The organism is Variovorax sp. 10N412, from assembly GCF_056394985.1.
The window spans coordinates 57,672-170,786 of record NZ_JBFTIO010000002.1; the positions used below are offsets into that span (position 1 = coordinate 57,672).

At 69.3% G+C, this 113,115-nt stretch carries 95 protein-coding genes (2 of these 95 running past the window's edge); 47 read left to right on the forward strand and 48 right to left on the reverse strand.

The features are described from left to right. A protein-coding gene (locus AC1DJH_RS05800; RefSeq protein WP_478185031.1) for a sensor domain-containing diguanylate cyclase crosses the window boundary here: on the forward strand, window positions 1–2,031 show its 3' portion. Its footprint begins 780 nt before the window's first position; only the last 2,031 of its 2,811 coding nucleotides appear in the window; the start codon falls outside the window, past its left edge; the stop codon is at window positions 2,029–2,031. A 13-nt stretch (window positions 2,032–2,044) separates the two neighbouring features. Here AC1DJH_RS05800 and AC1DJH_RS05805 read toward each other — a convergent pair whose 3' ends face one another. After that, window positions 2,045–3,796 carry a sensor domain-containing diguanylate cyclase gene (locus tag AC1DJH_RS05805; RefSeq protein ID WP_478185032.1) on the reverse strand — a complete coding sequence of 584 codons (1,752 nt, stop codon included), beginning with the start codon at window positions 3,794–3,796 and terminating at the stop codon, window positions 2,045–2,047. 156 nt (window positions 3,797–3,952) lie between these two features. After that, window positions 3,953–5,143, reverse strand: coding sequence for an MFS transporter (locus tag AC1DJH_RS05810; RefSeq protein WP_478185033.1), 1,191 nt, complete (start codon window positions 5,141–5,143; stop codon window positions 3,953–3,955). 102 nt (window positions 5,144–5,245) lie between these two features. Here AC1DJH_RS05810 and AC1DJH_RS05815 point away from each other — a divergent pair, with 102 nt between their 5' ends. Further along, complete coding sequence (locus AC1DJH_RS05815) at window positions 5,246–6,208, forward strand: LysR family transcriptional regulator (protein ID WP_478185034.1); 963 nt, start codon at window positions 5,246–5,248, stop codon at window positions 6,206–6,208. On the opposite strand, the gene AC1DJH_RS05820 is transcribed toward AC1DJH_RS05815, so the two are convergent. The 3 genes from AC1DJH_RS05820 to AC1DJH_RS05830 all read right to left on the reverse strand — a co-directional run bounded on the left by AC1DJH_RS05820 (window position 6,157) and on the right by AC1DJH_RS05830 (window position 9,310). Continuing rightward, complete coding sequence (locus tag AC1DJH_RS05820) at window positions 6,157–6,927, reverse strand: fumarylacetoacetate hydrolase family protein (RefSeq protein ID WP_478185035.1); 771 nt, start codon at window positions 6,925–6,927, stop codon at window positions 6,157–6,159. The genes AC1DJH_RS05815 and AC1DJH_RS05820 overlap by 52 nt on opposite strands. Before the next feature lie 13 nt (window positions 6,928–6,940). Further along, window positions 6,941–7,918, reverse strand: coding sequence for a Bug family tripartite tricarboxylate transporter substrate binding protein (locus AC1DJH_RS05825; protein ID WP_472112230.1), 978 nt, complete (start codon window positions 7,916–7,918; stop codon window positions 6,941–6,943). A gap of 150 nt (window positions 7,919–8,068) precedes the next feature. Further along, window positions 8,069–9,310: a pyridoxal-phosphate-dependent aminotransferase family protein gene (locus tag AC1DJH_RS05830; protein WP_478185036.1), complete on the reverse strand. Its 1,242-nt coding sequence runs from the start codon at window positions 9,308–9,310 to the stop codon at window positions 8,069–8,071. 120 nt (window positions 9,311–9,430) lie between these two features. Between AC1DJH_RS05830 and AC1DJH_RS05835 the strand changes: the two genes are divergently transcribed. From AC1DJH_RS05835 to AC1DJH_RS05850, 4 genes are read left to right on the forward strand one after another with little or no spacing between them, the layout of a single operon-like run. After that, entirely contained in the window at window positions 9,431–10,132 is a 702-nt protein-coding gene (locus AC1DJH_RS05835; RefSeq protein WP_478185037.1) for a GntR family transcriptional regulator, read from the forward strand. 30 nt (window positions 10,133–10,162) lie between these two features. After that, on the forward strand, window positions 10,163–13,240 hold the full coding sequence (locus tag AC1DJH_RS05840; protein WP_478185038.1) for an FAD-binding and (Fe-S)-binding domain-containing protein: 3,078 nt from the start codon (window positions 10,163–10,165) through the stop codon (window positions 13,238–13,240). 58 nt (window positions 13,241–13,298) lie between these two features. Continuing rightward, window positions 13,299–14,531, forward strand: coding sequence for a YbfB/YjiJ family MFS transporter (locus AC1DJH_RS05845; RefSeq protein ID WP_478185039.1), 1,233 nt, complete (start codon window positions 13,299–13,301; stop codon window positions 14,529–14,531). After that, on the forward strand, window positions 14,528–15,064 hold the full coding sequence (locus tag AC1DJH_RS05850; RefSeq protein WP_478185040.1) for a methylated-DNA--[protein]-cysteine S-methyltransferase: 537 nt from the start codon (window positions 14,528–14,530) through the stop codon (window positions 15,062–15,064). The genes AC1DJH_RS05845 and AC1DJH_RS05850 overlap by 4 nt, the downstream gene beginning before the upstream one ends. Window positions 15,065–15,141: 77 nt before the next feature. On the opposite strand, the gene AC1DJH_RS05855 is transcribed toward AC1DJH_RS05850, so the two are convergent. From AC1DJH_RS05855 to AC1DJH_RS05890, 8 genes are read right to left on the reverse strand one after another with little or no spacing between them, the layout of a single operon-like run. Beyond that, entirely contained in the window at window positions 15,142–16,188 is a 1,047-nt protein-coding gene (locus tag AC1DJH_RS05855) for an ABC transporter permease (RefSeq protein WP_478185041.1), read from the reverse strand. Continuing rightward, a complete protein-coding gene (locus AC1DJH_RS05860) occupies window positions 16,185–17,690 on the reverse strand; it encodes a sugar ABC transporter ATP-binding protein (RefSeq protein ID WP_478185042.1) in 1,506 nt (501 codons plus the stop codon). The genes AC1DJH_RS05855 and AC1DJH_RS05860 overlap by 4 nt, the downstream gene beginning before the upstream one ends. A gap of 44 nt (window positions 17,691–17,734) precedes the next feature. Then, a complete protein-coding gene (torT, locus tag AC1DJH_RS05865) occupies window positions 17,735–18,817 on the reverse strand; it encodes a TMAO reductase system periplasmic protein TorT (RefSeq protein WP_478185043.1) in 1,083 nt (360 codons plus the stop codon). A gap of 55 nt (window positions 18,818–18,872) precedes the next feature. Next, window positions 18,873–19,850 carry a 5-oxoprolinase subunit C family protein gene (locus AC1DJH_RS05870; protein ID WP_478185044.1) on the reverse strand — a complete coding sequence of 326 codons (978 nt, stop codon included), beginning with the start codon at window positions 19,848–19,850 and terminating at the stop codon, window positions 18,873–18,875. Beyond that, window positions 19,840–20,751, reverse strand: a complete 912-nt coding sequence (locus AC1DJH_RS05875; protein WP_478185045.1) for a 5-oxoprolinase subunit B family protein — start codon at window positions 20,749–20,751, stop codon at window positions 19,840–19,842. The genes AC1DJH_RS05870 and AC1DJH_RS05875 overlap by 11 nt, the downstream gene beginning before the upstream one ends. Beyond that, a complete protein-coding gene (locus AC1DJH_RS05880) occupies window positions 20,748–22,163 on the reverse strand; it encodes an acetyl-CoA carboxylase biotin carboxylase subunit (RefSeq protein ID WP_478185046.1) in 1,416 nt (471 codons plus the stop codon). The genes AC1DJH_RS05875 and AC1DJH_RS05880 overlap by 4 nt, the downstream gene beginning before the upstream one ends. A 4-nt stretch (window positions 22,164–22,167) precedes the next feature. Beyond that, window positions 22,168–22,416 carry an acetyl-CoA carboxylase gene (locus AC1DJH_RS05885; protein ID WP_478185047.1) on the reverse strand — a complete coding sequence of 83 codons (249 nt, stop codon included), beginning with the start codon at window positions 22,414–22,416 and terminating at the stop codon, window positions 22,168–22,170. A 45-nt stretch (window positions 22,417–22,461) separates the two neighbouring features. Further along, complete coding sequence (locus tag AC1DJH_RS05890) at window positions 22,462–23,253, reverse strand: 5-oxoprolinase subunit PxpA (protein WP_478185048.1); 792 nt, start codon at window positions 23,251–23,253, stop codon at window positions 22,462–22,464. Between the two features lie 241 nt (window positions 23,254–23,494). Here AC1DJH_RS05890 and AC1DJH_RS05895 point away from each other — a divergent pair, with 241 nt between their 5' ends. Next, window positions 23,495–24,421: a LysR family transcriptional regulator gene (locus AC1DJH_RS05895; RefSeq protein WP_435440260.1), complete on the forward strand. Its 927-nt coding sequence runs from the start codon at window positions 23,495–23,497 to the stop codon at window positions 24,419–24,421. 9 nt (window positions 24,422–24,430) lie between these two features. On the opposite strand, the gene AC1DJH_RS05900 is transcribed toward AC1DJH_RS05895, so the two are convergent. Both AC1DJH_RS05900 and AC1DJH_RS05905 read right to left on the reverse strand, forming a co-directional pair. Then, on the reverse strand, window positions 24,431–25,651 hold the full coding sequence (locus AC1DJH_RS05900; RefSeq protein WP_478185049.1) for an MFS transporter: 1,221 nt from the start codon (window positions 25,649–25,651) through the stop codon (window positions 24,431–24,433). Window positions 25,652–25,741: 90 nt separating this feature from the next. Then, entirely contained in the window at window positions 25,742–26,686 is a 945-nt protein-coding gene (locus AC1DJH_RS05905; protein ID WP_478185050.1) for a LysR family transcriptional regulator, read from the reverse strand. A gap of 117 nt (window positions 26,687–26,803) precedes the next feature. Here AC1DJH_RS05905 and AC1DJH_RS05910 point away from each other — a divergent pair, with 117 nt between their 5' ends. Then, window positions 26,804–27,661 (forward strand): NmrA family NAD(P)-binding protein, encoded by an 858-nt coding sequence (locus AC1DJH_RS05910; protein WP_478185051.1) that lies wholly within the window; start codon window positions 26,804–26,806, stop codon window positions 27,659–27,661. A 24-nt stretch (window positions 27,662–27,685) separates the two neighbouring features. On the opposite strand, the gene AC1DJH_RS05915 is transcribed toward AC1DJH_RS05910, so the two are convergent. After that, window positions 27,686–28,573: a LysR substrate-binding domain-containing protein gene (locus tag AC1DJH_RS05915; RefSeq protein WP_478185052.1), complete on the reverse strand. Its 888-nt coding sequence runs from the start codon at window positions 28,571–28,573 to the stop codon at window positions 27,686–27,688. A 78-nt stretch (window positions 28,574–28,651) separates the two neighbouring features. Here AC1DJH_RS05915 and AC1DJH_RS05920 point away from each other — a divergent pair, with 78 nt between their 5' ends. Together AC1DJH_RS05920 and AC1DJH_RS05925 are read left to right on the forward strand one after the other, a co-directional pair. After that, complete coding sequence (locus AC1DJH_RS05920) at window positions 28,652–29,845, forward strand: MFS transporter (RefSeq protein WP_478185053.1); 1,194 nt, start codon at window positions 28,652–28,654, stop codon at window positions 29,843–29,845. Next, on the forward strand, window positions 29,842–30,471 hold the full coding sequence (locus tag AC1DJH_RS05925; RefSeq protein ID WP_478185054.1) for a pyridoxamine 5'-phosphate oxidase family protein: 630 nt from the start codon (window positions 29,842–29,844) through the stop codon (window positions 30,469–30,471). The genes AC1DJH_RS05920 and AC1DJH_RS05925 overlap by 4 nt, the downstream gene beginning before the upstream one ends. A gap of 45 nt (window positions 30,472–30,516) precedes the next feature. Here the strand turns inward: AC1DJH_RS05925 and AC1DJH_RS05930 are convergent, their stop codons facing one another. From AC1DJH_RS05930 to AC1DJH_RS05940, 3 genes are all read right to left on the reverse strand, one after another. Continuing rightward, window positions 30,517–30,675 carry an HHHH-motif protein gene (locus AC1DJH_RS05930; RefSeq protein ID WP_435486967.1) on the reverse strand — a complete coding sequence of 53 codons (159 nt, stop codon included), beginning with the start codon at window positions 30,673–30,675 and terminating at the stop codon, window positions 30,517–30,519. Window positions 30,676–30,826: 151 nt separating this feature from the next. Continuing rightward, a complete protein-coding gene (locus tag AC1DJH_RS05935) occupies window positions 30,827–32,125 on the reverse strand; it encodes an MFS transporter (protein WP_478185055.1) in 1,299 nt (432 codons plus the stop codon). A gap of 75 nt (window positions 32,126–32,200) precedes the next feature. After that, on the reverse strand, window positions 32,201–34,060 hold the full coding sequence (locus tag AC1DJH_RS05940; protein WP_478185056.1) for a M48 family metallopeptidase: 1,860 nt from the start codon (window positions 34,058–34,060) through the stop codon (window positions 32,201–32,203). A gap of 221 nt (window positions 34,061–34,281) precedes the next feature. Between AC1DJH_RS05940 and AC1DJH_RS05945 the strand changes: the two genes are divergently transcribed. From AC1DJH_RS05945 to AC1DJH_RS05995, 11 genes are all read left to right on the forward strand, one after another. Beyond that, window positions 34,282–35,079 carry an SDR family NAD(P)-dependent oxidoreductase gene (locus AC1DJH_RS05945; protein WP_478185057.1) on the forward strand — a complete coding sequence of 266 codons (798 nt, stop codon included), beginning with the start codon at window positions 34,282–34,284 and terminating at the stop codon, window positions 35,077–35,079. Between the two features lie 22 nt (window positions 35,080–35,101). Next, a complete protein-coding gene (locus AC1DJH_RS05950; RefSeq protein WP_478185058.1) occupies window positions 35,102–35,959 on the forward strand; it encodes a CmcJ/NvfI family oxidoreductase in 858 nt (285 codons plus the stop codon). Window positions 35,960–35,969: 10 nt separating this feature from the next. Beyond that, the gene (locus tag AC1DJH_RS05955) at window positions 35,970–37,304 is read left to right on the forward strand and encodes an LLM class flavin-dependent oxidoreductase (protein WP_478185059.1); all 1,335 of its coding nucleotides are present in this window, start codon (window positions 35,970–35,972) and stop codon (window positions 37,302–37,304) included. 59 nt (window positions 37,305–37,363) lie between these two features. After that, window positions 37,364–38,578 (forward strand): multidrug effflux MFS transporter, encoded by a 1,215-nt coding sequence (locus AC1DJH_RS05960; protein WP_478185060.1) that lies wholly within the window; start codon window positions 37,364–37,366, stop codon window positions 38,576–38,578. After that, window positions 38,578–40,035, forward strand: coding sequence for an MFS transporter (locus tag AC1DJH_RS05965; protein WP_478185061.1), 1,458 nt, complete (start codon window positions 38,578–38,580; stop codon window positions 40,033–40,035). Before AC1DJH_RS05960 ends, AC1DJH_RS05965 begins: the two co-directional genes overlap by 1 nt. Before the next feature lie 20 nt (window positions 40,036–40,055). Beyond that, the gene (locus AC1DJH_RS05970; protein ID WP_478185062.1) at window positions 40,056–40,733 is read left to right on the forward strand and encodes a paraquat-inducible protein A; all 678 of its coding nucleotides are present in this window, start codon (window positions 40,056–40,058) and stop codon (window positions 40,731–40,733) included. Beyond that, a complete protein-coding gene (locus tag AC1DJH_RS05975; protein WP_478185063.1) occupies window positions 40,730–41,479 on the forward strand; it encodes a paraquat-inducible protein A in 750 nt (249 codons plus the stop codon). The genes AC1DJH_RS05970 and AC1DJH_RS05975 overlap by 4 nt, the downstream gene beginning before the upstream one ends. Next, window positions 41,476–43,134, forward strand: a complete 1,659-nt coding sequence (locus tag AC1DJH_RS05980; protein ID WP_472112151.1) for a PqiB family protein — start codon at window positions 41,476–41,478, stop codon at window positions 43,132–43,134. The genes AC1DJH_RS05975 and AC1DJH_RS05980 overlap by 4 nt, the downstream gene beginning before the upstream one ends. Beyond that, a complete protein-coding gene (locus AC1DJH_RS05985) occupies window positions 43,131–43,757 on the forward strand; it encodes a PqiC family protein (RefSeq protein WP_478185064.1) in 627 nt (208 codons plus the stop codon). Before AC1DJH_RS05980 ends, AC1DJH_RS05985 begins: the two co-directional genes overlap by 4 nt. Before the next feature lie 153 nt (window positions 43,758–43,910). Next, window positions 43,911–45,512, forward strand: coding sequence for an MFS transporter (locus AC1DJH_RS05990; RefSeq protein ID WP_478185065.1), 1,602 nt, complete (start codon window positions 43,911–43,913; stop codon window positions 45,510–45,512). A gap of 9 nt (window positions 45,513–45,521) precedes the next feature. After that, entirely contained in the window at window positions 45,522–47,018 is a 1,497-nt protein-coding gene (locus AC1DJH_RS05995; RefSeq protein WP_478185066.1) for a flavin-containing monooxygenase, read from the forward strand. Here AC1DJH_RS05995 and AC1DJH_RS06000 read toward each other — a convergent pair. Further along, entirely contained in the window at window positions 47,003–47,542 is a 540-nt protein-coding gene (locus tag AC1DJH_RS06000; protein WP_478185067.1) for an HD domain-containing protein, read from the reverse strand. The two genes, AC1DJH_RS05995 and AC1DJH_RS06000, sit on opposite strands and share 16 nt — an antisense overlap. A 343-nt stretch (window positions 47,543–47,885) precedes the next feature. Continuing rightward, the gene (locus AC1DJH_RS06005) at window positions 47,886–49,181 is read right to left on the reverse strand and encodes a serine hydrolase domain-containing protein (protein ID WP_478185483.1); all 1,296 of its coding nucleotides are present in this window, start codon (window positions 49,179–49,181) and stop codon (window positions 47,886–47,888) included. A 169-nt stretch (window positions 49,182–49,350) separates the two neighbouring features. Here AC1DJH_RS06005 and AC1DJH_RS06010 point away from each other — a divergent pair, with 169 nt between their 5' ends. Further along, window positions 49,351–49,827 carry a VOC family protein gene (locus tag AC1DJH_RS06010; protein ID WP_478185068.1) on the forward strand — a complete coding sequence of 159 codons (477 nt, stop codon included), beginning with the start codon at window positions 49,351–49,353 and terminating at the stop codon, window positions 49,825–49,827. 21 nt (window positions 49,828–49,848) lie between these two features. Here AC1DJH_RS06010 and AC1DJH_RS06015 read toward each other — a convergent pair whose 3' ends face one another. The 8 genes from AC1DJH_RS06015 to AC1DJH_RS06050 all read right to left on the reverse strand — a co-directional run bounded on the left by AC1DJH_RS06015 (window position 49,849) and on the right by AC1DJH_RS06050 (window position 55,460). Then, window positions 49,849–51,213, reverse strand: a complete 1,365-nt coding sequence (locus tag AC1DJH_RS06015; RefSeq protein WP_478185484.1) for an MATE family efflux transporter — start codon at window positions 51,211–51,213, stop codon at window positions 49,849–49,851. A gap of 56 nt (window positions 51,214–51,269) precedes the next feature. Continuing rightward, a complete protein-coding gene (locus AC1DJH_RS06020) occupies window positions 51,270–51,863 on the reverse strand; it encodes a DUF2239 family protein (RefSeq protein WP_478185069.1) in 594 nt (197 codons plus the stop codon). A 62-nt stretch (window positions 51,864–51,925) separates the two neighbouring features. Then, window positions 51,926–52,378 (reverse strand): MarR family winged helix-turn-helix transcriptional regulator, encoded by a 453-nt coding sequence (locus AC1DJH_RS06025; RefSeq protein ID WP_478185070.1) that lies wholly within the window; start codon window positions 52,376–52,378, stop codon window positions 51,926–51,928. Beyond that, window positions 52,375–52,740: a GIY-YIG nuclease family protein gene (locus AC1DJH_RS06030; RefSeq protein ID WP_478185071.1), complete on the reverse strand. Its 366-nt coding sequence runs from the start codon at window positions 52,738–52,740 to the stop codon at window positions 52,375–52,377. The genes AC1DJH_RS06025 and AC1DJH_RS06030 overlap by 4 nt, the downstream gene beginning before the upstream one ends. Before the next feature lie 60 nt (window positions 52,741–52,800). Continuing rightward, window positions 52,801–53,307, reverse strand: coding sequence for a hypothetical protein (locus AC1DJH_RS06035; protein ID WP_478185072.1), 507 nt, complete (start codon window positions 53,305–53,307; stop codon window positions 52,801–52,803). Window positions 53,308–53,365: 58 nt separating this feature from the next. Beyond that, window positions 53,366–53,704, reverse strand: a complete 339-nt coding sequence (locus AC1DJH_RS06040) for a hypothetical protein (protein WP_472112122.1) — start codon at window positions 53,702–53,704, stop codon at window positions 53,366–53,368. 17 nt (window positions 53,705–53,721) lie between these two features. Beyond that, complete coding sequence (locus tag AC1DJH_RS06045; RefSeq protein ID WP_478185073.1) at window positions 53,722–54,693, reverse strand: hypothetical protein; 972 nt, start codon at window positions 54,691–54,693, stop codon at window positions 53,722–53,724. Between the two features lie 77 nt (window positions 54,694–54,770). Then, entirely contained in the window at window positions 54,771–55,460 is a 690-nt protein-coding gene (locus tag AC1DJH_RS06050; protein WP_472112116.1) for a hypothetical protein, read from the reverse strand. 384 nt (window positions 55,461–55,844) lie between these two features. Between AC1DJH_RS06050 and AC1DJH_RS06055 the strand changes: the two genes are divergently transcribed. From AC1DJH_RS06055 to AC1DJH_RS06080, 6 genes are all read left to right on the forward strand, one after another. Then, window positions 55,845–56,639 (forward strand): LuxR C-terminal-related transcriptional regulator, encoded by a 795-nt coding sequence (locus AC1DJH_RS06055; protein WP_435440231.1) that lies wholly within the window; start codon window positions 55,845–55,847, stop codon window positions 56,637–56,639. A gap of 89 nt (window positions 56,640–56,728) precedes the next feature. Then, window positions 56,729–57,625 carry a sensor histidine kinase gene (locus AC1DJH_RS06060; RefSeq protein ID WP_478185074.1) on the forward strand — a complete coding sequence of 299 codons (897 nt, stop codon included), beginning with the start codon at window positions 56,729–56,731 and terminating at the stop codon, window positions 57,623–57,625. Window positions 57,626–57,704: 79 nt separating this feature from the next. Continuing rightward, window positions 57,705–60,080, forward strand: a complete 2,376-nt coding sequence (locus AC1DJH_RS06065; protein ID WP_478185075.1) for a Tex family protein — start codon at window positions 57,705–57,707, stop codon at window positions 60,078–60,080. Window positions 60,081–60,142: 62 nt separating this feature from the next. Further along, a complete protein-coding gene (locus AC1DJH_RS06070; protein ID WP_472112107.1) occupies window positions 60,143–60,400 on the forward strand; it encodes a type II toxin-antitoxin system Phd/YefM family antitoxin in 258 nt (85 codons plus the stop codon). A gap of 7 nt (window positions 60,401–60,407) precedes the next feature. Then, window positions 60,408–60,821 (forward strand): PIN domain-containing protein, encoded by a 414-nt coding sequence (locus AC1DJH_RS06075; RefSeq protein ID WP_478185076.1) that lies wholly within the window; start codon window positions 60,408–60,410, stop codon window positions 60,819–60,821. Then, a complete protein-coding gene (locus AC1DJH_RS06080) occupies window positions 60,818–61,891 on the forward strand; it encodes a patatin-like phospholipase domain-containing protein (protein WP_478185077.1) in 1,074 nt (357 codons plus the stop codon). The genes AC1DJH_RS06075 and AC1DJH_RS06080 overlap by 4 nt, the downstream gene beginning before the upstream one ends. On the opposite strand, the gene AC1DJH_RS06085 is transcribed toward AC1DJH_RS06080, so the two are convergent. Genes AC1DJH_RS06085 through AC1DJH_RS06105 form a run of 5 tightly spaced genes read right to left on the reverse strand, consistent with a single transcriptional unit; the run spans window position 61,855 to window position 68,361 of the window. Further along, window positions 61,855–62,220, reverse strand: a complete 366-nt coding sequence (locus AC1DJH_RS06085; protein ID WP_478185078.1) for a hypothetical protein — start codon at window positions 62,218–62,220, stop codon at window positions 61,855–61,857. The genes AC1DJH_RS06080 and AC1DJH_RS06085 overlap by 37 nt on opposite strands. Further along, complete coding sequence (locus AC1DJH_RS06090) at window positions 62,217–62,600, reverse strand: RidA family protein (protein WP_478185079.1); 384 nt, start codon at window positions 62,598–62,600, stop codon at window positions 62,217–62,219. The genes AC1DJH_RS06085 and AC1DJH_RS06090 overlap by 4 nt, the downstream gene beginning before the upstream one ends. Further along, on the reverse strand, window positions 62,597–64,096 hold the full coding sequence (locus AC1DJH_RS06095) for an efflux transporter outer membrane subunit (RefSeq protein ID WP_478185080.1): 1,500 nt from the start codon (window positions 64,094–64,096) through the stop codon (window positions 62,597–62,599). The genes AC1DJH_RS06090 and AC1DJH_RS06095 overlap by 4 nt, the downstream gene beginning before the upstream one ends. Before the next feature lie 19 nt (window positions 64,097–64,115). Continuing rightward, window positions 64,116–67,211, reverse strand: coding sequence for an efflux RND transporter permease subunit (locus AC1DJH_RS06100; protein WP_478185081.1), 3,096 nt, complete (start codon window positions 67,209–67,211; stop codon window positions 64,116–64,118). Continuing rightward, entirely contained in the window at window positions 67,204–68,361 is a 1,158-nt protein-coding gene (locus AC1DJH_RS06105; RefSeq protein ID WP_478185082.1) for an efflux RND transporter periplasmic adaptor subunit, read from the reverse strand. The genes AC1DJH_RS06100 and AC1DJH_RS06105 overlap by 8 nt, the downstream gene beginning before the upstream one ends. 236 nt (window positions 68,362–68,597) lie before the next feature. Between AC1DJH_RS06105 and AC1DJH_RS06110 the strand changes: the two genes are divergently transcribed. The 6 genes from AC1DJH_RS06110 (at window position 68,598) to AC1DJH_RS06135 (ending at window position 74,537) form a co-directional block, all read left to right on the forward strand. Beyond that, window positions 68,598–69,311 carry a response regulator transcription factor gene (locus tag AC1DJH_RS06110; protein WP_478185083.1) on the forward strand — a complete coding sequence of 238 codons (714 nt, stop codon included), beginning with the start codon at window positions 68,598–68,600 and terminating at the stop codon, window positions 69,309–69,311. Then, a complete protein-coding gene (locus tag AC1DJH_RS06115) occupies window positions 69,304–70,725 on the forward strand; it encodes a sensor histidine kinase (protein WP_478185084.1) in 1,422 nt (473 codons plus the stop codon). Before AC1DJH_RS06110 ends, AC1DJH_RS06115 begins: the two co-directional genes overlap by 8 nt. Before the next feature lie 426 nt (window positions 70,726–71,151). Then, complete coding sequence (locus tag AC1DJH_RS06120; protein WP_478185085.1) at window positions 71,152–71,421, forward strand: hypothetical protein; 270 nt, start codon at window positions 71,152–71,154, stop codon at window positions 71,419–71,421. 178 nt (window positions 71,422–71,599) lie between these two features. After that, on the forward strand, window positions 71,600–72,580 hold the full coding sequence (locus AC1DJH_RS06125; RefSeq protein ID WP_478185086.1) for a tripartite tricarboxylate transporter substrate binding protein: 981 nt from the start codon (window positions 71,600–71,602) through the stop codon (window positions 72,578–72,580). Window positions 72,581–72,629: 49 nt separating this feature from the next. Then, on the forward strand, window positions 72,630–72,929 hold the full coding sequence (locus AC1DJH_RS06130; protein ID WP_478185087.1) for a YciI family protein: 300 nt from the start codon (window positions 72,630–72,632) through the stop codon (window positions 72,927–72,929). An 87-nt stretch (window positions 72,930–73,016) separates the two neighbouring features. After that, entirely contained in the window at window positions 73,017–74,537 is a 1,521-nt protein-coding gene (locus AC1DJH_RS06135) for a methyl-accepting chemotaxis protein (protein WP_478185088.1), read from the forward strand. A 33-nt stretch (window positions 74,538–74,570) separates the two neighbouring features. Here the strand turns inward: AC1DJH_RS06135 and AC1DJH_RS06140 are convergent, their stop codons facing one another. The 7 genes from AC1DJH_RS06140 to AC1DJH_RS06170 form a co-directional block, all read right to left on the reverse strand. Then, window positions 74,571–74,957, reverse strand: coding sequence for a DUF4150 domain-containing protein (locus tag AC1DJH_RS06140; protein WP_435440216.1), 387 nt, complete (start codon window positions 74,955–74,957; stop codon window positions 74,571–74,573). A 25-nt stretch (window positions 74,958–74,982) separates the two neighbouring features. Beyond that, window positions 74,983–75,750: a DUF3540 domain-containing protein gene (locus tag AC1DJH_RS06145; RefSeq protein WP_478185089.1), complete on the reverse strand. Its 768-nt coding sequence runs from the start codon at window positions 75,748–75,750 to the stop codon at window positions 74,983–74,985. Next, window positions 75,747–76,883, reverse strand: a complete 1,137-nt coding sequence (locus AC1DJH_RS06150; protein WP_478185090.1) for a pentapeptide repeat-containing protein — start codon at window positions 76,881–76,883, stop codon at window positions 75,747–75,749. The genes AC1DJH_RS06145 and AC1DJH_RS06150 overlap by 4 nt, the downstream gene beginning before the upstream one ends. After that, a complete protein-coding gene (locus AC1DJH_RS06155; RefSeq protein ID WP_478185091.1) occupies window positions 76,880–79,519 on the reverse strand; it encodes a DUF2169 family type VI secretion system accessory protein in 2,640 nt (879 codons plus the stop codon). The genes AC1DJH_RS06150 and AC1DJH_RS06155 overlap by 4 nt, the downstream gene beginning before the upstream one ends. Window positions 79,520–79,525: 6 nt before the next feature. Next, window positions 79,526–79,963, reverse strand: a complete 438-nt coding sequence (locus AC1DJH_RS06160; protein ID WP_478185092.1) for a hypothetical protein — start codon at window positions 79,961–79,963, stop codon at window positions 79,526–79,528. An 8-nt stretch (window positions 79,964–79,971) separates the two neighbouring features. Beyond that, window positions 79,972–82,314, reverse strand: a complete 2,343-nt coding sequence (locus AC1DJH_RS06165) for a type VI secretion system Vgr family protein (RefSeq protein WP_478185093.1) — start codon at window positions 82,312–82,314, stop codon at window positions 79,972–79,974. A gap of 130 nt (window positions 82,315–82,444) precedes the next feature. Beyond that, window positions 82,445–83,581, reverse strand: coding sequence for an iron-containing alcohol dehydrogenase (locus AC1DJH_RS06170; protein ID WP_478185094.1), 1,137 nt, complete (start codon window positions 83,579–83,581; stop codon window positions 82,445–82,447). Window positions 83,582–83,714: 133 nt separating this feature from the next. Here AC1DJH_RS06170 and AC1DJH_RS06175 point away from each other — a divergent pair, with 133 nt between their 5' ends. Together AC1DJH_RS06175 and AC1DJH_RS06180 are read left to right on the forward strand one after the other, a co-directional pair. Beyond that, window positions 83,715–84,629 (forward strand): alpha/beta hydrolase, encoded by a 915-nt coding sequence (locus tag AC1DJH_RS06175; protein WP_478185485.1) that lies wholly within the window; start codon window positions 83,715–83,717, stop codon window positions 84,627–84,629. A gap of 67 nt (window positions 84,630–84,696) precedes the next feature. Continuing rightward, window positions 84,697–85,557, forward strand: a complete 861-nt coding sequence (locus tag AC1DJH_RS06180) for a YbgC/FadM family acyl-CoA thioesterase (protein WP_478185095.1) — start codon at window positions 84,697–84,699, stop codon at window positions 85,555–85,557. Between the two features lie 3 nt (window positions 85,558–85,560). On the opposite strand, the gene AC1DJH_RS06185 is transcribed toward AC1DJH_RS06180, so the two are convergent. Then, window positions 85,561–86,466 (reverse strand): hypothetical protein, encoded by a 906-nt coding sequence (locus AC1DJH_RS06185; RefSeq protein ID WP_478185096.1) that lies wholly within the window; start codon window positions 86,464–86,466, stop codon window positions 85,561–85,563. 143 nt (window positions 86,467–86,609) lie between these two features. Further along, a complete protein-coding gene (gene ygfZ / locus AC1DJH_RS06190; protein WP_478185097.1) occupies window positions 86,610–87,563 on the reverse strand; it encodes a CAF17-like 4Fe-4S cluster assembly/insertion protein YgfZ in 954 nt (317 codons plus the stop codon). A gap of 111 nt (window positions 87,564–87,674) precedes the next feature. Here ygfZ and mltG point away from each other — a divergent pair, with 111 nt between their 5' ends. The 6 genes from mltG to AC1DJH_RS06220 all read left to right on the forward strand — a co-directional run bounded on the left by mltG (window position 87,675) and on the right by AC1DJH_RS06220 (window position 92,315). Then, window positions 87,675–88,697: an endolytic transglycosylase MltG gene (mltG, locus tag AC1DJH_RS06195; RefSeq protein WP_435486921.1), complete on the forward strand. Its 1,023-nt coding sequence runs from the start codon at window positions 87,675–87,677 to the stop codon at window positions 88,695–88,697. Next, complete coding sequence (tmk, locus tag AC1DJH_RS06200) at window positions 88,694–89,362, forward strand: dTMP kinase (protein ID WP_478185098.1); 669 nt, start codon at window positions 88,694–88,696, stop codon at window positions 89,360–89,362. The genes mltG and tmk overlap by 4 nt, the downstream gene beginning before the upstream one ends. Continuing rightward, the gene (locus AC1DJH_RS06205; RefSeq protein ID WP_435440204.1) at window positions 89,359–90,372 is read left to right on the forward strand and encodes a DNA polymerase III subunit delta'; all 1,014 of its coding nucleotides are present in this window, start codon (window positions 89,359–89,361) and stop codon (window positions 90,370–90,372) included. Before tmk ends, AC1DJH_RS06205 begins: the two co-directional genes overlap by 4 nt. Further along, entirely contained in the window at window positions 90,369–90,749 is a 381-nt protein-coding gene (locus AC1DJH_RS06210; RefSeq protein WP_435440203.1) for a PilZ domain-containing protein, read from the forward strand. Before AC1DJH_RS06205 ends, AC1DJH_RS06210 begins: the two co-directional genes overlap by 4 nt. 82 nt (window positions 90,750–90,831) lie before the next feature. After that, on the forward strand, window positions 90,832–91,638 hold the full coding sequence (locus AC1DJH_RS06215; RefSeq protein ID WP_478185099.1) for a TatD family hydrolase: 807 nt from the start codon (window positions 90,832–90,834) through the stop codon (window positions 91,636–91,638). Next, window positions 91,635–92,315, forward strand: coding sequence for an ankyrin repeat domain-containing protein (locus AC1DJH_RS06220; RefSeq protein ID WP_478185100.1), 681 nt, complete (start codon window positions 91,635–91,637; stop codon window positions 92,313–92,315). Before AC1DJH_RS06215 ends, AC1DJH_RS06220 begins: the two co-directional genes overlap by 4 nt. 120 nt (window positions 92,316–92,435) lie before the next feature. Here the strand turns inward: AC1DJH_RS06220 and AC1DJH_RS06225 are convergent, their stop codons facing one another. The 5 genes from AC1DJH_RS06225 to AC1DJH_RS06245 form a co-directional block, all read right to left on the reverse strand. Further along, window positions 92,436–95,066, reverse strand: coding sequence for an AAA family ATPase (locus tag AC1DJH_RS06225; RefSeq protein ID WP_478185101.1), 2,631 nt, complete (start codon window positions 95,064–95,066; stop codon window positions 92,436–92,438). Continuing rightward, a complete protein-coding gene (locus AC1DJH_RS06230) occupies window positions 95,063–96,187 on the reverse strand; it encodes a metallophosphoesterase family protein (RefSeq protein ID WP_478185102.1) in 1,125 nt (374 codons plus the stop codon). Before AC1DJH_RS06230 ends, AC1DJH_RS06225 begins: the two co-directional genes overlap by 4 nt. Before the next feature lie 107 nt (window positions 96,188–96,294). After that, entirely contained in the window at window positions 96,295–96,477 is a 183-nt protein-coding gene (locus AC1DJH_RS06235) for a hypothetical protein (protein ID WP_472112017.1), read from the reverse strand. A gap of 108 nt (window positions 96,478–96,585) precedes the next feature. Then, window positions 96,586–97,281 (reverse strand): peptidoglycan DD-metalloendopeptidase family protein, encoded by a 696-nt coding sequence (locus AC1DJH_RS06240; RefSeq protein ID WP_478185103.1) that lies wholly within the window; start codon window positions 97,279–97,281, stop codon window positions 96,586–96,588. A 210-nt stretch (window positions 97,282–97,491) separates the two neighbouring features. Continuing rightward, on the reverse strand, window positions 97,492–98,388 hold the full coding sequence (locus tag AC1DJH_RS06245) for a class I SAM-dependent methyltransferase (protein ID WP_478185104.1): 897 nt from the start codon (window positions 98,386–98,388) through the stop codon (window positions 97,492–97,494). Between the two features lie 555 nt (window positions 98,389–98,943). On the opposite strand from AC1DJH_RS06245, the gene AC1DJH_RS06250 reads away from it, so the two are divergent. The 5 genes in view from AC1DJH_RS06250 to AC1DJH_RS06270 are tightly spaced (at most 4 nt apart) and all read left to right on the forward strand, a layout consistent with a single transcriptional unit that may run on beyond the window. Next, a complete protein-coding gene (locus AC1DJH_RS06250) occupies window positions 98,944–106,338 on the forward strand; it encodes an amino acid adenylation domain-containing protein (RefSeq protein ID WP_478185105.1) in 7,395 nt (2,464 codons plus the stop codon). Continuing rightward, on the forward strand, window positions 106,335–111,341 hold the full coding sequence (locus tag AC1DJH_RS06255; protein ID WP_478185106.1) for an amino acid adenylation domain-containing protein: 5,007 nt from the start codon (window positions 106,335–106,337) through the stop codon (window positions 111,339–111,341). Before AC1DJH_RS06250 ends, AC1DJH_RS06255 begins: the two co-directional genes overlap by 4 nt. 4 nt (window positions 111,342–111,345) lie before the next feature. After that, window positions 111,346–112,077 (forward strand): 4'-phosphopantetheinyl transferase family protein, encoded by a 732-nt coding sequence (locus tag AC1DJH_RS06260; RefSeq protein WP_478185107.1) that lies wholly within the window; start codon window positions 111,346–111,348, stop codon window positions 112,075–112,077. Beyond that, window positions 112,074–112,895 carry a serine aminopeptidase domain-containing protein gene (locus AC1DJH_RS06265; protein WP_472112001.1) on the forward strand — a complete coding sequence of 274 codons (822 nt, stop codon included), beginning with the start codon at window positions 112,074–112,076 and terminating at the stop codon, window positions 112,893–112,895. The genes AC1DJH_RS06260 and AC1DJH_RS06265 overlap by 4 nt, the downstream gene beginning before the upstream one ends. Next, window positions 112,888–113,115 carry the 5' end (the start) of an alpha/beta hydrolase family protein gene (locus AC1DJH_RS06270; protein WP_478185108.1) on the forward strand. Its footprint extends 717 nt past the window's final position, so the window shows 228 of its 945 coding nt (coding positions 1–228); its start codon is at window positions 112,888–112,890; its stop codon lies off the right edge, out of view. Before AC1DJH_RS06265 ends, AC1DJH_RS06270 begins: the two co-directional genes overlap by 8 nt.

Sequence of the window (113,115 nt, forward strand, 5' to 3'; positions counted from 1 at the left end):
TACGCCTTCGACCGCACCGAACAGACCCCCTGGATCGTCGGGGCCATGTACCCGCGCGCCGAGGCCTTTGCCCGCATCGACGCCATCGAGCACAACGCATGGCTGGGCGCGCTGGTGCTCTCGCTGTCCGCCGGCGTGCTGGCCCTGGTGGTGGTGCGCCGGCGCCTGAAACCGCTGGACGCGTTGCACAGCCACATGCTGCAGTCGACGCGCGAAACGCCCGCCGAGGCACAGGCCCGGCGCCCGGCGAGCAGCTACACCCGCGACGAGATCGGCGACCTGTCGCGCACCTTCGACGACCTGATGGCCCAGCGGCGTGCCAGCGAGTTCCGCCTGGCGCGCAGCGAGGCGACGGTGCGCACCATTGCCGACAACATTCCGGCGATGGTCTCGCACGTGGACGCCTCGCTGCGCTACACCTTCGTCAACGAGCGCATCCGTGCGCTGCACAACCATGCGCCGCTGGTCGGGCGCCTGATGCCCGAAGTGCGGGGCGCCGACTTCGCCGTCGTGGAGCCCTATTTCCTGCGCGCACTCGCGGGCGAGACCGTCATTCTCGAGAAGCCCGGCGACCCGGCGCTGGGCATCGGCCACCGCACCTTCCAGGCCCACTACATCCCCGACCTCGACGCCGACGGGGCGGTGCGCGGCGTGTTCGCGATGACCTTCGACATCACGGACGAAGTCAATATCCGCAAAGCCGTGGCCGAGCAGGAGAAGCGGCTGCGCGACGTGACCGACAGCATTCCGGCGCTGGTCGGTTACTTCGACCGCAACCAGGTCTGCCTGTTCGGCAACATCCGGGCGCGGCAGATGGCGGGCCTGGGCGACAAGCCGATCGAGGGCGCCACGCTGCAGACCGTGCTCGGCGACGCCATCTACGAGCAGCACAAGCCTTACCTGCCGGTGATGCTCTCGGGCAAGAAGGTGCGCTTTCCGGTTCGCGCGCCGCTGCACGGCAAGCAGGGCTACTTCCAGGTCAACCTGATCCCCGACACCAACGCGCGCGGCGAGGTGGTCGGCTTCTACCTGATGAGCTTCAACATCACGGCGCTCAAAGAGGCCGAGCTGCGCCAGGCCGAGAGCGAACTGCGCCTGCGCACCATCACCGACAACCTGCCGGTGCTCATCACCTACATCGACCGCGACGAGAAGATCACCTTCGCCAACGCCACCAGCCGCCAATGGCTCGGGCTCGACCCGATGCAGGTGGTGGGGCGCCACCTGCAGGACGTGGCGGGCCGCGAGGTGTACCTGTCGCGCCGGCCCATGCTGTCGCGCGCGCTGGCCGGCGAGCGGGTCGAGTTCGAGGCGCGCACCCAGCGCACGGGGTTCGAGCGCATCACGCAGGTCATCTATGTGCCCGACATCCGTGACGACGGGCTCACGCACGGCATCTTCTCGCTGGCGCTGGACATCACCGCGCTGAAGCTGGTAGAGCACCAGCTCATCGAGCTGGCGCGGCTGGACACGCTCACCGGCCTGCCCAACCGGCTGGCCTTCAACGAGCACCTGCCCGACGCGGTGCTGCGCGTGCGGCTCACGGGCAACGCCATGGCGCTGATGTTCCTGGACATCGACCACTTCAAGACCATCAACGACACCTTCGGCCACGCGGTGGGCGACGCGGTGCTGGTGGAGTACGCGCGCCGGCTGCTGGCCAGCGTGCGGGGCACCGACAAGGTGGCCCGGCTGGCAGGGGACGAGTTCGTGCTGGTGATCGAGAACCTGAGCGGGCCGCAGGCCGCGGCCACCGTGGCCGAGAAGATCGTGCAGCGCATCGGCCAGCAGCCCTTCGTGGTGGAAGGCCAGACCATCTCGGTCACCACCAGCATCGGCATCGCATTCCACTGGGCCGCCGACTCCTCGGCCACGGCCGAGGAACTGCTGGCACGCGCCGATGCCGCGCTCTACAACGCCAAGGCGGCGGGGCGCAACCGGTTCGAGTTCTTCCTGTCGGCGGGCGTGCCCAGGGACCCGCTGAAGCTGGGCGGCGCGGTGCCCGATCGGGCGCCCGAAGACCTGGCGTAGCCCCTGCGGGCCGTCAGTCGGCCGCCGCAAGCTGAGCGCGGTTGCGCCCTTGGGCCTTGGCCTCGTACAGCGCCTTGTCGGCGCGGCGCAAGGCGGTGTCCACTGTGTCGTCGGCGCGCGTCATCTGCGCCACGCCGCAGCTCACGGTGATCTGCCCGACGGTGTCGAACGCGGTGTGCGCCACCAGCTCGACCAGCGCCGTGGCCATGCGCAGCGCCTCGATGGCGCTGGCCCCGGGCAGCATCAGCACGAATTCTTCCCCGCCCAGGCGTGCCGCGATGTCCGACTTGCGCAGGTGCGCCTTCAGCACCCCGGCCACCGCACGCAAGGCGCTGTCGCCCGTGGCGTGGCCGAAGCGGTCGTTGATTTTCTTGAAGTGGTCGATGTCGATCATCACGATGCCCAGCGGCATGGCGTCGGGGTGCGTCACGGGCAGCGTCTGCAGCAGGCGTTCTTCCATGCCGTGACGGTTCAGCAGGCCGGTGAGCGCGTCGACGTGCGCCTGCCGGTCGAGTTCGGCGTTCGCGGTTTCCAGCGCCAAGGTGCGTTCCTTCACGCGTTCCTCGAGCTCGGCGTTGGCACCGACCAGCCGGGCCGTCATGCCCGCGAGCGCGAGCGACAGCTGCTTCACCTCGGAGCTGCCTGCGGTGATCGGAATGCCGCTGTCGAGCCGCCCGGTGCCGATGGCCTTGGCCACCGATGCAATCTGGCGAAGCGGCCGCGTGAGCCGCTCCGCCAGCACCCAGCCCAGAAAGAAGGCGAGGGCGGCGGCGAGCATGCCCAGCGTCAGCGCCTTGCGCACGCCTTCGCGCGCGGCGGCGCGCGCCACCTCGGCGGGCTCGCGGGCCACCACCGTCCAGCCCAGGTCGATCGCGCGGTCCGCGGCCTGCGTGGGGCCCACCGATGCGGTGGCCACCAGGAACTCTCCGCCCGAGGCCTCGCGCGCGAACTTCACCGCACCGTTCGGGTTCACCCCCGACATGCTCAGGGTGGCCGCCTGGTCGAGGTTGGCGTCCGACGCATAGATCACGCGGTCGTTCGCGTCCAGCACCAGCACTTCCAGGCGGCGCGACACGGCGTCGTCGGGGAACAGCGACTCGACGACGCTGCGCGTCCATTCCCAGCTGCCGTGCATGCCCAGCACGCCCACCAGCTGGCCGTCGCGCCGGATGGGCGAGGCGAAATCGACGAAGCGCTGCGGCCCGCCGTCGCTGCCCTTGGGCAGCAGCGAGGCCAGCAGCTTGGCGGGGTGCACGTCGCCCACGTGCGTGCCGCGCAGGCCTTCCTGGAACCAGGGGCGCTCGGCCACGTTGGCGCCGATCAGCAGCTTGCCGGTGGACGTCTGCACCACGCCTTCGGGCGAGACCACGCCGATCCATGCGCTGTACGGCGTCAGAGCCTGGGTGCGCGCAATGCTCTGCGCCACGCGTTCGCCGTCCAGCCCTTCCTGCCAGACCCAGGGCGTGGCGGCGAGCAGTTCGATTTCGCGGGTGCGCGAGGTGAGGCCGCCGGACAGCGCCTTGGCGGCGTTCTGCGCGATGGTGCGCAACGCGGCGGATTCGTCGGCCTCGCTCTTCTGCGCGAACATCGAGCCCAGCGCCAGCGACAGCGTGACCACCAGCACCGCCGCCAGGCCGCCGAAGCCCAGCGCGACCTGGGTGCGGAAACTGCGCAGCAGGTTGCGCAGCCAGCCTCTGGAGCGGGCGGAAGAAGGTGTCTCGGGGGCGTCGGGATGAGCGGGGCGGTCTGGGCTTTTGGAAGACATCGAAGGCGCCGGGGGCGGTCCTGTCCGGAAGAGCACCGATTGTCCGCCGTTCCACTCAGGGGCGGCCGAGGACGTTGTTTTCGTGACGGTCTTCGCCGAGGACGAACGCCGGGCGGGGCTGACCCGGCCGGAGGCCGCCGTGATGCCTGGACGAAGTCAGGCCTGTGCCGAGGCGCACTCCCCCAGCGGGCCGCGCGGCGCGCGCCGGTCCAGCGATCGGCTCCAGAGCGCAATCGCCAGCCCCACCAGCGTGAGCAAAGCCGCCACCCAGCCCAGTGCGCGCAGCCCCGGGCCATGGTCGATCACCACGCCGCCGACCCATGCGCCAAGCGCGTTGCCCAGGTTGAAGGCCGCGATGTTCAGGCTCGACGCCAGGTTCTGGCCCGCGCCCGAGGCCTTCTCCAGCACCCGCAACTGCATGGGCGCCACGGTCGCGAAGGAGGCCACGCCGAGCAGGCCCACGAACACCACCGCGGCGAACGGCGTGCCGATGGTGAACTGCATCGCGCCCAGCACCACGGCCAGCGCCACCAGCGTGCCGAGCACGGCGGCCATCGGCGCGCGGTCGGCCAGCTTGCCGCCCAGGATGTTGCCGACCGCCAGGCCGCCGCCGAACACCAGCAGGATCGGCGACACGGCAGATTCCGAGAGCCCGGTCACCTGCGTCAGCAAGGGCTGGATGTAGGTGAACACCACGAACACGCCGGCAAAGCCGAGCACCGTCATCGCCAGGCCCAGCAGCACCTGCGGGCGCGCCAGCACGGCCAGTTCCTCGCGCAAGGGGGCGGGCGCGGCCTCGCCTTTCACGCGGGGCACGAATGCAGCCAGCACCGCGAGCGCCAGCAGGCCGATGAGCGTCACCGCCCAGAAGGCCGAGCGCCAGCCGAAATGCAGGCCCAGCCAGGCGCCGAACGGCACGCCCAGCAGGGTGGCGGCCGTGAGCCCGGTGAACATGATGGCGATGGCCGAGGCACGCCGCTCCGGCGCCACCAGGCCGGTGGCCACCACCGAGCCGACGCCGAAGAAGGTGCCGTGCGCCAGCGAGGTGACGACGCGCGCGGCCATGAGCATCTCGTAGTTGGGCGCCAGCGCGCAGGCCAGGTTGCCGAGCGTGAAGATCGCCATCAGCGCGAGCAGCACGGTCTTGCGCGGCAGCTTGCGCGTGGCGATGGTGAGCACGGGCGCGCCGACCGCGACCCCGAGCGCATAGCCCGAGATCAGCAGGCCGGCGGCCGTGATGGAGACTTGAAGATCCGTTGAGACCTGCATCAGCAGGCCCATGATGACGAACTCGGTGGTGCCTATTCCGAAGGCGCCGGCGGTGAGGGCGAGTAGAGCGATTGGCATGATGCCCTGTACTGTGAAGACATCGGCCATCGATGACTAGAATGCCGCCGGTACAGGGACTTGTGAATTGAAATCACAAGCCAGAAAGCAGGAGAGAAAGCCATGCCGCGCCTCGACGTCAACCGCTCCGGCGAAATGGAAGCCTTCGTGCAGGTGATCGAGGCCGGCGGCTTCTCCTCGGCGGCGCGCCTGCTGGACATGACGCCGTCGGCGGTGAGCAAGCTGGTGGCGCGGCTGGAGCTGCGCCTGGGCGTGCAGCTGGTGCACCGCTCCACGCGCAAGCTCCAGCTCACGCCCGAAGGCACCGCGTTCTACGAGCGCAGCACGCGCGTGCTGGCCGACCTGGACGAGGCCGAGCGCTGTGCCGCGGCCGGTGCCGCGCCGCGTGGGCGCGTGAGCATCAACGCCAGCGTGTCCTTTGGCCACCACAAGCTGGTGCCGCTGGTGCCGCGCCTGCTCGAGCAGCATCCGCAGATCACGCTGGACATTGCGCTGACCGACCGCATCGTCGACCTGATGGACGAGCGCGCCGACATTGCGATCCGCTGGGGCGAGCTGCCGTCGTCCGACCTGGTGGCGCGCCGCCTCGGCGAGACCAGCCAGGCGATCGTGGCCGCGCCTTCATACCTGGGCAAGTACGGCACGCCGCGCGCGCCGCAGGAACTGGCGGCGCACAACCGGCTGGGCTGGACGTACCGGCGCAATTCGCCCGACTGGCCGCTGCGCGTGGACGGGCGCATGGTGTGGTTGCCGGTGGCCGGCCCGGTGCGCGCGGGCGACGGCGAAACGCTGCGCCAGCTGGCGATTGCGGGGGCGGGCGTGGCGCGGCTGTCGCTGTACCACATCCAGCACGACATCGATGCGGGCCGGCTGGTGCCCTTGCTCGAGGAGTTCAACCCGTGCGACGTGGAACCGATTCACGCGGTGTACATCGGCAAGGCCGGCACGCTGCCCGCGCGGGTGCGGGCGGTGCTCGACTTTCTGGTGGCCTGCTCGGGCGTGGGCGGCGCGCGCTACACGCTCAGGCGAACGCTGCCGATGCCGGGGAATGCCGCGCTCACCTGATCGCCGCGGCGGCAGGGCAGCACACCCACCCACGAGCCGGTGGTGACGACGGTGCCCTTGGGCGCGGTCTGGCCGTGGCGCGTGATGTGGCGCAGCCAGGCCGGCAGCAGCCAAGCGGGGTCGGCCAGCGGATGCGTGCCTTCGCGCACCACGGTCTCGGCGTTGCCGACCTTGGTTTCGCAGCGCTGCGAGGCCCAGTCGATGGCGGCACAGGGAATCCATTCGCCGAGCACCAGCGCGCCATGCACCTGCGAATCGGCCAGGCGAAGCAGGGCGGGCGTGTCGGACAGGTCTTGCCAGCGCGCATCGACGATTTCGACCGACACGGCCATGGCGTCGATCAGCGATGCGGCGTTCTGGTGGTCGAGCGTTGCGGCCTGCGCGGGCGTGACGTCCTGGCCCAGGCGCAGGGCAATCTCGGCTTCGATGCCGGGCGAGTGGAGCACGAGGTCGCTGAAGTTGGCCGAGTCGGGCCGCACGCCAACGGGCGGCAGCGGGGCATGCGTGAGCGTCGCGCTGCGCGAGCCGCCGCCGGATTTCCAGGTGCCGGGCACGGGCTGTGCGTCGAACCAGCCCAGCGCGGCGGCCACGGCGTCCTGCACTTCGTACGCTTGCTCGGCGGTGGAGAGCGCGTCGGTCCAGGGCGAGGCATCGAGGGTCCGGTTGCCACGGCGCGCGGCGACGAGGGCGTCTGTGAGGGCGGTCTGGGAAGGGTTCATCCGCAAGATCTTCTCAGCTTTCGACGTGGACGTTGCCGTCTTTCACAACCTTCGCCCACTTGGCGATCTCGGTGCTGATGAACTGCTTGAACTTGTCCTGCGAGCCGCCACCGTCTTCCGCGCCGTAGGTGTCCATGCGCTCCTGCACGTCGGGCATGGCGAGCACGGTGTTCACGTCGCGGTTCACCTTCTGCGCAATGGACGCCGGCAGTTTGCCCGGCCCGGCGAGCCCGTACCACGTGGTCGCCTCGAAGCCCTGAAAGCCTTGCTCCTGCATCGTCGGCACGTTGGGGTGCCCCTTGGCGCGCTTGGTGCGGGTCTGGGCAACGGCGATCACGCGGCCATTCTTCACATGCGGCGTGGCGGCCGTCATGGTCTCGAAGCTGTACTGGATCTGCCCGCCCATCAGGTCGGCCAGCAACGGGCCGCTGCCCTTGTACGGCACATGCAGCGCGTCGACGCCGCCCTGCAGCTTGAACATCTCCAGCGCCAGGTGCTGCGCCGAGCCTGCGCCCGCCGAGCCGAAGCTCACCGTGCCCGGCGCGGCCTTGCAGGCGGCCACGATGTCCTTCACGCTGAGCGCTTTCTGGCCGGGGTTGGCGATCAGCAGGTTGGGCGTGACGCCCACCAGCACGATCGGCACGAAGTCGCGCTCCACGTTGTAGCGCAGCTTGGGCTGCAGGCTGGGCGCGAGCGCGTGGCTGTTGATGTGGGCCATCAATAGCACGCTGCCGTCGCTGGGCTGCTGCGCCACGTAGTCGGCTGCGAGCACCCCGGCCACGCCGCCCTTGTTGTCGACGATGACCTGCTGGCCCCACATGATCGTGAGCTTCTGCGCGACCACGCGCGCCAGCGCATCGGTGCCGCCGCCCGGCGGAAAGCCGACCACGATGCGCACCGGCCCCGAAGGCCACTCCTGCGCGAAGAGCCGGGGAACGCCCAGCGTGGCGGCCGCGGCGCCTGCGGCTTGAATGAGGGAGCGTCTTTGCATCATCTGTGTCTCCGTGGTGTTGGGGTCCGATGCGTGCCGGGCGCGATGTGTCGCGGCCCGGCAAGGCGGCCGCCGCATCGTTCGAGCGATGCGCTGCGGCCTGTGTGCTGTCTTTGAGCGGTCTTTGGGGAGTCTTCGGAGGTGAGGGCGCTAGGCGGCCTTCTGCAGCGCGGCAGGCGCGGCATGGCTCGCGAAATGGTCCATCGCCGCGTGCACGCCGCTGCCGGCCAGCTTGATGCCCGTGAGCTTCATGCCCATCTCGACGCCCGCGACCATGGCCACCAGCGTCAGGTCGTTGCTGTCGCCCAGGTGGCCCATGCGGAACATGCGCCCCTTGAGCTTGCCCAGGCCCGTGCCCAGCGACAGGTCGAAGCGCTGGTGGATCAGCCGGCGCAGCGCATCGGCGTCGACCCCCTCGGGCGTGATCACGCCGGTGAGCACCGGCGAGTACACGGCCGGGTCGGCGCACTGAATGGGCAGGCCCCAGGCATTGACCGCGGCCCGCACGCCCGCGGCCCAGCGCTGGTGCCGCGCGAAAACGTTGTCCAGCCCTTCGCCCAACAGCATGTCGAGCGATTCCGACAGGCCGTACAGCAGGTTGGTGTTGGGCGTATAGGGCCAGTAGCCGTCCTTGTTCATCTCGACGATTTCGCTCCAGTCCCAGAAGGCGCGCGGCAGCCTGGCGTGCTTGGCGGCGTCGAGTGCGCGCGGCGAGAGCGCGTTGAAGCTGATGCCCGGCGGCAGCATCAGGCCCTTCTGCGAGCCGCTCACGGTCACGTCCACGCCCCATTCGTCATGCCGGAAATCGGCGCTCGCCAGGCCCGAGATGCTGTCGACCAGCAGCAGGGCGGGATGGCCCGCCGCGTCGATGGCCTTGCGCACCGAGGCGATGTCGGAGGTGACGCCGGTGGAGGTCTCGTTGTGCACCACGCACACGGCCTTGATCTTCTTCTCGGTGTCCTTGCGCAGGCGCGCTTCGATGAGCTCGGCCTGCACGCCACGGCGCCAGCCGGGCGCGTTCGGCAGTTGCGCGTCGGTGCCCGTGAACGCGAGGAACTCGGTGGAGAGGCCTAGGCGCGTGGCCATCTTCTGCCACAGCGAGGCGAAGTGGCCGGTCTCGTACATGAGCACGTGGTCGCCGGGGCTCAGCGTGTTGGCGAGCGCGGCTTCCCACGCGCCGGTGCCCGAAGCGGGGTAGATCGCGACCGGGTGCCTGGTCTTGAACACCTGCTGGATGCCGCCCAGCACCTTCAGCCCCAGCGTGCCGAACTCGGGCCCGCGGTGGTCGATGGTGGGCAGGCTCATGGCCCGCAGGATGCGGTCGGGCACCGGGCTCGGGCCCGGAATCTGGAGGAAGTGGCGGCCGGTGGGATGGATGTCGAGTTGCAGCATGGACTGTCCTTTCGCTTTTCAGTTTTGCATTCAAAATTCATTTTTGCTTGGTGGTTTACCCTTAATCCGCGAGGTTGTGGTGCTCATTTTTTGCATTCAAAATGCAATCAAGGAAGAACCATGACTGCCGAAATCATCGAAATCATCGAAATCTCCAGGCTCGCGCTGCACGACCAGGTGGCCTCGCGCCTGCGCACCATGCTGGTCGAAGGGCGCATCGCGCCCGGTGCCAAGCTCAACGAGCGCGAGCTGTGCCTGCAGCTGGCCGTGTCGCGCACGCCGCTGCGCGAGGCCATCAAGCTGCTCGCGGCCGAGGGGCTGGTCGACCTGCTGCCCAACCGCGGCGCGGTGGCGGTGAAGCTCACCGAGGCCGACGTGCTCAACACCTTCGAGGTGCTGGCCATGCTCGAGGGCATGTCGGGCGAGCTGGCCGCCAGGCGCATCACCGACGAAGAACTGGCCGAGGTGCGCGCGCTGCACTACGAAATGATGGCCTGCTTCTCGCGGCGCGACCTGTCGGGCTACTACCGGCTGAATGCGCGCATCCACACCGCCATCAACGACGCGGCGGGCAACCCGGTGCTGTCGAACACCTACCGCTCCATCAACGCCCGCGTGCAGTCGCTGCGCTTTCGCACCAACCAGAACGAGGCCAAGTGGAAGCACGCGGTGCAGGAGCACGAACAGATGATCGACGCGCTGGCCGCGCGCGACGCCGCCGCCATGCGCAAGGTGCTGGTGGCGCACGTGCTGCGCAAGCGCGACACTGTGCTGGAGCTGCTGCGCGCCGGCGAGATCTATCCCTCGGCCAAGTCGAGCTGAGACCCGTCTTCAAGAAAACAACGACTCACCATGCGCATAGATCCCGCCAGCCACATGCAGCCAGCCGGAACCGTTCTTCCGCCCAACGACACCTGCGAGCTGCTCGCGCGCCGCCTGCGCACCGAAACGCAGGGCGAGGTGCTGTTCGACGATGCTTCGCGCGGGCGCTACGCCACCGACGCGTCGATCTACCAGATCACGCCGGTCGGCGCCTTCGTGCCGACCAACGAGCGCGACATTGCCACCGCCATCGACATCGCGCGCGACCTGAAGGTGCCGGTGCTCGCGCGCGGCGGCGGTACCAGCCAGTGCGGGCAGACGACGGGCGCGGCGCTGGTCATCGACAACAGCAAGCACTTTCGCCGCGTGCTCGAGGTGAACGTGGAGGAGGGCACCGCCACGGTGGAGCCCGGCCTGGTGCTCGACCACCTGAACGCGCAGCTCAAGCCGCACGGCCTGTGGTATCCGGTGGACGTGTCGACCAGCGCGCAGGCCACGCTGGGCGGCATGGCGGGCAACAACTCGTGCGGGTCGCGCTCCATCGCCTACGGGAACATGGTGCACAACGTGCTGGGCGCGAGCGCGTGGCTGTCGAACGGCGAACTGGTCGACTTCGGGCCGGTCGGTTCGCTCGGCGTGCGCGCGGCGGGCATCGCGCAGTTCGTGCGCGGCCTGGCGCGCCAGCACCGCGAGCAGATCGCCGAGCACTGGCCCAAGGTGATGCGCCGCGTGGCGGGCTACAACCTGGACATCTTCGACAACCAGAGCGAGCGCCCTTACACGGCCGACGGCAGCGTGAACCTGGCGCACCTGCTCATCGGTGCCGAAGGCACGCTGGCCTACACGCGCAGCCTGAAGCTCAAGCTCGCGCCGCTGCCGCGCGCCAAGGTGCTGGGCATCGTCAACTTCCCGACCTTCCATGCGGCCATGGACGCAGCGCAGCACATCGTCAAGCTGGCGCCCACGGCGGTGGAGCTGGTCGACCGCACCATGATCGAGCTGGCGCTCACCAATCCGGCCTTCAGGCCCACGGTGGAGACCGCGCTCATCGGCAAGCCGGCCGCCATCCTGCTGGTGGAGTTCTCGGGGGCGGACAAGGCCGCATTGCTGCCGCAACTCAGGCAACTGGTCGAGCTGATGGGCGACCTCGGCCTGCCGGGCAGCGTGGTCGAGATGCCCGACGACGCACGCCAGAAGAACCTGTGGGAGGTGCGCAAGGCGGGCCTGAACATCATGATGAGCCTGAAGGGCGACGGCAAGCCCGTGAGCTTCATCGAAGACTGCGCCGTGCCGCTCGAACACCTGGCCGAGTACACCGACGCGCTGACCGAGGTGTTCGCCAGGCACGGCAGCCGCGGCACCTGGTATGCGCATGCCTCGGTCGGCACGCTGCACGTGCGGCCGATTCTCGACATGCGCGTGGACGGCGCCGCCAAGATGCGCGCCATCGCCGAAGAGGCCAGCGCGCTGGTGCGCAAGTACAAGGGCGCCTTCAGCGGCGAGCACGGCGACGGCCTGTGCCGCGGCGAATGGATCGAATGGCAGTTCGGCCCGGCCATCAACGAGGCCTTCCGCGCCATCAAGCGCAAGCTCGACCCCATCGGCCTGTTCAACCCCGGCAAGATCATCGACCCGCCGCGCATGGACGACGGCGCGCTGTTCCGCTTTGCGCCGCCCACCGCGCCCAAGCCGTACCGCCGCATCGAACTCAAGCCCGTGCTCGACTGGTCGGCCTGGAACGTCAACGCCGACCCGGTCACCGAAGTGACCACCGCGCCGGGCACCGGCGGCGACAGCACCGGCGGCCTGGCCAAGGCCGTGGAGATGTGCAACAACAACGGCCACTGCCGCAAGTTCGACGCCGGCACCATGTGCCCCAGCTACCGCGTGACGCGCGACGAGCAGCACCTCACGCGTGGACGCGCCAACACGCTGCGCCTGGCGCTTTCCGGGCAACTGGGCCCCGACGCCTTCACCAGCGAGGCCATGCACGACACCATGGACCTGTGCGTCGGCTGCAAGGGCTGCAAGCGCGACTGCCCCACAGGCGTGGACATGGCGAAGATGAAGGTCGAGTTTCTCGACCACTACAAGAAGCGCCACGGCCACACGCTGAAAGACAGGCTGGTGGCGAACCTGCCCGACTACGCCCACAAGGCCAGCCGCATGCCCTGGCTGCTGAACCTGCGCAACAGCGTGCCCGGCGCGGCATGGCTCGGCGAAAGGCTGCTGGGCTTTTCGGCGAAGCGCTCGCTGCCCGCGTGGCGCAGCGACACCTTCTGGCGCGCGAGGGCCAACGAGCCCGGCCTGTTCGTCGAGCGCGACGTGGCGCTTTCCATCGCGCGGCGCGGCGGCAAGGCGGCGGTGCTGTTCGTCGACACCTTCAACGGCACCTTCGAGAGCGAGAACGCCTTCGCCGCCGCGCGCGTGCTGCAGGCTGCGGGCTACGTGCTGCACACGGTGGAAAAGCGCGGCGGGCACCATTGCTGCGGGCGCACCTTCCTGGCCAGCGGCATGGTCGAACAGGCCAAGGAAAAGGCCGAGGCGCTGATCGATGCGCTGCTGCCGCTCGCGCGGGCCGGCGTGCCCATCGTCGGGCTGGAGCCGTCGTGCCTGCTCACGCTGCGCGACGAAACACTGGCGATGGGCTTCGGCGAAAAAGCCGAGATGGTGGCCAGGCATGCGCTGCTGTTCGAGGAATTCATCGCGCGCGAGATCAAGCTCGGCCGCTTCGCGCTGGCGCTCAAGCCCGCGACCCAGCCCATCCTGCTGCACGGCCACTGCCACCAGAAGGCTTTCGGCGCGGTGAGCCCGGTGATGGAGGTGCTCCAGCTCATTCCGGGCGCGAAGCCCGAACTGATCGAGAGTTCGTGCTGCGGCATGGCCGGCAGCTTCGGCTACGAGGCCAGCCATTTCGAGGTGTCGATGCAGATGGCCGAGGCCAGCCTGCTGCCGGCCATCCGCAAGCAGCCCGACGCCATCGTGGTGGCCGACGGCACCAGCTGCCGGCACCAGATCGGCGACGGCGCGCAGCGCGAGGCGGTGCATGTGGCGGTGCTGCTGGAGCGGCATCTGCTGCACAGCGACCCGGTGGACGACGCGGCTTGAACGGGTCTCCCTGCGCGATGGGGCAGGGTGCCGCAGAATAGGCGCCGCCCCTTTCCCGATGTCGACCACGTTCCCTTCCACCGCCCCCGCGCAGCCCACGCTGCGGCTCGCCTTTGCGCTCTCGATGGGCGCGGCCGTGTCGCTGGGCATCACCCGTTTCGCCTACGGCCTGCTGTTGCCGCCGATGCGCGCCGACCTGGGCTGGAGCTACGCGCTGGCAGGCGGCATGAACACGGCGAACGCGGTCGGCTACCTGATCGGCGCGTTGATCACGCCGGCGCTCATGCGGCGCTTCGGCGTCACGCGGCTGCTGGTGGTGGGCGCGGTGCTGGCCAGCGTCTTCATGGCGGGCAGCGGCTTCGTCACGGCCGCGCCGGCCTTGCTGCTGCAGCGCCTGCTGGCCGGCGTGGCCAGCGCCTGGGTGTTCGTGGCGGGCGGGCTGCTTGCCGCGCGGCTCGGCGAGGCCGACGCAAGAAGCGGATCGTCGCGCGGTGGCCTGCTGCTGGGCATCTACTACGGCGGCACCGGCTTCGGCATCCTGCTGTCGGCGCTGCTCGTGCCGCAGGTGTTGAAGGCCGCGTCCGACGTGCCGCATGGCTGGGCCTGGGCGTGGTGGGCGCTGGCCGTGGCCAGCGTGGCGGCGACCTGCCTGCTGGCCTGGGCCGGGCGGGCCATGCCGATCAGCCCGTCGCATCCGGCGCGGGCGGCCGCAACGGGCACCGCACCCCCGGTGGCGCTGCGCCGCTTCGGCTGGGCGCTCGCGGGCTATGCGCTGTTCGGCATGGGCTACATCGGCTACATGACCTTCGTGATCGCGCTGCTGCGCGAGCAGGGCGCCAGCGCCTCGTTCGTCACGTTGTTCTATGCCTTGCTGGGCATCGCCTGCGTGGCTTCGTCGCGGCTGTGGGCCGGATTGCTCGACCGCTACCGCGGCGGGCAGCCCCAGGCGCTGCTGAACGGCCTGCTGGGCGTGGCCACGCTGTTGCCGGTGTTGAGTTCTTCCGCCCCCGTGGCGCTGATTTCGGGCGTGCTGTTCGGCGGTGTGTTCCTGTCGGTGGTGGCGTCGACCACCGCGCTGGTGCGCCACAACCTGCCGTCCGAGCGCTGGGCGCAGGGCATCAGCATGTTCACCATCGTCTTTGCGCTCGGGCAGATCGTCGGGCCGACGGTCACGGGCTGGATCTCCGACGGACGGGGCGGCCTGGCGCGCGGCCTGGTGGCTTCGGCCATCGCGCTGTGGCTCGGTGCGGTGCTGGCATCGCGCCAGCATGCGTTGCAGGAGCCGCAATGAGCGGCTTCGCCCTGTTCGAGACATCCATCGGCAGGTGCGCGCTGGCGTGGGGACCGCAGGGCCTGCTCGGCGTGCAACTGCCCGCGGACGATGGCGAGCCGGCCACGCGCTCGCGCATGAAGCAGCGCTTTGCGGATCTGGACGAAGGCCCGCCGAACGAGACGGCGCAACGTGCCATCGCGGCCATCCAGGGCCTGCTGCAGGGCGTGCACGACGACCTGATGCACATCGAGCTCGACATGCGCGGCGTGTCGGCCTTTCACCAGCGCGTCTACGCCATTGCGCGGCGCATTCCGCCGGGGCAGACGCGCACCTACGGCGAGATCGCGCAGGAACTCGGCGACAAGACCCTGGCGCGCGCCGTGGGTCAGGCCATGGGCCACAACCCCTTCGCCCCCGTGGTGCCGTGCCACCGCGTGCTCGCCGCGGGCAACAAGCCGGGCGGCTTTTCAGCGGGCGGCGGCGCCCTGACCAAGCTGCGCATGCTCGCCATCGAGGATGCGCGGCCGAACGGCATGGCCTCGCTGTTCTGACGCCGGCGTTGCCTCGTGGCTGCGCGGGCCTCGTCGCCGCCGGGGACCGCAATCGCCCGCCATCGGGTGCGCGGCGTTCACTGGCTGGCGCGCGCGCCCATGCGGTGGCGCAACTGGTCGGCCACCACGGCCACGATCAGCAGCACGCCCAGCACCACCATCTGCAGGTAGGAGCCCACGCTGGCCAGGTTCATGCCGTTCTGCACCAGTCCGATGAAGATGGCGCCCATCACCACGTTGGGCACGCGGCCGATGCCGCCGCGCAGGCTCACGCCCGCGATCACGCAGGCCGCGATGGACTCCAGCGCCACCGTGCCGCCCAGGTTGGCCTCGCCGGTTTCCACGCGCGCCGTGAGCAGCAGTCCGCTCACGGCCGCGAGGCCGGCGCACAGCAGGTAGGCCATCAGCAGCACACGGCGGGTGTCGATGCCCGAGAGCGCCGCCGCCTTGGCGTTGCCGCCCACCGCCAGCAGGTGCGTGCCGGTGGGCATGCGCGCCATGAGCACGCCCATGCCGGCCACGCACACGCCAGTAACCGCTATCGGTATCGGAATGCCCAGCAGCGTGCCGAAGCCGAACAGCTCGCTGAACGCGCCCGGCATGCCCGACACCGGCACACCGCCCGTGAGATACAGCGCAAAGCCGAAGCCGATCGACTGCACGCCCAGCGTCACGATGAAGGGCGACACACCGATGAACGCCACGCCGATGCCGTTGACGAGGCCCACTGCGAGGCCCGCGAGCAGCCCGCAGGCGCACCCGGCAATCACCACCACCCAGGTCGCGTCGGGCAGGGCGGCACCGAAGGCCTGCATGGCGAGTGCCGAGACCACCGAGGTGATGGCCATCACCGTGCCCACCGAGAGGTCGAAGCCGCCCGTGACCAGTGCCAGCATCTGGCCCATCGACACGAGGATCAGGTACACCGACTGGCGCAGCAGGTTCACCAGGTTCTGCACCGTGAGGAACTGGTCCGACAGCGTGCTGAACACCACGAAGGCGATGAGCAGCATGAAGGGCAGCACGCCCAGCCTCAGGAACAGGTCGCGCAGCAGGCCGAGGGCACGCCCGCCCGGGCCGGAAGGGGTCGGCGCCGCGGCGGCAACGGTGGAAGACGGAGTCATGGCTTTCTTTCGCTGGAACCGAAAAACAGATTGAGCACGGCGCTCTCGCGGATGGCATCGCCCTGCAGCTCGCCGGCAATTTCGCCGCGGCACATCACGTAGACGCGGTGGCTCAGGTGCAGCACCTCGGGCAGGTCGGACGAGATGACGACCACCGCCGCGCCGCTTTCGCAGAGCGTGCGGATCACCTGGTACAGCCCGCTGCGCGTGCCGATGTCCACGCCCACCGTGGGCTCGTCGAACACATAGAGCGCGGCTTCGCGCGTCATGCCCTTGCCGAACAGCACCTTCTGCTGGTTGCCGCCCGAGAGCAGGCCCACCGGGCGATCGAGGTTGCGCGGCGCGAGCTCCACGCGCTCGGCCGCCGTGGCCGACAGCCTGCGGCCCAGCCGCCTGCGCAGCCAGCCGGCGCGACCGCGCAGCGGCCCGTGCACCAGCGGCAGCGTGATGTTGGCGCGCGACGTGAAGCCGAGCACCAGCCCTTCGCCCTTGCGGTCGGGCGGCAGGTAGAACAGGCCCTCGTAGAGCAACTGGCGCACCCTGGCGCCCGTGCGCGGCTGGCCCTTGAACAGCACGCGGCCCTCGCTCACCGCGTCGAGCCCGTAGATCGCGCGAAACAGCTCCGACTTGCCGCAGCCCACCAGGCCCGCCAGCCCGACCACTTCGCCGCGCCGCACCGTGAGGCTCGCGCGGCGCACGCCGTTGGGCGAGCTCAGGCCGTCGACCTGCAGCACCACCTCGCCGGGGTTGCTGGCGATGTGCGGATAGATCTGCGAAATGGCGCGTCCGCTCATCAGCTCGATCAGCCGGTCGGCGCTGGTTTCGCGGGCCTGCACCGTCGTCACCTTGCGGCCGTCGCGCAGCACGGTGATGCGGTCGGCGATCCGTGCAATTTCCTGCATGCGGTGCGAGATGTAGACGATGCCCACGCCGCGCGCCTTCAGCCGCGCGACCAGTTCGAACAGCCGCTGTGTCTCGGTGTCGGTGAGCGAGGCGGTGGGCTCGTCGAGGATCAGCACCGACACCTCGCCGCGCAGGCCCTTGGCGATTTCCACCATCTGCTGCTGCGCGCGCGACAGGCCGGAGACGGGCGCGTCCACGTCGATCTCGAAGCCCAGGTCGGCCAGCATCGTTCGGGCGCGCTCGCGCACGCCGGCGCGGTCGAGCAGGCCCGCCTTGCGCGGCTCTTCGCCCAGGCTCAGGTTCTGCGCCACCGAGAGCGTGGGAACGAGCGAGAACTCCTGGAACACCGCGCTGATGCCGTGGCGCCGCGCGTCGTGCACGTTGGAGAACCACACCGGCGCTCCGTGCATGCGGATCTCGCCGGAAGTCGGCACGTTGGCGCCGGCCAGCAGCGAGATCAGCGTGGACTTGCCGGCCCCGTTCTCGCCGAACAGCACGTGCACCTCGCCGGCGCGCAGCTCGAAGTCCACGCCGTCGAGCGCCAGCACGCCCGGATAGCGCTTGCCCAGCCCGACGGTCTGCACAAGGAGCGGCTGCATGGGCGGCGGAATGACCGGCGGAATGACCGACGACACGGCGAGGCCTACTTGACCTCGAACACCGGCTTTAAGCCCGGCGGCGGCAGGATGTCGTCGAGCTTCACAGACTTGATGTTGCCGCTGTCGACCACGAAGATCTTCGGGCCCACGTGTTTCACCACGTCCTTGTTCTCGAGCAGGCGCACGGCCTGGTCGACCGCGATGCGGCCCTGCACCACCATCGAGTCGGCCGGGGAGGCCACGATCCGGCCCTTCTGGATGCCGTCATACACGCCCGGCGTCATGTAGAAGGACAGCACCTGAACCTTCTTTTCGAGGTTGCGCGAGCGCAGGATGCCGGTGGCGGCCTCGGCCGTCACCGCGGTGCCGGCCACGTAGGCGAGGTCGGGGTTGGCCTGGAGCACGTCCTCGACCAGCTTGCTCTGCGCCTCCTTGCCGGTGTCGCCGTACTTGGGGTCGAGCACCACCACGGCGCTGCCCTTGACCGCGTCCATGAAGCCCTTGTGCGCGGCCTCGACCCAGCCGGCGCCGGCCGGGCCCGGGAACCAGCCGACCTTGACCGCGGCCGAGCCGGCCGGGTGCTTCCTGGCGAGGTACTCGCCGGTCGAGTGGCCCATCGTGTAGAACGACACGAGCGACTTGGCAGAGAGGTCGGGCGAGTTGATGCCGTTCACCAGATCGATCACCGGCACCTTCTTCGCGGCCGTGGCCTTGACGACGTTGTTGAGCCCGTCGCCTGAAATCGCGCCGATGATCACCGCGTTGGCGCCGCGCGCCACGCAGTCCTCGATCTGCGAGACCTGCTTGGCGAGGTTGGTGTAGCCGCCCGCGTCGACCACCTGCAGCTTCACGCCCTGGCGCCGGGCCTCCTCGATCACGCCGTAGTCCACGCCCAGCCAGTAGGCGTCCTTCATGTGCGGGAACGACACGCAGATGTCCCACTTCTTCGAGGCCTTGGCCAGCGGCGTGTAGTCGATGGGCTTCTTGGCGCCCTCGGCCGAGAAGGCGGGCTCGGTGGCCTCGGCCTTGTAGGGAAACCAGTCGGCGGCCGAGGCACCGGTGTGCCACAGCAGGGCGGCGCCGAGCGAAGCGGCGATCAGGGAAACGCGCAGGGGCGAGCTGTTCATGAAGAACTCCTAGGTGGGCAACAGAGAGAAAAGGAAAAGGGAAAGCGGCGGCGGTTCAGGGCGCGAGCGCGGCCCGCAGGCGGGCGATGCGTTGTCGCCGCTCGGCGCGCGCTTCCAGCGCCTGGGCCATGTCGACCTCGACGAAGCGCGCCTTGTGGTTGGGCTGCATCTGGGCGATGAGGTCCATGTCCGCGCTGATCACGGTGCCGACCATGGCGTAGCCGCCGCCCGACACCGCGTCGCGGTGCAGGATGATCGGCTCGCGTCCGCCCGGCACCTGGATCGAGCCGTAGGGGTAGCCCGCATCGACGATGTTCGATGGATCGGCGCCTGCGCCGAAGGGCGGTTTGCGTTCCAGGAACGCCAGCGGCGTGCCGTTCTTGTAGCGGTAGCCGATGCGGTCGGCCTCGGAGCCGACGGTCCAGGTGTCGGCGAAGAAGCTGCGCACTGACACCTCCTGCAGCCGGTGAAAGTAGATGCCGGGCAGCACGCGCAGGGTCACTTCCTTCGCAAGCACCGGCAGCAGCGCAGCGTCGACCTTGCGCCCCGGCTTGGCCGTGGAAGAGGGTGCGCCGACCGGCAGCCGGTCGCCCGCCAGCAGCTTGCGGCCGTTGAAGCCGCCGAAGGCGCCCAGCCCGTAGGTGGAGCGGCTGCCCAGCACCACCGGCACGTCGATGCCGCCGGCCACCGCGATGCACATGCGGGCGCCGAGCTTCATGAAGTCGAAGCCCAGCGTGTCGCCGGCCTGCACCGCGAACGATGCATTGCGCGGCGCTTCGGCGCCGTTGAGCCTGACCTTGGCCTCGGCCCCGGTCACGGCGACGATGGCCGGCGCGTCGAAGCGCAGCTCGGGCCCGAGCAGCGTGCTCTCGATGACCGCCGCGCCCTCGTCGTTGCCCACCAGCAGGTTGGCCAGCACCAGGCTTTGCTGGTCGAGCGCGCCCGACAGCGGAATGCCCAGGTGGTAGTAGCCGGGTCGGCCCGCGTCCTGCACGCTGGTCGCGAGGCCGGGCTTGAGGACTTCAATGGCCATGGAGCACCTTCAGCAGCTGCCGGTTGTAGCCGTCGGGATCGGCCAGGAATTCGTCGAGCGAGAACGACACGGGTTCGATGCGCAGCGTGTATTTGCCGGCGTCCACCTGCGCCACCAGCCGGTCGTACTCGGCGCGGTCGATGGGCTTCCACTTGACGATGTCGCCGGGGCGGAAGAACACCATCAGCTCCTTCAGGTACGACAGGCCCTGCGCCGGGTCGAAGATGGGCGCGGGCGTGACGCCGAACATCTGGTAGCCGCCCGCGCCACGCACCGAGTAGATGCAGCTGAAGCAGCCGCCGTGGCCCAGCGTGAGCCGGGGCGTGTCGGTGCGCGGGCTCAGGTACTTGGGCACCTGGATCTGCCGCTCGCGCTCGACCATCTGGAACAGGAAGGGCAGGCCGGCCACGAACCCGACCATCGACACGAACCATGGCGCGCCCGAATGCGCGGCGATGAAGGCGTCGACCGAGGCATGGCCGTTGATGCGCGCGGCGTACTCGATGTCGGTGCTCGCCGGGTCCTGGTGGCGCTCGCGAAAGCGCATGAGCGTTTCGTGGGTCCACGGGTCGTTGTAGAGCACCGGTACCTCGACGATGCGGGTCTGCATGTGCAGGTCGGCATCGCCCAGGCCGGCCTCGATGTCCTTCAGGGCGGCGAGCAGCACGTCGGGCACGATCAGGTCGGGGTCGAAGCGCACGAGGTAGGCCGCGTTGGCGGGGCAGATCTCGGTGACGCCCGCGATCTCGCCCGCGTCCACGCGGCGGCGCAGCTCGTTGCAGATGGCCATGCCCTTGAAGAAGGCGGGCAGCGACATGTCCTCGCTGATCTCGACGAACAGGTGCTCGTCGCCGCCGAAGCTGTAGCGGGCTTGCGCGGGGAGTGTGGTGTGGGCGGTCATGCGGGCACCTTCGGGCTTGGCTGGACAACGGGCGGGAGGGGCGCAGCATCGGCCAGCGGGTTCTCCGCGAGCCAGGTCTCCAGAAAGCCGGTGTGGAAGGCGGCCCGGGCGACGTCCGCGTCCTCGCACAGCGCGCGGTGCAGCGCCACCGTCGTGTGGATGCCTTCCACCTGGAGCTCGCCGAGCGCTCGCCGCATGCGGGCGAGCGCGCTGGCGCGGTCGGTGTCGTGCACGATGAGCTTGCCCAGCAGCGAGTCGTAGTAGGCCGGCACGGTGTAGCCGGGATACAGCATGGTGTCGAAGCGCACGCCCGGGCCGCCCGGCACCACCAGCTGCGACACCAGCCCCGGGCTGGGCATGAAGTTCTTCGCGGCGTTCTCGGCGTTGATGCGCACCTCGATGGCCGCGCCGTTCAGGCGAATGTCCTCCTGCTTCAGGCGCAGCGGCTGGCCCAGCGCGATGCGCAGCATTTCCTTCACGAGGTCGACGCCGGTGACCATCTCGGTGATCGGGTGCTCCACCTGGATGCGGGTGTTCATCTCGATGAAGAAGAACTCGCGCGTGTCGTCGTCGTACAGGTATTCGAGCGTGCCGGCGCCGCGGTAGGCCACGGCACGGGCCAGGCGCAGCGCCGATTCGCACAGCGCGGCACGGGTGGCTTCGTCGATGGCGGCCGAGGGCGCTTCTTCCCAGACCTTCTGGCGCCGGCGCTGCAACGAGCATTCGCGCTCGAAGCAGTGCACTACGCGCTGTCCGTCGCCCAGGATCTGCACCTCGATGTGGCGCGCCTGGCGGATGAAGCGCTCCAGGTACACCTCGCCGTTGCCGAAGGCGGCCTGCGCCTCGGCGGTGGCGGTGGCGAACTGCTGGCGCAGCTCGGCCGCGTCGTGCGCCACGCGAATGCCGCGCCCGCCGCCGCCGGCCGACGCCTTGATCATGATCGGGTAGCCGATGTCCTTGGCCACCTCGACGGCCGTCTCGGGGTCGCTCACCACGCCCGCGCTGCCCGGCACGGTGGGCACGCCGGCCTTCATGGCGGCGGCGCGCGCGGCGGCCTTGTCGCCCATGGTGCGAATGGCGTGCGGCGTGGGGCCGACGAACACCAGGCCCGCGGCCTCGATGCGTTCGGCAAAGGCGGCGTTCTCCGAGAGAAAGCCATAGCCGGGATGCACCGCGCCAGCGCCGCTGTCGGCGGCGGCCTGCAGGATGGCGTCCACGTTCAGGTAGCTTTGGGTGGCGTGCGCAGGGCCGATGCGCACGGCCTCGTCGGCCATTCGCACGGCCAGGCTCTGCGCGTCGGCGTCGCTGTACACGGCGACCGTTTTGAGGCCGAGCTCCTTCGCGGCGCGGATGATGCGCACCGCGATCTCGCCGCGGTTGGCGATCAGCAGTTTGTCGAATGCGGCGGTCATGGGTTCAGGCGGTCTCGATGACGGCCAGCACCTGGCCGGGGTCGACCGGATCGGCGTTCTCGACCGCGAAGCGCACCAGCCGCCCGGCCGCGTCGGCCGTGACCTCGCTGAACTGCTTCATCACCTCGACCAGGCCCAGCACGTCGCCGACGGCCACCGTGTCGCCTTCGGCCTTGAACGGCGGCGCATCGGGCGCCGATCGGCGGTAGAAGGTGCCCGGCAGCGGGCTCAGGACTTCATGGGTAGCGGACATCGATGCACTCCTGGAACAACAAGAACGGGAACGAAAGCAGAAAACTCACGCGGCGGCGGCCAGCCCGGCCAGCCCTGCCAGCCCGGCCACCTGGATGCCGTGGTCGGCCAGCGCGCGCCGCGTGGCCTGCACCAGCGCCAGCGCGCCGGGCGTGTCGCTGTGGATGCAGACCGAATCGAAGCCGATAGCAACATCCTTGCCTTCGACGGTGCGCACCAGGCCTTCGGTGCAGGCGCGCAGCACCTTGGCGGCCACCGCGTCGGGGTCGAGCGCGCCGACGCGGCGGGTGAACACGATGGCGCCGCTCAGGTCGTAGTCGCGGTCGGCATAGAACTCGCGCACCACCGGCTGGCCCATGTCGCGCGCCACCTGGAAGGTGAGCGATGCTTCCATGCAGAACAGGCGCAGCGTGGGTTCGATCCGCTGCAGGGCCGTGACCAGTGCGCGCGACAGCGCCTCGTCGCGCGCCGCATGCATGTAGAGCGCGCCGTGCGGCTTGATGTGCTGCAGCCGCAGGCCTTCGAGCCGCGCGAATTCACGCAGGGCGCCCAGCTGGTAGACCATGTCGTTGACCAGCTCGTCGGCCGGCGCGTGGATGTGGCGGCGGCCAAAGCCGACCAGGTCGCGAAAGCCCGGGTGCGCGCCGATGGCCACGCCGTGTTCCCGGGCCAGCGCGACCATCCTGCGCATGATGTTCGGGTCGCCGGCATGGAAGCCGGTGGCAATGTTGGCCGAGGTGATGAGCGGCATGAGCTGCTCGTCGACGCCATCGCCGATGGTCCAGGGACCGAAGCCTTCGCCCATGTCGGAGTTCAGATCGATCAGCGTTTTCTTCACGGAGCGCAGCCTTTGGTTCGTGGGCACCGCCGAAAGGGCGATGCGGGACGAAACGAAGATTAGTGAGCGGCCTTCGTGCTGGAAAGCATTGTTTTCAGGCGGCCCGGTATCTGAAAAACAGATGCTGCAATGTGGCGGGTGGGGCGCTACGCTGGAGGGGCGCGATTTCGCGATATCGGGTTTGCGCCTGGCGCCGGCTGCCGGCAGCACCGCCCGCAATACACCCCGGGAAGCCTTCACCATGTCCCTGACCCTGCGCCAGCTCAAGTACTTCTCGGCCGTGGCCGAGGCCGGGCGCATTTCGCATGCGGCGCTGCAGCTCAACATTTCGCAGTCGGCCGTGACCACGGCCATCCGCGAGCTGGAGGACATGATGGGGCGGCAGCTGTTCGAGCGGCATCCCCACGGCGTGGAACTCACCAAGGCGGGGCGGCGCTTTCTGAGCCATGCCTATGCGGTGCTGGCCGCGGCCGACGAGGCGCTGCGCATGCCGCACGAGGGCGCGAGCGTCGAGGGCTCCATCACCGTGGCCGCGAGCTACACCGTGCTGGGCTACTTCCTGCCGCACCACCTGCAGCGCTTCGAGCAGCTGCATCCGCAGGTCACGGTGAAGGTGCACGAGGTGGCGCGCGAGGCCATCGAGGAGGGGCTGATCACCCAGCGCTACGACCTGGGCGTGATGCTGACGTCGAACGTGGTGCTGCGCGAGCTGTCGCTCGAAACCTTCTTCGGCTCGCCGCGCCGGCTGTGGGTGCCGGCCAAGCACCCGTTGCTCGACAAGGCCGAGGTGACGCTGGCCGACGTGGCGGCCGAGCCCTACATCATGCTCACGGTGGACGAGGCCGCGGCCACCGCGCTGAAGTACTGGAGCAAGACGCCGCTGCAGCCCAAGGTGCGGCTGCGCACGAGCTCGGTGGAGGCGGTGCGCAGCACGGTGGCCAACGGGCTGGGTGTGACGGTGCTGTCGGACATGGTGTACCGGCCCTGGTCGCTGGAGGGCAAGCGCATCGAGACGATCAACCTGCGCGACACGGTGCCGACGATGAACATCGGGCTGGGCTGGAAGCAGGGCATCGAGTTCTCGCCGGCCATGACGGCGTTTCGCGAGTACTTCCGCCAGCAGTTCCTGGAGCCTGCGTCGGCGCGGCAGGTGCGCAGCCGCGCCTGAGGGCGCCGCTCACGCAGCGGCCACCGGCAGCCGGTGCAGCGCCGCGATGCGCGAGGCGAAGATGATCGCGGCCTGCAGCACGAAGCCCGCCAGCGCCAGCAGCAGGCAGGCCGGCTCGCCCCACGCGGCACCGACCGCGCCGCCCAGCGCCGCGCCTGCAGGCCGCGCGCCGGTGTTGATCGTGAGGAACACGGCCGACACGCGGCCCAGCATGGTCGCCGGCGCGACGCTCTGGCGCAGCGTGGTCGAGGTGATGGTCCACACCATCGGCCCCGCGCCGAACAGGAAGAACGACAGCGCGGCCAGCGCGGCGCTCGGCACCACGAGCGTGGCGGCCATGGTCGCCGCTGCGATGACCGCGACCGCAGGCCCGACCTGGATCGCGCGGCCGAACGGCAGCCGTGCCACGACACGCGCGGTCAGCAGCGCGCCGGCGACCATGCCCGCGCCGTACATCGCCAGCGTGAAGCCGACCGCCTGCGCGCCCAGCCCCAGCACCCGCACCGCATAAGGCACGTAGCCGGCCTGCAGCACGAACCACGAGACGTTGAAGACCGCACCGGTCATCAGCATGGGGCGCAGCAGCGCGTGGCGCCAGACGAACTGCGCGCCGTCGCGCAACTCCAGCAGCGGATGCCGTCCCGTGGCGGGGGCGCGCGGCGCTTCGGCCAACCGCCACAGCAGCCCCACGGCCGCGACCGACAGCACGGCCGCGAGCACGAACGCGGCCGGCGCGCCCGCCCAGGCCACCAATGCACCCGCGAGCGCCGGGCCGGCCGTGAACGCCGCGCTGCGCGCCAGCTCCAGCCGCCCGTTGGCCGCTGCCAGCGACGCCCGGGGCACCAGCGAGGGCACCAGCGCGGGCGCGGCAACGCTGAAGCCGACCGTGCCCACGGCGCCCAGAAAGCCGAGCACCGCCAGCCAGCCGATGCCCAGCTGCGACGCGAGCAGCAGCGCAAGGAGCACCAGCAGCGACACGGCCCGCAAGGCCTCGGCCGCCAGCATCAGCGTGCGGCGCGACATGCGGTCCGCGAGCAGGCCCATCGGCATGGAGACCAGCAGGAAGGGCAGCGTCTGCACGGCCGCCAGGAACCCGATCTCGCCCGGCCCCGCGCCGAGCGCGAGCACCGCGACCAGGGGCACGGCCGCCAGGCTCAGCTGCTCGGCGGACTGGGCCGCGAGGTTGGACCACGCGAGTCGAAGAAAAGGACGGGGCAGGGCGGTGGACATGCGATGAAGGGGCGCTGGAGAAAAAACCCATCTTCAGGTTCCATCCGCATGCGCGCTGGCCGTTTGCGGACCTGCGAGCATCGCGCGCCGTCAGCGCGGGGGCCTGGCCTTGCGCGCCGGCGACGGCGTTGGTGGTGGTGCGGTGGCCTCGATCACGAAGTCGATGAAGGCGCGCACCTTCGCGGCCGGCAGGTGGCGCGACGGGTACAGGGCGTAGAGCGGAAAGCGCTCGTCGGGCCAGTCGGGAAACAGGTCGACGAGCTCCCCGCTGTCGAGCTGCGGCTGGATGCCCACGGCCTTGATCTGCGCCACGCAGATGCCCGCCAGCGTGGTCGCGAGCACGGTGCCGGGGTCGGTCAGCAGCAGCCGCCCGGTGGCCGGCACCTTCAGCAGCTTGCGCCCGCGCTGGAACTCCCATGCGTAGGGCTGGCCGGTGGCCGGGTTGCGCACCTGCAGGCAGGCGTGGCCGACCAGGTCCATCGGCTTGGCGGGCCGGCCGTGGCGCGCCAGGTAGGCGGGCGTCGCGACCGTGACGACGCGCGAGTCCATCAGCTTGCGCGACACCAGCGAGGACGAGGGCGGCTCGCCGAAGCGCACGGCGATGTCGAAGCCTTCGCCCACCAGGTCGCCGAGCTGGTCGCGCGCGACCAGTTCCAGCGACAGCTCGGGGTAGAGCGCGAGAAAGCGCGGCAGGTGGGGCGCCAGCAGCAGGCGCGAGGTGAAGGCGTCGGTGTTCACGCGCAGCCGGCCGCGCACCGTGCCGGATGCGCCCGACGCGATCGTCACCGCGTCCTCGATGCCCAGCACCAGCGGGTTGATGTTGGCGTAGAGCAGCCGGCCTTCGTCGGTGAGGTTCAGCGAACGCGTGGTGCGGTCGAACAGGCGCACGCCGATGCGCGCTTCCAGCCGGGCAATGGCGCGGCTCACGCCCGACGGCGTGAGGCCCAGCGCCGTGGCGGCGCTGGCGAAGCTGCCGCCTTCGACCACGGCGGCCAGCACGCTGACGTTGGAGAGGAGTCTTCCGTCGAGAGTCATCGGGTGTCGTGCGGAAATTGGTGATTCAGTGTCATGAATGATATGCCTTGAGGTCGCTTTACTCAAAGGCGAACGGTTTCTAGCATTCCAGCCATCGCCATCGAAAAGGAAGATCTCATGTACGCAATCACCGGAATCACCGGCAAGGTCGGCGGCGCCGCCGCACGCCATCTGCTCTCGCTGGGCCTGCCCGTTCGCGCCGTGGTGCGCGACGCCGCCAAGGGCCGCTTGTGGTCCGACCAGGGCTGCGAAGTCGCGCTGGCCGACATGGAAGACGCCGAAGCCCTGGCGCGCGCCTTCACTGGCGTGGCGGGCGCCTTCGTGCTGCCGCCTTCGGAGTTCGACCCGCAGCCCGGTTTCCCGGAGGCGAGGGCGGTCATTGCCGCGGTGCGGCAGGCGCTCGACGCGGCCCGGCCGGCGCGCGTGGTGTGCCTGTCGACCGTCGGCGCCCAGGCCGCGCAGCCGAATCTGCTGAGCCAGCGCACGCTGATGGAAGAGGCGCTGGCCACGCTGCCGCTGCCGGTGAGCTTTCTGCGGCCCGCGTGGTTCCTGGAGAACCTGGCCTGGGACATTGCGCAGGCGCGAGAGCAGGGGGTGCTTTCGAGCTACCTGCAGCCGCTGGAGCGCGCCGTGCCCATGGTCGCCACGGCCGACGTGGGCCAGGTCGCGGCGCAGTTGCTGGTGCAGGAGGGCAGCGTGCCGCGCTTCGTCGAACTGGAAGGGCCGGAGCGGCTGAGCCAGCATGACATTGCGGCCGCGCTGTCGACGGCGCTGGGCCGGCCCGTGCGCGCCGAGGCGGTGCCGCGCGAGAACTGGGGCGCGATCTTTCGCGCGCAGGGCATGCGCGACCCGGTGCCGCGCATCCAGATGCTCGACGGCTTCAACGAGGGCTGGATCGCTTTCGAGGGCGGCGATGCGACGGTGCGCAAGGGCTCGGTCGGCGTGGCGCAGGTGCTGCGCGCACTGGCGGGCTGACCGGCTGACGGGCTGACGGGCTGATCAGGTGGCCGAAGCCTGCATGTGCTCGAACCACTCGGCCACGTACGCCGCTTCCGGTGCGGCGTCGGGCGCCAGGCCGTAGTAGTAGCGGTCCAGCGTCATGCGCAGCGCGGGCAGCGGCGACTGCAGGCGGCCCGAGGCCAGGTCGTGCGCCACCAGCGAGGTCGGCGCCAGCGCGATGCCCAGGCCGTCGACCGCGGCCTGCAGCACGAAGTGCAGGTGGTCGAACTGCAGCCGGCCCGCCGGCCTCGCGCGCGGCGCGCCGAACTGCTTCTTCCAGGCGTCCCAGTCGTCCTTGCGCGTCTTGGCCGACAGCAGCACGTGCGAGGCGAGCGAGCGCAGGTCCGCGAGCGGATGCGCATCGAACAACGCCGGTGCGCCGACGACCATGACTTCGTCTTTCAGGAAGGGCCGCAGCGCGATGGACGGCGGCCAGCCCTCGCGCCCGCGGCGCACCGCGATGTCGAAGCTGCCCGTGGCCTGCTCGGGCATGACGGTGCTGGTGACCACCTGCGGCTCGATGTCCGGAAAGCGCTCGACGAACGAGGGCAGGCGCGGAATGAGCCAGCGCACGGCAAAGGAGGGGCGCACGTTGATGCGCACCGCGCGGGCCACCCCTTGCGCCTGCAGCGCGCGCGCCGCCGCGCCGATCTGCGCCAGCGCGGGGTCGACCTCGGCGAAGAACTGCTGCCCCTCCGCGGTCAGTGCGACCTGCCGGACACGCCGCTCGAACAGCGCCACACCCAGGAATCCTTCGAGGCTCTTGATCTGCCGGCTGACCGCGCTGTGCGTGACATGCAGTTCGACCGCGGCGCGCGTGAAACTCAGGTGGCGGGCCGCCGCAGCGAAGGCGCGCACGGCATTGAGGGGAGGCTCTGGTGACGGCATGTGTGCAATTTTCTCACGCATGGCGGGCGTTTATGTCGTTTGTCAGCCGGGCGTGGCGCGGCGCACCATCGGGGCTCGATGTCCAGCACCACACCCGCCTCACCGCCGATTCCCCAGATCCCCCCAGTCCTCCCGACATCCACCGACCTGAATTCGCGCCACGCGGCCATGGCGCTGGGCCTTTCGCTGCCGGCCGACGTGGTGCTGTACCTGCTGCTGCCGATGTATGCCAGCCAGTTCGGCGTGACGCTCGCCGAGGCCGGCATGCTGCTCGCGGCCAACCGCTTGGTGCGCATCGCGGGCTACGGCTTCGTGGCGCGGTTCTATGCACGCAACGGCGACCGGCTGACCTGCACCCTCGCCGTCCTGGCGGCCGCGGTCTGCGGGGTGGGCTATGCCACGCTGTCGGGTTTCTGGGCGCTGCTGCCGCTGCGGTTGACCTGGGGCCTGTGCTTCGCGGCGCTGAATCTGTCCACCCAGGCGCTGGCCACGGCCGACCCGGTGGGCGCGGCCCGGCGCAACGGCCGTTCGCGCGCCTTCATCGCCATGGGGCCGGTGCTGGCGCTGCCGCTGGGCGCGCTGCTGGCGCACTGGAGCGGGCCGCGCGCCGTCTTCGGCATCCTCGCGGTGTTCTCGCTGCTCGCGTGGTTCGTCACGCGGCGGCTGCCCGCAGTGCCGCATCCTGTGAGCAAGCCCACCAGGCGATTCAAGTGGCCCAACAGCCTCGACAGCTGGTCGTTCATGGAAGGGCTGGCGCTCGACGGGCTCTTCATCGTCGGCCTGTCGTACCTGGGCAAGGACCTGATGCCGGGCGGCGCGGTGATCGTGGCCGGCTTGCTGATGGCGCTGCGCTATTTGGCGGAGATCTTGCTGAGCCCGGTGGGCGGCCACATGGCGGAGCGCTTCGGCGCCGAGCGGCTGCTGGTGTGGCTGTCGCTGGTCACGGCCATTGCGCTGGTCGGCTTCGGGCTGGGCTGGCTGTGGAGCTGCGCGGCGCTGATCGTGGTGCTGCGCGCCCTGCAACTGCCCTTGCTGCCGCCCATCGTGGCCCGCCGCACGCCCGGCCCCGAACGGGTGCAGGCGCTGGCGGCGCGCTCGGTGTGGCGTGACATCGGCGCCGGCACCGGCCCGCTGATCGCCGGCTTGCTGCTGCCGGTGGCGTCGCCGCCGTGGATCTACGGCGTGGCCGCGCTGCTGCTGGCGCTGACGGCGCTGGCCTGCGGCCGGAGCGCGTCGCAACCCTCCGTCAACATCCAGGAACGAAGCACATGACCCCGTCGCATGCCTCCCACGCCATCGAAACCATCGCGCAGCTCGAAGCCCTGTTCGGCCAGCCCGGCGAGGCCTCGCTGAAAAAGGAGGTGCCGTACCTGCACCCGGCCTACCAGGCGCTGATTGCCGCATCGCCCTTCGCGGCGCTCGCCACCCTCGGCCCGGGCGGGCTCGACGTGTCGCCCCGCGGCGATCCGCCGGGCTTCGTCGCGGTGCAGGACGACAAGACGCTGCTCATGCCCGAGCGGCGCGGCAACAACCGCATCGACAGCCTGCGCAACATCGTGGCCGACCCGCGCGTGGCGCTGCTGTTCCTGATTCCCGGGGTGGGCGAGACGCTGCGGGTGAACGGCAGGGCGCAGATCACGGTCGAGCCGGCGCTGCTGGCGCGCTTTGCCATGGAGGGCAAGCCGCCGCAATGCGTGATCCGCATCCGCGTGGACACGGTGTTCTTCCAGTGCGCCCGGGCGGTCCAGCGTTCGAAGCTGTGGGCGCCGCTGCCGCCGGAGGCCAGGCGCGAGGTGCCCACGCCGGGGGCCATTCTGTCGGCGCTGACCGAGTCGGCGTTCGACGGTGCGGCGTATGACAGGGAGCTGCCGGCGAGGCAACGCTCGACCCAGTATTGAAAAAGCCCGCTGGCGCGGGCTCTTGAGTGGGTGCTGCCGGGGCGATCAACGCACCCAGTGGCACACGCGGTGGTGATGGCGCGCGTCCCACTTGCACACCTTGTGCGGGCGGTGGTTGGGCGCTGCCGAGGCAATGCTGGGGGCCAGCACGGCGAGGCCGGCGAAAGCGAGGATGCTGGAGAGGATGAGCTGCTTGGTCTTCATGTGGTTCTTTCTAAGCAATGACATCGAGGGATGGGAGGTGCGTCTTTCAACGGGCGCCCTCGTAGAACGAGTCGAGGGCGCGTTCAGATGACGACCGTTTACAAATTTGTCGCGAAATATCTCGCGAAAGATCTGGCGGACGGCGACGCCCTCAGGCCCGGCCGGCCGCCGCGGACTGCTCGGTGCGCGCGTCGTGGCCGATGATCAGCACCAGCGCGAACGCCACCACCGACAGCAGCGCCAGGAACACCACCGCATAGACGTCGTTGCCCATGCGGTCCTTCAGCGCGCCGAAGATCGTCGGGCCGATGTAGCCGCCCAGGTTGCCGATGGAGTTGATCCAGGCGATGCCGGCCGCCGCCGCGGTGCCGCTCAGGATGGCCGTGGGCAGGGTCCAGAAGGTGGGCAATGCGCTGAAGATGCCGAAGGCGGCCAGCGTCACCGCGGCCATCTTCGGAATGGGCGCGCTGATCTGCGAGGCCGCCACCAGGCCCACGAAGATGCAGGCCAGCGGAATCAGCAGGAACCACTTGCGCTCCTTGCGGGCGTCCGAGGCACGCGTCCAGAACAGCATGGCGATGGCGCCGACCAGGTACGGAAAGGCATTGATGAAGCCGATCTGCACGTTGCTCAGCCCGCCGAAGCCCTTGATGATCTGCGGCAGGAAAAAGCTCAGCCCGTACAGCGGCACGGTGATGCCCATGTACACGAAGCCCAGCCCGATCACGCGCAGGTTCAGGAGCGACTGCTTCCACGAGATCTTGTTGATCGACTCGCGGTTGCGGCGCTCCGAGTGGAGCGTGGTCTGCAGCCAGCTGCGTTCCTCGTCGGTGAGCCACTTGGCGTCCTTCGGGCCGTCGGGCAGGTAGGCCAGGATGAAGAAGGTCAGGATGAGCGAGGGAATCGCCTCCAGGATGAACAGCCACTGCCAGCCGTGCATGCCGCCGACGCCGTCCATGTTGAGGATGTAGCCCGAGATCGGCGAGCCGATGACCGTCGAGATCGGAATGGCGAACATGAACCAGCCCACGATGCGCGCGCGGTAGGCCGCCGGGAACCACAGCGTGATGTAGAAGATCACGCCCGGGAAGAACCCGGCCTCGGCAATGCCGAGCAGGAAGCGCACGATGTTGAAGCTGGTCGAGCCACCCACCCAGGCCTGCGCCGCGGACAGGATGCCCCAGCTGAACATGATGCGGGCGATCCAGCGGCGCGCGCCGAAGCGTTCCAGCGCCATGTTGCTGGGCACCTCGAACAGGAAGTACGCGAGAAAGAAGATGCCGGCCGCGCTGCCGAACACGGCGGCGGTGAAGCCCAGGTCCTTGGACATGGCCGCGCCGGCAAAGCCGAGGTTCACGCGGTCGAGGTAGGCGATGAAGTAGCTGACCATCAGCAGCGGCAAGAGCCGCCAGCTGATTTTCGAGATGGTTCTTTGTTCGACGGGGTTCACTGCATGTCTCCTGTTATGTAGAGGTTTTGTGGAGCCTGTCCGGTGACAGGTGGGGCGCCTGGGGCGCCGGTTGGATCATGAGGCCGTTTGTTCGTTTTGCTGCGCCCTCATGATCTGGTGCCGTTGCCAGTAGCGGCCGACCGCACCCTTGAAGTTGTCTTTCTGCTTGCCGAGTCCGCCCAGCTTGACCTTGGTGGTGCGCGCGCCCAGCAGCCCCTTGTCGTGATGGGCCACGACCAGCGTGTCGCCGAAGCTGCTGTCGTTGTAGGTCAGGCCTTTCACCTCGTCCCACGGGATCGACGAGCCGCCGTCGGCGCTCGGGTGCAGGCCCTCGTGATCGATCTCGATGTGCCCGCCGTTCTTCAGCGCGAACCTGAGCGGCGGAAAGTGGCGCAGCACCACGGCGCGCTCTTCCTCCGTTGCCGGCTCGTAGCGGTAGGCCAGGCTCAGTTCGTGGTTCTGGACGAAGCGTTGCTCGTACTCGCTCCACAGGCGTTGCTCGATGGCGGCGGCGGTCTCCATGTCGTCGGCCCAGCTGGCCTCGGGCACCGTGGAGACGATGACGCCGTAGGCGCTTTCAGGCACATGGTGGTCGACGTTGCGCATGCGTTCGAGCAGCGGCGGATGGCTGTCGAAGGGGTGGGGCACGTCGGCGGTCTTCATCGTCTCGATGAACGCTTCCGAGCTGGCATAGGGCGGCAGCCCGGAGGCCACGAAGCCCGCGATGCCCAGCGCGCCGTCGTGCTGGCGGTTCTGCGCAAAGAGCTGTCGCTCGACGTCGTTGCGGTAGCTGGCGTAGGCCGAGATCTTGATCAGCGACTGCACGATGGCGCTGGGGGCCGTGAGGCTCGCAGCGACGCGGTCGGCCTTGTACTCGCGCTCGCGGCTGTCGCGCGCCAGCGCGAACTCGAAGATCATCCGGTAGAGGCGCAGCAGGTAGTGCGCCACGATGGTCAGGCCGGCACTGCGCATGTTCCAGGCGTACAGGTCGAACTGCCGCAGCTTGGGGCCCAGCGCGGCGCTGCTGCGGGTGTCGCCGCCGCCCAGGTGGGCAAGCTCGTGCGCGAGCACCGCGTCGGCTTCGGACTGGTCGAGCACGCGCAAGAGCGGAATGCTCACGAACAGCGTGCGGCCCTGCAGGATGCGTCCGCCGACCTCGCAGCGCGCTTCGGTCACGAAGAAGTTGGTGTCGATGCCCGCCACGATCTGGTCGGGCGGCGCGGTCTTCACGCGGGCGGCGAGCTGGCGGATGCGCTCCCACAGGCGCGGCGCATCGGCCTCGGCGATGAGCTCGCCGTCGATCGCGTTGATGGACGGCAGCTTCTTGAACAGTGTGTAGACCGCATAGAACACGGCCGCCGCGGCGGCGATGCCGGCAATGGCGATCAGCTTGACGTAGTAGCTCTGCCAGAAGTAGGCGGTGAGCCAGAACGAGAGCCACACCAGCATCGAACTCTGCAGCACCACCTCGACCGCGCTGGACACCGTCATGAGCCGCCAGCCCGCGACAAAGCTGGCATAGCGCAGGCCCCGGTTGGCGAAGGCCAGCGCGCCCAGCACCAGGGCTGCCGCCAGCAGCGCCGCGCCGAGCGCCAGCGTCCAGATGGCGGCACGGTCGGCCCAGTGGAACTGCCAGTGCATCGAGTAGGGGCTGCACACCTTGTCATGGAAGTTCCTGTCCTCCGGCGCGGTGGCGTCGCAGGCCTTGGAGAGCTGGTGGCTGCGGTAGAACTCGGTCGTCCTAGCCTTTTCATCGGCGGACAGGCGGGCATCCGAGGCGATGCGCTTTTCGATGGCTTGCAGGAATTCGGTGTCCTGCGAGCGCAGTGCGTATTCGGTGAAGACCAGCGTCGCCGCCGGAATGGCGAAGAGCGACACCAGTGTCAGCAGGAACACGCGAAAAAGATCGGCATGGATCGTTCGGGCGATGGCCATGGGTAACTCCTCCTGGAAAGCGATTGCTTTGGGCTGTTATGGAAGCGGTCCGGGAAGCCGATAGCGTAGCCGCCGTTGGCGCCGAAGCGAAATCGGCGATGCCGTAAGCCGAAGGGCGGGACGCGTCAAGCGGGCCTTCGCGTCGACCAGTCGTCAAATAAGGTTATCGCTTTTGCGTCGTTCCACACCCCGGGGCGCAGGTATAGCCTTCGCGCTCATCCATGGCTGTCACCTCCGTCACTCCCTCCGCTTCTTCTTCCAGTCCAGCGCCGTCGCCGGTCGCATGGATCGCCGGTGTCGGCGCCAGTGCCGGGCTCGGCGCCGCACTGGCACGGCGCTTCGCGGCCGAAGGCTTCGTTGTCGCACTGACCGGGCGCACGCAGGCGCAACTCGACACCGTGGTCCGCGAGATCGCGGCGGCCGGCGGTCGGGCCCAGGCTTTCGCGGGCGACGTGGCGAGCGAGGCCGAGATCCATGGCATTGCGCAGAAGGTGCGGGCGCTGGGCCCGCTCACCGTGGCCATCTTCAACGCCGCGAGCGCGGTGCGCGCGCCGACGCTGGAGCTCTCGGTCGACCAATTCACACAGGCCTGGCGCACCAGCGCGCTGGGCGGCTTCGTGTTCGGGCGCGAGGCGCTGGACGGCCTGCTGGCCAACAGCTTCGAGCCGGCCGGCGCCGGGCCGCGCGGCACCTTGCTGTTTACTGGCGCCACCGCGGCGCTGCGCGGCAAGCCGCCGTTCGCGGCCTTCGCCGCGGCCAAGGCCGCCTTGCGTTCGCTGAGCCAGAGCCTGGCGCGCGAGTTCGGCCCGCAGGGCATTCATGTGGCGCACGTGGTGATCGACGGCGGCATCGACGGCGAGCGGCTTCGCACCGGTGCACCGCAGCGCGTGGCACAGGCCGGCGACGACGGCCTGTTGCAGCTCGAGGCCATCGCGGAAAGCTACTGGCAGCTGCACGTGCAGCACCGCAGCGCATGGACGCAGGAACTCGACCTGCGGCCGTTCAAGGAGCCGTTTTGAGAATTCTCGGGAGTCACGCTGCATGAGCGTCGGATCGAATGGCCAGATGCTGGCCGCAACGCTGCCGGGAGTGGAGGCAGAACTCAACTACCTGAAGGCGGGGCAGGGCCGGCCCGTGAGCTACACCTTCGAGCCGCCGCCCGGCACGCCCTGGGTCACCGGCGAACTGGAGGCGCGCCGCGTGACCATTCGCGACGGCCGTCCGTTGGTGGCGCTGAACGAACTGTCGCTCGACCGCAGCGGTTTCACGCAGATCTCTCACCGCAGCGTGGTGGCCGACTTTTCGCACGACGCCACCATCCGCGACATCTACTACCGCGAGGCCGAGGCGCTGCTGCGCGACGTCACGGGCGCCGAGAAGATCGTGGTGTTCGACCACACGCTGCGCGACAGCGCGCAAGGCGCGCGCGGCAGGCCCGACCTGCGCGAACCGGTGCGCCGGGTGCACAACGACCAGACCCCCGCCTCCGCGCTGCGCCGGGTGCGCGACCACCTGCCGGCCGAAGAGGCCGAATTGCGCCTGAAGCGCCGCTTCGCGATCGTCAACCTGTGGCGCCCGCTTGCCACGGTGGAGCGGCTGCCGCTCGCGCTGTGCGACGCGCGCTCCATCTCGAGCGGCGACCTGGTGCCGAGCGACCTGGTCTACCCCGACAAGGTGGGCGAGACGTACTCGTTCACCTGGAACCCCAAACACAGCTGGTACTGGTTTCCGCGGCTGCGGCCCGACGAGGCGCTGCTGCTGAAGATCTTCGATTCGCGCGAAGACGTCGCGCGCTTCACGGCCCACACCGCCTTCGAAGACCCCACCGGCGCGCGCGAGGCGCCCGCGCGCCGCAGCATCGAGCTGCGCGCGCTGGTGTTCTGGCCACTGGGCCAATGAGGGCCGTGCGATGAGTACGACGGCCAAGCAACTTCGGCTCGGCGCCTTCATGCGCCCCGTGAGCATCCACACCGGCGCCTGGCGCTACCCGGGCGCGTGGCCCGACGCCAACTTCAACTTCGCGCACCTGAAGCAACTGGCGCAGACGCTGGAGCGCGGGCGCTTCGACGCCTTCTTCATGGCCGACCACCTCGCGGTGCTGAACATGCCCATCGAGGCGCTGCAGCGCAGCCACACGGTGACGTCGTTCGAGCCGTTCACGCTGCTGTCGGCGCTGGCGCAGCACACGCGGCATATCGGGCTGGTGGCCACGGCGTCGACCACCTTCGACGAGCCGTTCCACATCGCGCGCCGCTTCGCCTCGCTGGACCACCTGAGCGAAGGCCGCGCGGGCTGGAACATCGTGACCACCTCCAACCCCGACGCGGCGCTGAACTTCGGCCGCGACGACCACATGGAACACGACGAGCGCTATGCCCGGGCCCGCGAGTTCTACGACGTGGTCACGGGCCTGTGGGACAGCTGGGCCGACGATGCCTTCAAGCGCGACGTGGACAGCGGCCGCTTCTTCGACCCGGCCAGGCTGCACGTGCTGGACCACAAGGGCAAGTACCTGTCGGTGCGCGGGCCGCTGCATATCGCGCGACCGGTGCAGGGCTGGCCGGTGATCGTGCAGGCCGGCGCCTCGGAAGCCGGGCGCCAGCTCGCGGCCGAGACGGCCGAGGCGGTGTTCGCCGCGCCGGGCACGCTGGCCGCGGCGCGCAGCCTGTATGCGGACATCAAGGGCCGCATGCGCGCGATCGGCCGCGACCCGGACCACCTGAAGATACTGCCGGCCGCCTTCGTCGTGGTCGGCGACACGCTGGAAGAAGCACGCGCCATCCGCGCGAAGCTCGACAGCCTGGTGCACTATGACAGCGCCATCGCCTCGCTGTCGATCGCGCTGGGCCACGACGCCTCGAAGTTCGACCCCGACGGCCCGCTGCCCGAGGTGCCCGAGACCAACGCCAGCCAGAGCGGCCGCGCGCGCGTTGTCGAGCTGGCCCGCGCCGAAGGCCTCACGGTGCGCCAGCTGGCCCAGCGGCTGGGCGGCTACGGCGGCCTGGCCTTCGTCGGCACGGCGCAGACTATTGCCGACCAGATGCAGGAGTGGCTGGCCACCGAAGGCTGCGACGGCTTCAACGTGATGTTCCCGTGGCTGCCCGGCGGGCTCGACGCCTTCGTCGACAAGGTGGTGCCCGAGCTGCAGCGCCGCGGCATCTTCCGGCGAGAGTACGAAGGCCGTACGCTGCGCGAGAACCTCGGCCTGCCGCGTCCGGGCAACCGATTCTTCGAACAGAATTAGCCACGCGGGCTGAGCCCCCACGCCTGCACCGATCGCCGCCGTTGGCGACAATCGGGGCAATGCGTTCTTCTCCTTTCTTCAAGATGGCCCTGCTGCTGGGCCTGCTCTCGGCCATCGGGCCTTTCGCCATCGACATGTACCTGCCGGCCTTGCCGGCCATCGGGCAGAGCCTGCATGCCGACATCGGTGCGGTACAGATGAGCCTCACGGCCTTCTTCCTGTCGCTGGGCGCGGGCCAGCTGCTCTACGGCCCGGTTTCCGACATGTTCGGGCGCAAGCCGCCGCTGTATGTGGGGCTGGTGCTGTTCGCGCTGGCGAGCGTGGGCTGCGCCATGGCCACCGACATCCAGACGCTGATCGTGCTGCGCTTCATCCAGGGCCTGGGCGCCGCCGCGGGCATGGCCATTCCGCGCGCCGTGGTGCGCGACCTGCACACGGGTACCGATGCGGCGCGCCTGATGTCGCTGCTGATGCTGGTGTTCAGCGTGTCGCCGATCCTCGCGCCGCTCGCGGGCAGCGTGGTGATTGCCTTTGCCGGCTGGCGCGGCGTGTTCTGGGCCGTCACCATCGCCGCCGTGGCGGGCCTGGCCATGACGGTCAGGCTGCTCGACGAAACGCGCCCCGCGTCGCAGCGCGTCGAAAGCAGCCTGGGCAGCGCGCTCGCAGCCTACTGGCTGCTGCTGCGCGACCGGCACTACCTGGGGCTGGTGTTCATCGGCAGCTTCGCGATGGCGGGCTTCTTCACCTACCTGGCCAATTCCTCGTTCGTGATGATCGACCACTACGGCCTGTCGCCCGCGCTGTACAGCGTGGCCTTCGGCGTGAACGCGGCGGCCTTCATTGCGGCCTCGCAGTTCACCGGCGCGCTGGGCGAGCGCTACGGCCTGGTCAACATCGTCAAGTTCGGCGTGGCGTGCTGCGGGGCGGCCATGGTCGCGATGTTCATCTACTTCGCGGCGGGCGGCGACAGCATCTGGGTGCTGATCGTCCTGTACTTCATCGCCTCGGGCTTCATGGGCCTGGTGATTCCGACCACCGGCGTGCTGGCGCTCGAAATGCACGGCGCCATCGCCGGCACGGCCTCGGCGCTGCTGGGCACGCTGCAGATGCTCACGGGCGCGCTGGCCATGGCGGTGGTGGGCTTCTTCACCGACGGGCGCCCCTTGCCGATGGTGGCCGGCATGGCTGCCGGCGCCCTGATCGCGGGGGTGCTGACCTGGCTCACGCTGGGTGGCGCGCGCTCCGAAACCACACGAAGGACACAGCAAGCCTGATGAACACGGCACGCGCAGGCGCCACGCTCCCGGCGACCGAAGACAACCCCAAGTCCAGGCACATCGACGGGCTGGCCCAGCCGGAGCGGGCGTGGGCGATGCTGGTCATCATCCTCGGGCTGATCGTCGCGGTGCTCGACGGCACCATCGTCAACCTGGCGCTGCCGGGCATCGCGCGCGAGCTGCAGGCCAGCCCGTCGCAGGCCATCTGGGTGGTCAACGCCTACCAGATCGCCACGCTGGTGATGCTGCTGCCGCTGGCGTCCCTGGGCGACCTGGTGGGCTACCGGCGGGTGTACCTGGTGGGCATGGCGGTGTTCACGCTGTCTTCGCTGGCGGCCACCTTTGCCAACTCGCTGGGCACGCTGATCGCGGCGCGCGCCTTCCAGGGCCTGGGCGCGGCGGGCATCATGAGTGTGAATGCGGCGCTGGTGCGGCTCGTGTATCCGTCGTCGCAGCTGGGCAAGGGCATGGCGGTCAATTCGCTGGTGGTGGCCACCTCGTCCGTGGCGGGGCCCTCGGTGGCCGCGGCCATCCTGTCGGTGGCCTCTTGGCCCTGGCTCTTCGCCATCAACGTGCCGCTGGGCATCATCACCTTCGCGCTGGGCATGCGGGCGCTGCCGTTCAACCGCGTGGCGCCCGCGGCGGGCTTGCGGTTCTCGCCGGTCGACGTGACGCTCAACATCCTGATGTTCTCGCTGGTGTTCCTGGGCGTGGACCGCCTGGGCGTGCGCGAAGGGCCGGTGCAGGGCGCCGCGGGGTCGCAGGCTTCGGCCTGGGGCATCCTGCTGGCGGGCGTGCTGGTCGGCTTCATCTACCTGCAGCGCCAGCGCAAGCAGGCGGTGCCGCTGTTCCCGGTCGACCTGCTGCGCATTCCGGTATTCGCACTGTCGATGGGCACCTCGGTCGCCGCGTTCTGCGCGCAGATGCTGGCCTACATCGCGCTGCCGTTCCTGCTGCTGGAGGTGTACGGGCGCAGCCACATCGAGGCCGGGCTTCTCATCACGGCCTGGCCGCTGGCCATCGTGGTGATGGCGCCGATTGCGGGCCGGCTCATCGGCCGCTATCCCGACGGGCTGCTGGGCGGCATCGGGCTGGGCCTGCTGGCCGCGGGACTGGCACTGCTGGCGGCACTGCCGGCGCACCCGGGCAATGCCGACATCGCCTGGCGCATGGCGCTGTGCGGGCTGGGTTTCGGGCTGTTCCAGTCGCCCAACAACCACACCATCGTGACCTCGCCGCCGGCGCATCGCAGCGGCGCGGCCAGCGGCATGCTGGGCACGGCCCGGCTGACCGGGCAGACGCTGGGCGCGGTGGTGCTGGCGGCGGTCTTCAGCCTCTGGAGTCCGCATGGCGGCCACGGCCCGGTGGTGGCGCTGGTGCTGGCCGCCAGCTGCGCGGCGGTGGCGGCGGTCTTCAGCACGCTGCGCCTTCGGACGACAAGCCACGGCGGCTGAATGGGTTAGGGTACCCACCCATGAAGGAAGTACCCGACACCGTGGTCTGCCCGGGATGCGACGCGGTCTATAGCCGCGCGCCGCTGCATCCGCGCGACGTGGCGCGCTGCCCGCGCTGCGGCACGGAGCTCGACCGGCACCCCGGCCAGCAGGAGCGCCGCATTCTTCCGCTCACGGTGGCCAGCCTGATCATGTTCGCCATTGCGAACCTGTTTCCCATCGTCGAGATCGAACTGCGCGGCCTGACCAGCCAGACCACACTGGCCGGCGCGGTGGTGGCGCTGAGCGCCGAGGGCATGTCGCTTGTGGCGCTGCTGGTGCTGGCCACGACCATTCTTTTTCCCTTGCTGCAGCTGTGCATCCTGGCCTACCTGCTGGTGCCGCTGAGCCGTGAGCGGCGGCCGCTGGGCTTTGCACTGCTGGTGCGGTCCATGCAGTCGCTGCGGCCCTGGGGAATGATCGAGGTGTTCCTGCTCGGCGTGCTGGTGGCCATCGTCAAGCTCTCCAGCATGGCGACGGTGGTGCCGGGGCCGGCGTTGTGGGCCTTCATGGCGCTGACGGTCCTGCTGACGTCGGTGCTGTCGTTCAACCCGGGTGCGTTCTGGGGGATGACGTTTCGCCTCAAGGGCCAGGAAGACGGCCAGGAAGACGGCCAGGCCGGCCAGCCGCGCACCGAAGACAACGGGGCAGCGTCATGAAGCTGTTCGCTTTCCTGCGCCAGCGGGCATCGCGCGCGCCTGAAGAAACCCAGGACATCGACGATGAAGACGCGCCGGTGCCTACCGCGGCCGCGCTAGGCCTCATGGCCTGCCGGCACTGCGCCGTCGTCTGGCAGGACGCACGCGAGGGCGACGCCTGCGGGCGCTGCGGCACCCGGCTGCACACGCGCAAGCCGCAGAGCCTCACGCGCACCTGGGCCTTCTTGATTGCAGCCTGCGTGATGTACATCCCCGCCAACCTGCTGCCGGTGATGATCACGCGCACGCTGTTCGGCGCGCAGTACGACACCATCCTGAGTGGTGTCATCTATTTCTGGGTGTCGGGCGCCTACGGCCTGGCGGCCATCGTCTTCATCGCGAGTTTCCTGGTGCCGCTGTTCAAGCTGGCGGTGCTTTTCTTGCTTGTGGTGACGGCGCAGCGCGGCAGCACCTGGCGCCAGCACGAGCGGGCCAAGCTGTATCACATCATCGAGATCATCGGCCGCTGGTCGATGCTCGACGTGTTCGTGGTGTCGCTGCTGACCGGGCTGGTGCAGATCCAGGGCTTCGCGGTGATCACCGCGGGCGTGGGCATTGCGGCCTTCGGCGCGGTGGTGGTGCTGACCATGCTGGCCTCGCTGAGCTTCGACCCGAAGCTCACCTGGGACAGCAGGCAGGCGCAGGCCGATTTTCAGGACAGGGACGGTGCGTACGCACATGACAACAAAGACCGGAAACCAGCATGAGTGAAGAAGACCAACCCCAGGACAAACCGGCACCGCAGCCGGCGCCTTCGGCGCTGCCCAGGCCCCGCGTGGCGCGACGGCGCGAATGGCTGCCCTCGCTGATCTGGCTCATTCCCATCGTGGCGGCGCTGGTCGGCATCACGCTGGTGGCGCGCATCCTCATGGAGCGCGGCCCCGAGGTCGTGCTCACCTTCAAGACCGCCGAAGGCCTGGAGGCCGGCAAGACCGCCGTCAAGTACAAGGACGTGCAGATCGGCCTGGTCACCCACCTGCGGCTGGCGCGCGACCGTTCGCACGTGCGCGTGCTGGTGCAGTTCAACAAAGACGCCGAGGGCTTCACCGCCAGCGACTCGCGCTTCTGGGTGGTGCGCCCGCGCCTGGACACCTCGGGCATCTCGGGCCTGAACACCTTGCTGTCGGGCGCGTACATCGGCGCCGACGCGGGCGTGTCGAAGGAAACGGCGGGCGAGTTCACCGGGCTCGAAACACCGCCCATCGTCACGCGCGACGACTCGGGCAAGCAGTTTCTGCTGCGCGCCAACGACGTGGGTTCGCTCGACGTGGGCTCGCCGGTGTACTACCGGCGCATCAAGGTCGGCCAGGTGGCGGCCTACGAGCTCGACGGCGACGGGCGCGGCGTGACCCTGCGTGTGTTCGTCAACGCGCCCTACGACAAGTTCGTGGGCATGAACACCCGCTTCTGGCAGGCCAGCGGCATCGACGCGCAACTGAGCGCCAGCGGCTTCACGCTGCGCACGCAGTCGCTGGCCACCATCCTGCTGGGGGGTATCGCGTTCCAGGCGCCCGAGGGCGTGATGGGCCCGGTCGCCACGGAGAACGCTTCCTTCGCGCTGACGCAGGACGAGGCCACCGCCATGAAGGAGCCCGACGGCCCGTCGCAAACCCTGCTGATGTACTTCAACCAGTCGCTGCGCGGCCTGGCGCCGGGCGCGCCGGTCGACTTCCGCGGCGTGGTGATCGGCGAGGTCAAGTCGATCGGCGTGGAGTTCGACCGCGCCGAGCGCGAGTTCCGCATGCCGGTGCTGGTGCAGGTCTACCCCGACCGCCTGCGGCGCCGCGAAGCGCCGGGCGCCGGGCAGCCCGAGTCGCGCGCCACCCAGCAGGAGCGGCTGCGCTTCCTGGCCGAGAAGGGCCTGCGCGCCCAGCTGCGCAACGGCAACCTGCTGACCGGCCAGGTCTATGTGGCGCTCGACTTCTTCCCGAAGGCGCCGGCGGTCAAGGTCGACGTCACGAAGAACCCGATCGAGCTGCCCACGGTGGCCAACAGCCTCGACGAGATCCAGTCGCAGGTGCAGGAAATAGCCACCAAGCTGAACAAGGTGCCCTACGAGCAGATTGCCGCCGACCTGCGCACCACGCTCGCCACGCTCAACAAGACGCTCACCAGCGCCGAGCAGACCGTGACCCGCATCAACAACGACGTGACGCCCGAGTTGGCCGCCGCCATGAAGGACGTGCGCAAGACCGTCAACACGGCCGAGCGCACGCTGGCCGACGACTCGCCGCTGCAGCAGGACATGCGCCAGACGCTGCAGGAACTGACGCGCGCCGCGGGCTCGGTGCGCGTGCTGACCGACTACCTGGAGCGCCACCCCGAGTCGCTGCTGCGCGGCAAACCGGACGACAAGAAATGAAGAAGAACCTCGCATTCCTGGCCATTCCCGCGCTGGTGGCCGTGCTGGCCGGCTGCGCCAGCAAGCCCGACAGCTACTACACGCTGGCCAGCCCCGTGGCCGCCGCCGATGCGGCGCCTTCCACGCTCGGCGGCGCCGCGCCGCTGTACATCGAGCTGGCGCCCGTGGCCGTGCCCGAACGCGTCGCGCGTCCCCAGATGGTGGTGCGCCAGCCCAACGGCAGCGTGCAGGTGGAAGTGCTGGAGCAGCACCGCTGGGCCTCGTCGTTCGAGAACGAACTGCGCGATGCGCTGTCGAGCGGCATCTCCGCGCGGCTCGGCGCACTCGACGTGACCAAGGGCGGGCGGCAGACCTCGCAGCCGGTGTGGCGCATCGCGGTGCAGCTGCGCCAGTTCGATGCGGTCGACGGCGCGCGCGTGGATGCGAGCTTCAGCTGGACGCTGCGGCGCTCGGACGAGGCGCGCACGGTGGTCTGCCAGATGAATTTTGGCGAAGCCGTGGGTGGGGGGATGGACGCGGTGGCGCAAGGAGCGCAGCGCGTGACCGCGGCGGCGGCGGCAGCCATGGCGCGCAGCGTGGCTGCGGCGCGGGCGAATCCGTCGGCGAGCGCCTGCGCTTCCTGATTTTTCTTTCTCCCTCCCTCTCTGGGGGAGGGCCGGGGTGGGGGCACGACGGCGCTTGCACATGCGTGGCGTCCAGTTGGAAGATGCCCCCATCCCAGCCTTCCCCCAGAGGGGGAAGGAGCGACACCGGGAATCCCACCACAAGGAGACCTCATGGCACAGATCGGCAAGGCGCCCTGCGACGACACGCTGATCCTGCATGGCCATAAGGCCGACGAGGCCGGTTGCCCCGAGGCCTCCAAGCCGTGGGTGCTCGCCGCGGCCATCGTCGGCTCCAGCATGGCCTTCATCGACGGCACGGTCGTCAACGTGGCGCTGCCGGCCATCCAGGCCGACCTGCATGCGACGGCCTTCCAGGCGCAATGGGTGGTCGAGTCGTATGCCTTGCTGCTGGCGGCACTGCTGTTGGTGGGTGGCGCGCTCGGCGACCACTACGGGCGGCGGCGCATCTTTGCGGTCGGGGTCGGCATCTTCGCCGTGTCGTCCGTGGCCTGCGCGCTCTCGGCCAGCGTGCAGCAACTCATCGCGGCGCGGGCGGTGCAGGGCATCGGCGGGGCACTGCTGGTGCCGGGCAGCCTGGCGCTCATCAGCGCGTCATTCCCCGCGAAGGAGCGCGGCAAGGCCATCGGCACCTGGTCGGGCTTCAGCGGCATCACCGCGGCGGTGGGGCCGGTGCTGGGCGGTTTCCTGGTCGATCACTTCTCCTGGACCTGGGCCTTTCTCATCAACGTGCCGATGGCGCTGGGCGTGCTGTGGATCGTGTGGCGGCACGTGCCCGAGAGCCGCGGCGCCTCGGCCGGCGGCGGGCTCGACCTGTGGGGCGCACTGCTGGCGACGGCCGGGCTCGGCGGCATCGTGTATGCCTTCATCGAGGCGCCGACGCAGGGCTGGCGGTCGCCGGCGGTGCTCGCCGCGCTGGCCATCGGTGTCGCGGGGAGCCTGGGCTTCATCGCGGCCGAGCGCAAGGTGCGCGCGCCGATGCTGCCTCTGGGGCTGCTGCGCATCGGCAACTTCGGCGGCGCCAACCTGCTGACGCTGCTGCTGTATGCGGCGCTGGGCGGTGCGCTGTACTTTCTTCCGCTCAACCTGATCCAGGTGCAGGGCTACTCGGCCACGGTGGCCGGCGCAGCGCTGTTGCCGTTCATCTTCATCATGTTCGCGCTCTCGGGCTGGGCCGGGCAACTGGTCGACCGCTTCGGGCCGCGCATGCCGCTGGTGGTGGGGCCGTCCATTGCGGCTGTCGGCTTCGCGCTGTTCGCGGTGCCGGGCGTGGGCGCGAGCTACTGGAGCGGCTTCTTTCCGGCCGTGGTGGTGCTGGGCTTCGGCATGACGGTGACGGTGGCGCCCTTGACCACCACGGTCATGAACGCGGTCGGGCCCGAGCTTGCGGGCGTGGCCTCGGGCGTGAACAACGCCGTGTCGCGCGCGGCAGCGGTCTTGGCGATCGCGGTGTTCGGCGCGATCATGGCCTGGGCGTTCGACATGGCGCTGGCCGGCCACCTGCGCGACATGGGTGCGTCGGCGCAGGTGTCGGCGTTCCTCGAAGGCGAGCGCAGCAAGCTGGCGGGCGCGGGCGTGCCGCCGGGCGTGGATGCCGCCATCGCCGCCGCGCTCAAGCGCGCGGTGGCCGAGTCGTTCGTGGCGGGGTTCCGGTGGGTGATGCTGCTGGGCGCCGGGCTGGCCGTGCTGAGCGCGGCCAGCGCGTGGCTGATGATCCGGGGCGGCCCTGCTGCGGGAGGCCCGGGCAGGACATAAGGAGACGACATGCCGGTGCAGGAAGAACAACACGTCGATGTGCTGATCGTCGGCGCGGGCCTCTCGGGCATCGGCGCCGCCTGCCACCTGCAGGAGAAATGTCCGGGGCGCAGCTACCTCATCCTCGAAGGGCGCGAGCGCAGCGGCGGCACCTGGGACCTGTTTCGCTACCCCGGCGTGCGCTCCGATTCCGACATGTACACGCTGGGCTACCGGTTTCGCCCCTGGACGCAGCCGAAGTCGATCGCCGACGGGCCGGCCATCCTGAACTACCTGCGCGACACGGCGGCGCAGCATGGCGTCGACCGCAACATCCGTTTCAACCACCGCGTGGTGCGCGCTTCGTGGTCCACGGCCGACGCCTGCTGGCGCGTCGATGCCGAAATCGGGCCCGAGCGGCTGCCGCTGCGCCTGCGCTGCAACTTCCTGTTCCTGTGCAGCGGCTACTTCCGCTACGACGCGGGCTACACGCCCGAATTCAAAGGCGCCGTCAGCTACGCCGGGCGCATCGTGCACCCGCAGCACTGGCCCGAAGGCCTCGATGCGAGCGGCCAGCGCGTGGTCGTCATCGGCAGCGGCGCCACCGCGATGACGCTGGTGCCCGCGCTGGCGAAGACCGCCGCGCACGTCACGCTGCTGCAGCGCTCGCCGACCTATGTGGTGGCGCGTCCGGCCGAGGACCCGATCGCCAACCGGCTTCGGCGCGTTCTGCCCGAGAGGCTCGCGTACGGCATCACGCGGTGGAAGAACGTGCTGCTGGGCATGTTCTTCTTCCGCCTCGCGCGCAGCCGGCCGCAGCGGGTGAAGCGGCTGATCGTCGGCGGCGTGCGGCACGCGATGGGCCCGGGCTACGACGTCGCCAGGCACTTCACGCCGCGCTACAACCCATGGGACCAGCGCGTGTGCCTCGTGCCCGACGGCGACCTGTTCGCCGCGCTCAAGTCCGGCAGGGCCTCGATGGTGACGGAGCGCATCGACACGTTCACGCCGCGTGGCATCCGGCTGGAATCCGGCAAGGAACTGGAGGCTGACCTGGTGGTGACGGCCACGGGTCTCGAACTCGAAGTGCTGGGTGGCGTGCAGCTCGAAGTGGACGGCGTCGCCGTCAACCCCGCCAACACCTTCAACTACAAGGGCATGATGTTCAGCGACGTGCCCAACCTGGCCTCGTCGTTCGGCTACACCAACGCCTCATGGACGCTCAAGAGCGATCTGACCTGCGCGTACGTCTGCCGGCTGCTCAACCACATGGAGAAGCACGGCTGGGCGCAATGCACGCCGCGCAACGCAGGCGCCGCGCTGGTGCCGCAACCGTGGCTGGATTTCTCGTCGGGCTATGTGACGCGTGCCGTGGGCAAGTTTCCGAAGCAGGGTTCGCGCACCCCGTGGCGCGTGCACCAGAACTACGTGCGCGACCTGTTGAGCCTGCGCTTCGGCAAGGTGGACGACGGGGTGATGACGTTCTCGAACCCGCCGCGCCCGCACCCGGCTCAAGCCGGCGCGTGAGCGGGAGAGAGCAGGGTGTCGAGCTCCGCCCACAGCGGATCGCAGTGCCCCGCACGGAACGCCGCCGCCCGGAAGGTGGGGTGCTCGCCCTGGTACGTGTCCCACAGCTTGCGGTGGCCGTCGGCCACGCAGGCCCGCACATTGGCCAGCCGGTCGGCGGCCTTGACCACCAGGGCCAGTTCCTCGTCGCCCGTCACCTTCGCGAGCGCCGCATAGGTCTTGGCCTTGCGTTCCTTGCGGTCGGCGCCGGGTGCGTCGGTCAGCAGCGACACGCAACGGGCGACCAGGTCGCCGAAGCGCGATTGCACGTCGGACACCGTGGCGTCGGTGTCCTCGACCACGTCGTGCAGGTAGCCGATGACCTGCGCCGTCTCGCCGTAGGGCCGGAGCAGCGCGACCACCGCGTCCAGGTGGTGCGCGTAAGGGTGCGCGCCGTATTTCTGGTCGCCGTGCATCGCGACGGCGTAGGCACGTGCGTCAGCGGGGGGTGGAACCTGGGCGGGGTTGCTGGAGGCAAGGGTCATGCGGTGTTGTCCTTTTGCTTTTTTCCATTCTGCCTTTGCGCACAGCGCGCCAGGGCGGCCCTGGCGCATCGCCGATGTCGGCGGGCGCGCCGCGAAGGTACCGCGAGGCCGCAGATAGTCGGCGCTTTCCGTTTTCTGTATCGCATCAGGTCAGCCACGCGCCGTGTCGAAGCCAACCTGCCTCTGGACTTCGATCCACCCTGCTCGGGTGTGCTGCGCCTGTGTTCGAACGCTACTACCGCGAACCGCTGAGCTTTCTCTCCCGCAAGGTGCCGGACCGCGCGACCACGGCCGACCTGGCGCAGGAGAGCTATGCCCGCGATGCAACGCCCGCTGGCAATCGTCAGCGGCGCCGGGCGAGCAGATGCCGCCCCAGCGCCTCGAAGGCGGGCAGCGTGACCGGATCGTTCGCCGCGTTGCTCGCCACCGGGTGCGAGGCATAGCGCACGATGACCATCTCGGCCTTCGGGTCGACGTAGATGCGCTGGCCGTGCACGCCGCGCGCCATGTAGGCGCCATGGTCGTTGTGCGTGACCCACCACATGTTCCTGTAGCTCCAGCCCTGCAGCAGCGTATAGCCGCCCTTGGCGAACGCGGCCTTGTCGGCGCCGCGGCGGATGTCGTCGACGGCGGCTTTGGGCACCACCTGGCGGCCGTTGGCGCGGCCGTCGTTGCGCATCATTTCGCCGAAGCGCGCGAGGTCGCGCAAGCCGGTGCTCAGGCCGCCGCCGGCAAAAGGCGTGCCGATGGAGTCGACGCTGAAATAGGCGTCCTGCTCGGCGCCCAGGTGGCGCCAGATGCGCTCGGACAGCAGCTGCGCCACGTTGCGCCCGGTGGCGCGCGCCATGACCCAGCCCAGCACGTCGGAGTTGACGGTCCGGTAACCGAAGGCCTCGCCGTGGCGGCCTTCGGGCTGCACCGTCTGCAGGAACTCGTAGTAGCTGCGCGGCCCGGTGTAGTCCTTTGGCTTGGGCAGCGGGTTGCCGGCCTGCGCGTGGGCCCAGACCTCGGCGTTCGGGTCGGCGTAGTCCTCGCTGAACTTCAAGCCGGTGGTCATGTCGAGCACCTGGCGCACGGTGGCATCGCCGAAGGCGGATTTCGCGAGCTCGGGCACGTAGTAGGCCACCGGCTTGCTCGCATCGAGCGTGCCGTCGGCCACCAGCATCGCGCCCAGCGTGCCGACCACCGACTTGGTGACCGACATGGCGCCGTGCTGGCCGTCGTCCTTCAGCACGCCGAAGTAGCGCTCGTAGACGATGCGCCCGCGGTGCAGCACGACGATGCCGTCGGTGTACGTGGCTGCCAGCGACTGCGCCCAGGTCATGGGCGCTGTCGCGCCAAGCGGCGTGAAACCCAGCGCATCGATGTCCGAGCGCAGGGCGTAGCGCAGGCCGGCCGGCGCGCCCAGGCCGCGCGAGACGTTCATCGTCGGCATGAGCTGGCGAAAGTTCGCCACGCTCCAGCGCATCGCCGGAAACCGGAAATAGCTGCCGTCCTCGAAGCGCAGGGTGCGCTCGGGCGCAGGGGGCGAGCCGGTCATCCAGCCGAGCGCTGCGGGGTCGCTGGCCGCCGCGTCGGGAACCTCTATGCCGTCGGCCGCGTGGGCCGCCGACATCGATGCGAACACGCACGCGAGCATCGCGGCACGGCCCTTGAAGCGGCTGAAAATAGGTGTACGCATGCGGCATTGTGGACCGCATCCGCGCATGGGAACTTCCCACTGACAGGCCCTTGCTCGGGTTGACAAGCGCGCTGCGCCGCTCCAATACTGAACTTTCCGGTTCATCGTCACAGCAACGGAGACACCCATGCAAAGGATCGTTCCCTGCCTCTGGTTCGACGGCAACGGCGGGGACGCGCTGAAGTTCTACAGCGCCATCTTCGCAAATTCGCGCGTGACCGACACGCTGCTCTGGGGCGACGTCGACCCCGCCAAGAAGGGCCAGTTGCTCACCGCGACCTTCGAACTCGACGGGCAGGAGTTCATGGTGCTCAATGGCGGGCCGCAGTACAAGTTCACCCCCGCCATCTCGATGTACGTGAAGTGCGAGACGCAGGCCGAGGTCGACCACTACTGGGACCGGCTGCTCGAGGGCGGCGGCACGCCCGTGCAGTGCGGCTGGCTCACCGATCGCTTCGGTGTGTCGTGGCAGGTGGCGCCCACGCCGGTGATCCGCATGTTCCAGGACAAGGATCCGGCCAAGGCCGCTCGCGCGATGCAGGCGATGATGAAGATGGTCAAGCTCGACATCGCCGAGGTGCAGAAAGCCTTCGACGGAAACTGACCCCGCCCGGTGCCGCGCCGGCTACACCAGCCGTTGGATCGCCTTCTTTCGCCACACCAGCTGGTAGTACCCCGTCTGCAGCAGCAGCATGGCGCCGAATGTGGCTGGGTAGGCGATCCAGATGCCGTCCAGCCCCATGCGATGGCTCATCACGTAGGCCACCGGCACCTCGACGCACAGGATGCAGACGATGGAGATCAGCGTGGGCACCAGCACCGAGCCGCTGGCCCGCATGATCCCCGACAGGGCCGAGGCCATGCCGAACATCACCAGGCTCCACAGCATGATGTGCAGCAGCGTCTGTGCAATTTCGATGACCGGCGCGCTGGTGATGAAGAAACCCATCAGGTGGCGCGAGAACAGGTAGCCCAGCAGCACCAGGCCGCCGGTCAGCACCAGGTTCATTAGCAGCGCGGTCTTCGCGATGGCGCCCAGGCGATTGGCGCGGCCCGCGCCGATGGCCTGCGCGCCGAGGATCGACGCGGTGATGGCAATCGAAATGGCCGGGAACTGCACGTACGCCACCACCTGGTTCACCGCGCCGTAGGCCGCCGTGGCGTTGGAGCCGTAGCTGTTGACCATCGACAGCAGCACCACCTCGGCCAGTGCCACCACGATCATCTGCACGCCCGTGGGCACGCCGATCTTGAGCACCGCCTTCAGCAGCTGCGGCTGGATGCGCAGGTTGCGCAAGAACTCCGCGTCGGGTGCCAGCGGACTCTTGCGCTGGCGCAGCCGAAAGCCCAGCCACAGGGTCGCCACCACGAAGGCCACCACCGTCGCCCACGCCCCGCTGGCCACGCCGAGCTGCGGCAGGCCGCCCCAGCCGCGAATCAGCGCAGGCGTCACCAAGAGGCCGACCACCGTCGAGATGACCAGCGTGAACAGCGGCGTGACGGTGTCGCCCACGCCGCGCAGCATGGCGGTGGACATCAGGAACACGAACAGGCCCGGCATGGCGATGAGCATGATGCGGGCGTAGCGCGTGGAGTCGGCCAGCACGTCGGGCGGCGTGCCCAGCATGGCCAGCATCGGCGTGGTGAAGACACCGCCGAACAGCGCGATCAGCAGGCCCATGAGGATGCCCACCGACAGCGTGGTGCCGGCCACGGCCTTGACCTTGGCGACGTCGCGCGCGCCCCAGGCCTGGCCGATGAGCACCGAGGCGCCCGCGCCCAGGCCGATGACGAAGGCGATGAAGAAGAACATCACCGGGAAGAAGCTCGACACCGCCGCCAGCGCGCGCACGCCCAGCATCTGCCCCACGTAGATGTTGTTCAGCGTGCCCGACAGCGACTGCAGGATGTTGCTGAGCAGCATCGGCGCCAGGAAGAAAAGAAAGACCTTCCACAGCGGGCGCGACGCATTGACGGGCGACACGGGCATGCCTTGCAGGCCGCTCTGGCCGGCAGTGCTGCTGCCGGGGGTTTCGGGGGTTGTTCTCATGAAGGGGTGTTCCAGCCGGCGGCCGAGATTTCTTGCAAGTGGACGCGCAGGTCGGCGGGCCAGGGTTCGATCAGGGTGTTGAAGCGCTGCGCCTCGCCGGCGAACAGCGCGCGGGTGGCTTCCTCGAAGCCGGGCAGGTTGCCCGCGATGGCGGTCATGAAGCGGTAGGTGGCTTCGCGCGCGGCACGCACGGTGTCGCGCTCGGCGTGCACATGGCGCGCGTCTTCGACCAGCTTGCGCAAGGCGACCGACGCACCGCCGGGCTGGCGACCCAGCCAGTCCCAGTGGCGCGGCAGCAGCGTGACCTCGCGCGCGACCACGCCGAGCTTGGGCCTGCCGACGCCGCGCGGGGCCTCGTCACGGTGCGCGGCGCGGTGGGGCGGCGCTGCGGAGGGGCCTGACACCGGCCGCTCGTGCAGGTCGTGCAGGTCGAGGTCCAGCTGCTCGCCGGTCTGGTCGTCGAACGCGAGGTACGGGCCGGGGTCGTCGCGGCGGCGCAGCTGCTCGATCACGTCGGTCTTGCTGCCCTGAGCAACGCGCTGGAAACCGAAGAACACGGTCAGGGTGATGGGGGGTGTGTCTGGTGACATTCGGGGTTTTTGTCTCCCGGTGTTCGGGCGAAACGAGGTGCGTAATCTACTCGCTGCGGCGCTCAGGCGTGCAGCCCGTTGTCGTCGCACATGGCCCTCAGAACCTGCCGGGCCCCATGCAGGCGCTCGACGGCGATCGGCCGCAAGGCCTCCCTGCAGTGGGCCTCCACGGTGGCGACCGCGCCCTGCGCCAACTGCCGGCCGCCGGGGCGCAAGGCCGCGTGGCGTCGCGGGTCCGCGTCGGGGCCGGCCAAGCGCTCGGCCAGCCCGGTCTTCTCGAGCAGCACCATCCGGCGGATGAGCGCCGACATCGGCAGGCCCAGGGTGTGCGCGAGGCTGTCCAGGGGCAGGCGGGCGTCGTGCGCGCCCATCAGCAGGTGGAGGAGGGTGAAGTCGCTGAAGTTCAACCCGTGGAACGCGCCAAGGTCTTCGTCGAGCCTCCGGTGGAGCCGGGCGTGGGCTCGGCCCAGGGTCAGGCAGAAGTCGAGTGCGTCGATGTGGTCCGTGGCGTTCATGGGGTGTTGTAGCCCTGCGCGCCGAAGCACTGCAATTCTTCCTGCCAGAGCGCCAGGAGCTTTTCGAGCTCGGCGGCGCGGTCGAAGGCCGGGTCTTCCGGGCGCTCCTTGACCCGGTCGATCACCTCGAAGTCGAAGGCACCGGCGCCATGTGCGAGCCAGTCGGCCTGCAGGGCCTTGTTGCGGTGCGAGCGCAGGTTGAGCTCGAACCGCGCGCGGTTCATGGCGCCTTCCACGTCGATGCTGCCGGACACATGGACGCGGCCGTCGGATCGATGGCGCACGACGAAGACGCCAGCCGGTCGCACGTTGTCCTTGTACTGGCGTGTGAGGGCGCGTCGGGATTCGGTCGAGAGGTTCATGCGCCAAATATTACCCGGGCAAAATTAAATGCGCAATATACCCGGGTAAAAATAGAGCACTCAACCTTCCCGCAGCCGCCGCCAGCCGCGTGAGATGCGCCGGTTGATCGCCCGCACCAGCCGCCAGGGGCGGCTCTGGCGAACGAGCGCGAACACCCCGTCCTTCCATGCCTTCCAGCGCGGGTACCAGCGTGCAAACCAGGGAATGCGCATCAGCGGCCCTTCGACCAGCTGGAAGATCCGCGCAACGAGCGCCGTGCCCACCAGCTTGGCCAGCACCAGCACGGTCAGCGCGGTGGCGGCGTGCCCGCTGCCGAACAGGAAGAGCGCCAGCACCTTGACCGGCAGCAGCAACACCACCGGCACGAAGAACGCCAGCAGCGCGCCCCAGGGCGGCAGGCGCCGCAGGCGGTCTTCGAGGGCCGCCCAGAAGGGGAGTCGGGACAGCCGCGCCACGAGCGCGGCCAGCGGCTCCCATCCCCATTCCTCGAACAGCAACAGGGGGACGACGAGGGCCGTGGCAATGACGCGAAGAAGGCCGCGCAGGAAGCGCGCGAGGAAGGTCATGCGCGAAGGGTACGGCAAGGCGCGCCCCGTGGGGCGCGTGCCGTGCGGCCGGTGTGCGCTATTTCTGCTGGGCCGGCACGAAGAACAGGTACTCGCCGCGGCCGAGTTCCGGCGTGACCTCGTAGCCCGCGCACAGGTCGGTCGCGCACTGGATGATGACCACGCGCGGCCAGATCGTCGCCGAGGTCGGGTAGCCCGGCATGTACTGCGGCACGTGCCACACGCCCAGGTCGCCGACCGGCTCGGCGTTGTCGGTGCCTCGTGCGTTCTGCAGGCCGCTGCCCATGGGCAGCCGCTCGACGCGCAGCACGTAGGTGGGCGGCGGAGCGGCCGCCGCGGCCGTTGCCAGGGTCGCCAGGCAACAGGCCGCCGTCCACAAGCGCAGGGTCCTGGTCATCTTGGACTCCCTGGCGTTCATTGCGGGTAGACCATCGCGCGCGGCGCGGCCGCCACGTCGCCGACCGACTCGCCCAGCAGGCGGGCGGCGCGAATGGCGGCAACGTCGGTCGGGTCGATGGCCGTCACGGTGGCGCTGGCGACCGGCATCACGCTCGCTTCGGAGGCCGGCGTCGCGGGCGCGGCCACCAGTTGCACAGCGGGCGCCGCTTCGGCCATGGGCGCAGGCGGCGCGGGCAACGGTGCCGTCGCAGGCACGGGGCCCGGCAGGGCGACCGGTTCGGGTGGCGCGATGGCGGCCACGGGCTGCTGCACCGGCTGTGGAGCCTGCGCCGCCGGGGCTGGGGGAGCGATCGGCGCCACCGGGGCCGGCGCCAGGGGAGCCACCGGCGCCACGGGGGTCACCGCCACCGGTCGCGGCGCCGAGGGGGGCGCACCTGCGGACGAGGCCTGCGGACCGTAGGCGCTCACGCGCTCGTCCGCGCTCATCGACTGCGGGCACTTGGTGCCCGTCATCTCCAGCGCGGCCTGGGCCGCCGCGTCCATGCAGTCCATGGCGAGCGACGCGGCCTTCATGCCCTTGTTCCAGAGCTCGCGGCTCATCTTCAGGCGCTTGCAATGTTCGTCCGTCCAGGTGGTGCCGAAACTCAATCCGACGCCCGGGCCGTTCGCGCTCGCGCTGGTGCTGCCCATGCAGGTGTCGTTGCTGGTGGTCAGGTTGGGCCCGTTGACCGACGGCACGTTCTTGATCGTGTAGCTGCCCTGGTAGTCGACGGTGCTCGTGGTGGCACCGCTGTTGTTGACGTTCTGCGTGCTGGTCAACGTGGAGTTCACGGTGCCGGGGCTGGTGAACGTCACGGCCTGGTTGTTACCCTGGGCCGACGTGGAGGCCGTGCTGGACGCCCCGTTGTTCGCGCCGCCGTTGTTGGTCGTTTGCGCCATGGTTGCCGCGGACACCGTCAGCAACGCAAAGAGAATCAGCTTCTTCATTTTTCGTCTCCTTTGATGACCGGGGAGGGGCGGGAGCCCCTCCCCATTTCTGGTTCAGCAACCGATGCGCATGCCGCTCAGGGAGCCGATGCGGCTGCGCCGGACAGCGCGACGCCGCCGGTGCCGCCACCGTTGCTGAAGGTCCCTGCATTGCCGAAGTGGAAGTTGGTCACGCCGCTGGAGCCGCCGGTCGAACCCGCGGTGGCGGAAGTCGTGGTGCCGTTGATGAACCCGTTGACCGCGCCGGACGAGGCGTTGAAGCTCGACGTGGTACCCGAGGTGCGCGTCACCACGGCCAGGCCGCCGCCAGGACCTGCTGCCGTCGCGGCCGTGTTGTTGGTGAGCGAGCCGGCGGTACCGCCTGCATTGCCGCTCACGCCGTTGGCTCCGCCCGCGGCGTAGTTGGCGTTGGCCATCGAGCCTGCATTGGCGGAAGCGTTGGCGCCACCCGAAGCCGCAGCATTGCCCGTCGTCGCGGCCATGCTGGTCACGCTGCCCATGGTGGTCGCGGAACCGTGCGCGGTGGCGCCACCCAGTGCGAAGCCCGGAATGGCGAATGCGCCGCCCGAGGCACCGGCGTTGGCCGCCGAGCTGGAATTGGCCGCGTTGTAGCTCAATGCACTGCCCGTTCCGGAGCTGGCCGCCGACGAACCCGCCGAGCTGGAGGAGCCTGTCGTCGTGCTGGTGGCCGCGATGGCCGAGCTGCCAGTTGCCGAAGCAACGCCGCCAACCAGAACCACAGCGATGGCGATGAGAGTCTTCTTCATGATGCTGCCTCTATAGGTGTGTTGAAACAAACCTGATCAACCGGACCATCCGGCCATCAGCTACCGGTCAGTGCCGCGGAAAAAAGAAGCTTCCGTGACGACCGAGGTGCAGTTTCTGCGTCCACCTGGCGATGAAAAATGCCCCAGGCTGGGTAATGCCAGGCTATGGCGAAAGGAGTGCCTGAAGCGGCTGCGGACGGCCACAAGAAACCGCTTCCCCACGCGGCCAACAATGTAAAAACTACCACTTTCGTTGGACATTTGAGGGTAGTCGCAACAGAATGCAACCGAAGTAATCAAAAAAGCTGGAAGTCAATATTTGAGTAGAAATGAATTAACTTTTGGTCACGAACACGGTGTTCTCGTTGTTACAAAGGGGCTGGAATGGAAAGCGAAATCGACAATTCGTTGACAGACGTCGGAGCCAGGGGAACTAAATACTCCAATCCTGGACAGTTCGGAGGACTGCTCTCGCCGTCCGCCGACACCCTTCCCTGGCCGGACTTTCTGACCGGCCAGCAGACCAAACCGGTGCGCGTTCTGCTGGTCGACGACGACCCCTTCGTGCGGCGCGTCATCGCCCAGGAATTGCTGGGCGACCTGCGCATCCAGCTCGAAGGGCAGGCGGGCACCCTGCGCGAAGGACGGCGCCTGCTGCTGCAGCACGAGTTCGACGTGCTGATGGTGGACATCCGCCTCGGCGACGGCAGCGGATTCGAGCTCATCGAAGAGGCCAAGCGGCACCGCAGCGCGGCCGAGATCATCGTCATCTCGGCGCTCGAGGACGAACCCCAGGTGCTGCATGCCTTCGAGCTCGGCGCCTCGGGCTACCTGGTCAAGAACGCCTGGTTCCAGAGCTATGCGCAGGCCGTGCTGCAGGTGGTCAACGGCGGGGCAGCCATCACGCCGCGGCTGGCGCGCCGCCTGCTCGTGCATCTCGACCACAAGCGCTCGAATGTCAACCCGGTGCGCCCGCCGGACAGCAAGGCGACGTTATCGGCGCGGGAGCGCGAAGTGTTGCGACTTGTAGCCACCGGGTATGTGACCGAAGAGATCGCGCTTCAGCTCACCATCAGCGCACAAACGGTTAACGCACACGTCAAGAACATCTACCGCAAGCTGCACGCCCACACCCGGGCGCAAGCGGTGAGCTTTGCCTCCCACCGCGGTCTTTTGTAGGGCATGAGATGTTCGCGCAGCAGGTCCTTTTCCTACCGCACTTTCTGGAAGACCAGTATGTGTGGCTGTCGATCGGAACCTGGGTTGTCTTGCTGACTTGGCTGCGGCACCGCGCTTCGCGGCGCCGGGTGCTGATGTGGGCCGGCCTGGCCGGAGCGCTGCACCTGACGCCGGTGGCGGCGCAGGTGATCCGGGGCAACGCGGCCATCAACGTCATGGCGCATGACGTGCCGTTCGCGTTCTGGACGCTGCAGGCCGTCAACCTGATGGTGCTGGGCACGATCGTCAGCATCGGCTATTTCTCGCTGCGCCGCGTCGCGCAGGGGCGGCAGGCGCAGGCGGTGATGGCCGAGCGCCGACGCATCGCCAACGACCTGCACGACGGCGTCGGCTCGCGGCTGCTGGCCCTGCTGGCCAGCCAGGACCCGAAGGCAGCCCACTCCAACGGGCTCTCGATGGCGCTGCAGGCCTGCCTGCTCGAACTGCAGATGACCGTGGACGACCTGGACGACCAGAGCGAAGCCACCGTCTTCGAGCGGCTGGGGCACCTGCGCTACCGGCTGCGGCCCGCGTTCGAACGCATGGGCATCACGCTCGAATGGAACATCGCCTCCGAAAGCCTGGAATGCAGGGTGCGGCCCGACACGGCAACGCAGGTCTGCCGGGTCGCCCAGGAAGCCCTGTCCAACGCGCTGCGCCATTCCCGCGCAACCCACGTGGAGTTGCGCGTCGGCGCGCAGGACCGTGCGCGCTCGCTGGTGCTCGAGGTGCGCGACAACGGCCGCGGCCTGGACACTCCCGCCGGCGCGCCGGGGAGCCTGGGCAAGGGGCTGCGCAGCATGCGTTCGCGGGCCGACGCCATCGGCGGCGAGCTGGCCGTCATCGACATCGAGCCGCACGGCCTGTGCGTGCGGCTGGTGGTGCCGTGCCAGGCCTCGGCGAGCGAGCCGCACAGCGTGCTGCCCGCGACCGAACGCATGCTGTAACACGCACGCCGGGCCACCCGGGCGGGGTGCGGGCGCGCCTATGGCAAACTCCCGCGCTTTGCCAGGGACGCGCTCAAGCATGCAGAAAATCATTCGCCAGCTCGCCGCCGAAATCAAGGTCGGCGAGCATCAGGTGAAGGCCGCCGTTGAACTGCTCGACGGGGGCGCCACGGTTCCATTCATCGCCCGCTACCGCAAGGAAGTTACCGACGGCCTCGACGACGTGCAGCTGCGCGAGCTGGAGGCCCGCCTTTCCTACCTGCGCGAACTCGAAGACCGCCGCGGCGCGGTGCTCAAGGCCATCGACGAGCAGGGCAAGCTCACGCCCGAACTGCGCGCCGCGATCGAATTCGCGCCGACCAAGCAGGAACTCGAAGACCTGTACCTGCCGTTCAAGCAGAAGCGCCGCACCAAGGGCCAGATTGCCCGCGAATTTGGCATCGAACCCCTGGCCGACAAGCTGCTGGCCGACCCCACGCTGGACCCCGCCGCCGAAGCGCAGGCCTTCCTGAAGCCCGCCACCACGCTGGACGACGGCAAGCCGGGCCCCGATTTTTCGACCGTCCCGCTGGTGCTCGACGGTGTGCGCGACATCCTTTCCGAGCGCTGGGCAGAAGACGCTGCGCTGGTGCAGGGCCTGCGCGAGTGGCTCTGGAACGAAGGCCTGCTCAAGTCGAGCCTGATGTCCGGCAAGGACGAGAACAACGCTGACGTCGCCAAGTTCCGCGACTACTTCGAATACGACGAGCCCATCGGCCGCGTACCGTCGCACCGCGCGCTGGCCGTGTTCCGCGGCCGCGCGCTCGACATCCTCGACGCCAAGCTGGTGCTGCCCGTGGAGCCCGAGCCGGGCAAGCCCAGCATCGCCGAAGGCCGCATTGCACTGCACCTGGGCTGGAGCCATGCCGGGCGCCCGGCCGACGACCTGCTGCGCAAGTGCGTGGCCTGGACTTGGCGCGTGAAGCTGGCCCTGTCGACCGAGCGCGACCTGTTCACCCGCCTGCGCGAAGACGCCGAGAAGGTTGCCATCAAGGTGTTTGCAGACAACCTGCGCGACCTGCTGCTGGCCGCACCGGCCGGCCCGCGCGTTGTGATGGGGCTCGACCCCGGCATCCGCACCGGCGTGAAGGTGGCTGTGGTCGATGCCACCGGCAAGCTGGTCGAAACCGCCACCGTGTTCCCGCACGAGCCGCGCAAGGACTGGGAAGGTTCGCTGCACACGCTGGGCAAGCTGTGCGCCAAGCATGGCGTGAACCTGATCGCCATCGGCAACGGCACCGCCAGCCGCGAAACCGACAAGCTGGCGGCCGACCTCATCAAGCTGCTGGCCAAGATGGCAGAGCAGGCCGGTGCCCCTGAAATGAAGGTCGACAAGGTCGTGGTGAGCGAGGCCGGCGCCTCGGTGTACTCCGCCAGCGAATTTGCCTCGCAGGAAATGCCCGACGTGGACGTGAGCCTGCGCGGCGCTGCGTCCATTGCCCGCCGTTTGCAAGACCCGCTGGCCGAACTCGTGAAGATCGACCCCAAGAGCATCGGCGTGGGCCAGTACCAGCACGACGTGAACCAGAGCGAACTCGCGCGCACCCTGCAGGCCGTGGTCGAAGACTGCGTGAACTCGGTGGGCGTGGACCTGAACACCGCCAGCGTGCCGCTCCTGAGCCGCGTGTCGGGCCTGTCGGGCAGCGTGGCCAAGGCGGTGGTGCGCTGGCGCGAAGCCAACGGCGCGTTCTCCACCCGCAAGCAGCTGCTGGACGTGAGCGGCTTCGGCCCCAAGGCCTTCGAGCAAAGTGCGGGTTTCCTGCGCATCCGCGGCGGGGCCGACCCGCTGGACATCACTGGCGTGCACCCGGAAACCTATCCGCTGGTCGAGCAGATCATCGTGAAGACCGGCAAGCCCATCGCCGAGCTGATGGGCCGCGCCGACATGCTCAAGACCCTGAAGCCCGAGCTGTTCGCCAACGAGAAGTTCGGCGTCATCACGGTCAAGGACATCCTGGGTGAGCTGGAAAAGCCCGGCCGCGACCCGCGCCCCGACTTCAAGGTGGCGCGCTTCAACGACGGCGTGGACGACATCAAGGACCTGGTCGAGGGCATGATCCTCGAGGGCACCGTGAGCAACGTGGCCCAGTTCGGCGCCTTCATCGACCTGGGCGTGCACCAGGACGGCCTGGTCCACGTGAGCCAGCTGAGCCACAAGTTCGTGACCGACGCGCGCGAGGTCGTCAAGACCGGCGACATCGTCAAGGTTAAGGTGATGGAAGTGGACGTGGCGCGCAAGCGCATCGGGCTGTCGATGAAGCTCGATGCGGCCCCGGCACGGCGCGACGGGCCACGCGACAACCGCTTCGAAGGTGCGGGGCGCAGCCAGCAGCAGCAAGGACGGCGCGACAACTCGCCGCAGCCGGCGGGGCAGATGGCCAGTGCGTTTGCCAAGTTGCAGGGCCTTCGCAAGTAGCAAATGCGCAGGAGTGACTCGCCTGATAGACTAGTCATCTAACTAGTTTGATGGAGGTCGCAATGAAAAGCTGGCCCGTTCAGGACGCCAAAGCGCGTTTCAGCGAGTTTCTCGAGGCCTGTCTGGTCGATGGGCCGCAGATGGTCACGAAGCGTGGCACTGAGGCGGCCGTGCTAGTGCCTGCTGCTGAATGGCGGCGATTGCACGCAACGGCCAAGCCTTCGCTCAAGGCGTTGTTGCTTTCCACCGAAGCACGCACCGAATTCCTGGTTCCGCCGCGGGGCGCTGCCCGCAGGCGCCACATCACGCCACTGCGCTGAGGCTGGGATGTACCTGCTGGATACGAATGTCATCTCAGAACTTCGCAGGCCTCGCCCTCATGGCGCAGTCATCGCGTGGCTCTCGCCAATTGCCGACAGCGATCTCCATCTTTCCGCGGTGACGCTGGGGGAAATCCAGGCCGGCATCGAGCTCACGCGCGAACAGGACGCCGCAAAGGCTGACGAAATCGAGCAGTGGGCCGCATTGGTTGCAGCGTCCTACAACGTGTTGCCCATGGACGCGGAAACCTTCAGGCTGTGGGCCAAGCTGATGCATCGCAGCTCGAACACCCTGTACGAGGACGCAATGATTGCCGCCACGGCCAGGCAGCATGCGCTGACCGTCGTAACACGCAACGTGAGCGATTTCGCCGGGTTCGGCGTCGACGTGTTCAACCCCTTCGAGCAAACGCAGGCATGAAAGCCCTGCGCATCTACGCCGGCCCCGCGGCCCGCAAGCACATCGAACAGCACGGCCTGCGACCGCAGGACGTGCGCACCGTTCCCGGTGCGGCGGGCGGTCCCAAGGGCCTGATCCTCGGGCCGCTCGACCGGTTCATCTTCGGGCGCTGGCTCGCGCAATCGAGCCAGCCGGTGCACCTGGTGGGCGCCTCCATCGGCGCCTGGCGGCTTTCGACGGCCTGCCTGTCCGACCCCGAGGCGGCGTTCCGGCGCTTCGAGCACGACTATGTGCACCAGCAGTTCGAAGTGCCATCCGGGCAGAAGCGGCTCAGCCCGCGGCAGCTCAGCGACCAGTTCGCCCAGGGGCTCGAAGACTTCTACGGCGGGCGCATTGCCGAGGTGCTGAACCACCCGCGCTACCGCCTGCACGTGGTGACCTCGCGCGGGCGCCACATCCTCGGGCGCGAGGGCAGGGCGCGCACGCCGGTCGGCTACCTGGGTGCCTTTGCCACCAACAGCCTGCACCGCAAGAGCCTGGGCGCGTGGCTGGAGCGCTGCGTGTTCTCCACGCCCGGCGCGGCGCTGCCTTTCGGCACGCGCGACCTGCGCACGCGCCAGCATGCGCTGAGCGAGGCCAACTTCAACATGGTGCTGCAGGCCTCTTGTTCCATTCCGTTCCTGCTGGCGGCGGTGCACGACATTCCGGGCGCGCCGCGCGGCGCCTACTGGGACGGCGGCATCACCGACTACCACCTGCACCTGGACTACCAGCCCGCGGACGAAGGCATCGTGCTGTACCCGCACTTCCAGCAGGCCGTGGTGCCGGGCTGGCTCGACAAGGGCCTGCGCTGGCGCCACAAATCCACCGGCTTCCTCGACCGCATGGTGGTGCTGGCGCCCGACCCCGAGTGGGTGCGCTCGCTGCCCAACGGCAAGCTGCCCGACCGCAAGGATTTCATTCACTTCGCCCACGACGTGCAGGCGCGCATCGCGGCCTGGGACCAGGCCACGCGCGAGGCGCAGCGCCTGTCCGACGAGTTCGAGGCCTGGCTTCAGCGCGACGGCGTGCCCGAACTGCTGCCGCTCTGAGCCGCCACCAGCGGCGCGGCGCAATCGAGGATGTTCACATGCACCTCGTCGCCGAGCCTGAGGTCGGCGCCTGCGGGCAGGCGCGCCGTGCCCAGCGAGCGGGTGTGAACGCCGCCGTTGCGGTAGCGCACGACGGCGTAGGGGGCGCTTCCGCCGCCCGGTGCGCCGCAGTCGCGATCGACGGTGCCGGCCAGGTCGGCGGCCCGGCCCACCGCCACAACCTGCGCGGCGCGCCAGCCGGCGGAATGATCGAAGGAATGCGCGTCGAAGGCCGTGCAGCCGCCCAGTGCCAGCGCCCACAGCACGGCGGCCCGGCCGGCGGACCTCACGGCAGAGCTCCAGCCGCCGGCCCGATGGCTGCCGTGGCCTGGATCTCCACGCGGTACTCCGAATCGATGAGCTTCGCGCCCACCGTGGCGCGCGCGGGCGTGTGGCCCTGGGGCACCCATTCGTCCCACACCGAGTTCATGGCCGCGTAGTCGCCCACGGTGCGCAGGTAGATCGTCACGCTCACCAGGTCGTGCTTGGTCGCGCCCTGGGTGGCGAGCATGTGGTCGATCTGGTGCAGGATCTCGCGCGTCTGCCCCGTGATGTCCAGCGACGGGTTCTCCGCCACCTGGCCCGATAGGTACAGCAGGCGGGCGCTGCCCAGGTCGACGGTCACCATCTCGCTGAAGCGGGGGCCCATTTCGTGGCGAAGGATGTTCATGGCTGTGCCGGTTCTTGTGGTGTGCGGGATGAGTCGGCGAGCTGCGCCGGCGCTGCGTTCCACCAGCCGCCGCCCAGGGCCTGGAAGAGGGCGGCCGCGTCCGTCAGCCGCAGCGCGCGTGCCTGCACCAGGTTGAGCTGCGCCTGCTGCTGGGCCTGCTGCGCCACGCGCAGCGACAGCGCGCTGGCGTCGCCCAGCCGCACCTGCGTGCGTGTGCGCGCCAGGCTTTGCGACGCGGTGCGCTCCGCCGTCACGGCGGCCTGCAGCGTGCGCGTGTCGGCGGCGATGGCTTCCAGCGTGTTGGCCACGTCCTGGAACGCGCCCAGCACCGTGGCGCGGTATTGCGCGGCGGCCTGGTCGAACGAGGCGCGCGCGGCGGCCTCCTTGTGCCTGAGCGCGCCGCCGTCGAACACCGGCTGCGTCACGCTGGCCGCCAGGGTCCAGAACAGCGAGGACGACTTGAACAGCTGCGACAGCGTGTACGCCGACGAGCCGTAGTTCACGCCCAGCGTCACGTTGGGCAGCCGGGCCGCCACGGCCACGCCGATGGCGGCGCTCGCGGCCTGCAATTGCGCTTCGGCCGCGCGCACGTCGGGCCGGTGCTCCACCAGCGTGGACGGCAGCGTCAGCGGCAGTTCCGCGGGCAGTTGCAATGCATCGAGCTCGAAATGCGCCGCCACGCCTTCACTGGGGTAGCGGCCCGCCAGCGTGGCGAGCAGGTTGCGCTGCTGCGCCAGTTGCTTGTCCAGCGGCGGCAGCGTGGCCTCGGTGGCGGCCAGCGAGGCCTCCTGCGCATCGACGTCGGCCAGCGCCACCTGGCCCAGCTGCTGCTGCTTGCGGTAGGCCTGCAGCACCTCCTTCTGGTCCGCGACGATGGCCTGCGTGGCGCGCTGCTGGGCGCGCAGCGAAGCCTCGGTGATCGCCGCGGCCACCACGTTGCTGCTCAGCGAGAGCTTCGCGGCCAGGGTCTGAAAGCGCTGCTGCTCGGTCTGCGCCTGCGCGCCCTCGACCTGCCGGCGCGTGGCGCCGAACACGTCGGGCGTGTACGACACGGTCACCTGCGCCGTGTGCAGCGTGTAGAGGTTGGCGTTCGACGACACCGGGCTCGCGACCGCACCCGCCACGCGCTGCCGCGTGGGCGAATAGCCCACCGCCACGCTGGGCCAGAAGGCGGCGCGGTCGGCGGCCTCGTTCTCCTGCGCCACGCGCAGCGCGGCGTCGGCCGCCTCGATGTTCGGGTTGCCCGCCAGGCTCTGCACGACCAGTGCGTTCAACGGCTCCGAGCGGAAGGCCTGCCACCACTGGGCCGGAACGTCGAGCTCGGGCGACAGGCGGGGCAGGGGCACGCCCTCGGCCTGCGTGGGCTCGGGGGGCGCAGCGGTGTACCCGCTTGGCAGGTTCAGCGGCGGGCGCACATAGTCGGGCCCGACCGCGCAACCGCCCAGCAGCAGCGCGATGCCTGCGGCGAGGGGTGTCGCAAGGTTTGTGTTCTTCATGGTCTCGTCTCCCGCCTTCTCACCGGTCACGCCGGGAGCGCGCACCCCAGCCCTTGCGCTCGAAGAACCGTTCGAGCGCGAAAAACAGCGTCGGCAAGATGAACAGCGTCAGCAGCGTCGACACCACCAGCCCGCCCACCACCACCGTGGCCAGGCCGCGCTGCACGTCGGTGCCCACGCCGGTGGCCAGTGCGGCAGGCAGCATGCCGACCGAGGCCACCGTGCCCGTCATCAGCACCGGGCGCAGCCGCTCGGCCGCGCCTTCGAGCACCGACGCCTGCAGCGCCAACCCCTCGCCGCGCACGCGGCGGAAGTTCGCGACCATGATGATCCCGTTCTGTATGGACACGCCGAACAGCGCGATGAAGCCGACGGCCGTGGCCACGTTCAGCGTCTCGCCCGCCACGTGCACCGCGATCAGCCCGCCCAGCGTGGCCATCGGCACCACGCCCAGGATCAGCGCCACCTGGCGGATCTTGCCGAACTGGAAGAACAGCAGCACCGCCATGATGCAGACCACGATGGCCAGCGAAATGCCCAGGCGCGACTGCGCGCGCTGCTGGTTCTCAAACTGGCCCGCCCACTGCAGGCGGAACTTCGCCGGGTCGAACTTCACTTCCTTGGCGATCCGGTCCCGGGCTTCGTCGAGGTAGGAGGCCAGGTCGCGGTCGCGGTTGTCCACCCGCACGGTGATCTGCCGCTCGTTCATCTCGTGCGAGATGGTGCTTTCGCCGGTCTGCAGCCGGATGTCGGCCACCTGCGCGAGCGGCACCTTCGCCCCGCTGGAGCTGTTGAGCAGCAGCGCGCCGATGGCCTCGGTGTTGCCCTTGGCGCTCCTGGGCATCTTCACCGACACGTTGTAGGTGCGGTTGCCCGCGTACACCGTGATCACCGGCGCGCCGCCGATGCCGGTCTGGATCAGGTTGGCCACGTCGTTGGCGTTCACCCCGAAGCGCGCCGCCGCCTCGCGGTTCAGCTCGATCACCACCTGCGGAATCGGCGGCTCCTGGAACAGCGACGCCGACGCTGTGCCGCGCACCGTGCCCAGCAGCTCTACGATCTGGTTGCCGATGCGCCGGCTTTCCTTGAGGTCGTCGCCGTATATGCGCAGCACCAGCGGGCTGTGCGCGCCGCCCACGGCGTCGTTCACGCCGTCGATGATCGGCTGGCTGATGCCCACGTCGAAGCCCGGCATGCGCGCGAAGCGCTCGGTGAGCGCGCGCACGAAGGCGGCCTTGTTCACGCCCGCCGGCCACTCGCTGTAGGGTTTCAGGCCCACGGGCACTTCCATGTGCGAGGGCGTCCACGGGTCGGAGCCGTCGTCGTTGCGGCCCAACTGCGTCACCACGTAGGACACCTCGGGGTATTCGAGCAGCACATGCCGCATCTCGGTCGCCATCTCGCTGGCCTTGTCCAGCGACAGGCCCGAGGGCAACTGCACCTGCAGCCACAGCGCGCCTTCGTCGATGTCGGGCAAAAACTCGCGCCCGGCCGTGGCGCCGAGCACCACCACCGCGGCCAGCGCCACGGCGCTCAGGGCGTAGGCGATGGACGGCGTGTTCAGCAACCGGCCAAGCACGCGGCGGTACGCCCCCGTGAGCCACACCAGCGGCTTGTTGACGAAGGGCTTGCTCGGCTTGCGCAGCGCCACGTAGGCCAGGCTCGGAATGAGCGTTAGCGCGCACAGCAGGGCGCCCACCAGTGCGTAGCCCACGGTGAAGGCCATCGGCTTGAACAGCTTGCCCTCCGCGCGCTCGAAGGCAAAAAGCGGAAAGTACGCCGTGATGATGATCAGCGTGGCGAAGAAGATCGGCCCGGACACATGGCTCACGGTTTCGAGGATGTTGCCCTCGGTGAGCGTGGCGTTCGGCTCCTCTTCACGCCGGCGAAGAATGGCCTCCATCACCACGATGGCGCCGTCCACGATGATGCCGAAGTCGATCGCGCCCAGAGAGAACAGGTTGGCCGGCATGCGCGTGAAGTGCATCACGATGAACACCGTGACCAGCGACATCGGAATGGCGACGGCGGCCACCACCGCGCTGCGCGGGCTGCCCAGGAAAAGAATGAGCACGAAGCACACCAGCGCCATGCCTTCGAGCACCGTGTGCGTCACCTTGTCGACCGTGAGCTTCACCAGGTCGTCGCGGTCGATGTAGGGCACGATCTTCACACCCATGGGCGCCAGCTCGGCCTGCAGCTCGTCGATCTTCTTGTGCACGCCTTCGAGCACGCGCGAAGGGTTTTCGTACTTCAGCATCAGCACGATGCCTTCGATGGTGTCGGGGTTGGTGTCCTTGCCCAGGATGCCGCCGCGCTCCTGGTGGCCGAACTGCAGCTGCCCCAGGTCGCGCACCAGCACCGGCGAGCCGCCGTTCTGCGCCACCACCACCGTGCCCAGGTCGTCCAGTGTGTGGATCTGCCCGATGCCTCGCACCACGTAGCTCTGGTCGCCGCGCGCAATGCGCCCGCCGCCGGCGTTGGCGCTGTTGTTGTTGATGGCCGTGACCACGTCGTTGAGCACCAGCCCGTATTTCTGCAGCCGCGCCGGGTCCAGCTCCAGCTGGAACTCCTTGGTGAAGCCGCCGAAGTTGTTGATGTCCACCACGCCCGCCACCTGCTTGAGCGCGGGAATCACCTTCCAGCGCTGCAGCTCCGACAGCTCCATGAGGTTCTTGGTGTCCGACTCCAGCGTGTAGCGGTAGATCTCGCCCGCCGGCCCCGCGACCGGCCCCAGGCCCGGCTGCGCGCCCGAAGGCAGCGTGACCTGCCCGATGCGCTCGGTCACGCGCTGGCGCGCGAAGTAGTCGTCGGTGCCGTCCTTGAAGCTCAGGTTGATCAGCGACAGCCCGAAGGTGCTGCTCGAGCGTATGGATGCCAGCCCCGGCGTGTTGCTCAGCGCGCGCTCCAGCGGCGTGGTGATCTGCTGCTCGATCTCTTCCGCTGCCAGGCCGTTGACCTGCGTGGTGACCTGCACCGTCACGTCGCCGAGGTCGGGATACGCCTCGACCGTCATCTGCGTCCACGACCAGGCGCCGAACAGCACCAGCGCGATCGACATCGCCCAGGCCAGGTGCCTGCGGCGAAAGAACTGGGTGATGATGAGATTAATCATTCAGCAGCACACCGCCACGCACCACCACGCGCTCGCCCGCGGCCAGGCCGCTGCGGATGCGCACGCTGTCGCCGTCTTCGCGGCCCAGCTCCACCATGCGGCGCACGAACGTCCACGGTTCGGCCTCCACGAACACGCTCACGCTGTCGTTGTTCATCAGCAGCGCCGAGGCCGGCACCTGCGCCTGTGCCGCCTGCGGCACGCCGAGCACCGCGGTGGCGTACATGTTGGGCTTGAACAGGCCCTCTGGGTTGGCGAACACGATGCGCGCGCGCGCGCGGCGCGTGTCCGCGTCGAGCACCGCGCTCACGAAGCCCACCTTGCCGCTGAAGCTGCGCCCCGGGTAGGCCGCCAGCGTGACCACCGCGTTCTGCCCGGGCGCCACCGCGCCCACCACGCTCTCGGGCACGTTCACCGTGACCCAGACCGAATCGAGGTTCGAGACGGTCATGAGCGCTGCGTTGGCGTCGTTCAGGTTGGCGCCCGCGGCGGCGTTCAGGGCCGTGACCGTGCCGGCCATGGGCGCGACGATCTTCAGCACCTGGCCGGCGGCACTCCCGGTGCCGTCCGCGCCCAGGCTGCGCAGCCGCGCCTCGCTGCGGCGCAGCTCCGCCGTCTGCTGAGCGACGCTGCTCTGCGCGGCCTCCACATCTTTGGCCGCGTTGGAGCCGGCCTCGTTCACGCCGCGCGCACGCACCAGGGCGTGCTGCGCGAGGTCGAGCGCGTCGCGCGCCTTTTGCGCATCGGCCACGGCCTGCGCCAGGTCGGGCGCGCTCATGGTGGCCAGCACCTGCCCGCGCTTCACGCTGTCGCCCAGGCGCACTTTCAGCTCGAGCAGCTTGCCCGTCAGCGGCGGCAGGATGTTGACGGTGTTGGCCGGGTTGGCCTCCACCGTCGCTGGCAGGCTCACGTCGTGCGGCGAGGTCTGCCGGCCCACCGTGGCCACCAGCAGCCGGTCGCGCAGCGGGGAGCCGGCGGGCACGCTCAGGCGGTTGCCCTGGCGCACGAGCATCGGTACGGGGGCGGCGGCCACCGCGGTGGCGGCATGGGCCGTGTTGTCGAACGAATCGACGCACAGCGCCGCGCAGGTCAGCACGCCGAAAAAGATGCGGGCGTTGGTGACCTGGTACAGGGATCTTTTCTTCTTCATCTCGGGCTCCATCTCAAGCGAGCGGGTCAGCAGCTGGACAGGCGCGCTGCGCACGGAATGCCTTTCCGTGCCCTCGATCCGCTCCCGTCCCCTGCCGGGGAGGGTAGGAAAAAGTGCCTGAAGAAGCGCCCAAGAAATCCTGAAGATTTCTTCAGGATCGGCCGGTGTGGCGGGTGCGGCCTGTGCTGCATGTCGGCAACGGCCTGCAGTCAGGAAGACGCGGCATGATCCGCGCCATGAGAATTCTGCTGATCGAAGACGACCGCAAGGCCGCGCGGCTGCTCGCGCGCGGGCTGCAGGAAGAGGGCTTCGTGGTCGACGTGGTGCACACGGCCGAAGAGGGCGACGAGGAGGCCTTCGTCATCGCCTACGACCTCATCGTGCTCGACTGGATGCTGCCCGGCAAGGACGGCCTCACCCTGTGCCGCGACCTGCGCCAGCGCGGCTGCAAGACGCCCGTGCTGATGCTCACTGCCCGCGACGCGCTGAGCGACCGCGTGGCCGGCCTGAACACCGGCGCCGACGACTACCTGACCAAGCCCTTCGCCTTCGACGAACTGCTGGCGCGCGTGCGCGCGTTGCTGCGGCGCTCGGAGATCATGCGGCCCGTGGTGCTGTCGCTGGCCGACCTGAGCCTGGACCCCCTGAGCCAGCGTGTGCTGCGCGGCGGCACGGTGCTGGAGCTGACGCACAAGGAGTTCGCCATCCTGCAGATATTGCTGCGCCACGTGGGCGAGGTGGTGAGCCGCTCGCGCCTGGCCGAGCAGGTGTGGAAGGACGACCTGATCGCCATCGACAACCTGATCGACGTGCACATCGGCAACCTGCGCCGCAAGGTCGATGCGCCGCCGCACGTGCCGCTGATCCAGACCGTGCGCGGGCGCGGCTTCAGGCTGGCCGTGGCCGACGAGAACGGCGGCGGCCCCGGCAGCACGGCAGTACATGCTTAGCTTTCGCAAGCGGCTGGCGCTGGCCCACGTCAGCGTGATCGTGGTGGTGATGGCCATCGCCGCCTTCGGCTCGTACCTGGTGTTCGCGCGCAACGTGCACCGCGAGCTCGACGCGGCGCTGCTCGCGCTGGCCGAAACCGAAATGGGCATGCTGCTGTCGGCCGGCGAGGGCGACACCGTGATCGTGCACGAGGCCCCGCCCGGCCCCGGCGCGCCATCGTTCGTGCGCCTGGACCGGCTGGTGCAGATCGTCGATGCGCAAGGCCGCGTGCTGGCGCGCAGCGCCAACCTGGGCGAGGCGCAGTTGCCCATTCCCCCGGTGCTGCGCGAGCGGCTCGCCGCAGGCGAGACCGTGTTCGAAACGCTCAACGGCTTCGGCGAGGAGCCCACGCGCATGGTGTCGGTGCCGGTGCCGCAAGGCGTCTCGGGCAAGGGCATCTTGCTGGCCGTGCAGGTCGCAGGCTCGCTCGACGACGTGAACCGCACCGTGGCCATGGCCAGTGTGCTCTTCGTCATTCTTGGCGGTGCGTTGCTGCTGGCGCTGGGCGCGGCGGGTGCGTTGATCACGCGGCGCGCCTTCGGCGCCATCGACGACGTGGTGCTGCAGGCGCACCGCATCGGCGACGCGAACCTCGGGGAGCGGCTGCCGCACCCGGGAACGAACGACGAGATCGGCCGGCTGGTCGACACCCTCAACGACATGCTGGCGCGCATCGAGCACGGCATGGAGGCGCAGCGGCGCTTCACCTCCGATGCGTCGCACGAGCTGCGCTCGCCGCTGTCGCGCCTGCGCACCGAGCTGGAGCTGGCCCTGCGCCGGCCGCGTGAGCCGGCCGACTATGTGGAGACGCTGCATTCCTCGCTGGAGGAGGTGGAGTCGCTCACGCTGCTGGTCGAAGAACTGCTGGTGCTGGCCCGGCTCGATGCGGGTCAGGAGCGCGACGCGGTGGAGACCGTGTCGTTGAACCTGCTCGCGGAGGAGGCCGTTCGGCGGCTGGAGCCGATGGCCAGGGAGCGGCGGCTGGAGCTGCTGCTGGAGCCCGCACCGCCCGTGGCCGCGCGGGTGGCACGCGGCGCGGCGAGCCTGGCGCTGGCCAACCTGCTGGACAACGCGCTCAAGTTCTCGCCGGCCGGCACCACCGTGCGCGTGAGCCTGCGCGCGGACGTGGAGGCGAACGAGGCCGTCATCAGCGTGTCGGACCGCGGCCCCGGCATTCGCGGCGACGAACTCCCGCACCTGTTCGAGCGCTTCTACCGCGGCGCCACCGCGCGCTCGGACGAGAAGACGCCGGGCCTCGGGTTGGGCCTGGCGCTGTCGCAGGCCGTGGTGCATGCGCACGGCGGGCGCATCGAGGCGGCGAACGAAAGCGGCGGCGGTGCGCGCTTCGACATGCGCTTGCCGCTGGCGCGGTGAGGGTGCTTCGTTGCCGAGAGCGATTTTTCGGGGTTCTTGTTCAGGGCGACGCTCACGCCGACGATGCGGGAGCGAATGTGGCCTTGTGTGACACGCTGGCGTAGCGCCCAAGACGCCTGCACGCGGCGCATTGCAGAAGCTGTATTTGTTGGCGGTTGCCGAGACTTTCGTGCCCTGCGGACGGCTACTTCGCTGAGCTCTTCTCTAAAGTGAATGCCCCTGTCACTCAACAACCCAACAAGGGAACACGGAAGGGCGCCACACACACAGCCACTGAAATTCTGGAAGGCTGCTTGCCTCGCGGCAGGTTGTCGGTGCGAAAGCATCGATGCGTATGCGAGGTATCAAAGGCGACGGCCGGGGTGTAACTAGCACCCCGACCGTCTAACCAAATCGGTGCAACACCCTCTAAAGGACCGCACAAAAATGGCTACCAAGACTATAGCCCGGCCTCGCACGCCGGTAGCTTCCGAAGACAACGCCCAAGACCCGGCCGATCTTCTCGAAAAAACCCTCTCTCAACTCGAAGCGCTCCTGTGGGTCTGCCACGGGGAAGACATCGACTGGTGCAGCGGCAGCGGGCCTCGACAGCTGGACAACCTGCTTTGGCTTGCGGCTGAGCTGGCGCGCAAGGCGGCAGAACTGTTTCAGGCGAGTGAGAAGGCGCGGCGCGCAACGCCTGAGACCGGCAGTTAGCGGCCGGTCTGCGGGCCGCGGATTTCGCGGCCCGTCTGGAGAGCGGCGATTCCCCTGAACAGCGGCGCAAAGAACAACGGCGACAAGACCAGCACGGGCAAACCCTGACCGCTCCCCAACCCTGCACTTCGAGAATGCCCCGATCCATTCCGGAACAACGAAGAGGGGTTCGCACCACATGTCTCACGCCACGCTGTCTCGCCGCAGGTTCACGCTCGCCACCGCCGCCGCAAGCCTTGCCTTGCCTTCTTTCGCGCAGACCGCATGGCCCAGCAAGCCGATTCGCATCGTGGTGCCGTACACGCCGGGCGGGTTCACCGACCAGATGGCGCGGCTGGTGCAGATCGGCCTGCAGACGCGCCTGGGCCAGCCCGTGCTGATCGACAACAAGCCCGGTGCCAACAGCCTCATCGGCGTGGATGCCATTGCCAAGGCGCCGCCCGACGGCACCACCTTCGGCGTCGTCATTGCCGCCTACGCGGCCAACACCACGCTGTACCCCAAGCTGCCCTACGACCCGCGCAAGGACCTCGCCGGCGTGTCGCTGATGGGCGTGTCGCCGCTGCTGGCCGCGGTGAACATCGATGCGCCGTTCAAGACCGCGCGCGAGCTCATCGACTTCGCGCGCGCGAACCCCGGCAAGGTGAGCTTCGGTTCCTCGGGCAACGGCTCGGCCGCGCACCTGACCACCGAGCTGTGGAAGTCGCTCACGCAGACCTACATGATCCACATCCCGTACCGCGGCGCCGTGCCCGCGCTGACCGACCTGATGGGCGGGCAGATCCAGCTGTTCTTCGACGCGCCCACCGGGCTCATCAACCAGGCCAAGGCCGGCAAGGTGCGGCTGATCGGCGTGGCGGGCGACAAGCGCCTGGCCGCCGCGCCCGACGTGCCCACCTTCATCGAGCAGGGCTTCGCGGGCTTCACCGGCAGCACCTGGGCGGGCATGCTGGCGCCGGCGGCCACGCCGCGCGACATCGTCAAGCGCATGTCCGAGGAAGTGGCGCGCATCGTCAAGAGCGACGACACCCGCGCCAAGCTCGACGCCATGGGCACCATTCCGGCGGGCAGCACGCCCGAGGAGTTCGATGCCTTCATCACGGCGGAGACGGCCAAGTGGGGCAAAGTCATCTGCACGGCCGGGGTCAAGGCGGAGTAGGGGCCGGCAAGCGCGCGGTGGCTGGCACGGCAGGTGCTTCGCCAAGCGCATGAAGCACTTCATCGTCGAAATCAGCTACCTCGTGCCGCTGGCGCGCATCCAGGAATCGGTGCCGGCGCACCGCGCCTACCTTCAACTCGGCTATGACGCCGGCCTGCTCCTGTGTTCCGGGCCCAAGGTGCCCGCGACCGGCGGCTTTCTGCTGGCCCGCGCCACTTCGCTGGAGGCCCTGCAGGCCTTCTTCGCCGAAGACCCGTTCAGCACCGGCAGGCTCGCCAGCTTCACGTTCAACGAGTTCAACCCGGTCAAGCGCCAGGGCTGGGCCGAAGCCTGGTTCAGCGAACCCTGACATGTAAAGCCCGCCTCGGCGGCTCAAGATCCGGGCGGCGCTGCCGATAAGCAGAAGTACCTCACTCCCTGTTGTCTGCTGCCCTCCATGAAGCTCCGAACCCGAATCCTCCTTCTGTGCGCCGCCGCATTGCTCGGCATGGTCGTGCTGGCCTCCGTCTCGCTGTCAACGCTGCGGCAATCGATGATGAAGGAGCGCACGGCGCAGCTCTCCACGCTGGTGGTGCTGGCCCATGCCTCCCTCGAACGCCTGTACGAGCAGGAAAAATCGGGCGAACTCACGCGCGACCAGGCGCAGAAGGAAGCCAAGAAGCTCATCGGCAGCCTGCGAAAGGACGAGCTCTACTTTTTCGTTCGCGGCTACACCAACGACGTCAACTACGTCCACCCCAACCCCAAGCGCGTGGGCATCGTGGACGCCAAGGGCGGCAAGGAAGCCGGCGAGCGCTACCGCGCCGCGCTGGCGGGCAAGACGGTTGCCACGCTCATCGCCTACGGCACCCGCCCGGGGGCCAAGGAAGAGGTGCAGAAGCTCTACGCCATCGTCAAGTTCGAGCCCTGGGACTGGATCGTCGGCTTCGGCGACTACATCGACGACATCGACACCGCCTTCTGGCGCAACACGGTGATCCTGCTGGGCATCGGCGGCGTGCTCATGGTGGTCGTGGGCGGCATGGCCTGGGGCATGGCGCGCAACCTGTACCGCCAGCTCGGCGGCGAGCCCGACTACGCCTCCGAGGTGGTGCGCCGGATCGGCGCGGGCGACCTGGGCATCGAGGTGCGGCTGCGACCTGGCGACACCGCGAGCCTGCTGCACGCCATGCACCAGATGCAGCAAAGCCTGGCCGGCACCGTGTCGGAAATCCGCAGCTCCACCGACACCATCGCCACGGCCAGCGGCCAGATCGCCTCGGGCAACCTCGACCTGTCTTCACGCACCGAGGAACAGGCCAGCTCGCTGGAGCAAACCGCCGCGTCGATGGAAGAGCTCACGAGCACCGTGAAGCAAAACGCCGACAACGCGCGCCAGGCCAACCAGCTGGCCGTGTCGGCCTCAGAGGTGGCGGTGCGCGGCGGCAGCGTGGTCGGGCAGGTGGTGGACACCATGGGCTCGATCAATGCGTCGTCCAAGAAGATCGTCGACATCATCGGCGTGATCGACGGCATCGCGTTCCAGACCAACATCCTGGCGCTGAACGCGGCCGTGGAAGCCGCGCGCGCCGGGGAGCAGGGCCGCGGCTTTGCGGTGGTGGCGTCGGAAGTGCGCAACCTGGCGCAGCGCTCGGCGGGTGCGGCCAAGGAAATCAAGACGCTCATCGACGACTCGGTCGACAAGGTCGGCACGGGCAGCGACCAGGTGGCCGAGGCCGGCAAGACCATGCAGGAGATCGTGGCCAGCGTGCGCCGGGTGACCGACATCATGGGCGAGATCATGGCCGCGAGCCAGGAGCAGACCACCGGCATCGAGCAGATCAACCAGGCCATCAGCCAGATGGACCAGGCCACGCAGCAGAACGCCGCGCTGGTGGAGCAGGCCGCCGCGGCCGCCGGCTCCCTGCAGGAGCAGGCCGGCAGCCTGGTTCACGCGGTGAGCGTGTTCAAGGTCTGACGCGGTCCGCGGTCACCGCGGTTCACCCAGGGTTCAGGGCGCCAGCACCAGCACCTTGAACTGGCTGGGCACGATGCGCATGCCCACGATGTTGCTGCGGTTCTGCACCGTGAGGCTGGTCATGCGGGTGCACGGCGAGCCTTTCAGCAGCACCGTGAAGGCGCCGGTGATGTGGCGCGACGGCCCCATCACCGTCTGCGACACCACGCCCATCAGCACGCCCGCGTTGTCGCCGTTGGTGATGGGCGTGGTCGTCGCGAGGTTGTGCGCGGGCGTGCCGCCGTAGAGGATGTTCCAGGCATTGGGAATGGCGGTGGGCCCCAGCGCGAAGTTGGGGTAGGGGATGGGCACGGCCGGCGGTGTCTTGCAGACATCGGGGAACGCGAGGTCCATGCCCATCATCTGGGAATTGGCAAACATGGCGGGAGCTTTCTTGCGGGTTGAATCAACCCATGTGGATCTGTTCGGCGTCCACCTTGACCAGTTCCTTGCTGGTCACCAGGGTGTTGTTCGCATGCAGGCGCAGGGTGCCCGAGGCCTGCATGTCGATCTGCCCCGCGCGCACCTGCTCGACGTCTTCGGTCAGCCGGAAGCTGGAGCGGGTGAGCAGGTGCAGCCGGTCGAGCACCACCTCGCAGGCACGGCCCACGAAACGCGACACCAGCACGCTGAAACGCACCTCCGCGCCCTGGTAGTCCAGCGACGCGACGTGGCACTGGCCGCGCTCGGCGTTCAGCTGCCATTCGGGCGCGCGGGTGGCAACGGCCGTGTCCGATTGCAGCTCGAGCGCTCCGGCGCTGCGCACCGCGACGGCGCCGTGCCGCGACGCCAGCGTCAGGTCGCCGTTCACCGCGAGCACCGCCTGCCGTGCATCGGCCTGGGCCACGACGGCGATGAGGTAGAGCTCGTTTTCGTTTTCGTTTTCGGCTTCGCTGTGGCTGGGCCCCGCGACCATGACCGTGTCGCCCGGCGCGGGCACCAGCAGGCAGCTGGCCGCGCGCAGGCAAGCCAGCGCGCGGCTGTCGCCGGCAACAAGCACCTCGTGCCTGTCGTCCGAATGGCTGGCCACGACCTTGGCCATGGAAATGCCGGAGGGGGGCCCGCTTTGCCGCTTTGCGGGCGCGGCCTTGCGAAGCAGCGGTGCCAGTTCGCTCTCGGCCACTGGCGCGGCGTGCGGGGCGGCGGAAAGCGTTCGGCCAGTCTGCATCGTCATGCGGGGTCCTTCGGTTCGGAGGGAAAACGTTCGACCGGTGGCCTGCGGCCCTGCGCATCGCGGTCGAGCCGGACAGCGCGCGTGGGGCGTTGCGCGGCGATGCGTTCGGCCTCGTGCAGATGCGGGTCGTTGTCGAGCACGCCGAGCCGGTCGCTCCAGCGCGCGCCGGCCTGGTCGGCGCGGTGCAGCTGGGTGCGCTGGAACAGGGCTTTCTCGAAATTGGCACCGCGCAGGTCGGCGTAGGAGAAGTCGGCGTAGTTCAGGCGTGTGTGCGAAAAGTCGGCGTCCTGGCAATGCGCGCGGTGGAACACGCCCTGCACCAGGCTGGCGCCGGAGAAGTCGGCATGGCCCAGCTGTGCGTCGATCCACAGCGTGTGGTCGAGCAGCGCGCCGCGCAGGTCGGCCCGGCGCAGGTCCGCCTCGGGAAACAGCGACTGCGGTGCCTGCGCGCGGGCCATGCGGGCGCCGGCCAGCGTGGCGCCCTTGAAGTTGCATTGCGCGAGCTGCGCGTCTTCGAACACGCAGTCCGACAGGCGCGCATCGGTGAACTGGCACAGCGCGAACGACTGGCCTGCGAACGACTGCCCGCGCAGGTCGGCCTCGGAGAACACGACGTTGTGAAAGCGCGCGCCCTGGAACGCGACTTCTCGCAAGTCGGAGCGGAAGAACACCGCGCTGGTGAGCGCCGCGTCGCGCAGGTCTGCATCGCCCATGTGGTTGTCGTTGAAGATCGTCTGCTTCAGCGTGGCGCGCTCGAACACGGCGCCTTGGAGCTCGCAGTTCTGGAACGCGGCGTTCGCGAGCAGCGTGTCGGCGCAGCGTGCGCCGCGCAGGTCGCACTCCGCAACCACCGCGCCCGTCCAGTGGCTGGCGTCTGCGTCCACCTCCCGCAGGCTGCAGCGCAGGAAGGTCGCGCCGTCGAGCCGGCTCGTACCCAGCGCCGCACCGTCGAAGGTGCAGCGGTCGAACACCGCGTCGTTCAGTTGGCTGCCCGCAAGGCCGGCGCGCGTGAAAAGGCAGTCGCTGAACATGCCGCCCGACAGGTCCAGCCCGTGCAGCGCCATGCCGCTGAAGTCTTCTGCATCCATGCGCTCGCCGTTGCGGACCTTGGCTGCAAGCTCCTGCGGACTCATCGCTTCGGTGCCGCGGCCAAGGCCGGCACGGTCTTGGTCTGCGCGATGTAGGCGCCCCGGGTTTCGGTGATGCCGTCGATGCGGATCTGCGACATGTCGGCGCGAAACAGGTTGGCCTCGCGCAGGTCGGTGCCGGCCAGCACGGCCTTGTTGAAGTTGGCGGTCATCAGGTTGGCGCCCCGCAGCGAGGCGCGGCTGAGGTCGCTGCGGATGAACAGGCTTTCGGGCGCCTGCACGTCGGCGAGGTCGGCCGCGCTCAGGTCGCACGAAGACAGGTCGCAGGTGTCGAGCGTGGCCCGGGCCAGGCGCACGCCTTGCATCGGCATGGCGCGCAGGCTGCATTGCACCAGCGTGGCTGCCTCGAAATTGACTTTGCGCAGGCTGGTGCGGCCCGCGAAGCAGGTGGTGTGCAGCAGCGCGCCGGCGAACACGATGCCGTCGTTGCACACGGTGTGGGTCCAGGCGCAGGCTTCGAGCGAGGCGCCGGTGAAATCGAGCCGTGCGACGCTGCAGGAAAGAAACCCCACCTTCACCAGCCGGGCGCGGCGAAAGCTGCATTGCGCCAGTGCGGTGTCCGACAGGAAGCCGGCGTAGGCGATGTCCGCCTCGTCGAAGCTGCAACCGGTGATCTGGGACTGCAGCACATGCACGTGGTGCAGCCGCGCGCCCGTGAAGTTGCACTGCGCGAACTTCACTTGCTCCAGCTTCGTGCCTTCCATCTGCGCGCCCGAGAAGTCGGCGCGCTCGCAGTCGATGCCCGCCAGGTTGGTCTGGTGCAGCACCGCTCCCCGGAGGCTGGCATCGGTCAACTGGGCCCGCACCAGCACCGCGTCGCCGAAGTCGGCACCGTCGCACACGGCATGCCGCAGGTCGGCGCTTTCGAGCAGGGCGCGGCGAAAGCAGGCGCGGCGCAGGTCCATGCCGGAAAGGTCCGCGCCGGTCAGGTCGGTGTCGGTGAAGTCGCGGCTGCCTTGCAGCGTGGCCGAGACCTGGGCGCGCAGCGCGGCCAGGCGTTCCGCCGGCACCGGGTCGATGCGGGCCTGGTGCTGTGCCGAGCCGCGGTACAGCGCCATCAGCCCGCGCTCGCCGGCCTCGGTCATCTGGCGCATGGCCTCGACCTGCTTCGGCGGCGCCGGCGCGGTGCCCGTGGCGGCGGCGATGCCGGTGAAGCCGCGCAGCACCGACGCGCCGTCCACGCGCGGCGGGCCCTTGAGCTCGGTGCGGTCGTGTTCGCGCACCAGCTTGCCGGTGTCGAAGCCGACCTTCATCGACTCCTTGGCATTGGCGTCGGCCTCGCGCTGCAGGCGCTGGCGCTCGACCGCGCCCTGTTCGCGCTGCGCGTGTGCGTAGGCATCGGCCTGTTCCACGAACTCGGGCAGCTCGCGCAGCGTGGGCATGCGCCTGAAGGGCTCCGGCAGCGGGCGTTCCCTGAAATGGCGGGCCTTGTGGCCGGCTTCCAGCGCCATCTGCTTGAGCTCTTCGCGCGCCTGCGCGCCGCGCTCGCGCATGTTGCGCACCAGCGCCGACTCGGCGGCTTCGGGCTGGTCGAGCCAGGGGCCGATGGCATCTTGCGGCACCAGTTCGTCGTCGCGGAACATGTAGAGCGCACCCTTGTCAGGGTCGCAGCGCTGGCGCAGCACGGCGGCGTAGTGGGCCCGGCCGCGCGGCGCATCGACGGCTTCGAGCGCGGGCATCACGTGCGTGATGTCGGCGGCATCGTCTTCCTCGATGCGCGTTTCGCCGTGGAAGATCAGCGCCACGCGGTCCAGGTGCGGAAAGAACCAGGCCGTGGTCAGCCGCTGCGCGATCTCTTCTGCGTGCTCAGGCGCGTGCCGCCGCACGATGAAGGCGAGGGCGCGCCAGTGCGGCAGCCGGCCCTGCTGAATGGGCTGCGTGGGGTGCATGTTCCAGACCGCATAGGGCGTGCCCGGTGCAATTTCCGCCGAGTCGGCCAGGTGCTGGTCGGTGGGCGCGGCATTGAACAGCCGCCAGTCCATGTCCTCGGCGAACCCGGGAAACAGATGGGCCCGCCAGTGCTCGTCGTACTGCCTGCCGATCAAGCGCATGCGCCGCGGCCAGGCGATGTCGATGGGGCCGAAGCCGGCCGGCTCGGGCTGGTCGCCGGGGCGGTGCACCTGCGCAGTCGGGTTCTCGATGTTGGGCAGGCGCCGCACCGACTGGCCGTTGACCTGCTCGAGCGCATGGCCGCGGCCCAGCGGGTTGTCGGCGAAGTCGGGGCCGCCGTAGGCGCGTGTCCAGTCCATGCGCATCGCCTCGAACGGCTGCGGCTCGGTGGCGCGCCCGCCGAGCCAGTAGCGGTCGCCGAAGACGGCCAGGTCCTTGCACAGGCCGCCCAACTGCAAGCGCACGGCGCACCGCGTCTTTTCGGGCTGGTGCGCGGTGTAGGCGAAGCCGGTGGCGAGCACCTCGGCGCGCGCCTTCGGCAGCCCCAGGTCGATGGCGGTGGCAGCGCCCAGCTCGTCGGACAGCGTCTTCCAGAACTCGGGCTCGGGCGTCAGCACGGGCGCGCCGCCCATCGACACCATGCACAGCGTGGTGACGGCCAGGCGCTGTTCGCCCTGGCGCAGGAAAGGCCGGGTGGTGATGCTCAGGCGCAGCGGCTTGACGGTCTTCATCGATGTTCAGGGCGCTCGCGGAATTTCCAGCGGCGTGCGCTCGCGGTCGATGGCGACCGATGCGGGGTCTTGCGGGTCATGGCGCAGGTGAACGCGCTTGCCCGGCGCCTGGAAGCTGGGGACCAGCGCGTCTTCGATGAAGGTACGGATCGACGCGGTGCGGGGCGTGCCGGTGCCGTCGGTGTAGTCGACGTCGAGCACCACGGCGCACACGGTCTGCCCGCGCGAGCCGCCGCGCGTCATGTTGCCGGGGTGCATGCGAAAGTTGCGCACCGTGCCTTCAACGGGCCGGCCCGACAGCGCGAGCACGGCCCACCGCTTTTGTTCGGCGCTGTAGAGCCTGTTCTCGCGGCGCATGTGGCCGACCGCGCCGATGCTCGCCACGATGACGCCGGCCATCACGACCGCGAAGAAGATCCACAGAAGCGTTTCCCACTCAGGCATGCCGTCCTTCACATCACGATGTGCATGGCCTGCGCATAGGTTGCCAGGCCATCCATGTAGAAACGCAGCGCCGCCCGCGCCACCGAGGTGGCCTGGGTGGTGATGTCGATGCCCTTGTTCGCGATCTTGAAGCTGATGAAGTCCACCTTCAGCACCGCGTACTGCGAGTTGACGCCGTAGAACTGCTGGCGCACGCCCCAGAAGTCCAGCGACAGGCCCACCGCCCCGAAGCGGAACCCCGCGCCGCCGGCCCGCGCCAGGCGCCAGTCGCTGCTCTTGGCGTAGTTGTTGGTGTAGCTGACGGAGTTGTTGGTGTAATTGTTCGTCAGGTTGTTGTAGGTGTTCGACGTCGTGTTGTAGACGTTGGTGTTGATGACGTGCTGCGTCGTGTTGTGGATGTGGTTGGTGGTATTGAAGGTCACGTCCGGCGAGGTGTGCACGGTGGGGCCGGTGACGGTGGTGGTCGAGGGGCCGTTGACCAGCACGGTGTTCGAGGTGTCGATGGTGTCCTCGCGGCCCGCGCTCACGTAGCGTATTTCCTGCCCGTCGATGGTGCCGCGGTAGCCGCCCGTGATGGCGGAATCGACACCGCCCGTGATGGTGTCCTTCAGCCCGCCGCTGAGCACGCGGGTCTTGCCGCCCGCAATGTTCTGGTTCACCCCGCCGGTCACGGTCTCGGTGAAGCCGCCGGTCACGCTGCGCGTGTCCCCGCCGGTGATGGTTTCCTTGGCGCCGGCGGTGATGTCGCGGGTTTCGCCGCTCTGGTAAGTGGCCGACTCGTGACCCTTGACGAGGGTGGTGCGGGTGCCGTCGGTGGTGTGCGTCTCGTCGGCCTCGACCTCCACGTCGAGATTGCGCTCGGCGTGCAGCAGGATCTGCTCGGCGCCCGCGCGGTCCTCGAAGCGCAGCATGTTGGCCTGGTTGGCCGCACCGCCGCTGCTCGAGCGCGTGAGGATGCCGCTGGCCGTGGCGTTGGCGGGCAGCTCCCAGGGCGGCATCTGGTCGCTGTTGTAGACGCGTCCGGTGATGATGGGGCGGTCGGGCGCGCCGCCGATGAAATCGACGATCACCTCCTGGCCCACGCGCGGCATGTGCATGGTGCCGAAGTTGGCGCCGGCCCAGTTGCTCGACACGCGCACCCAGCACGAGCTGTTCTCGTCCGACTGGCCGTAGCGGTCCCAGCGGAACTGCAGCTTCACACGGCCGAAGCGGTCGGTCCAGATGTCTTGCGGGCCCACCACGGTGGCGGTCTGCGGGCCGTTGGTGCGCGGGCGCGGCGTGGTGCGCGCGGGGCGGTAGGTCACGCTCGAGGGCAGCACGGTGAAGTCGAACGCGCACACCGATTCGCTGCTGCCGCCCGAGGAGTACTCGGGCTCGCGCAGGTCGTAGCGGGTTTCGGTGACCAGGTACTCGCGGTTGTCCGACTCGCGCGGGCAGTGCGTCATCTCGAACAGGTAGCCCGGCGCCATGGCGAGCACGTTGGTGTGGCCGGCGGCCAGCTCGTGCGCGCACTGCAGCTCCTGCAGGCGGATGCGTGCGTAGGCGTCGCCCTGCTGGTGCTCGCTGTAGCCGCCCAGCCATTCATAGACCTCGTAGCTCGAATGCTCGTGCGGCTTCGGGTCCTGCTGCACGCTTTGCAGCGAGGCGCGCGACTTCTTGAAGTCGAAGTCGTCGAGCATCACGCGGCCCGAGGTGATCTGCTCGGTCGCGCGCCATTGGTCGATGCAGGGCTCCAGCGCGTTGAGCACGCGGTCGCGCGGGCGGTACGGAATGCTGGCGTGGCCGGGCAGGGGCGTGTAGCTGCCGGTGTCGTCGGCCAGCACCAGCAGGTGCGTGCCGTCGCCGTGCTCGAAGTGGTAGGCAATGCCTTCCTGCTCCATGAGGCGACTCACGAAGGCGAAGTCGCTCTCCTGGTATTGCACGCAGTATTCGCAGGGGGCGTAGCTGCCGGTGAGGCGTTTCTCGAACTGGAAGCCGTACTTGCCCAGCACCTCGTCGAGCACCTCGGGCACGCTCTTGTTCTGGAAGATGCGGCAGTCGCTGGTGCGCGTGAGGTACCACAGCCATGGCTGCACCAGGGCGCGGTAGATGTAGTGGCGGCCGGTTTCGTTGGCGCGGCCCACCAGCTCGAAGCGCACCACGGTGCCGTTGAGAAAGCGCGGGCCGGCTTCGTCGGCCAGCTCCATGGTGAGCGAGGTGCCGAGCAGCTGCTTCAGGTCGAGGCTGAAGCTGGTGCTGACCATGTCCACCTCGAACTCGAAGAGTTGCGAGAGTCCTTCGCGTCCCCGCATGGCGCGGAACTTGAGCTGCTCGGCGCTCAGGACGGTATGGACTTGGACGGTACGCGGCATTCGGAATTTCCCCTGACCCTTTTGGGCTTTCGCGGGAGCGAAGCCTTTCATGTCAGTCTAGAAATCCCTCATGTCATCGGCATGACTCGGCAAGCGTAGAAAAATCGCTTACATGGCGCCCGCAAGGGCCTCACATCGAGGCTTCGAGCATGGCCGTGTAGTCGTCGCGCGAGGCGAGGCGCGGGTTGGTCTTGTGGCAATGGTCGGCCATGGCGCCGTCGATGATCTTCTCGAACATTGCGGGCGTCACGGCCACTTCGGCCAGGCCCTTGGGCAGTCCGAGCCGCGCGTTCATGTCGCGGATGGCGTCTCCCAGGTCGCCCGCCGAATCGAGGTGCATGGCCTGCGCCATGCGTTGCAGGCGTTGCTCTTTCTGCACCGACTCGGCACCCGCGTTGAAGTGGATCACCGCCGGCAGGAAGAGGGCGTTGAGCGTGCCGTGGTGCAGGCGCGGATCGACCCCGCCCAGGCTGTGGCTCAGCGAATGCACGCAGCCCAGGCCCTTTTGGAAGGCCATGGCGCCCTGCATCGAGGCGCTCATGAGGTTCAAGCGCGCCTCGCGGTCGCTGCCGTCCTTCGTCGCGCGTTCGATGTGGCCCCAGGCGCGCTCCAGGCCGTCCAGGCCGATGCCGTCGGCCGGCGGGTTGAACGCGGCCGACATGAAGGTTTCCATGCAGTGCGCAATGGCGTCCATGCCGGTGGCGGCCGTGAGCCTGGGCGGCAGCCCCAGCGTGAGCTCGGGGTCGCAGATGGCGGCCTTGGGCATGAGGAACCAGCTGTGAAAGCCGAGCTTGCGGTGGTCGTCCACGATGACGATGGCGCCGCGCGCCACTTCGCTGCCGGTGCCGCTGGTGGTGGGCACCGCAATCAACGGCACCGCGCGCTCGGTGATCTTGGGCGAGCCGCCTTCGATGGTGGCGTAGGTCTTGAGCGGGCCTTCGTGCGTGGCCGCGATGGCCACGCCCTTGGCGCAGTCGATGGCCGAGCCGCCGCCCACCGCGATGAGGCCGTCGCAACGCCCGCTGCGGTACAGCTCGACGGCTGCGCGCACGGCGGCTTCGGTCGGGTTGGAGGGCGTCTGGTCGAACACCGACACCTCGAGATCGGCGATGGCGTCCAGCGCCTTCTGCAGCACGCCGGCCGCGCGCACGCCGGCATCGGTCACGATCAGCGGGCGGTTGATGCCGATGCGGGCGCATTCGCTGGACAGCAGCCGGATGGCGCCGAATTCGAACTGGATCTGGGTGAGGTATTGGATGAGGGCCATGGGTGTGGGAATGCTCCGGGCAGTACGATTGCCGACCAGCCAAATCTAACAAGAGCGAACCGTCTTGCACACGAAAGAAACCCTTGCCGCTGTCACGCCCGGAACACCACAGGCTTCACGGCTCACGCCGAAGATGGCCAGCGTGGTCGAGCGCATGGCGCGTGCCGGCCACCCGCCGCTCGACCAACTGACGCCCGAGGAGGCCAAGGCCTCGTACGAGAAAGGCGCTGGCGTGCTCGAGGTGCCCAAGCCCGAGCTGGCGCGCATCGAGGACTTCCATATTGCGGCGCGCGACGGCTTCGCGATGCCGGCTCGGCTGTATGCACCATCGACCGATGTGCGGCCCGTGTTGGTGTACTTCCACGGCGGCGGCTTCACGGTCGGCAACATCCGCACGCACGACACGCTGTGCCGCGTGCTGAGCCACAAGAGCGGTTGCGCGGTGGTGTCGGTGGACTACCGGCTGGCGCCGGCGCACAAGTTCCCGACCGCGTCGAACGACGCGTGGGATGCCTTCCAGTTCATCGCCAAAGAAGGCGCGAGCCTGGGCCTCGACCCGGCAAGGCTGGCGGTCGGCGGCGACAGCGCGGGCGGCACGCTCGCGGCGGTGTGCGCCATTCTTGCGCGCGACGCCGGCCTGCCGCTGGCGCTGCAGATGCTCATCTATCCGGGCACCGCCGCGCACCAAAACACCGCCTCGCACGCGCGTCATGCCGAGGGTCCGCTGCTGACGAAGGCCATGATCGATTTCTTCTTCGCGCAGTACGTTCGCACGCGCGCCGACCGCGACGACTGGCGCTTTGCGCCGCTGCTGGCCGACGACGTCGACGGCGTGGCGCCGGCCTGGATCGCGCTGGCCGAATGCGACCCGGTGGTCGACGAAGGCATTGCCTATGCCGACAAGCTGCGCGCCGCGGGCGTGCCGGTCGACCTGGAGATCTACCGCGGCGTGATCCACGAGTTCATCAAGATGGGCCGGGCGATTCCCGAGGCGCTGCAGGCGCAGGACGATGCGGCCCGGGCGCTGCGCGAGGCCTTGCAGCCTTGAGCGCGGTTGCTGCGTCCGAACCACGTCCACCTTTCCACACCATCCAAGACTTTTCCGGAGACAAAGAATGCAACGCAGCGATTTCCGCTTTTTCCACCGCCTGCGCGTGCGCTGGGCCGAAGTCGACATGCAGAAGATCGTCTTCAACGCGCACTACCTGATGTACTTCGACACCGCCATCTCGGACTACTGGCGCGCGCTCGCGCTGCCGTACGAAGAGGCGATGCAGTCGCTGGGCGGCGACCTGTACGTGCGCAAGGCGACCATCGACTTCCGTGGCTCTGCGCGCATGGACGACATGCTCGACGTGGGCATGCGCTGCACGCGCATCGGCACCTCGTCGATGGTTTTCGAGGGCGGGCTGTTCCGCCAGGACCAGTTCCTGGTCGGCTGCGAGCTGGTCTATGTGTTCGCCGACCCGGCCACGCAGACCTCGAAGCCTGTGCCGCAGGTGCTGCGCGACGTGCTCACCGGCTATGAAGCCGGCGAGCCGATGCGCACCGTGGAAACCGGCGGCTGGGACGCGCTGGGCGAAGGCGCGGGCGCACTGCGCCGCGCCGTGTTCATCGAGGAGCAGAACATTCCCGAGTCGCTGGAGTGGGACGAGAACGACCCCGTGGTGCTGCACGCAGTGGCGCGCAACCGGCTGGGCCAGGTCATTGCCACGGGCCGGCTGCTGCACGCGGAAGACGGCGTGTCGCACATCGGTCGCATGGCGGTGCACCGCAACCTGCGCAGCGGCGGACATGGCGCTGCCGTGGTGCGGGTGCTCGAAGAGGCCGCGCACGCACGCGGCGACCGCGAGGTGGCGCTGAACGCGCAGCGCAGCGCCGAGCGCTTCTATGCGCGGCTCGGCTATGCGGTGCACGGCGAAGGCTTCGAGGAAGCCGGCATACCGCACATCGAGATGCGTCGCGCCTTGCGCTGAGCTTCAGTAGCGCGGCGGCGGGTCGGGCACGTAGCCCGCGTCGGAACCCGGGAACGCCGACGGGCCCGCCGGACGCGGCCAGCGCGGTGGAGGCGGCATCGGGATCACGCCCGCGGCCACGAGGTTCTCGCGGCTGTCGTAGCGGATGCGCACCACCTCGTCAGGCGATGACTGCGCGCGCTCGAAGGTGGTCTTGCCGACGTAGGAGGTTTCTCGGCGGCCGTGCGCGGTGCCCAGGCTCGGGCTGGGCGCCGGCTGGCGGGCCATGCTGCCGGCGGGGGCCTCGGCGGCAGCAGTGCTGCTGTCGGCCGGCGCTGCCTTTGCACGCGCATCGCCCATCGACGACGACTCGCTGCGCCGTTCGCGCTCGCCGTACCCGTCGCGCTGCGGATAGGGCGTGACGACGGGCGGCGGCGGTTCCGGCATGCGCTCGCGGAACATCGCGACGCCGATCACGCCCACGTCGTCGGGGCGGCCGGTGCGGCTGGCGTAGGAGTTGCCGGCCGCGGCGAACTCGAAGGCCGCAATCTGCGAATCGCTCTTGCGCCAGCCGGTGATGTCGCTGCGTTCGCGCGGGCCGTACACGTAGCCGTTTTGCCCGACGCCCGCGGTTTCGCCGGTGACGACGTTCACGCCGTCCACCGACATCACGGCCATGATGCGTTCGCCCATCACATTGCGCGCCCGGATGGCATAGCGCGCGCCGGGGCGCCCGGCCACCCAGTAGTCGCCGCGGTGGCGGTAGATGGGCAGCTCGGCGCCGGTGCCGCGGTCGACCACGCTGATCTGCATGAGCGAGCCGATGCGCCCCGAGGGCTGGCTCTGCGCCCAGGCCGGGAGGCACGAGGCCGCGGCCAGTGCGCCCAAGGTGCCCAGGGCAAGGGCGGTGGAAAAGAATCTGCGCTGCATGGTGTCTTCCTTGCCGGGAGTGGATCGATGCAGGCTTCTACGGTGCAGCATCCGCGGCGGGGTTAAACGGCACGCAAAAAAATGGCGCTATCAGGTCGATAGCGCCATATGCCCGACGGACGGGCGTGTCCGGGGAGGTGGCCTCAGATGTCTTCGAGCAGGGCGTAGGGCAGCGGCTCGACCGTGAGCGCCGGGCCGTGCGCCGAGCCGGCATGCAGGCCGCCGGCTTCGAGGGCCGAGATCTGCATCGAGATGAGGGCGGCCCAGCCACCGCCGGGCGCGGAGGCAGCCTGCGCCACGGTGCCCACGGGCTGCTCGGCGTCGCTGGCGGCAAACACGTCCTGGCCGGCGGCCAGCGGCGCATCGGCCTGAACGAGGTAGGTGCGGCGCTTCAGCGTGCCGCGGAACTGGCTGCGCGCCACCACTTCCTGGCCGGGGTAGCAGCCCTTCTTGAAGTTGACGCCGCCCACCGATTCGTAGTTGATCATCTGCGGCACGAAGGCCTCGATGACCGGCGCGGTCAGCGTGACGATGCCGCTGCGCACCTCGCTCCATTGCCACAGCTCGGCGTCGAGCGGGGCGCCCACGGGGGCCGCATGGCCGACCGGCGCGATCCACAGGGCGCGAGGGACGCGGTCGGCCGGGTACAGCGAGACCACGCTCACGTCGTCTCCCACGGCGGTGCGCTTGCCGGGCAGGGCGGCGGCGTCGAGGCCGTTGGCGGTCAGCGCGGTGCCGGCCAGGCCGTAGAGCGAAAACTGCTCGGTGGCGTCGGTCAGCTTGACCTTGGCGCGCAGCACGAACATCGACAGGCGCTTGAGCGTGGCGGCCAGGATGTCGCGGCTGCACACCAGCAAGACCAGTTCTGGTTGCGGCTTGATGCCGATGAAACTTGCGATCACGCGGCCCTTGGCGGTGCACAGCGCGGCCAGGCGGGCGTCGGCGCCGCCGAGCAGCGAGAAGTCCTGCGTGAGCTGGCCGTGCAGGAAGCTGGCGGCGTCGGGGCCCTCTGCACGGATCACGCCGAGCTGGCCCGAGGCGGCCGATGGGCTGGACAGGGAGAGGGCGGTGACGCCATTGAGAACGACTGTGGTCATCGCTGAATTATCATGGCCGGGCCTGTTCCTTCCGGACGGCAGGGACTCCCGCTCCGCGGCCCGCCGGGCCACGCTCTTTACTCTTTCTTCCGTCTTCCCCACATCGGATCCGTGCGCAGCTTCTTCCTCACGCTCTTCCTGCTCGCCGCCCTGGTCGCTCTTGCGCTCGGCGGCGCCGGTCTCTGGTGGGTGCACCAGCCGCTCAAGCTGCCGGCGCCCAGCGTCGACCTGTCCGTGGAGCCCGGCACCACGCCGCGCGGTATTGCGCAGGCGGTGGCCGACACCGGCGTCGACGTTCAGCCGCAGCTGCTCTACCTGTGGTTCCGCGTGTCGGGCCAGGACCGCCAGATGCGCGCCGGCAGCTACGAGCTGGAGCGCGGCGTCACCCCCAAGCTGCTGCTCAACGTGCTGGTGCGCGGCGAGGAAGCCACGCGCAGCCTGGTGCTGGTCGAGGGCTGGAACTTCCGCCAGGTGCGCGCCGCGCTCGCCAAGGCCGACCAGCTCAAGCCCGAGAGCGTGGGCCTGACCGACGAGGCGCTCATGACCAAGCTCGGCAAGCCGGGCGTGCACCCGGAAGGGCGCTTCTTTCCGGACACCTACACCTACTCGAAGGGCTCGACCGACGTCGCCCTGCTGCAGCGCGCGATGCGCGCCATGGACAAGAAGCTCGAAGCCGCCTGGGCTGCCCGCGCCTCCGACCTGCCGCTGAAATCGGCCGATGAGGCGCTGGTTCTGGCCAGCATTGTCGAAAAGGAGACAGGCAAGGCCAATGACCGCGCGCAAATTGCCTCGGTCTTCACCAACCGCCTGCGCATCGGCATGCCGCTGCAGACCGACCCGACGGTGATCTACGGCATGGGCGCCGGCTTCGATGGCAACCTGCGCAAGAAAGACCTGCAGACCGACACGCCCTGGAACACCTACACGCGCGGTGGCCTGCCGCCCACGCCGATCTCGATGCCCGGCAAGGCGGCGCTGCTGGCGGCCGTGCAGCCGGCGCAAGGCAAATCGCTGTATTTCGTTTCGCGCGGCGACGGCACCAGCCAGTTCAGCAGCTCGCTCGACGACCACAACCGCGCGGTCAACCGCTACCAGCGCGGCGGCGGCGATTCCAAACCCAAGGCCACGCAATGAGCGACAACGGTTCCGGTCTTTTCCTGACGCTGGAGGGCATCGACGGCGCGGGCAAGTCCAGCCACCTCGACGCGCTGGAAGCGCTGTTCAGGGCGCAGGGCCGTGCGGTCGTGCGCACGCGCGAACCCGGCGGCACGCCGCTGGCCGAAACGCTGCGCGGCCTGATCCTCGAGCAACCGATGGACCCGCTGACCGAGTCGCTGCTGGTGTTTGCCGCGCGGCGCGACCACGTCGTGCAGGTCATCGAGCCGGCGCTGCTGCGCGGCGATGTGGTGCTGTGCGACCGGTTCACCGACGCCACCTTCGCCTACCAGGGCGCGGGGCGCGGTTTCGACGAGCGCGTGTTGTCGACGCTGGAGCAATGGGTGCAGGCGGGCAGGGCGGGGCAGCCAGCCGCGGCGCTGCTGCAGCCGCATATCACGCTGTGGTTCGACCTGGCGCCGCAGATTGCCGCGCAACGGCTGGCCGGCGCGCGCGTGCCCGACAAGTTCGAGGCCCAGCCGGTCGAGTTCTTCAGCCGTGTCGCGCAGGGCTATGCCGATCGCGCGGCGGCCGATGCGCAGCGCTTCGTGCGCATCGACGCCAGCCAGGCACGTGACCAGGTCTGGCAGCAGGTGGAAACGGCGCTGCTGGCGCGCGGTGTGCTGGGAGGGCCTGCCCGATGAGCGCAGCCGCGTTGTCCCCCTGGCTGCGCCGCCCGCTCACCGAATTGCTGCGCCAGCGCGGCCATGCCTGGCTGCTGCAGGGTCCTTCAGGCATCGGCCAGTACGAGTTGGCCCTGGCGCTGGCCTCTGCCTGGCTGTGCGAACAGCCGACGCCCGAGGGCACCGCCTGCGGCCATTGCGCCAGCTGCCACGCCATCGAGGTGCGCACGCACGCCGACCTGTGCGTGCTGATGCCCGAGGTCGCCATGCAGGAACTCGCATGGCCGCTCGACGAAAAGGCGCAATCCGACATCGACGACAAGAAGCGCAAGGCCAGCCGCGAGATCCGCGTCGAGGCAATGCGCGACGCCGTCGGCTTCGCCCAGCGCACCAGCGCACGCGGGCGCGGCAAGGTGGTGCTGGTGTATCCGGCCGAGCGCATGAACAACATCACCGCCAATGCGCTGCTGAAGACGCTCGAGGAGCCGGTCGGCGACGTGCGCTTCGTGCTGGCCAGCGAAGCCGCGTGGCAGCTGCTGCCGACCATTCGCAGCCGCTGCCTCGGTTTCACGCTGCCGTGGCCCGAGACCGCCGAGGCCGAGGCCTGGCTCGCCGCGCAGGATGTGCCCGCCGCCGATGCCGCTGCGCTGCTGCGCGCCGCCGGCGGCCGGCCGAGCGATGCCCTGCGGCTGGCGCGGTCGGGCCAGTCGCCCAAGGCGTGGTCCTTGCTTCCGAAAGCCATGACGCGCGGCGACGTGGGGGCACTGTCCGATCACGCACCGGCGCAGGCGGTCGGTGCGCTGCAAAAGCTCTGCCATGACCTGATGGCGGTCGGCAACGGTGCCGAACCCCGGTTTTTCGAGGCGGCCGACCTGCCGGCCGCGCCGTCGCGGCTGGCGCTGGCGCGTTGGTCGAAGTCGCTGGCGAGTGCCGCAAGGACCGCCGAACACCCCTTCAATGCGGGCCTGATGCTGGAAGCGCTTGTGAGCGAAGCGCGAACCACCCTAAACTCTGCCGCTCGCCGCCCATGAACCAACCTGTTGCCCCCGCAGCCCTCGCCTCGTCGCCCGCCCGGCCGAGCGTGATTCAGCTCGCCATCAAGGAAAAGGGCGCGCTGTATGCGGCGTACATCCCTTTGTTCGCGGAGGGCGGCATCTTCATTCCGACCTCGCGCGAATACCGGCTCGGCGACGACGTCTATGTGCTGCTCACGCTGCCCGAAGACCCGCAGCGCTACCCGGTGGCCGGCAAGGTCGCCTGGATCACGCCGCAGCGCGCGGCCGGCAACCGGGCGCCCGGCGTGGGCATCCGCTTTCCGTCGGACGAGAAATCGCGCCAGCTGAAGGCGCGCATCGAAGCCGCGCTCGGCGGCTCGATGGCCTCCGACCGCCCGACACAAACCATTTGATCGTTCCGCGGTCCTTGGGACGCGGAACTCTGTACACGGCGCCATCTCCCACAGGAGCGAGCGTCGCAGCTCGCCATTTCCGATGTTCACAGACTCCCACTGCCACCTCACGTTTCCCGAGTTCGCGGACCAGATGCCGCAGATCCGCGCTGCCATGGCGGCTGCGCAGGTCGAGCGGGCACTCTGCATCTGCACCAAGCTCGAGGAGTTCGACGACGTGCAGGCGCTGGCCGCCAGCTATGACAACTTCTGGGCCAGCGTGGGCGTGCACCCCGACAACGAGGACATCGCCGAGCCCACCGTCGCAGACCTGATGCGGCTCGCGGCGCGGCCCCGCGTGGTGGCCATCGGCGAAACCGGCCTCGACTATTACCAGATGGAAGAACGCAAGGGCGGGCGCAGCATTTCAGACATGGAGTGGCAGCGCGACCGGTTCCGCGTGCACATCCGCGCGGCCCGGCAAACGCGCAAGCCGCTGATCATCCACACGCGGGAGGCCTCGGCGGACACGCTGGCGATTCTGAAAGAGGAGGGCGAGGACGCCTCTTCCGGCGCGGCCGGCGGTGTTTTCCATTGCTTCACCGAAACCGCCGAGGTGGCGCGTGCCGCGCTCGACCTGGGTTTCTACATTTCGTTTTCCGGCATCCTGACCTTCAAGAAGGCCCAGGACCTGCGCGACGTGGCCGCTTTCGTGCCGCTGGACCGCATGCTGATCGAGACCGACAGCCCCTACCTGGCGCCCGTGCCGTACCGCGGCAAGACCAACAATCCGTCGTACGTGCCTTTCGTGGCGCAACAGATCGCCGAGCTCAGGAAGATGCCCGTCGAAGCCATAGCCAAGGCCACGAGCGACAACTTCGAAAACTTGTTCAGGGACGTCAAATCATGAAAAATTACTTTAAAAAATCGATCTATCTACTTGTCGTTGCTGCATCTTTTGCGGCACATGCGGGTTCGTTCGAAGACTTCTTCCGGGCCGTGCGCGGCGACAACGGCAGCGGTGTGCGCACCCTGCTGCAGCGCGGTTTCGACCCCAACACGCTCGACGAGCATGGCCAGACCGGCCTGATGATCGCGCTGCGCGAGCCGTCGCCCAAGGTCATCCAGGTGCTGGTCGAGTCGCCGCAGACCAATGTGGACCTGCCCAACGCCAAGGGCGAAACGCCGCTGATGCTGGCTGCCATCAAGGGCCAGCAGGACTTGGTCACGCAGTTGCTCAAGCGCGATGCGGCAGTCAACAAGACCGGCTGGACGCCGCTGCATTACGCGGCCACCAGTGGGCAACTGACCATCATGAAAGTGCTGCTCGACAACTACGCCTTCATCGACGCGCAATCGCCCAACGGCACCACGCCGCTGATGATGGCCGCGATGTACGGATCGGGCGAAGCCGTGAAGCTGCTGCTGGCCGAGGGTGCGGACACCACGATGAAGAACCAGTTGGGCATGACGGCAGTCGATTTCGCGAACAAGGCGGGCCGTGCAGAAGCTGCGTCGTTGATCACGGCGGCGGCCACGGCAAGGGCCAATGCGCCCAAGGCGGTGCCGAAGGATGGGAAGTGGTGAGGTCTGGGGGATCTTCTGAGCTCCCATGTAATGCACACAATGTGCATTATGTTAAATAACGGACGAGTAGAGTTGGCGCGATAAGCCAACCAGCCCTCCACCCTGGAAGGCTGTGGATCCCTACGGAATGCTCCTCGCGACCACCCCCAGGTCGCGCCAGGCCTCCGGATGGCAACTGAGGATCAGGATCTGGTGCCGCGTTGCCGCGTCGTACAGCACGCGCTTCATCTGTCCGAGCCGCTCTTCATCGGTGTGCACCAGGGCATCGTCAAGGATCAGCAAGGTCGGCTTGTGCGCCTCCTTCAACAAGTCCGCATAGGCCAGCCGCGCCACGACGCCCATCTGTTCACGCGCACCCACGCTGAGTTCTTCGAACGCGCCGCTTTGCACGCCGCGCACGCCTTGCCGTGTGATGCGACCTGGTGACAGGTCGTCGCCGACTTCGACCTGCGCACCGGGGAAAAGAATCTGCAAGTAGTGGTCGAGGTGCTTCTGCAACGGTGCCCGCAGCCGACGCGCCAGTGCCGAGCGCTTGTCGCGCAACAGCTTCAGCAGGTGGTCGAGCGCCCTGGCGTGGCGCCCGAGCTCGGTACAGCGCCGCGTGGCGTGCTCTAGTTCGCGCTGCTTTTCGGACGCGATCTCTTCCTGGCCCAGCGCGCCTTTCGTTGCGAGTTCGACCTCGAGCCGCATGATCTCGTTGGCCCTGGCGCTGTGCGCCGATTCGGCCTGCCTGACGCTGCGCTCCAGCCGTTCCACGTCCTGAGCCAGCACCGGCAGGTTGACCGTCTGCAACTGCAGGGCGAGTTCAGCGGCCTTCTGCTCGATGGCCGATTGCTGCGCGAGCGCATCGGTCAAGGCCTCGCCGGCTTCGCGCTTGCGGCCGGCGCGCATCGGGTCGGCCAGCGTCGTTCGCACTGCCGCGAGTTCGTCCTCGGCAGCCTTGACCTGTTCGCGCGCATGGCCCGCCTGCACCTTGGCCGCGTTGAGCGCCGAAGAGGCCGCTTCCAGTGCGGTGCGGGCGGCGCCCTCCTCCGATTCGGCCTGGGCGGCCGACGGCACCGGCGCGTCAGGCGCGGGGGGCATCGCCCGCAGAACCTCCTTTGCCTCGGCCAGACGGGCCTCGCGCAGCGCGACATCGGCGGCAAGCGCGCCCAGACCCTGGGGCGCCAGCGCCGACAGCACCGCCTCCGCCGCATGTGCTTCGCCCTTTCGCAAGGCATGCAGCCGCACGCGTTCCTCGACGGCGGCCACGCTGTCCGCGCGCAGGGCCTGCAACTGCGCGGCCAGTTCGTCGCGGGCCCGGTCACGTTCGACGCCCAGGCTGTCCAGGTCGGTGCCTCCCGGCAGCACCGTGATGCGCCCGATGCCTTCGATGTCGATCTCGGTTCGCGCGATGACGGTCTGGCGCGCCGAACCCGTCACGTCGACGCCGCCCACCCGAACCCGGGCGCCGGGCTGCAGATCGAACGCCAGTGCGGTCGACACCGCATCGAGCCGGGCCTGCGCCGTGCGCAGCAGGTCCGCGCTGCGGTGCAGGCGCTTCAGCTCGCCGTCGGGCACGGCCAGTGCGTGTGCGTCGGCCTGCAGGCGGGTGACTTTCTCCTGCTCGCCCTTGGCCTTGTCGAGGCTGTTCGCCAGCGCAGCGAGCTGCTCGGCCAGGCTGTCGACCGTCTTTTCCTGTGCGATCCGCGAGGCGGCCTGTCGCGCCAGCCGCAAGGTGTGGCGTGCGCCGACATCCACCTGCGCCGCGGCCGCATGGCGCGGCTCCCAGGCCGTGAGCTCGCCGAGCGCCTTCTCCAGGCCTTCCTTCACGGCCTGCAGGTTCTTTTCGCGCTGGCCGACGGTGGCTTCCTCGCGTTCCATCGCCTGCAGTTGCGTGCGCCACGAGCCCACCTGCGCCACGATCGGCTTGAGCGCCGCGTCCTGCGCGGCCTTGCGCTCGGCCAGGCCCTTGCCGTCGTTCAGCCGCTGCTGTGCCACGGCAAGCTGCTCGCGCAGCGCCACCCAGGGCCGCGCCGCGTCGTCGCGTTGATGCTCGCGGCGCAGGCCCGACAGCCGATCGACATCCGCGCGATAGGCGTCGATCTCGGCATGCAGCATGGCCAGCTCGGACTCGAGCTCCGTGCGCAGCTTGAGCGCATCCGCGAAGGCGCCGCGCGGCGCGCCGCCGGCGGGCGTGAGCAGCTCGTTTCGCTCGGTCTCCACGGCTTTCAGCACGGCGTCGCCGTGGCTGGAGGCCAGTTCGCCCAGCGACTCGCCGAGCGCGTTGCGAAGGTGGTCGCTGGCAAAGCCGACGGCGTTCGAAATGTCGTGCGAAGTGCCCTGCCTGATCCACAGCAGCCCCGGAATGCCCATGTGCTCCGGCGTGCTGGCGCCCTTGCCCGGAAAACGAAAGCCGAGCAGCGCCGCCAGGTGGTCTTCCGCCACGGCGCCGTCCATCGCCTTGCCGTCGATGACGAGCTCGCAGCGCTTCTTGCCGAGGAAAGCCTTGGTGAGCCTGCAGGGCTTGCCGTCGAGTTCGAAGTCGAGCGCCACAGTGGGCGTCGCCGAGCTTTCGCCCCAGGGCCTCAGGTGCTCCACCGCGCTGGACCGGTGGCGCTCGAAGAACGCGGCGCGTATCGCCTCGGCGATGGTCGACTTGCCCGATTCGTTGGGCGCCGTGAACAGGTTGAGCCCGTCCGTGAAACCGTCGATCTCCAACGGTGCGCGAAACAGCTTGAAGTTCTCGATGCGAAGGCGTTGCAGCTTCATGCGCCCGCCCCCGTGCGTGCACCCTGCGCGTCGAGGATGCGCGCCAGCGTGAGCAAGGCATCGCGGGCCAGCTCTGCTTGTGTGTCGCCTTGCTGCGTGCGCAGTTCCTGCAGCGCTTCACCGACGAAACCGTCGGCGTGGAGCGACTGGATGTCTTCTTCCGTCGGCTCCAGCCGCAGCGCCTCGCCGTCCCACACCAGCGCGCGGGCGCGGGCACGGGCGGCATCGAGCGCGGCGACCAACCTGGCATGTCCGCCCAGGTCGCAGGTGCCCTGCACACGCAGCTGAAGCACGTCGCCGCTGTCGACCGAGGCCAGCTTTTCCACCAGTTCGTCGATGTCGGACGCCACCGTGAGCCGCGGCTCCAGCTGCTGCCAGCCGAACTGGCCTGTGCGGATGGTTTCGACCTCCGGCACCGCCCCGACGCCCGCAATCGACACCCGCAGCGCCTGCCCCGAATCGTTGGCCCGGAAACGGTCGGTCTCGGGCGTGCCCGCATACCAGGTGCGCTCGTCGATCTGCCGCGTGCCGTGCCAGTCGCCCAGCGCCAGGTAGTCCAGACCGGCCTCCCCTGCCCGCCCCGCGGCAATCGGGTTGGCCGAGTCGATGTCCTCGGACAGGATGCCTTGCACGCAACCGTGCGCCAGCCCGATGCGCGGCAACCCGGCCTCGCTGGGGGCGGCGGCAAACCAGTCGGTGAGGTCGCCGTAGGTGTGGCGCTGCGTGAGCGGCGCGGGCAGCAGAACGAACTTGCCGGCCACCGTGTGCGGCCTCGGCTCGAGGCAGCACACCGCGTTAGGCGGTATCGCGCCCAGGCGCTCTGCACGGCGCCAGACCGATTCGCTGAGCGCCGAGTCGTGGTTGCCCGGAATCAGCAGCCACGGCCCGCTGAAGCCCTGCATGGCATTGAACATGCGCCGGATGGTCTTGTCGGACACGGTCTGCAGGTCGAACACGTCGCCCGCGACCAGCACGGCGTCGACCTTGCGTTCGGCCGCGATGCCGGCCAGCCGCTCGACCACCTTGAAGCGCGCCTCGAACAGCGCCGCGGCGTCGTCGGGCTCGAACTGCGAGAACACGCGGCCGATCTGCCAGTCCGCGGTGTGGAGCAAAGAAATCATGCGTGGCCCTCCCTTTGCCTCTCGCGTCTTCCCAAAACAGCGAGCATCTTAGAGGGCCGCAGGCCATCACCCCGAGGCGCCCGCCGGCAAGGCGGGGCGCCGGTCTGTCAGACGCGCGGCGAAGCCCCCGACGCGCACGCTTCCACGAGCGCGGCCGACTGCGTGACCTGCTCGGCGATCTGGTCCCTCATCGGCTGCCAGCTGCGGCTGAAAGGGGCGAGCAAGAACCATTGGGTCGTCAGCGCCAGGCCGACGCCGCCAATGACAAACATCCAGTGCGTGAGTTCCATGTAGGCCCTTTCCGACAGACAGAGGGCGAGAGTCTGCGCATTTCGCCGCCCTTGCGATATCACCAATTCGGGGGATACCTTTCGTCAGATGCGCCGGTGCCCCGACGTTCAGCGGGCCGTCAGGTATTGCCGTGGATCGACCGCGTTGCCGCGGTAGCGGATCTCGAAGTGCAGCTTGCTCGTGCCGCCGTCTCCACCGCCGATGTCCGCGATCTTCTGGCCCCGCTCGACGCGCTGCCCCTGCTTGACCATCACCGTGCGCAGGTTGGTATAGACCGACATGTACGAGCCACCGTGGTCGACCATGACCACGCTGCCATAGCCGCGCAGCATTTCCGTCACCGCGACCTTGCCCGCTCCGATCGACACCACCGCTTCGCCGGGGCTGGCTGCGATGTCGATGCCTTTGTTGCTCGAGCCGTTGAAGCCCGCGATCACCTGTCCCGGCGCGGGCCAGCCCCAGTCGCTGCGGCGGGACGCGGGCGGCGCGCCGGGTTCGGGCTCCCTGGCTTCCCGGGTCCGGGGCGGCTTGGCACGGTCGCTGCCGGCGCCTCTTGCAGGCGGGGACGCATCGGACGACGCGCCCGCCGGCGCGCCGCCGGGCGGAACCACGCGCAGCACCTGCCCTGCCTCGAGCTTGTCGGGGTCCTGCAGGTTGCTCCAGCGCGCGATGTCGCCGGCCGAGCGACCGGTTTTCGATGCGATGCGATACAGCGTGTCGCCTGGCTGCACCACGTACTCGCCGGGGCCCGCGACGGGCATCCTGGGGGATGTGGAGCACGCGGCCAGCATCAACGCCGCCATCAGCGCGATGCCTGCACGCCGGCGCCCGCCTGTCCCGCCGTTCCCGCCTGTTCGTTCCGTACTTGAATTGCTCGTGTCTGGAATGTTTGTCCCTGCTGTCACAACCACTGCTGGAGTCCTTCCTGGATGCCTGGAGAGCGCGCCCCGTTGTCCGGGGGGCGCATTCGAAGAATCCGGGGAGGCTACCAGCAGTCGCGGGCCGTCAGTCGGTCACCCCATGGCGGAGGCGTGGGCCGCCTTGTCCGCGGCCCTCTTGCGCGCAATGCACATCAGCGACAGCGCGCTCGCCGACGCGCCCGGATCGCGGCCCGACAGCGCATTGCCCACGCGGTACTTCCAGTGCGCGGGGCCGACCTGGCCCCGGAGCGCATCGGCGCCGATCTGGTGGTTGTGCGGATGCACGCTGACCTGAAAGCCCAGCGGCTCCAGCGTCGACTTGAAGAACTCCCGCGTCACGCCGTCGCCGGGCCGGTGATGCACTTCGGTCTTCAGTCCCCATGACTGCTGGCTGCCGGTCTTGTGAAAGCCGTGCCGCGTCACGCGGTAGATCCACAGCCGCGCGTCCCACATGAACTTGGCCAGCCCCTTGTAGTCCCAGGCGGTCAGTTGCGGGTCGTGATCGGTGATGAGCAGCCCGCCGGGCTTGACCAGTCGCGCGCCCTCCCGCAGCACCGCGTCCATGTCGTCGCAATGATGCAGCGAGGCATTGATGGCCACGATGTCCGCCACCCCCGAGCGAAACGGCGTGTGCGCCGCATCGGCCAGCACCGCTGTGTAGCCCAGACGCGAGGCCAGTTCGAGCGAACCCGCGGCCACGTCCACCCCGATCAGCAATCCGGGCTTGCCGCCCAGCGTGGCAAATACGTTGCCGGGGCCGCATCCCAGGTCGATCACCGTCTTGTCCGTCCAGTCGCCGCCGGCCGCCAGCCAGCGGCTTCTGAAGTGCTCGTCCCGATGACAAAAGTCCAGGTATTCCTGGGCCCATCCCAAATTGCCGAAATAAGTCGCATTGGCCGCCAATGCTTCTGACTTATTCGCAATATCAGATTCGAAATAGAGATTGCGACGGTTGAGAACTACGTCGGGTAATAGGATGTCGTTGAGCATCGTGTACTTTCAATTGGATTGATTTTTGATCGACACCGCCCTTCCTGAAGTCTTTGCCGTTTTTTCGGCTTGTACAGCTGTTTTTTATCTGGTTACAGACTCGCCAATTTGATAACAGCCCATTCGAGGGCGATGTTTCATTTTCTTGGCACCACACCCGTGCGTTCCACGCATGACTCCCAGCGAAACGCGCGCACCAATCCCGTTATGTATGCAAACCATCGGGTAAGCCCGGCTTTCGCCTTTTTGCCCCGTGCGTCTGCCTATGAGTACCCCGCCTCGGACTGTCCTTTCGGCGCCTCGGAGCGACCGGAGTGATTGCTCTCTTTCTCCAAAACACGCATCAGTTACCTTGTTCGGGACAGTTCGGGTAGTACGTTTCAGAAATAACCTTGTCTGAATGTAACGTAGACCTTAAGACCTCACATTGACCCCTTCAAAGCTCCTAGGATCGCATCAAGAAAAACGAGCAGATCAATTTCAGAAGGCCAATTGAGTGGGCGATGTCTTCGCACATTTTATTAATTCCATCGTATTTTTTCCGCGGGTAATTACATGGAAATTCAAACTGTTTCGACGGCGCACCGCGCAGCACCCGACCTGCTTCTGGGCGAGTTGTTCGTGCCGCGCGTCCGTGCAGGCACCGCCGATGCGCCGGATGCACGCCACGCCGCCTCGCTCACGCTCGAACTCCCGCCCGCCGCCGATCTGCTGCCCGACACCCTCTTCGCCGGCGCCTGGCTGCTGCTGCAGGCGCGCTGGCTCGGAAGCCTCTGGCCCGTGCTGCACGAGGCTGGCAGCGCGCACCGGGGGGCGATCACCGTCGCCTATGACGCCACGCGCGCGGCCGGCGACTGGCTGAGCGAACTGGACACCGCACGCCGCGCCGCCGCCGATTCGACCCCGGCTCCCGGCCAACCCCACGCGCTCTGGCTGCGCGACGACCTCGGCACTGCATATACAAGTGCCACAAGTGCCGATGCGGTGCTGCGTCTGCGCTTGGACGCCGCACGGGCCTGCCTTCACGTCGATGCAGCGGCCAGCCTGATGGACGCCGACGCACTCGCCCCCTTGCTCGCCGCCCTGGCCGACACCGCCGCCGACCTGCAGGCGCGCCCCGACGCCGCCCTCGGCGACATCCGCACGCTGCCGCGCGCCGACAGCACCGACCAGCTGGCCACGTGGAACACCGCCGTCTCGCCGCTGGACCGCTCGCTCACGGTCACCGGCATGTTCAGCCTGCAGGCCAAGGCCGCGCCGCACGCCGTGGCCCTCGCGGAAGGCGACATGCGGATGAGCTATGCCGAACTGGACGCCCGCTCCGACGAGCTCGCCCACCGCCTGCAGCGCCTGGGCGTGCGCAGCGGCGACGCCGTGGGGCTGCTGCTCGACCGTTCGATGGCAGCCATCGTCGCGCTGCTCGGCATCCTCAAAGCGGGCGCCGCCTATGTGCCGGTGCCGACCGATTTCCCGGCCGAACGCATCGCCTACATGCTGGGCGAGGCGCGTGCGCACCACGTGCTGACCACGCAGGCGCACCACCACCTCGTGCCGGCGGAGCGGGGCGAACACGCCGTTCTGCTGCTCGACGAACATGCCAACAAGGCAGAACGCAGTTCTTGGAATTTCCCGGCGATCGACGGCGAGTCGGTGGCCTACGTCATGTACACCTCGGGCTCCACGGGCACGCCCAAGGGCATCGAGATCTGCCACCGCGCCATCCTGCGGCTGGTGATCGGCGTGGACTACGTCGAGCTCGCCCCGGGCCGCGCCGTGCTGCATGCCGCACCGCTGGGCTTCGACGCCGCCACGCTCGAGATCTGGGGCCCGCTGCTCAACGGCGGCTGCTGCGTGATCCACGAAGAGCGCGTGCCCACCGGCGCCGGCCTGGCGCGCAGCATCGCGCGCCACGACGTGCACACCGCCTGGCTCACGGCGGCGCTCTTCAATGCCGTGGTCGACGACGACCCGGCCCACCTGGCCGGCCTGCGCCACCTGTTCACCGGCGGCGAAGCGCTCTCGGTGGCGCACGTGCGCCGCGCACAGGCCGCGTTGCCGGCCCTCGCGCTCAGCAACGGCTACGGCCCCACCGAGTGCACCACCTTCGCGGCCACGCACCGCATCCCCTCTGCCCTGCCCGACGACCTGCGCTCCGTGCCGCTGGGCCGGCCCATCAAGGACACCGTGCTGCGCGTGCTCAGCCCGTCGATGGCGCTGCTGCCGACCGGTTTCGTGGGCGAGCTCTGCATCGGCGGGCACGGCCTGGCGCGCGGCTACCTGCGGCAGCCACGGCTCAGCGCCGAACGCTTCGTGTCCGACCCCTTCGGCGGCCCGGACGACCGCCTCTACCGGACGGGCGACCTCGCGCGCTGGCTGGCCGACGGCACCCTCGAGTTCATCGGCCGGCGCGACGGCCAGGTCAAGATCCACGGCCACCGCATCGAGACCGGCGAAGTCGAGGCGGCCGTCCTGGCGCACCCGGGCGTCCAGTCCTGCGCCGTGGTCGCGCAGCCCGACGCCGGCGGCCAGCTGCGCCTGGTCGCTTACCTCGTCGCCCGCACGCAGAAGGTGTCGTGGGACGCCCTGCGCACGCACCTGGCCACGCGCCTGCCTGCGGCGCTCGTGCCGACCGCGCAGGTCTGGCTCGCGCAACTGCCCGTCACGCCCAACGGCAAGCTCGACCGCAAGGCCCTGCCCGAACCGGCCGCCGAACGCCCCGACCTCGCCCAGCCGTTCGAGGAAGCGCACGACGCCGTCGAACAGCAGGTATGCGACGCCTTCGCGCGGGCGCTTGGCATCGACAGAGTCGGGCGCAACGACAACTTCTTCGACCTCGGCGGCGATTCGCTGCGGGTGCTGCAGGTGCTGGGCGACCTGCAGCGCGACACCGGCCTGGGGCTGTCGAGCAATCTTTTCTTCCGCAATCCCACGCCAAAAGCAATGGGGGCGCGGATGCAGCCGGCGGGCGACGAGCCCGCCACGGCCGCTGCGGCGGGGTCCCAAGCACGACCGACCGCAGCGGCCCCTTTTTCGGCAGCGGCGACACGCCCGGCCACCGGCCTCGATGACGCCGTCGCGCTGATCGGCACCGCCGGCCGCTTCCCCGGCGCGGCCGATGTGGAGCAGTTCTGGGCCAACCTGGTCGCCGGCCGCGACACCATCAGCTTCTTCGACGACGCCACGCTCGACGCAGGCATCAGCCAGGCGCTGCGCAGCGACCCTTCGTATGTGCGCGCACGCGGCGTGATCGACGGCATCGAGGACTTCGACGCCGCCTTCTTCGGCATCAGCCCCAAAGAAGCGCAGCTGATGGACCCGCAGCAGCGCGTGTTCCTGGAGATCTGCTGGGAATGCATCGAGCGCGCCGGCTACGTGCCCGACGCGGCACCCGGCCCGGTCGGCGTGTACGCCGGCATGTACAACGCCACCTACTTCCAGCGCCACGTGAGCACACGGCCCGACCTGGTGGAGCCCGTGGGCGAGTTCCAGGTGATGCTGGCCAACGAGAAGGACTACATCACCACGCGCGTGGCCAACCGGCTCAACCTGACCGGTCCGGCCGTCAGCGTGCACACCGCCTGCTCGACCTCGCTTGTGGCCGTGGCCCAGGCCTTCCATGCGCTGCGCACGGGCCAGTGCTACATGGCGCTGGCCGGCGGCGCCTCGGTCACCTGCCCGCCGCGCAGCGGCTACTTGTACAACGAGGGCTCGATGCTCTCGCCCGACGGCCACACGCGCAGCTTCGACGCGCAGGCGCAGGGCACCGTGTTCAGCGACGGCGCGGCCGTGGTGCTGCTCAAGCGCCTGGCCGACGCGCAGGCCGACGGCGACACCATCTACGCCGTGCTGCGCAGCGCCGCGGTGAACAACGACGGCGGCGCCAAGGCCAGCTTCACCGCTCCCAGCGTCGACGGCCAGGCCGCGGTGATCCGCGCCGCGCTGGCCGCGGCCGACATCGACGCGCGCAGCATCTCGTACGTGGAGGCGCACGGCACCGCCACGCCGATGGGCGACCCCATCGAGGTCGAGGCCCTGGCCGTGGCCTACGCCGAGCACACCGACGCGCTCGACTTCTGCACCCTCGGCTCGCTCAAGAGCAATGTCGGCCACATGGTGACCGCCGCCGGTGCGGCCGGGCTCATCAAGACCGCGCTGGCGCTGCACCACGAAGTGCTGCCGCCGACCGCGCACTTCACTGCGCCGAACCCGGTGATCGACTTCGCCCGCACGCCGTTTCGCGTGAGCAACCAGCTGCAGCCCTGGCCGCGGGCCGACCTGCCGCGCCGCGCGGGCGTCAGTTCGTTCGGCGTGGGTGGCACCAACGCCCACGTCATCGTCGAGGAGGCACCGCCGCGCGCGGCCTCCCCCGCAGCCGTCGGCGACCAGCTGCTGTCGCTGTCGGCCCGCTCCGAGGCCGCACTCGCCGTGGCCACGGAGCAGCTCGCCGCGCACCTCGAAGCCGAGGCCGGCCTGCCGCTGGCCGACGTGGCCTACACGCTGGCCGTCGGCCGCAAGGCGCACGCATTCCGCCGTGTGGTCGTGGCCGGCGACACGGCCGCCGCCGTCGCGGCCCTGCGCACGGCCGATTCACCGTGGCGCGCCAGCGGCCGCACCGCCTCGCGCGCGCCGCAGCTGGTGCTGATGTTCCCCGGCCAGGGCGCGCAGTACGCCGGCATGGGCCGGCAGCTGCATGCGGGCGACCCGGTGTTCGCCGCCGCCTTCGACGACTGCATGAACGCCTTCGAAGGCGCGGTCGACTTCGACCTGCGTGCGCGCATGTTCTCGGACGATGCTCAATCGCTGGCACCCACCGCCGCCACGCAGCCCGCCATCTTCGCGCTCGAATACGCGCTGGCCCGTCGCGTGCTGTCGCTGGGCGCACGGCCGCAGGCGCTCATCGGCCACAGCGTGGGCGAGTTCGTCGCGGCGGTGCTCGCCGGCGTGATGCGCCTCGAAGACGCCGCGCAACTCGTGGCCCGGCGCGGTGCGCTCATGCAGGCCCAGCCGCCCGGCGCGATGCTGTCGGTGCGCCTGGGCGCGGCCGAACTGCAGGGCCGGCTCGGCCCGCAGCTGTCGCTCGCCGCGGAGAACGGCCCCACCGCCTGCGTGGCCGCGGGCCCCTTCGACGCCATCGCGGCGCTGCAGGCAGCGCTGGAAGCCGATGGCATTGCGTGCCGCGCGCTGCAGACCTCGCACGCCTTCCACTCCGCCATGATGGACGCGGCCGTCGCGCCCTTCGAGGCGCTGGTGAACGGCGTGGCGCTGCATGCGCCGCACACGCCGATCTACTCGACCATGACCGGCCGCCTGCTCGAGGCTGCGGAGGCCACCAGAGCCAGCTACTGGGCGCAGCACCTGCGCGGGACGGTGCATTTCTCGCCGGCGGTGCGCAGCGCCATGGCGCAGCTGGCGAACCCGCTCTTCGTGGAAGCCGGCCCGCGCAACATGCTCGGCACGCTGGTGCGCCAGCACGGCGCCAGCGGCGTCGTGTCGTTGCTGCACGGCGAGCCGGCCGACGAGGCCCGCACCCTGCACTTGGCCCTTGGGCGCCTGTGGACCTGCGGCGCCGACGTCGAGCTGTCGCGCCTGTGCGCACGCGCCGGCGCACAACGCGTTCGCCTGCCCACCACGCCGTTCGAGCGCAAGCGCTTCTGGGTCGACATCGCTGCCGTCCCGGCCACCGGGACGCTTTCTACCGCGAGCGCGCCTGCCGCCGCCGCGCCTCCCGTTCCTGCTTTTTCCATTCAAACCATTCCATCGGAGCCGATCGTGACTGCTACGCCTTCGCCACTTTCTTCTGCCGCCTCGTCCGTGGATGCGCGCCTGCGCACGCTGTTCGAAGACATCTCCGGCCTCGACATGGCGCAGGCCGAAGGGCATGCGCCCTTCGGCGAGCTGGGACTGGATTCGCTCACGCTGACCCAGGCCGCCACGCAGATCAAGAAGCACTTCAAGGTCAACCTCAGCTTTCGCCAGTTGATGGAGACCTACCGCAGCTTCGACACGCTCGCCGCCTTCCTGCGCGCAAGCCTGCCGCCTGAAGCACCGGCACCGGTCGCTGCGGTGCCGTCACCGGTCGCCGCGCCTTCGGCCGCGCAGGTGCAGCAGGCAGCCCCGCCGCAGCCGATGGCCGTGCCGGTCTACATGCCGATGCAAGCCGGCGTTTCCGCGGGTGGTCCGTTGAACCAGTTGATTTCGCAGCAAATGGAATTGATGCGCCAGCAGCTCGCACTGTTGTCGGGTGCGCCACAAGCCGCGCCGGTGATGACGCTGCAGCCCGCGCTGCCCGAGCCTGCAGCCCAGCCGTCGGCCTCCGAGCCCGTGGCCCCCGCCGCTCCGGTTGCCGCCGATGACGACGGCCAGTCCAAGGCGCCGGTGCGCTACGACGTGAAGAAAGCCTTCGGCGCCATCGCCCGCATCCACACGCAGCGCACCAGCGAGCCCAGCGGCCGCCAGAAGGCGCGCCTGGCGGCCTTCATGCGCCGCTACGTGGAACGCACACAAAAGAGCAAGCAGTTCACCGAAACCCATCGTGCGCACATGGCCGACCCGCGCGTGGTCAACGGCTTCAGGCCGGTGACCAAGGAGATCACCTACCAGATCGTCGTCGACCGCTCCAAGGGTTCGAAGATGTGGGACATCGACGGCAACGAGTACGTCGACGTGCTCAACGGCTTCGGCATGAACATGTTCGGCTGGCAGCCCGACTTCGTGCAGGAGGCCGTGCGCAAGCAGCTCGACGCCGGCTACGAGATCGGCCCGCAGCACCCGCTGGCGGCCGAAGTCACGGCACTGATCTGCGAGCTCACCGGCAGCGAGCGCGCCGGCCTGTGCAACACCGGCTCCGAAGCCGTGATGGCCGCGCTGCGCATCGCGCGCACCGTCACCGGCCGCAGCACGGTGGTGGTGTTCACCGGCTCGTACCACGGCACCTTCGACGAGGTGCTGGTGCGCGCCGGCAAGGCCGGCAAGGGCCTGTCGGCCGCGCCGGGCGTGATGAGCGGCATGTTCGGCGACATCCGCGTGCTCGACTACGGCACGCCCGAGGCGCTGGCCTTCATCCGCGAGAACGCCGACGACCTGGCCGCCGTGCTGGCCGAGCCGGTGCAGAGCCGCCGGCCCGACTTCCAGCCGCGCGAGTTTCTGCACGAGGTGCGCGCCATCACCGAACAGCACGGCTGCGCGCTCATCTTCGACGAGGTCATCACAGGCTTTCGCGTGGGCTTGGGCGGGGCGCAGGAGCTGTTCGGCGTGCGCGCCGACCTGGCCACCTACGGCAAGGTCATCGGCGGCGGCTTTCCGGTCGGCGTGATCGCCGGCAAGCGCGCGTTCATGGACGCACTCGACGGCGGCCCCTGGCAATACGGCGACGACTCCATTCCCGGCGTGGGCGTGACCTACTTCGCCGGCACCTTCGTGCGCCACCCGCTGGCGCTGGCCGCGGCCAAGGCCTCGCTCACGCACCTCAAGGAGGCCGGCCCGGCGCTGCAGGCCGGCCTGAACACCACCACCGCGGCCATGGCCGCAGAACTTTCGGGCTGGTGCAAGGAGGTGGGCGCACCCATCGAGATCCGCCACTTCGCGTCGCTGTGGCGCGTGAGCTGGCTCGAGGACCACCCGCTGCAGGACCTGCTGTTCGCCATGATGCGCAGCCGCGGCGTGCACATCCTGGACAACTTTCCGTGCTTCCTCACGAGCGCGCACACCGCACAGGACATCGTCTTCATCCAGCGCGCCTTCAAGGAGTCGGTGGACGAAATGCAGGAGTCGGGCTTCCTGCCGCGCCGCGCCGCCGTGCTCACCGGCTTCGACAGCCGCAAGCCCGCCGAAGAAGGCTCCGTGCTGGGCCGCGACGTCGACGGCCAGCCCTTCTGGTACGTGCCCGACACCGCCTCTTCCTCCTCGCCCTCCCCCACTCACCACTTCCTCAACGGAAAGGCCGCAGCATGAACGCCGTCCTCAAACCCGCCGCTGCAGGCAGCGCCATCGAATGCATCGTTGCGACGACCGAGTCGCAGCGCGAGGTGTGGCTGGGCGCCACGCTGAGCACCGAGGCGTCGATGGCCTACAACGAATCGGTGCTGCTGCGCCTGCGCGGCCCGCTCGAGCGCGCAGCGCTGTCGCGCGCCATGACGCTGCTGGTCGCGCGCCACCAGTCGCTGCGCGCCACCATCTCGCCGGACGGCACCTTCATGCTGGTGAGCCAGCCCGGCGAAGAGCCGCTGCTGCATGAAGACCTGAGCGGCCTCGAACCCGAAGCCCGCGAGCGCGCCCTGCGCGCGGCCCACGCCGCAGCGGTGTGCACGCCCTTCTCGCTGGAACACGGCCCGCTGTTTCGCGCCGTGCTGTTCCAGCTGGGCGACACCGAGCATGAGCTGGTCATGTCGGCGCACCATGTGGTGTGCGACGGCTGGTCGTGGTCGGTCATCACCGAGCAGCTGGGCCACCTGTATGCGCAGGAGACCGGCGTCGGCCTGAAGCTCAAGGCCGCGCCGCTGTTCGCGGATTTCGCGGCCGAGGAAAGCGCCGAGGCGACGCAGCCTGCCATGCAGGCGCATGTGGACTACTGGCTGGAGCGCTTCTCGGGCAGTTCGCTGCCGGTGCTGGAGCTGCCGCTGGACCATCCGCGCCCGGCCACGCGCACCTTCAATTCGCGCCGCGCCGAGCGCCTGCTCGACCGCCGCCTGGTCGCCGCCCTGCGCACCACCAGCACGCGGGCCGGCGTCAGCCTGTTCACCGGCCTGCTCAGCGGCTTCGTGGCCACGCTGCACCGCCTCACGGGGCAGGACGACATCGTGGTCGGCATTCCGGCCTCGGGCCAGCTCGCGCACGACATGCCCGGCCTGGTCGGCCATTGCGTGAACCTGCTGCCGCTGCGCCTGGCCGCGCCGGCCGACCTGCGCTTCGACGCGCTGATGGAGGAATGCAGCACCGCCGTGCTCGACGCCTTCGACCACCAGGCGCTCACCTACGGTGCGCTGCTGGGCGAGCTGTCGCTGCAGCGCGATGCGAGCCGGCTGCCGCTGGTGAGCGTGGCCTTCAACGTCGATCCCGACGTGGCCGCCAGCGCGCAGTCGTTCCCGGGCCTGAGCGTCACGCAGGACACCATTGCGCGCCAGTACGAGAACTTCGAGATCTTCCTGAACCTGCGCCCGCTGGACGGCGGCCTGCAGATCGAGGCGCAGTACAACACCGACCTGTTCGACGACGTCAGCGTGCAGCGCTGGATGGACATGTTCGAGTGCGTGCTGCAGTCCGCCGCGCACAACCCGGGCGAGACCATCGGCCGGCTGGAGGTGCTGTCCGCCGAAGGCGCGCGTGCGCTGGTTGCGCTGCAGCCCGCGCGCGTGCCGCTGGAAGGCGCGCCGCTGGCGCATGCCGGCTTCATGGCGCGCGTGCTGCTGCAGCCCGACCACCCGGCGGTGCGCGACGGCGCGCGAAGCTGCAGCTACCGCGAGCTCGACGTGCTGTCCAACCGCCTGGCGCACGCCCTGCGCGCACGCGGCGTGCGCCGCGGCCAGCACGTGGGCCTGTGCCTGGAGCGCAGCCTGGAGATGGTCGTCGCGATGATGGGCATCCTGAAAGCCGGGGCCTCCTATGTGCCGCTGGACCCCGCCTTTCCGCAGGCGCGGCTGGACTACTACGCCGGCGATGCCAAGCTCGCCCTGCTGCTCACCTCCTCCGACATCGCCGCCGCGCCGCGCGACTGGCGTGCCGATGCGGGCGAGCGCATCTTCGAGATCGACCGCGACACCGCCTGGCGCCAGGCCAGCCCCGAGGCCCTGGCACCGAGCGCCGACGACGCGGGCCCCGAAGACGCCTCCTACGTCATCTACACCTCCGGCTCCACCGGCCTGCCCAAGGGCGTCATTGCCCACCACCGGGGCGTGGCGCACCTGCTGCAGTGGATGCAGCGGCAATCGGGCATCGGGCCCGACGACCGCATTGCCGCGGTGACCACCCTGTCCTTCGACATGGCCGTTCCCGACCTGCTGCTGCCGCTGGCCGCCGGCGCCGAGCTGGTGGTGGTGCAGCGCGAGGTCGCCATGGACGGCAACCGCCTGTCGAAGATGCTCGACGACGAGAAGATCACCCTGCTGCAAGCCACCCCCGGCATGTGGCAACTGCTGATGGATGCGCAGTGGCGCGGCGCCCCCGGCTTTCGCGGCTGGACCGGCGGCGAGGCGCTGCGCCCCAGCCTGGCGCTGGCGCTGTGCGAGCGCATGGAAGGCCTGTGGAACGGCTACGGCCCGACCGAGACCACCGTGTACTCCACGGCCTGGCGCGTGCGCCCGGAAGACATCGCGTCGCGCGGCGTGTCGATCGGCCAGCCGGTGGACAACACCGAGATCTGGATCCTCGACGCCAACCTGCAGCCCTGCCCGGTGGGCGTGCCCGGCGAAATCTGCATCGCGGGCGAAGGCGTGTCGCTGGGCTACCTCGACCGCCCCGAGCTCACCGCGGAGCGCTTCGTCACGGTGCGCGTGCTGGGCACCGCCAAGAAGATCTACCGCTCCGGCGACCGCGGCCGCTGGCGCAACGACGGGCTGCTCGACCACCTCGGGCGGCTCGACTTCCAGGTGAAGGTGCGCGGCTACCGCATCGAGCCCGGCGAGATCGAGGTGCGCTGCACCGAGGTGCCGGGCGTCTCGCGCAGCGTGGTCGTGGCCCGCGAAGACAACCCCGGCGACGTGCGCCTGGTGGCCTACCTGGCGCTGACGCCGGGCGCCAGCTTCGACCTCGACGCGCTCATGGTGCACCTGCGCAAGCACCTGCCGGCCTTCATGCTGCCGCAGCACGTGGTGACCCTCGCCGCCCTGCCCTGCCTGGCCAACGGCAAGGTGGACCGCGTCGCGCTGCCGCCGCCGCAGGCCGTGTCGCGCGGGGAGGTGCGCCGCGGCGCGGCCCCGCGCAACGACCACGAGCGCCGCGTGCTCGCCGCCATGGAGAAGGTGCTGAGCCTGCCCGGGCTGGACATGCACGACGACTTCTTCACCATGGGCGGCCACTCGCTGCTGGCCGCGCGCCTCACCACGCTGCTGAGCCGCGAGTTCCAGGTCACGCTGCCGCTGCGCTCGCTGTTCGAGGCCCCCACGGCGCAGAAGCTGGCGCTGGCGATCCAGGCCCTGCAGGGCGCGGGCGTCGGGCTGGAGGCCCCCATCGGCCTGGCCGCCGGGCGCGACAGCGCACCGATCACGCTGCAGCAGGAGCGCATCCGCTTCATGGAAGAGCTGCACCCGGGCCGCTCGGTCTACAACGCACCGTCGGCGCAGCGCCTGGTCGGCGCGCTGGACGCGCCGCGCTTCGAGGCCGCGCTGCGCGAAATGATCCAGCGCCAGCCCTCGCTGCGCACCCGCATGGGCGTCGACGCGCAGACCGGCAAGCCGCTGCAACTGATTTCGCAGTCCGTGGAATTTTCCCTGCCGCTGGTCGACCTGCGCGGCCTGCCGGCCGACCAGCGCGAGGCCGAGCTGGCCGAGCGCATGCAGGAGCTGGCCGACCGCCCCATCGACATCCACCAGGCGCCGATGGCCCACGCCACCCTGTTCCAGGTGGACGACAACGAGCACGTGTTCATGTTCGTGCCGCACCACCTGGTGTGGGACGGCTGGTCTTTCGACCTGCTGCAGAACGAGCTGTCGGCGCTGTACGACGCGGCCGAGCGCGGCCGTCCGCACAACCTGCCGGCGCTCGCCACCACCTACGGCGACTACGCCGAATGGCTTGCGACGTGGATGGACAGCCCCGCCTGCGAGGCGCAGGTCGAGTTCTGGCGCCGCCGGCTCGACGGTGCCAAGGCCGCGCGCATGCCGCGCACCGACATGCCGCGCCGCGCGGGCAAGAGCGGCCAGGGCGGCGCGCACTGGATCGCCATCGACCTGCAGACCACGCAGCGCCTGCGCGACATTGCGCGCGGCATGGACGTGACGCTCAGCATGCTGACCTTCGGCGTGTACGCGCTGACCATGGCGCGGGTGATCGGCACCGACAGCATCGTCATCGCCAACCCGGTGCGCGGCCGCCAGCAGGCCGAGACCGAAGACGTGATGGGCTTCTTCAACAACGTGCTGCCGGTGTCGCTCGCCGTCGACCTGTCGCGCCCGCTGCCCGAGTTCATGCGCTACGTGAAGCAGGAGCTGCTGTCGATGATGAACAACCAGCAGGTGCCCTTCGAGCGCCTGATGGCCGAGCCCGGCTACGCGAGCCAGATCAAGACCTCGGGCCCCTACCAGGCGATGTTCTCGTTCCAGGACGCCCGCGAGCGCGCCCGCTCCATCGGCAGCCTGCAGACCCGCCAGGTGCACGTGATGCAGCACGGCGCCACCGACGACATCGGCGTGTGGCTGATGGACAAGCCCTTCGGCCTGGAAGGCTCGCTGATCTACAACGCCGACGTGTACCTGCGCGAGACCGGCGCGCAGCTGCGCGAGCGCTACCTCGAGGTGCTGCGCCGCGTGGTGGACGACCCGCAGGCCACGCTGGCCGACCTTGCCAGCACCGAGGGCTCGACCAGCGCGGCCTACCTGCAGAAGTTGGCCGCCGTCGAGACCGACAGGACAGGCCAGAGCCCGCAGGCGCCCGCGGCCCAAGGGGCGCAACGCAAGGCCGGCATGAGCCTGCTGAGCCCCGAGCACGCGCCGCTCGCGCAGATCTGGGCCGGCGTGATCGGGATCGACGTGGACGACATCCGCGCCAGCGACAACTTCTTCGACCTGGGCGGCGACTCGCTGCTGGTGCTGCGCGCGGTGCAGCAGGGCGCGCAGATGCTGGGCCACCGCGTGGAGCCGCGGCGCTACCTGTTCGAGAACCTCGGGCAGATCGCCTCGTCGGCGCGCAGCGCGCCCGAAGGCGTGCCGTCCGACCTCGCCGAGCTGGCCTCGGGCACGGCCGCCAACGCGCAGCGCGGCGGGCTGCTCGCCCGCACCTTCGGCGGCTGGCTGCGCAAGGGCTGAGATCATGAACAGCTCCGCCTACGCCCTGTCCATCGACGCACCGGTCTGCCGGTACGTGGACCTGGACGGCTTCACCGATCTCCTGCCCGCGCAACTGCTGTCGGCGGAAGAGTGCACGCGCGCCGCAAGCTTTCGCTTCCCGGCCGACCGGCAGCGCTTCGTGGCCGCGCACATCGCCCTGCGCCAGGCGCTGGCCGAGTACACCGGCCTGCACCACGCGGCGCTGCAGCTGGCGACGGGCTCCTTCGGCAAGCCCTCGCTGTCCGGCCACACGCGCACCCAGTTCTCGCTGAGCCACAGCCGCGGCCTGGCGCTGATTGCCATTGGCGGGCGAGGCCCGCTGGGCGCCGACGTGGAGTTGCTGCGCCCGGTGCCGGACATGGCGGCGCTCGCGGCCGAGCACTTCACGCAGCGCGAACAGGACGCGCTGGCTGCGCTGCCCGCGCATGAACGCGAACGTGCGTTCCTGACCTGCTGGACGCGCAAGGAAGCCTGCCTGAAAGCCATCGGCGTGGGCCTGCTGCTGTCGCCGCAGAGCTTCGAGGTGGGCGTGACGCCCGACTGCCGCAGCGTGGAGCTGGCGGTGGCCGGGCGCATCCTGTGGCTGGTGCTCGGGCCCGCGCCCGCGCGGCTGGACTGCGTGGGTTCGCTCGCCGAGTGGCGCCAGACCGAAGCCCGCGCGGGCGCGGCGGGTTCTGCCGGTTCCACGGCCTGTGTGGCGGAGGCCCACGCATGAGCACCGCCACGCCACTGATGTTCGGGCCGGCCTCGCGCCAGGTCTTCGGCGTGTTCCATCCGGCGGAGGACAACCGCGCCGAGAACACCGCGGTGCTCTTCTGCCCGCCGTTCGGCCAGGAAGGGCTGCGCACGCACCGCTTCTTCAAGGTGCTGGCCGAGCGCTTCGCGCGCTCGGGCATCGCCGTGCTGCGCTTCGACTTCTATGGCTCGGGCGATTCGCCGGGCGACGAGCGCGAAGGCGAGCTCGACGGCTGGCGGCGCGACCTGTGCGCCGCGCACGACGAGCTGCGCCGGCGCGCGCCGAATGCCTCCATCGTCTGGATCGGTGCGCGCCTGGGCGCCACCCTGGCCGTGCTGGCCGCGCGCAGCGGGCGCTGCGACCCGGTGCGCCTGGTGCTGTGGGAGCCGGTGATCGACGGCAAGCGCTACGGGCGCCTGCTGCGCGAAGAGCACGTGGCGGCCATCGACACCACCTTCTGCATCCCCGACCTGGCCTGGCGCCGCAGCCTGGTGAACGAACCCGATGCCTTGCCCGAGGAAGCCCTGGGCACGTCGCTCTCGCCCGCCTTGCGCGCACAGCTGGCGGCGCTGGTGCCCGAGTCGCTGCCGCTCACGGCGCTGCACGACACGCTGGTGCTGGCCGGCCCCGACGACACCCACACCGCGCAGTGGGCCGCCGACCAGCAGTCGCGCCACATGCCGGTGCGCCTTGCGTACTTCAGCCACCCGCTGGACTGGACGTCCGACCCCTACCCCAACAGCGCGATGGTTCCGGCCGAAGCGCTCAACCGCCTCCAGGGAGCCCTGCATGAATGACATGACACAGACGCCGGCGCGCTTCGGTCCCGGCGATGCGCTGGTGGGCATGCTCACCGCACCCACGAACCAGGCGCCTGCCGACGTGGCCTGCCTGATGTTCAACATGGGGGCCAACCACCGCGTGGGCCCGCGCCGCATCAACGTGAAGCTGGCGCACATGCTGGCCGCGCGCGGCGTGAGCAGCCTGCGCTTCGACCTGGGCGGCATCGGCGACAGC

Bases quoted from the DNA above. Each gene is read 5' to 3' on its own strand.
- AC1DJH_RS05805 (WP_478185032.1), bottom strand. From the start codon at position 3,796: ATGTCTTCCAAAAGCCCAGACCGCCCCGCTCATCCCGACGCCCCCGAG.
- AC1DJH_RS05810 (WP_478185033.1), bottom strand. From the start codon at position 5,143: ATGCCAATCGCTCTACTCGCCCTCACCGCCGGCGCCTTCGGAATAGGC.
- AC1DJH_RS05815 (WP_478185034.1), top strand. From the start codon at position 5,246: ATGCCGCGCCTCGACGTCAACCGCTCCGGCGAAATGGAAGCCTTCGTG.
- AC1DJH_RS05820 (WP_478185035.1), bottom strand. From the start codon at position 6,927: ATGAACCCTTCCCAGACCGCCCTCACAGACGCCCTCGTCGCCGCGCGC.
- AC1DJH_RS05825 (WP_472112230.1), bottom strand. From the start codon at position 7,918: ATGCAAAGACGCTCCCTCATTCAAGCCGCAGGCGCCGCGGCCGCCACG.
- AC1DJH_RS05830 (WP_478185036.1), bottom strand. From the start codon at position 9,310: ATGCTGCAACTCGACATCCATCCCACCGGCCGCCACTTCCTCCAGATT.
- AC1DJH_RS05835 (WP_478185037.1), top strand. From the start codon at position 9,431: ATGACTGCCGAAATCATCGAAATCATCGAAATCTCCAGGCTCGCGCTG.
- AC1DJH_RS05840 (WP_478185038.1), top strand. From the start codon at position 10,163: ATGCGCATAGATCCCGCCAGCCACATGCAGCCAGCCGGAACCGTTCTT.
- AC1DJH_RS05845 (WP_478185039.1), top strand. From the start codon at position 13,299: ATGTCGACCACGTTCCCTTCCACCGCCCCCGCGCAGCCCACGCTGCGG.
- AC1DJH_RS05850 (WP_478185040.1), top strand. From the start codon at position 14,528: ATGAGCGGCTTCGCCCTGTTCGAGACATCCATCGGCAGGTGCGCGCTG.
- AC1DJH_RS05855 (WP_478185041.1), bottom strand. From the start codon at position 16,188: ATGACTCCGTCTTCCACCGTTGCCGCCGCGGCGCCGACCCCTTCCGGC.
- AC1DJH_RS05860 (WP_478185042.1), bottom strand. From the start codon at position 17,690: ATGCAGCCGCTCCTTGTGCAGACCGTCGGGCTGGGCAAGCGCTATCCG.
- torT (WP_478185043.1), bottom strand. From the start codon at position 18,817: ATGAACAGCTCGCCCCTGCGCGTTTCCCTGATCGCCGCTTCGCTCGGC.
- AC1DJH_RS05870 (WP_478185044.1), bottom strand. From the start codon at position 19,850: ATGGCCATTGAAGTCCTCAAGCCCGGCCTCGCGACCAGCGTGCAGGAC.
- AC1DJH_RS05875 (WP_478185045.1), bottom strand. From the start codon at position 20,751: ATGACCGCCCACACCACACTCCCCGCGCAAGCCCGCTACAGCTTCGGC.
- AC1DJH_RS05880 (WP_478185046.1), bottom strand. From the start codon at position 22,163: ATGACCGCCGCATTCGACAAACTGCTGATCGCCAACCGCGGCGAGATC.
- AC1DJH_RS05885 (WP_478185047.1), bottom strand. From the start codon at position 22,416: ATGTCCGCTACCCATGAAGTCCTGAGCCCGCTGCCGGGCACCTTCTAC.
- AC1DJH_RS05895 (WP_435440260.1), top strand. From the start codon at position 23,495: ATGTCCCTGACCCTGCGCCAGCTCAAGTACTTCTCGGCCGTGGCCGAG.
- AC1DJH_RS05900 (WP_478185049.1), bottom strand. From the start codon at position 25,651: ATGTCCACCGCCCTGCCCCGTCCTTTTCTTCGACTCGCGTGGTCCAAC.
- AC1DJH_RS05905 (WP_478185050.1), bottom strand. From the start codon at position 26,686: ATGACTCTCGACGGAAGACTCCTCTCCAACGTCAGCGTGCTGGCCGCC.
- AC1DJH_RS05910 (WP_478185051.1), top strand. From the start codon at position 26,804: ATGTACGCAATCACCGGAATCACCGGCAAGGTCGGCGGCGCCGCCGCA.
- AC1DJH_RS05915 (WP_478185052.1), bottom strand. From the start codon at position 28,573: ATGCCGTCACCAGAGCCTCCCCTCAATGCCGTGCGCGCCTTCGCTGCG.
- AC1DJH_RS05920 (WP_478185053.1), top strand. From the start codon at position 28,652: ATGTCCAGCACCACACCCGCCTCACCGCCGATTCCCCAGATCCCCCCA.
- AC1DJH_RS05925 (WP_478185054.1), top strand. From the start codon at position 29,842: ATGACCCCGTCGCATGCCTCCCACGCCATCGAAACCATCGCGCAGCTC.
- AC1DJH_RS05930 (WP_435486967.1), bottom strand. From the start codon at position 30,675: ATGAAGACCAAGCAGCTCATCCTCTCCAGCATCCTCGCTTTCGCCGGC.
- AC1DJH_RS05940 (WP_478185056.1), bottom strand. From the start codon at position 34,060: ATGGCCATCGCCCGAACGATCCATGCCGATCTTTTTCGCGTGTTCCTG.
- AC1DJH_RS05945 (WP_478185057.1), top strand. From the start codon at position 34,282: ATGGCTGTCACCTCCGTCACTCCCTCCGCTTCTTCTTCCAGTCCAGCG.
- AC1DJH_RS05950 (WP_478185058.1), top strand. From the start codon at position 35,102: ATGAGCGTCGGATCGAATGGCCAGATGCTGGCCGCAACGCTGCCGGGA.
- AC1DJH_RS05955 (WP_478185059.1), top strand. From the start codon at position 35,970: ATGAGTACGACGGCCAAGCAACTTCGGCTCGGCGCCTTCATGCGCCCC.
- AC1DJH_RS05960 (WP_478185060.1), top strand. From the start codon at position 37,364: ATGCGTTCTTCTCCTTTCTTCAAGATGGCCCTGCTGCTGGGCCTGCTC.
- AC1DJH_RS05965 (WP_478185061.1), top strand. From the start codon at position 38,578: ATGAACACGGCACGCGCAGGCGCCACGCTCCCGGCGACCGAAGACAAC.
- AC1DJH_RS05970 (WP_478185062.1), top strand. From the start codon at position 40,056: ATGAAGGAAGTACCCGACACCGTGGTCTGCCCGGGATGCGACGCGGTC.
- AC1DJH_RS05975 (WP_478185063.1), top strand. From the start codon at position 40,730: ATGAAGCTGTTCGCTTTCCTGCGCCAGCGGGCATCGCGCGCGCCTGAA.
- AC1DJH_RS05980 (WP_472112151.1), top strand. From the start codon at position 41,476: ATGAGTGAAGAAGACCAACCCCAGGACAAACCGGCACCGCAGCCGGCG.
- AC1DJH_RS05985 (WP_478185064.1), top strand. From the start codon at position 43,131: ATGAAGAAGAACCTCGCATTCCTGGCCATTCCCGCGCTGGTGGCCGTG.
- AC1DJH_RS05990 (WP_478185065.1), top strand. From the start codon at position 43,911: ATGGCACAGATCGGCAAGGCGCCCTGCGACGACACGCTGATCCTGCAT.
- AC1DJH_RS05995 (WP_478185066.1), top strand. From the start codon at position 45,522: ATGCCGGTGCAGGAAGAACAACACGTCGATGTGCTGATCGTCGGCGCG.
- AC1DJH_RS06000 (WP_478185067.1), bottom strand. From the start codon at position 47,542: ATGACCCTTGCCTCCAGCAACCCCGCCCAGGTTCCACCCCCCGCTGAC.
- AC1DJH_RS06005 (WP_478185483.1), bottom strand. From the start codon at position 49,181: ATGCTCGCGTGCGTGTTCGCATCGATGTCGGCGGCCCACGCGGCCGAC.
- AC1DJH_RS06010 (WP_478185068.1), top strand. From the start codon at position 49,351: ATGCAAAGGATCGTTCCCTGCCTCTGGTTCGACGGCAACGGCGGGGAC.
- AC1DJH_RS06015 (WP_478185484.1), bottom strand. From the start codon at position 51,213: ATGCCCGTGTCGCCCGTCAATGCGTCGCGCCCGCTGTGGAAGGTCTTT.
- AC1DJH_RS06020 (WP_478185069.1), bottom strand. From the start codon at position 51,863: ATGTCACCAGACACACCCCCCATCACCCTGACCGTGTTCTTCGGTTTC.
- AC1DJH_RS06025 (WP_478185070.1), bottom strand. From the start codon at position 52,378: ATGAACGCCACGGACCACATCGACGCACTCGACTTCTGCCTGACCCTG.
- AC1DJH_RS06030 (WP_478185071.1), bottom strand. From the start codon at position 52,740: ATGAACCTCTCGACCGAATCCCGACGCGCCCTCACACGCCAGTACAAG.
- AC1DJH_RS06035 (WP_478185072.1), bottom strand. From the start codon at position 53,307: ATGACCTTCCTCGCGCGCTTCCTGCGCGGCCTTCTTCGCGTCATTGCC.
- AC1DJH_RS06040 (WP_472112122.1), bottom strand. From the start codon at position 53,704: ATGACCAGGACCCTGCGCTTGTGGACGGCGGCCTGTTGCCTGGCGACC.
- AC1DJH_RS06045 (WP_478185073.1), bottom strand. From the start codon at position 54,693: ATGAAGAAGCTGATTCTCTTTGCGTTGCTGACGGTGTCCGCGGCAACC.
- AC1DJH_RS06050 (WP_472112116.1), bottom strand. From the start codon at position 55,460: ATGAAGAAGACTCTCATCGCCATCGCTGTGGTTCTGGTTGGCGGCGTT.
- AC1DJH_RS06055 (WP_435440231.1), top strand. From the start codon at position 55,845: ATGGAAAGCGAAATCGACAATTCGTTGACAGACGTCGGAGCCAGGGGA.
- AC1DJH_RS06065 (WP_478185075.1), top strand. From the start codon at position 57,705: ATGCAGAAAATCATTCGCCAGCTCGCCGCCGAAATCAAGGTCGGCGAG.
- AC1DJH_RS06070 (WP_472112107.1), top strand. From the start codon at position 60,143: ATGAAAAGCTGGCCCGTTCAGGACGCCAAAGCGCGTTTCAGCGAGTTT.
- AC1DJH_RS06075 (WP_478185076.1), top strand. From the start codon at position 60,408: ATGTACCTGCTGGATACGAATGTCATCTCAGAACTTCGCAGGCCTCGC.
- AC1DJH_RS06080 (WP_478185077.1), top strand. From the start codon at position 60,818: ATGAAAGCCCTGCGCATCTACGCCGGCCCCGCGGCCCGCAAGCACATC.
- AC1DJH_RS06090 (WP_478185079.1), bottom strand. From the start codon at position 62,600: ATGAACATCCTTCGCCACGAAATGGGCCCCCGCTTCAGCGAGATGGTG.
- AC1DJH_RS06095 (WP_478185080.1), bottom strand. From the start codon at position 64,096: ATGAAGAACACAAACCTTGCGACACCCCTCGCCGCAGGCATCGCGCTG.
- AC1DJH_RS06100 (WP_478185081.1), bottom strand. From the start codon at position 67,211: ATGATTAATCTCATCATCACCCAGTTCTTTCGCCGCAGGCACCTGGCC.
- AC1DJH_RS06105 (WP_478185082.1), bottom strand. From the start codon at position 68,361: ATGAAGAAGAAAAGATCCCTGTACCAGGTCACCAACGCCCGCATCTTT.
- AC1DJH_RS06110 (WP_478185083.1), top strand. From the start codon at position 68,598: ATGAGAATTCTGCTGATCGAAGACGACCGCAAGGCCGCGCGGCTGCTC.
- AC1DJH_RS06115 (WP_478185084.1), top strand. From the start codon at position 69,304: ATGCTTAGCTTTCGCAAGCGGCTGGCGCTGGCCCACGTCAGCGTGATC.
- AC1DJH_RS06120 (WP_478185085.1), top strand. From the start codon at position 71,152: ATGGCTACCAAGACTATAGCCCGGCCTCGCACGCCGGTAGCTTCCGAA.
- AC1DJH_RS06125 (WP_478185086.1), top strand. From the start codon at position 71,600: ATGTCTCACGCCACGCTGTCTCGCCGCAGGTTCACGCTCGCCACCGCC.
- AC1DJH_RS06130 (WP_478185087.1), top strand. From the start codon at position 72,630: ATGAAGCACTTCATCGTCGAAATCAGCTACCTCGTGCCGCTGGCGCGC.
- AC1DJH_RS06135 (WP_478185088.1), top strand. From the start codon at position 73,017: ATGAAGCTCCGAACCCGAATCCTCCTTCTGTGCGCCGCCGCATTGCTC.
- AC1DJH_RS06140 (WP_435440216.1), bottom strand. From the start codon at position 74,957: ATGTTTGCCAATTCCCAGATGATGGGCATGGACCTCGCGTTCCCCGAT.
- AC1DJH_RS06145 (WP_478185089.1), bottom strand. From the start codon at position 75,750: ATGACGATGCAGACTGGCCGAACGCTTTCCGCCGCCCCGCACGCCGCG.
- AC1DJH_RS06150 (WP_478185090.1), bottom strand. From the start codon at position 76,883: ATGAGTCCGCAGGAGCTTGCAGCCAAGGTCCGCAACGGCGAGCGCATG.
- AC1DJH_RS06155 (WP_478185091.1), bottom strand. From the start codon at position 79,519: ATGAAGACCGTCAAGCCGCTGCGCCTGAGCATCACCACCCGGCCTTTC.
- AC1DJH_RS06160 (WP_478185092.1), bottom strand. From the start codon at position 79,963: ATGCCTGAGTGGGAAACGCTTCTGTGGATCTTCTTCGCGGTCGTGATG.
- AC1DJH_RS06165 (WP_478185093.1), bottom strand. From the start codon at position 82,314: ATGCCGCGTACCGTCCAAGTCCATACCGTCCTGAGCGCCGAGCAGCTC.
- AC1DJH_RS06170 (WP_478185094.1), bottom strand. From the start codon at position 83,581: ATGGCCCTCATCCAATACCTCACCCAGATCCAGTTCGAATTCGGCGCC.
- AC1DJH_RS06175 (WP_478185485.1), top strand. From the start codon at position 83,715: ATGGCCAGCGTGGTCGAGCGCATGGCGCGTGCCGGCCACCCGCCGCTC.
- AC1DJH_RS06180 (WP_478185095.1), top strand. From the start codon at position 84,697: ATGCAACGCAGCGATTTCCGCTTTTTCCACCGCCTGCGCGTGCGCTGG.
- AC1DJH_RS06185 (WP_478185096.1), bottom strand. From the start codon at position 86,466: ATGCAGCGCAGATTCTTTTCCACCGCCCTTGCCCTGGGCACCTTGGGC.
- ygfZ (WP_478185097.1), bottom strand. From the start codon at position 87,563: ATGACCACAGTCGTTCTCAATGGCGTCACCGCCCTCTCCCTGTCCAGC.
- tmk (WP_478185098.1), top strand. From the start codon at position 88,694: ATGAGCGACAACGGTTCCGGTCTTTTCCTGACGCTGGAGGGCATCGAC.
- AC1DJH_RS06205 (WP_435440204.1), top strand. From the start codon at position 89,359: ATGAGCGCAGCCGCGTTGTCCCCCTGGCTGCGCCGCCCGCTCACCGAA.
- AC1DJH_RS06210 (WP_435440203.1), top strand. From the start codon at position 90,369: ATGAACCAACCTGTTGCCCCCGCAGCCCTCGCCTCGTCGCCCGCCCGG.
- AC1DJH_RS06215 (WP_478185099.1), top strand. From the start codon at position 90,832: ATGTTCACAGACTCCCACTGCCACCTCACGTTTCCCGAGTTCGCGGAC.
- AC1DJH_RS06220 (WP_478185100.1), top strand. From the start codon at position 91,635: ATGAAAAATTACTTTAAAAAATCGATCTATCTACTTGTCGTTGCTGCA.
- AC1DJH_RS06225 (WP_478185101.1), bottom strand. From the start codon at position 95,066: ATGAAGCTGCAACGCCTTCGCATCGAGAACTTCAAGCTGTTTCGCGCA.
- AC1DJH_RS06230 (WP_478185102.1), bottom strand. From the start codon at position 96,187: ATGATTTCTTTGCTCCACACCGCGGACTGGCAGATCGGCCGCGTGTTC.
- AC1DJH_RS06235 (WP_472112017.1), bottom strand. From the start codon at position 96,477: ATGGAACTCACGCACTGGATGTTTGTCATTGGCGGCGTCGGCCTGGCG.
- AC1DJH_RS06240 (WP_478185103.1), bottom strand. From the start codon at position 97,281: ATGGCGGCGTTGATGCTGGCCGCGTGCTCCACATCCCCCAGGATGCCC.
- AC1DJH_RS06245 (WP_478185104.1), bottom strand. From the start codon at position 98,388: ATGCTCAACGACATCCTATTACCCGACGTAGTTCTCAACCGTCGCAAT.
- AC1DJH_RS06250 (WP_478185105.1), top strand. From the start codon at position 98,944: ATGGAAATTCAAACTGTTTCGACGGCGCACCGCGCAGCACCCGACCTG.
- AC1DJH_RS06255 (WP_478185106.1), top strand. From the start codon at position 106,335: ATGAACGCCGTCCTCAAACCCGCCGCTGCAGGCAGCGCCATCGAATGC.
- AC1DJH_RS06260 (WP_478185107.1), top strand. From the start codon at position 111,346: ATGAACAGCTCCGCCTACGCCCTGTCCATCGACGCACCGGTCTGCCGG.
- AC1DJH_RS06265 (WP_472112001.1), top strand. From the start codon at position 112,074: ATGAGCACCGCCACGCCACTGATGTTCGGGCCGGCCTCGCGCCAGGTC.